Source organism: Streptacidiphilus sp. MAP12-33 (assembly GCF_041261265.1).
Classification (GTDB): Bacteria; Actinomycetota; Actinomycetes; order Streptomycetales; family Streptomycetaceae; genus Streptacidiphilus.
Map to the genome: position 1 here is coordinate 57,252 of NZ_JBGCCA010000008.1, position 113,682 is coordinate 170,933.

The 113,682-nt window shown below is 72.4% G+C and carries 105 protein-coding genes (2 of these 105 running past the window's edge); 67 read left to right on the forward strand and 38 right to left on the reverse strand.

Translation table 11 applies throughout. The annotated features are described in order from the left end of the window. Positions 1–749 carry the 3' portion of a sulfurtransferase gene (locus ABH931_RS10495; RefSeq protein WP_370112072.1) on the forward strand. Its footprint begins 106 nt before the window's first position, so only the last 749 of its 855 coding nucleotides appear in the window; its start codon lies off the left edge, out of view; the stop codon is at positions 747–749. 503 nt (positions 750–1,252) lie between these two features. Here ABH931_RS10495 and sepH read toward each other — a convergent pair. After that, complete coding sequence (sepH, locus tag ABH931_RS10500; protein ID WP_370112073.1) at positions 1,253–2,350, reverse strand: septation protein SepH; 1,098 nt, start codon at positions 2,348–2,350, stop codon at positions 1,253–1,255. A 437-nt stretch (positions 2,351–2,787) separates the two neighbouring features. Here sepH and ABH931_RS10505 point away from each other — a divergent pair, with 437 nt between their 5' ends. Then, entirely contained in the window at positions 2,788–3,669 is an 882-nt protein-coding gene (locus tag ABH931_RS10505; RefSeq protein WP_370112074.1) for a hypothetical protein, read from the forward strand. Between the two features lie 10 nt (positions 3,670–3,679). Here ABH931_RS10505 and ABH931_RS10510 read toward each other — a convergent pair whose 3' ends face one another. Both ABH931_RS10510 and ABH931_RS10515 read right to left on the reverse strand, forming a co-directional pair. Continuing rightward, positions 3,680–4,996 (reverse strand): D-arabinono-1,4-lactone oxidase, encoded by a 1,317-nt coding sequence (locus ABH931_RS10510; RefSeq protein ID WP_370112075.1) that lies wholly within the window; start codon positions 4,994–4,996, stop codon positions 3,680–3,682. Further along, the gene (locus tag ABH931_RS10515; RefSeq protein ID WP_370112076.1) at positions 4,947–6,218 is read right to left on the reverse strand and encodes an MFS transporter; all 1,272 of its coding nucleotides are present in this window, start codon (positions 6,216–6,218) and stop codon (positions 4,947–4,949) included. The genes ABH931_RS10510 and ABH931_RS10515 overlap by 50 nt, the downstream gene beginning before the upstream one ends. A gap of 129 nt (positions 6,219–6,347) precedes the next feature. Here ABH931_RS10515 and ABH931_RS10520 point away from each other — a divergent pair, with 129 nt between their 5' ends. Further along, on the forward strand, positions 6,348–7,496 hold the full coding sequence (locus ABH931_RS10520) for a ferrochelatase (protein ID WP_370112077.1): 1,149 nt from the start codon (positions 6,348–6,350) through the stop codon (positions 7,494–7,496). Between the two features lie 67 nt (positions 7,497–7,563). Then, entirely contained in the window at positions 7,564–8,370 is an 807-nt protein-coding gene (locus ABH931_RS10525; RefSeq protein WP_370112078.1) for an inositol monophosphatase family protein, read from the forward strand. A gap of 260 nt (positions 8,371–8,630) precedes the next feature. Here the strand turns inward: ABH931_RS10525 and ABH931_RS10530 are convergent, their stop codons facing one another. Then, positions 8,631–8,816 (reverse strand): hypothetical protein, encoded by a 186-nt coding sequence (locus ABH931_RS10530; RefSeq protein WP_370112079.1) that lies wholly within the window; start codon positions 8,814–8,816, stop codon positions 8,631–8,633. 387 nt (positions 8,817–9,203) lie between these two features. On the opposite strand from ABH931_RS10530, the gene ABH931_RS10535 reads away from it, so the two are divergent. The 5 genes from ABH931_RS10535 (at position 9,204) to ABH931_RS10555 (ending at position 14,005) form a co-directional block, all read left to right on the forward strand. Beyond that, on the forward strand, positions 9,204–9,857 hold the full coding sequence (locus ABH931_RS10535) for a response regulator transcription factor (RefSeq protein WP_370112080.1): 654 nt from the start codon (positions 9,204–9,206) through the stop codon (positions 9,855–9,857). A 3-nt stretch (positions 9,858–9,860) separates the two neighbouring features. After that, positions 9,861–11,150, forward strand: a complete 1,290-nt coding sequence (locus ABH931_RS10540) for a sensor histidine kinase (RefSeq protein WP_370112081.1) — start codon at positions 9,861–9,863, stop codon at positions 11,148–11,150. A gap of 255 nt (positions 11,151–11,405) precedes the next feature. Further along, complete coding sequence (locus ABH931_RS10545; RefSeq protein WP_370112082.1) at positions 11,406–12,386, forward strand: acyl-ACP desaturase; 981 nt, start codon at positions 11,406–11,408, stop codon at positions 12,384–12,386. A 433-nt stretch (positions 12,387–12,819) separates the two neighbouring features. Beyond that, positions 12,820–13,119 carry a DUF4193 domain-containing protein gene (locus tag ABH931_RS10550; protein ID WP_042363734.1) on the forward strand — a complete coding sequence of 100 codons (300 nt, stop codon included), beginning with the start codon at positions 12,820–12,822 and terminating at the stop codon, positions 13,117–13,119. Between the two features lie 79 nt (positions 13,120–13,198). Then, the gene (locus ABH931_RS10555; RefSeq protein WP_370112083.1) at positions 13,199–14,005 is read left to right on the forward strand and encodes a hypothetical protein; all 807 of its coding nucleotides are present in this window, start codon (positions 13,199–13,201) and stop codon (positions 14,003–14,005) included. Positions 14,006–14,205: 200 nt separating this feature from the next. Here the strand turns inward: ABH931_RS10555 and ABH931_RS10560 are convergent, their stop codons facing one another. Continuing rightward, complete coding sequence (locus ABH931_RS10560) at positions 14,206–14,664, reverse strand: DUF3093 domain-containing protein (protein ID WP_370112084.1); 459 nt, start codon at positions 14,662–14,664, stop codon at positions 14,206–14,208. Positions 14,665–14,742: 78 nt separating this feature from the next. Here ABH931_RS10560 and ABH931_RS10565 point away from each other — a divergent pair, with 78 nt between their 5' ends. The 3 genes from ABH931_RS10565 to ABH931_RS10575 are packed head-to-tail and all read left to right on the forward strand — an operon-like array spanning position 14,743 to position 16,612. Next, positions 14,743–15,330 carry a PaaI family thioesterase gene (locus ABH931_RS10565; protein ID WP_370112085.1) on the forward strand — a complete coding sequence of 196 codons (588 nt, stop codon included), beginning with the start codon at positions 14,743–14,745 and terminating at the stop codon, positions 15,328–15,330. Continuing rightward, on the forward strand, positions 15,327–15,845 hold the full coding sequence (gene dut / locus ABH931_RS10570; protein ID WP_370112086.1) for a dUTP diphosphatase: 519 nt from the start codon (positions 15,327–15,329) through the stop codon (positions 15,843–15,845). The genes ABH931_RS10565 and dut overlap by 4 nt, the downstream gene beginning before the upstream one ends. A gap of 2 nt (positions 15,846–15,847) precedes the next feature. Then, positions 15,848–16,612 (forward strand): DUF3710 domain-containing protein, encoded by a 765-nt coding sequence (locus tag ABH931_RS10575; protein WP_370112087.1) that lies wholly within the window; start codon positions 15,848–15,850, stop codon positions 16,610–16,612. Between the two features lie 168 nt (positions 16,613–16,780). Here ABH931_RS10575 and ABH931_RS10580 read toward each other — a convergent pair whose 3' ends face one another. Then, positions 16,781–18,211, reverse strand: coding sequence for an amidase (locus tag ABH931_RS10580; protein ID WP_370112088.1), 1,431 nt, complete (start codon positions 18,209–18,211; stop codon positions 16,781–16,783). A gap of 102 nt (positions 18,212–18,313) precedes the next feature. Continuing rightward, a complete protein-coding gene (gene nagB / locus ABH931_RS10585; protein ID WP_370112089.1) occupies positions 18,314–19,099 on the reverse strand; it encodes a glucosamine-6-phosphate deaminase in 786 nt (261 codons plus the stop codon). Positions 19,100–19,312: 213 nt separating this feature from the next. Between nagB and ABH931_RS10590 the strand changes: the two genes are divergently transcribed. The 4 genes from ABH931_RS10590 to ABH931_RS10605 are packed head-to-tail and all read left to right on the forward strand — an operon-like array spanning position 19,313 to position 23,786. Continuing rightward, positions 19,313–21,892, forward strand: coding sequence for an ATP-binding protein (locus tag ABH931_RS10590; RefSeq protein WP_370112090.1), 2,580 nt, complete (start codon positions 19,313–19,315; stop codon positions 21,890–21,892). Then, positions 21,889–22,572, forward strand: coding sequence for a response regulator (locus tag ABH931_RS10595; RefSeq protein WP_370112091.1), 684 nt, complete (start codon positions 21,889–21,891; stop codon positions 22,570–22,572). The genes ABH931_RS10590 and ABH931_RS10595 overlap by 4 nt, the downstream gene beginning before the upstream one ends. Before the next feature lie 49 nt (positions 22,573–22,621). After that, a complete protein-coding gene (locus ABH931_RS10600; RefSeq protein ID WP_370112092.1) occupies positions 22,622–23,020 on the forward strand; it encodes an OB-fold nucleic acid binding domain-containing protein in 399 nt (132 codons plus the stop codon). A 4-nt stretch (positions 23,021–23,024) separates the two neighbouring features. Next, a complete protein-coding gene (locus ABH931_RS10605) occupies positions 23,025–23,786 on the forward strand; it encodes a DUF3159 domain-containing protein (RefSeq protein ID WP_370112093.1) in 762 nt (253 codons plus the stop codon). 145 nt (positions 23,787–23,931) lie between these two features. Here the strand turns inward: ABH931_RS10605 and ABH931_RS10610 are convergent, their stop codons facing one another. Together ABH931_RS10610 and ABH931_RS10615 are read right to left on the reverse strand one after the other, a co-directional pair. Further along, positions 23,932–24,597 carry a TrkA family potassium uptake protein gene (locus tag ABH931_RS10610; protein ID WP_370112094.1) on the reverse strand — a complete coding sequence of 222 codons (666 nt, stop codon included), beginning with the start codon at positions 24,595–24,597 and terminating at the stop codon, positions 23,932–23,934. After that, a complete protein-coding gene (locus ABH931_RS10615) occupies positions 24,597–25,259 on the reverse strand; it encodes a TrkA family potassium uptake protein (RefSeq protein WP_370112095.1) in 663 nt (220 codons plus the stop codon). The genes ABH931_RS10610 and ABH931_RS10615 overlap by 1 nt, the downstream gene beginning before the upstream one ends. Positions 25,260–25,487: 228 nt before the next feature. Here ABH931_RS10615 and ABH931_RS10620 point away from each other — a divergent pair, with 228 nt between their 5' ends. The 6 genes from ABH931_RS10620 (at position 25,488) to ABH931_RS10645 (ending at position 31,969) form a co-directional block, all read left to right on the forward strand. Beyond that, positions 25,488–27,563 carry an APC family permease gene (locus ABH931_RS10620; protein ID WP_370112096.1) on the forward strand — a complete coding sequence of 692 codons (2,076 nt, stop codon included), beginning with the start codon at positions 25,488–25,490 and terminating at the stop codon, positions 27,561–27,563. Then, on the forward strand, positions 27,560–28,927 hold the full coding sequence (locus tag ABH931_RS10625; protein WP_370112097.1) for a class I SAM-dependent RNA methyltransferase: 1,368 nt from the start codon (positions 27,560–27,562) through the stop codon (positions 28,925–28,927). Before ABH931_RS10620 ends, ABH931_RS10625 begins: the two co-directional genes overlap by 4 nt. A 76-nt stretch (positions 28,928–29,003) precedes the next feature. After that, positions 29,004–29,240, forward strand: a complete 237-nt coding sequence (locus ABH931_RS10630) for a toxin-antitoxin system HicB family antitoxin (protein ID WP_370112098.1) — start codon at positions 29,004–29,006, stop codon at positions 29,238–29,240. A gap of 37 nt (positions 29,241–29,277) precedes the next feature. Continuing rightward, on the forward strand, positions 29,278–29,733 hold the full coding sequence (locus ABH931_RS10635; protein WP_370112211.1) for a fic family toxin-antitoxin system, toxin component: 456 nt from the start codon (positions 29,278–29,280) through the stop codon (positions 29,731–29,733). Between the two features lie 12 nt (positions 29,734–29,745). Next, positions 29,746–30,576, forward strand: a complete 831-nt coding sequence (locus ABH931_RS10640; protein ID WP_370112099.1) for a putative RNA methyltransferase — start codon at positions 29,746–29,748, stop codon at positions 30,574–30,576. 217 nt (positions 30,577–30,793) lie between these two features. Continuing rightward, entirely contained in the window at positions 30,794–31,969 is a 1,176-nt protein-coding gene (locus ABH931_RS10645) for an AAA family ATPase (RefSeq protein WP_370112100.1), read from the forward strand. On the opposite strand, the gene ABH931_RS10650 is transcribed toward ABH931_RS10645, so the two are convergent. After that, on the reverse strand, positions 31,939–32,298 hold the full coding sequence (locus ABH931_RS10650) for a nuclear transport factor 2 family protein (RefSeq protein ID WP_370112101.1): 360 nt from the start codon (positions 32,296–32,298) through the stop codon (positions 31,939–31,941). The genes ABH931_RS10645 and ABH931_RS10650 overlap by 31 nt on opposite strands. Before the next feature lie 48 nt (positions 32,299–32,346). Here ABH931_RS10650 and ABH931_RS10655 point away from each other — a divergent pair, with 48 nt between their 5' ends. Further along, on the forward strand, positions 32,347–32,688 hold the full coding sequence (locus tag ABH931_RS10655; RefSeq protein WP_370112102.1) for a nucleotide pyrophosphohydrolase: 342 nt from the start codon (positions 32,347–32,349) through the stop codon (positions 32,686–32,688). Between the two features lie 149 nt (positions 32,689–32,837). Beyond that, positions 32,838–33,413, forward strand: coding sequence for a DUF6099 family protein (locus tag ABH931_RS10660; RefSeq protein ID WP_370112103.1), 576 nt, complete (start codon positions 32,838–32,840; stop codon positions 33,411–33,413). Here the strand turns inward: ABH931_RS10660 and ABH931_RS10665 are convergent. Together ABH931_RS10665 and dapD are read right to left on the reverse strand one after the other, a co-directional pair. Next, entirely contained in the window at positions 33,388–33,567 is a 180-nt protein-coding gene (locus tag ABH931_RS10665) for a hypothetical protein (RefSeq protein ID WP_370112104.1), read from the reverse strand. The genes ABH931_RS10660 and ABH931_RS10665 overlap by 26 nt on opposite strands. Positions 33,568–33,718: 151 nt before the next feature. Then, positions 33,719–34,723, reverse strand: a complete 1,005-nt coding sequence (dapD, locus tag ABH931_RS10670; RefSeq protein WP_370112105.1) for a 2,3,4,5-tetrahydropyridine-2,6-dicarboxylate N-succinyltransferase — start codon at positions 34,721–34,723, stop codon at positions 33,719–33,721. Positions 34,724–34,886: 163 nt separating this feature from the next. Here dapD and ABH931_RS10675 point away from each other — a divergent pair, with 163 nt between their 5' ends. The 3 genes from ABH931_RS10675 (at position 34,887) to ABH931_RS10685 (ending at position 37,580) form a co-directional block, all read left to right on the forward strand. Next, positions 34,887–35,438: a cysteine hydrolase family protein gene (locus ABH931_RS10675; protein ID WP_370112106.1), complete on the forward strand. Its 552-nt coding sequence runs from the start codon at positions 34,887–34,889 to the stop codon at positions 35,436–35,438. An 85-nt stretch (positions 35,439–35,523) separates the two neighbouring features. Further along, a complete protein-coding gene (locus tag ABH931_RS10680; protein WP_370112107.1) occupies positions 35,524–36,453 on the forward strand; it encodes a GlxA family transcriptional regulator in 930 nt (309 codons plus the stop codon). Between the two features lie 134 nt (positions 36,454–36,587). Next, the gene (locus tag ABH931_RS10685; protein WP_370112108.1) at positions 36,588–37,580 is read left to right on the forward strand and encodes a hypothetical protein; all 993 of its coding nucleotides are present in this window, start codon (positions 36,588–36,590) and stop codon (positions 37,578–37,580) included. An 83-nt stretch (positions 37,581–37,663) separates the two neighbouring features. Here ABH931_RS10685 and ABH931_RS10690 read toward each other — a convergent pair whose 3' ends face one another. Next, positions 37,664–38,131 carry a GNAT family N-acetyltransferase gene (locus tag ABH931_RS10690; RefSeq protein ID WP_370112109.1) on the reverse strand — a complete coding sequence of 156 codons (468 nt, stop codon included), beginning with the start codon at positions 38,129–38,131 and terminating at the stop codon, positions 37,664–37,666. 146 nt (positions 38,132–38,277) lie between these two features. On the opposite strand from ABH931_RS10690, the gene ABH931_RS10695 reads away from it, so the two are divergent. The 4 genes from ABH931_RS10695 to argF all read left to right on the forward strand — a co-directional run bounded on the left by ABH931_RS10695 (position 38,278) and on the right by argF (position 44,275). Continuing rightward, a complete protein-coding gene (locus ABH931_RS10695) occupies positions 38,278–39,885 on the forward strand; it encodes a 3' terminal RNA ribose 2'-O-methyltransferase Hen1 (protein WP_370112110.1) in 1,608 nt (535 codons plus the stop codon). Between the two features lie 7 nt (positions 39,886–39,892). After that, positions 39,893–42,514 carry a polynucleotide kinase-phosphatase gene (locus ABH931_RS10700; RefSeq protein ID WP_370112111.1) on the forward strand — a complete coding sequence of 874 codons (2,622 nt, stop codon included), beginning with the start codon at positions 39,893–39,895 and terminating at the stop codon, positions 42,512–42,514. A 149-nt stretch (positions 42,515–42,663) separates the two neighbouring features. After that, positions 42,664–43,197, forward strand: a complete 534-nt coding sequence (locus ABH931_RS10705) for a GNAT family N-acetyltransferase (RefSeq protein ID WP_370112112.1) — start codon at positions 42,664–42,666, stop codon at positions 43,195–43,197. A 76-nt stretch (positions 43,198–43,273) separates the two neighbouring features. After that, entirely contained in the window at positions 43,274–44,275 is a 1,002-nt protein-coding gene (gene argF / locus ABH931_RS10710; protein WP_370112113.1) for an ornithine carbamoyltransferase, read from the forward strand. Positions 44,276–44,318: 43 nt separating this feature from the next. Here argF and ABH931_RS10715 read toward each other — a convergent pair whose 3' ends face one another. Beyond that, entirely contained in the window at positions 44,319–45,254 is a 936-nt protein-coding gene (locus tag ABH931_RS10715; RefSeq protein ID WP_370112114.1) for a ScbA/BarX family gamma-butyrolactone biosynthesis protein, read from the reverse strand. 151 nt (positions 45,255–45,405) lie between these two features. On the opposite strand from ABH931_RS10715, the gene ABH931_RS10720 reads away from it, so the two are divergent. Beyond that, positions 45,406–46,053: a ScbR family autoregulator-binding transcription factor gene (locus ABH931_RS10720; protein ID WP_370112115.1), complete on the forward strand. Its 648-nt coding sequence runs from the start codon at positions 45,406–45,408 to the stop codon at positions 46,051–46,053. Between the two features lie 66 nt (positions 46,054–46,119). After that, positions 46,120–46,890 carry an SDR family NAD(P)-dependent oxidoreductase gene (locus ABH931_RS10725; protein WP_370112116.1) on the forward strand — a complete coding sequence of 257 codons (771 nt, stop codon included), beginning with the start codon at positions 46,120–46,122 and terminating at the stop codon, positions 46,888–46,890. On the opposite strand, the gene ABH931_RS10730 is transcribed toward ABH931_RS10725, so the two are convergent. Then, positions 46,877–47,497, reverse strand: a complete 621-nt coding sequence (locus tag ABH931_RS10730; protein ID WP_370112117.1) for a TetR family transcriptional regulator — start codon at positions 47,495–47,497, stop codon at positions 46,877–46,879. The two genes, ABH931_RS10725 and ABH931_RS10730, sit on opposite strands and share 14 nt — an antisense overlap. Positions 47,498–47,714: 217 nt before the next feature. Here ABH931_RS10730 and ABH931_RS10735 point away from each other — a divergent pair, with 217 nt between their 5' ends. The 12 genes from ABH931_RS10735 to ABH931_RS10790 all read left to right on the forward strand — a co-directional run bounded on the left by ABH931_RS10735 (position 47,715) and on the right by ABH931_RS10790 (position 66,778). Continuing rightward, complete coding sequence (locus ABH931_RS10735; protein ID WP_370112118.1) at positions 47,715–49,112, forward strand: helix-turn-helix domain-containing protein; 1,398 nt, start codon at positions 47,715–47,717, stop codon at positions 49,110–49,112. Between the two features lie 53 nt (positions 49,113–49,165). Further along, positions 49,166–49,717: a cobalamin B12-binding domain-containing protein gene (locus tag ABH931_RS10740; RefSeq protein WP_370112119.1), complete on the forward strand. Its 552-nt coding sequence runs from the start codon at positions 49,166–49,168 to the stop codon at positions 49,715–49,717. Further along, complete coding sequence (locus ABH931_RS10745) at positions 49,714–51,066, forward strand: methylaspartate mutase (RefSeq protein WP_370112120.1); 1,353 nt, start codon at positions 49,714–49,716, stop codon at positions 51,064–51,066. Before ABH931_RS10740 ends, ABH931_RS10745 begins: the two co-directional genes overlap by 4 nt. Positions 51,067–51,071: 5 nt before the next feature. Beyond that, complete coding sequence (locus tag ABH931_RS10750) at positions 51,072–52,094, forward strand: asparagine synthetase A (RefSeq protein WP_370112121.1); 1,023 nt, start codon at positions 51,072–51,074, stop codon at positions 52,092–52,094. Beyond that, positions 52,091–53,428 carry a glutamate synthase-related protein gene (locus ABH931_RS10755; RefSeq protein WP_370112122.1) on the forward strand — a complete coding sequence of 446 codons (1,338 nt, stop codon included), beginning with the start codon at positions 52,091–52,093 and terminating at the stop codon, positions 53,426–53,428. The genes ABH931_RS10750 and ABH931_RS10755 overlap by 4 nt, the downstream gene beginning before the upstream one ends. A 148-nt stretch (positions 53,429–53,576) precedes the next feature. Further along, positions 53,577–54,827, forward strand: coding sequence for an MFS transporter (locus ABH931_RS10760; protein WP_370112123.1), 1,251 nt, complete (start codon positions 53,577–53,579; stop codon positions 54,825–54,827). Then, positions 54,820–56,232 (forward strand): amidase family protein, encoded by a 1,413-nt coding sequence (locus ABH931_RS10765; RefSeq protein WP_370112124.1) that lies wholly within the window; start codon positions 54,820–54,822, stop codon positions 56,230–56,232. Before ABH931_RS10760 ends, ABH931_RS10765 begins: the two co-directional genes overlap by 8 nt. A gap of 77 nt (positions 56,233–56,309) precedes the next feature. Then, positions 56,310–56,513: an MbtH family protein gene (locus ABH931_RS10770; protein WP_370112125.1), complete on the forward strand. Its 204-nt coding sequence runs from the start codon at positions 56,310–56,312 to the stop codon at positions 56,511–56,513. A gap of 11 nt (positions 56,514–56,524) precedes the next feature. Beyond that, on the forward strand, positions 56,525–61,123 hold the full coding sequence (locus ABH931_RS10775; protein ID WP_370112126.1) for an amino acid adenylation domain-containing protein: 4,599 nt from the start codon (positions 56,525–56,527) through the stop codon (positions 61,121–61,123). Further along, positions 61,120–65,274 carry an amino acid adenylation domain-containing protein gene (locus ABH931_RS10780; protein ID WP_370112127.1) on the forward strand — a complete coding sequence of 1,385 codons (4,155 nt, stop codon included), beginning with the start codon at positions 61,120–61,122 and terminating at the stop codon, positions 65,272–65,274. Before ABH931_RS10775 ends, ABH931_RS10780 begins: the two co-directional genes overlap by 4 nt. Further along, positions 65,271–65,657, forward strand: coding sequence for a nuclear transport factor 2 family protein (locus ABH931_RS10785; RefSeq protein ID WP_370112128.1), 387 nt, complete (start codon positions 65,271–65,273; stop codon positions 65,655–65,657). The genes ABH931_RS10780 and ABH931_RS10785 overlap by 4 nt, the downstream gene beginning before the upstream one ends. 38 nt (positions 65,658–65,695) lie before the next feature. Further along, positions 65,696–66,778 (forward strand): branched-chain amino acid aminotransferase, encoded by a 1,083-nt coding sequence (locus ABH931_RS10790; protein ID WP_370112129.1) that lies wholly within the window; start codon positions 65,696–65,698, stop codon positions 66,776–66,778. Positions 66,779–66,804: 26 nt separating this feature from the next. On the opposite strand, the gene ABH931_RS10795 is transcribed toward ABH931_RS10790, so the two are convergent. After that, positions 66,805–67,764, reverse strand: coding sequence for a helix-turn-helix transcriptional regulator (locus ABH931_RS10795; RefSeq protein WP_370112130.1), 960 nt, complete (start codon positions 67,762–67,764; stop codon positions 66,805–66,807). Between the two features lie 104 nt (positions 67,765–67,868). Between ABH931_RS10795 and ABH931_RS10800 the strand changes: the two genes are divergently transcribed. Both ABH931_RS10800 and acnA read left to right on the forward strand, forming a co-directional pair. Beyond that, positions 67,869–69,326 (forward strand): MFS transporter, encoded by a 1,458-nt coding sequence (locus ABH931_RS10800; RefSeq protein ID WP_370112131.1) that lies wholly within the window; start codon positions 67,869–67,871, stop codon positions 69,324–69,326. Positions 69,327–69,532: 206 nt separating this feature from the next. Beyond that, on the forward strand, positions 69,533–72,241 hold the full coding sequence (gene acnA, locus ABH931_RS10805) for an aconitate hydratase AcnA (RefSeq protein ID WP_370112132.1): 2,709 nt from the start codon (positions 69,533–69,535) through the stop codon (positions 72,239–72,241). Positions 72,242–72,251: 10 nt separating this feature from the next. On the opposite strand, the gene ABH931_RS10810 is transcribed toward acnA, so the two are convergent. Continuing rightward, the gene (locus ABH931_RS10810) at positions 72,252–72,560 is read right to left on the reverse strand and encodes a hypothetical protein (protein ID WP_370112133.1); all 309 of its coding nucleotides are present in this window, start codon (positions 72,558–72,560) and stop codon (positions 72,252–72,254) included. A 122-nt stretch (positions 72,561–72,682) separates the two neighbouring features. Between ABH931_RS10810 and ABH931_RS10815 the strand changes: the two genes are divergently transcribed. Next, the gene (locus ABH931_RS10815; protein ID WP_370112134.1) at positions 72,683–73,426 is read left to right on the forward strand and encodes a Clp protease N-terminal domain-containing protein; all 744 of its coding nucleotides are present in this window, start codon (positions 72,683–72,685) and stop codon (positions 73,424–73,426) included. A gap of 7 nt (positions 73,427–73,433) precedes the next feature. Here ABH931_RS10815 and ABH931_RS10820 read toward each other — a convergent pair whose 3' ends face one another. After that, the gene (locus tag ABH931_RS10820) at positions 73,434–73,928 is read right to left on the reverse strand and encodes a hypothetical protein (RefSeq protein ID WP_370112135.1); all 495 of its coding nucleotides are present in this window, start codon (positions 73,926–73,928) and stop codon (positions 73,434–73,436) included. 333 nt (positions 73,929–74,261) lie between these two features. Here ABH931_RS10820 and ABH931_RS10825 point away from each other — a divergent pair, with 333 nt between their 5' ends. Continuing rightward, positions 74,262–75,446 carry an alanine--tRNA ligase-related protein gene (locus tag ABH931_RS10825; protein ID WP_370112136.1) on the forward strand — a complete coding sequence of 395 codons (1,185 nt, stop codon included), beginning with the start codon at positions 74,262–74,264 and terminating at the stop codon, positions 75,444–75,446. A 70-nt stretch (positions 75,447–75,516) separates the two neighbouring features. Here ABH931_RS10825 and ABH931_RS10830 read toward each other — a convergent pair whose 3' ends face one another. The 4 genes from ABH931_RS10830 to ABH931_RS10845 form a co-directional block, all read right to left on the reverse strand. Continuing rightward, the gene (locus ABH931_RS10830; RefSeq protein WP_370112137.1) at positions 75,517–76,527 is read right to left on the reverse strand and encodes a serine protease; all 1,011 of its coding nucleotides are present in this window, start codon (positions 76,525–76,527) and stop codon (positions 75,517–75,519) included. 105 nt (positions 76,528–76,632) lie between these two features. Beyond that, on the reverse strand, positions 76,633–77,205 hold the full coding sequence (locus ABH931_RS10835) for a dihydrofolate reductase family protein (protein ID WP_370112138.1): 573 nt from the start codon (positions 77,203–77,205) through the stop codon (positions 76,633–76,635). A gap of 40 nt (positions 77,206–77,245) precedes the next feature. Further along, a complete protein-coding gene (locus ABH931_RS10840; protein ID WP_370112139.1) occupies positions 77,246–77,989 on the reverse strand; it encodes an SRPBCC domain-containing protein in 744 nt (247 codons plus the stop codon). Beyond that, positions 77,986–78,621, reverse strand: a complete 636-nt coding sequence (locus tag ABH931_RS10845) for an ArsR/SmtB family transcription factor (protein WP_370112140.1) — start codon at positions 78,619–78,621, stop codon at positions 77,986–77,988. Before ABH931_RS10845 ends, ABH931_RS10840 begins: the two co-directional genes overlap by 4 nt. Before the next feature lie 110 nt (positions 78,622–78,731). Between ABH931_RS10845 and ABH931_RS10850 the strand changes: the two genes are divergently transcribed. The 4 genes from ABH931_RS10850 (at position 78,732) to ABH931_RS10865 (ending at position 80,550) form a co-directional block, all read left to right on the forward strand. Continuing rightward, positions 78,732–79,298, forward strand: coding sequence for a dihydrofolate reductase family protein (locus tag ABH931_RS10850; RefSeq protein ID WP_370112141.1), 567 nt, complete (start codon positions 78,732–78,734; stop codon positions 79,296–79,298). Between the two features lie 63 nt (positions 79,299–79,361). Continuing rightward, positions 79,362–79,991 carry a DUF3887 domain-containing protein gene (locus tag ABH931_RS10855; RefSeq protein ID WP_370112142.1) on the forward strand — a complete coding sequence of 210 codons (630 nt, stop codon included), beginning with the start codon at positions 79,362–79,364 and terminating at the stop codon, positions 79,989–79,991. A gap of 11 nt (positions 79,992–80,002) precedes the next feature. Further along, positions 80,003–80,329, forward strand: coding sequence for a hypothetical protein (locus ABH931_RS10860; RefSeq protein ID WP_370112143.1), 327 nt, complete (start codon positions 80,003–80,005; stop codon positions 80,327–80,329). Between the two features lie 29 nt (positions 80,330–80,358). After that, the gene (locus tag ABH931_RS10865) at positions 80,359–80,550 is read left to right on the forward strand and encodes a hypothetical protein (protein ID WP_370112144.1); all 192 of its coding nucleotides are present in this window, start codon (positions 80,359–80,361) and stop codon (positions 80,548–80,550) included. A gap of 80 nt (positions 80,551–80,630) precedes the next feature. Here the strand turns inward: ABH931_RS10865 and ABH931_RS10870 are convergent, their stop codons facing one another. Beyond that, positions 80,631–81,179: a GNAT family N-acetyltransferase gene (locus ABH931_RS10870; RefSeq protein ID WP_370112145.1), complete on the reverse strand. Its 549-nt coding sequence runs from the start codon at positions 81,177–81,179 to the stop codon at positions 80,631–80,633. Between the two features lie 94 nt (positions 81,180–81,273). On the opposite strand from ABH931_RS10870, the gene ABH931_RS10875 reads away from it, so the two are divergent. Continuing rightward, positions 81,274–81,645 (forward strand): hypothetical protein, encoded by a 372-nt coding sequence (locus ABH931_RS10875; RefSeq protein WP_042414042.1) that lies wholly within the window; start codon positions 81,274–81,276, stop codon positions 81,643–81,645. A gap of 17 nt (positions 81,646–81,662) precedes the next feature. Here ABH931_RS10875 and ABH931_RS10880 read toward each other — a convergent pair whose 3' ends face one another. Continuing rightward, positions 81,663–82,862, reverse strand: coding sequence for a PLP-dependent aminotransferase family protein (locus ABH931_RS10880; RefSeq protein WP_370112146.1), 1,200 nt, complete (start codon positions 82,860–82,862; stop codon positions 81,663–81,665). 143 nt (positions 82,863–83,005) lie between these two features. On the opposite strand from ABH931_RS10880, the gene ABH931_RS10885 reads away from it, so the two are divergent. Next, the gene (locus tag ABH931_RS10885) at positions 83,006–83,998 is read left to right on the forward strand and encodes an LLM class flavin-dependent oxidoreductase (protein WP_370112147.1); all 993 of its coding nucleotides are present in this window, start codon (positions 83,006–83,008) and stop codon (positions 83,996–83,998) included. Between the two features lie 78 nt (positions 83,999–84,076). Here ABH931_RS10885 and ABH931_RS10890 read toward each other — a convergent pair whose 3' ends face one another. After that, positions 84,077–84,544: a hypothetical protein gene (locus ABH931_RS10890; RefSeq protein WP_370112148.1), complete on the reverse strand. Its 468-nt coding sequence runs from the start codon at positions 84,542–84,544 to the stop codon at positions 84,077–84,079. Between the two features lie 163 nt (positions 84,545–84,707). Continuing rightward, positions 84,708–85,340, reverse strand: a complete 633-nt coding sequence (locus ABH931_RS10895; protein ID WP_370112149.1) for a TetR family transcriptional regulator — start codon at positions 85,338–85,340, stop codon at positions 84,708–84,710. Positions 85,341–85,672: 332 nt separating this feature from the next. On the opposite strand from ABH931_RS10895, the gene ABH931_RS10900 reads away from it, so the two are divergent. The 7 genes from ABH931_RS10900 (at position 85,673) to ABH931_RS10930 (ending at position 95,139) form a co-directional block, all read left to right on the forward strand. Further along, positions 85,673–86,845, forward strand: a complete 1,173-nt coding sequence (locus ABH931_RS10900; protein WP_370112212.1) for an ROK family protein — start codon at positions 85,673–85,675, stop codon at positions 86,843–86,845. A gap of 168 nt (positions 86,846–87,013) precedes the next feature. Then, complete coding sequence (locus tag ABH931_RS10905; protein ID WP_370112150.1) at positions 87,014–88,120, forward strand: sugar ABC transporter substrate-binding protein; 1,107 nt, start codon at positions 87,014–87,016, stop codon at positions 88,118–88,120. Positions 88,121–88,270: 150 nt separating this feature from the next. After that, complete coding sequence (locus tag ABH931_RS10910) at positions 88,271–89,059, forward strand: ATP-binding cassette domain-containing protein (protein ID WP_370112151.1); 789 nt, start codon at positions 88,271–88,273, stop codon at positions 89,057–89,059. Further along, a complete protein-coding gene (locus tag ABH931_RS10915; protein WP_370112152.1) occupies positions 89,056–90,321 on the forward strand; it encodes a sugar ABC transporter permease in 1,266 nt (421 codons plus the stop codon). Before ABH931_RS10910 ends, ABH931_RS10915 begins: the two co-directional genes overlap by 4 nt. Positions 90,322–90,591: 270 nt before the next feature. Beyond that, positions 90,592–92,484 (forward strand): 1-deoxy-D-xylulose-5-phosphate synthase, encoded by a 1,893-nt coding sequence (dxs, locus tag ABH931_RS10920; protein WP_370112153.1) that lies wholly within the window; start codon positions 90,592–90,594, stop codon positions 92,482–92,484. Between the two features lie 184 nt (positions 92,485–92,668). Further along, positions 92,669–94,102: an ArnT family glycosyltransferase gene (locus tag ABH931_RS10925; RefSeq protein WP_370112154.1), complete on the forward strand. Its 1,434-nt coding sequence runs from the start codon at positions 92,669–92,671 to the stop codon at positions 94,100–94,102. 104 nt (positions 94,103–94,206) lie between these two features. After that, positions 94,207–95,139 carry a DsbA family protein gene (locus ABH931_RS10930; protein WP_370112155.1) on the forward strand — a complete coding sequence of 311 codons (933 nt, stop codon included), beginning with the start codon at positions 94,207–94,209 and terminating at the stop codon, positions 95,137–95,139. 203 nt (positions 95,140–95,342) lie between these two features. Here ABH931_RS10930 and ABH931_RS10935 read toward each other — a convergent pair whose 3' ends face one another. From ABH931_RS10935 to ABH931_RS10955, 5 genes are all read right to left on the reverse strand, one after another. Then, positions 95,343–97,472, reverse strand: coding sequence for a 3-hydroxyacyl-CoA dehydrogenase NAD-binding domain-containing protein (locus ABH931_RS10935; protein WP_370112156.1), 2,130 nt, complete (start codon positions 97,470–97,472; stop codon positions 95,343–95,345). Continuing rightward, positions 97,472–98,695, reverse strand: coding sequence for an acetyl-CoA C-acyltransferase (locus tag ABH931_RS10940; protein WP_370112157.1), 1,224 nt, complete (start codon positions 98,693–98,695; stop codon positions 97,472–97,474). The genes ABH931_RS10935 and ABH931_RS10940 overlap by 1 nt, the downstream gene beginning before the upstream one ends. Before the next feature lie 128 nt (positions 98,696–98,823). Beyond that, positions 98,824–100,197 carry an HRDC domain-containing protein gene (locus ABH931_RS10945; RefSeq protein WP_370112158.1) on the reverse strand — a complete coding sequence of 458 codons (1,374 nt, stop codon included), beginning with the start codon at positions 100,195–100,197 and terminating at the stop codon, positions 98,824–98,826. A gap of 208 nt (positions 100,198–100,405) precedes the next feature. Continuing rightward, positions 100,406–101,149, reverse strand: a complete 744-nt coding sequence (locus ABH931_RS10950; protein WP_370112159.1) for a LuxR C-terminal-related transcriptional regulator — start codon at positions 101,147–101,149, stop codon at positions 100,406–100,408. A 261-nt stretch (positions 101,150–101,410) separates the two neighbouring features. After that, positions 101,411–102,127 (reverse strand): DUF3000 domain-containing protein, encoded by a 717-nt coding sequence (locus ABH931_RS10955; RefSeq protein ID WP_370112160.1) that lies wholly within the window; start codon positions 102,125–102,127, stop codon positions 101,411–101,413. A gap of 136 nt (positions 102,128–102,263) precedes the next feature. Between ABH931_RS10955 and hemE the strand changes: the two genes are divergently transcribed. Continuing rightward, positions 102,264–103,274 (forward strand): uroporphyrinogen decarboxylase, encoded by a 1,011-nt coding sequence (gene hemE, locus ABH931_RS10960; protein ID WP_370112213.1) that lies wholly within the window; start codon positions 102,264–102,266, stop codon positions 103,272–103,274. Positions 103,275–103,414: 140 nt separating this feature from the next. Here hemE and ABH931_RS10965 read toward each other — a convergent pair whose 3' ends face one another. Then, on the reverse strand, positions 103,415–104,425 hold the full coding sequence (locus ABH931_RS10965) for a DUF4349 domain-containing protein (RefSeq protein ID WP_370112161.1): 1,011 nt from the start codon (positions 104,423–104,425) through the stop codon (positions 103,415–103,417). Positions 104,426–104,572: 147 nt separating this feature from the next. Here ABH931_RS10965 and hemG point away from each other — a divergent pair, with 147 nt between their 5' ends. Together hemG and hemQ are read left to right on the forward strand one after the other, a co-directional pair. Further along, on the forward strand, positions 104,573–106,042 hold the full coding sequence (gene hemG, locus ABH931_RS10970; protein WP_370112162.1) for a protoporphyrinogen oxidase: 1,470 nt from the start codon (positions 104,573–104,575) through the stop codon (positions 106,040–106,042). A 20-nt stretch (positions 106,043–106,062) separates the two neighbouring features. After that, positions 106,063–106,782 (forward strand): hydrogen peroxide-dependent heme synthase, encoded by a 720-nt coding sequence (gene hemQ / locus ABH931_RS10975; RefSeq protein WP_370112163.1) that lies wholly within the window; start codon positions 106,063–106,065, stop codon positions 106,780–106,782. Positions 106,783–106,901: 119 nt separating this feature from the next. Here hemQ and ABH931_RS10980 read toward each other — a convergent pair whose 3' ends face one another. From ABH931_RS10980 to ABH931_RS10995, 4 genes are all read right to left on the reverse strand, one after another. Continuing rightward, positions 106,902–107,690 carry a TIGR04222 domain-containing membrane protein gene (locus tag ABH931_RS10980; protein ID WP_370112214.1) on the reverse strand — a complete coding sequence of 263 codons (789 nt, stop codon included), beginning with the start codon at positions 107,688–107,690 and terminating at the stop codon, positions 106,902–106,904. After that, complete coding sequence (locus ABH931_RS10985; RefSeq protein WP_370112164.1) at positions 107,575–108,057, reverse strand: hypothetical protein; 483 nt, start codon at positions 108,055–108,057, stop codon at positions 107,575–107,577. Before ABH931_RS10985 ends, ABH931_RS10980 begins: the two co-directional genes overlap by 116 nt. A gap of 112 nt (positions 108,058–108,169) precedes the next feature. Then, positions 108,170–108,757: a hypothetical protein gene (locus ABH931_RS10990; protein WP_370112165.1), complete on the reverse strand. Its 588-nt coding sequence runs from the start codon at positions 108,755–108,757 to the stop codon at positions 108,170–108,172. Next, complete coding sequence (locus ABH931_RS10995; protein ID WP_370112166.1) at positions 108,754–109,875, reverse strand: helix-turn-helix domain-containing protein; 1,122 nt, start codon at positions 109,873–109,875, stop codon at positions 108,754–108,756. The genes ABH931_RS10990 and ABH931_RS10995 overlap by 4 nt, the downstream gene beginning before the upstream one ends. 99 nt (positions 109,876–109,974) lie before the next feature. Here ABH931_RS10995 and ABH931_RS11000 point away from each other — a divergent pair, with 99 nt between their 5' ends. Next, positions 109,975–110,784, forward strand: coding sequence for a heavy metal-binding domain-containing protein (locus ABH931_RS11000; RefSeq protein WP_370112167.1), 810 nt, complete (start codon positions 109,975–109,977; stop codon positions 110,782–110,784). A gap of 264 nt (positions 110,785–111,048) precedes the next feature. Here the strand turns inward: ABH931_RS11000 and ABH931_RS11005 are convergent, their stop codons facing one another. Then, entirely contained in the window at positions 111,049–112,290 is a 1,242-nt protein-coding gene (locus ABH931_RS11005) for an FAD-dependent oxidoreductase (protein WP_370112168.1), read from the reverse strand. A 68-nt stretch (positions 112,291–112,358) separates the two neighbouring features. Between ABH931_RS11005 and ABH931_RS11010 the strand changes: the two genes are divergently transcribed. Next, positions 112,359–113,489: a hypothetical protein gene (locus tag ABH931_RS11010; RefSeq protein WP_370112169.1), complete on the forward strand. Its 1,131-nt coding sequence runs from the start codon at positions 112,359–112,361 to the stop codon at positions 113,487–113,489. Position 113,490: 1 nt separating this feature from the next. Here ABH931_RS11010 and ABH931_RS11015 read toward each other — a convergent pair whose 3' ends face one another. Then, a protein-coding gene (locus ABH931_RS11015; RefSeq protein WP_370112170.1) for a hypothetical protein crosses the window boundary here: on the reverse strand, positions 113,491–113,682 show its end. The gene runs 324 nt beyond the window's last position; 192 of the gene's 516 nt are visible here — the last part of the coding sequence; the start codon falls outside the window, past its right edge; its stop codon occupies positions 113,491–113,493.

Below are 113,682 nucleotides of genomic sequence, written 5' to 3' on the forward strand. Positions count from 1 at the left end.
CGCCCGGCGCGGAGGAGTACGCGAAGGGCCACGTGCCGGGCGCGCACTACGTCGACCTCGACCGCGAGCTCGCCTCCGCGCCCGGTGCGGCAGGCCGCCACCCGCTGCCCGCTCCCGGGGTACTGCAGGCCGCGTTGCGGCGCGCGGGGGTGCGCGCGGACCGTGAGGTCGTCGTCTACGACGCGGCCACCTCCATGTCGGCGGCCCGCGCCTGGTGGCTGCTGCGGTGGGCCGGGCACGACCGGGTGCGCGTCCTGGACGGCGGTCTGCAGGCCTGGACGGAGGCGGGTCACCCGCTCTCGCTGACGGAGCCGGCCCCGGAGCCGGGCGACTTCACCGTTGTCCCCGGCGCGATGCCGACGACCGACGGCGACGGCGCGGGGGCCTGGGCGGACGGGCCGTCCCGGGTCCTGCTGGACGCTCGCGCGGGCGAGCGCTACCGGGGCGAGACCGAGCCGGTCGACCCGCGGGCGGGCCACATCCCCGGCGCGACCTCCGCTCCGACGTCGGACAACGTGGACGCCTCCGGCCGCTTCCTGCCTCCGGCAGACCTCGCCACCCGCTTCCGCGCGCTGGGCGTGCGCGAGGACACGGAGATCGCCGTCTACTGCGGCTCCGGCGTCACGGCCGCGCACGAGGCGCTGGCGCTGGAACTCGCGGGCCTGCGGTCGACGCTCTACCCGGGCAGCTGGAGCGAGTGGTCGGCCGACGCCTCCCGCCCCGCGGCGACGGGTCCCGACCCCCGCTGAGGCGCGTAGCGCTCTGTAGGGGCGCGGGGCTCTGCTCGAGCAACCACCGGCGTGCGGATGGCCTTGCGCGTTCGGTGCTCTACCCGGGTGGGTGGCTTGTCGCGCAGTTCCTCGCGCCCCTGGGCGGTGCAACTACCTGCGGGAGGTTGGGTGACCGTGGTTGCGTTCGCGCGGTGGAGCTGCAGGTCAGCGGAGCCTTGCGCGCCTGGGTGGTGCAACGGCCTGCGGGGGCTTGGGTGACCGTGGTTGCGTTCGCGCGGTGGAGCCGCAGGTCAGCGGAGCCTTGCGCGCCTGGGTGGTGGAACGGCCTGCGGCAGCTTGGGTGACCCTGGTCGCGTTCGCGCGGTGGAGCCGCGGATCACCGGAGCCTCGCGCGCCTGGGTGGTGCAACGGCCTGCGGCAGCTTGGGTGACCCTGGTCGCGTTCGCGCGGTGGAGCCGCGGATCACCGGAGCCTCGCGCGCCTGGGTGGTGGAACGGCCTGCGGGGGCGGAGCCGCAGGCGTCAGTCCTGCTTCTTGCGGCGGGTGCCGAAGACGATCTCGTCCCAGCTGGGCACAGCTGCCCTGCGGCCGGGGCGGACGCCGTCCGCTTCCGCCTGGCGGTCGGTGGAGCCGATGAGGCGGTCGCGGTGGGGGGTGGCCATGCGGGGCATGAGGACGTCGGCGTAGGCCGCGCCCGCGCCGGCGGCAGCCGCAGGCGGGATCTCCGCCTCGGACGCGGTCAGCGTGGACTCGTCCGGCAGCGCCGAGGGCAGCGGGGTGGGGAGCACGTCGAGGAAGTCGACGGTGTCCAGCTGGTCCGCGACCGACGCGGCCGCAGCGGCGCTCGCCGCAGGCGACACCGCGGGCTCGGGGGCGCGCTCGACCCGCTCGGGCCGCTCCAGCGACAACCGCTCGATCGACGGGCGCTCCGGCGCGTGCGGGCGCATGCCCATGCCGCGGTCGGCTCCGGGCAGACGGGCGATGCGGGGGACGAAGGGGTGGGTCGGCTCGGCCGCCAGCGCGGGCGACTCGCCGATCAGCGCGCGGGCCTCGTCGTCGACGGGCTGGACCAGGCGACGTGGTGGGTCGTAGGTCCAGCGCGCCTGACGGTCCGTCGCGTCGACGCGGAAGGTGAGGATGATCTCCCAGGTTCCGTCGTCGCGACGGAAGGAGTCCCAGAGCGTGCTGTCCTTGTCCGCGCCGCGCAGCAGCAGGCGCTCGGCGACGGCGTCGCCGAGTTGCGGGCCGGTGGACTCGCCCGCGCGGCGCACAGCCGTCTTGCGGGCGCGCTCGGCCATGAACGCGCGCTCGGCCAGGACCGGGCCCTCGAAGCGGCGGACGCGCTCGACGGAGATGCCGGCCTGCTGGGCGACCTCCTCGGCCGTCGCGCCGGCGCGGATACGGGCCTGGATGTCACGGGGGCGGAGGTGGCTCTCGACGTCGATCTGGCCGAGCCGGGGCCGGTCGCCACGCACGGCGGCGCGCAGGCGCTCGTCAATCGGAAGGAAGTATTCCGTCGAATCGGCAGCCTTGAGCACCAGTCGTGAGCCGTCACTGCTGACGGCTACGACGCGCAGTTCGGGCACGGTTACCTCCCGGGTGGTGCCTGCCGACGTCACCTGCGTCGCTGCTCCCGTAACGAGTGTGGCGTGCCGACGGGCGGCGGACCACAACATTGCAGAGTTACCCGGCGGGTCAGCCTCGGTCCGCGACTCACCGTTATGGCACAGTTACTTCTTTTGACTGCCTGTCACTGTTCCATTGCTTCGACTCCCGGGCGTCGCGTCTTGCGCGGCGAGCACCCCGGGACGAGCGTCGCCGACCGCACGCAGCCGGGCGTCACGCAACACTACTCCAAACGTGGGCCCCGAATGGTGCGGCTCGCGCCTCAAGTCTGCCGCGAATCGCTGGATTCTCAAGGGTCGCCACTCCGATGGCGGTCGTCCGCGCGGCTTACGGTGATCATCTTCACACATTTCGGCCATCCGGAACCACGAGGTCCTTCGAACGGTCGTACTTGGTGCACCATGGACAAAGGCAGCATCGAGGGGCATTGATGGAGGATCTGGACAACAAGGGTGGAGAGCCCAGGCGCAGAACCCTCGATCTCAGCCTGACGCAGGTGGTCTCGAGCGCGCTCGCGGCGGTGGTCGGCGCGGTGCTCGCCTCCCAGTTGGGGGTCTACGGGACGTTCCTCGGGGCGGCCGTGGTCAGTATCGGCGCCACGACCGGCTCGGCCGTGTTCCAGCACGTGTTCCGGCGTACCGGAGAACAGTTCCGGGAGATGACCACGACGCCGGTTCCGGTCGACCAGGTGCGGCAGGCGGAACACGCCGCCGGTCCGGAGGAGACGCGGGTCTTCGACCCGTTCGATCCGGGTGGCGAGCACACCCGGATGATGGCGCGAATCAGCCCCCCTGGGCAGGGCGAGGCGGTGACCGTCTACCGCGGGCGCACCAACGTCAAACCCAAGAGCTGGAAGGTCTACGCGGTCACGGCCGCGATCGTCTTCGCGCTCGCGATGGCGACCGTCGGCGTCATCGAACTCGCGTCCGGCAAGCCCGCGTCGCACTTCTTCGACGGCGGGGGCGGTGGCAAGCCGGGCGGCGGCAACTCCGCACCGGCGAACCCGTCGCCGGGCGCGTCCAGCGAGAACGCCGGTGGCACCGGCGGCCAGAAGGACGGCGGCGCCTCGCCGGATGCGGGCACGTCGTCGAGTCCTGGTGCGAGCACGAGCACGAGCCCGCACCCGAGCGGGAGCACCGGCCCGACATCGGGTCCCACCCCTCCGACGTCGAGCCCGCAGTCCTCCTCGGGCACCGGCAACTCGGGTACCGGCAACTCCGGCACCGGCAACTCGGGCTCCGGGGACTCGGCTTCGGGGTCCGGCACGTCGGGCGACGCGGCGATGCCGCAGGGCGCGCCGCCGTCGCCCTGACCGGCGCGGTCTACTCGCCCAGCACGCGCCGCAGGTAGTCGTTGGCGAAGCGGCGCTCCGGGTCCACCTTGTCGCGCAGGGCGGTGAAGTCGCCGAAGTGCGGGTAGACGCCGGCGAGGTACTCCGCGTCGCGGGTGTGCAGCTTGCCCCAGTGCGGGCGTCCCTGGTGGGCCGTCATGATCCGCTCCACCTCGGTGAAGTAGCTCTGCTGCGCGGTCCCCCGGTACAGGTGCACCGCGATGTACGCGGTGTCGCGGCCGTTCGCCGTGGAGAGCCACAGGTCGTCGGCGGGGGCGACGCGGACCTCCACGGGGAAGGAGACCTTCCAGTCCGAGCGCTCCACCGCGCGCTTGAGCTCGCGCAGGACCGTCGTGGCGGCCTCGCGCGGCACCGCGTACTCCATCTCGACGAAGCGGACCCGGCGCGGGCTGGTGAACACCTTGTAGGACACGTCGGTGTAGGTCCGGTCCGACCAGGTCCTGCTGGCGATCCGCGCGATCGTCGGGATCGACTTCGGGAAGGCCCGGCCGACCCGGCAGGCGCCCTCCCAGACGGTGTTGGACAGGAAGTCGTCGTCGAGCCAGCGCTTGAACTCGGGCAGCGGCGCGGCGGGGCCGGTGCTGCGGTTGTTGCGCTTGGTGGTGCAGCCCTCGGTGTGCGGGAACCAGTAGAACTCGAAGTGCTCGTTGCCGTTGGCCAGTTCGTCGAAGCGGGTGACCACCTCGTCGAAGGACATCGGCGCTTCCTTCGCCGTCAGCAGGAAGGCCCGCTCCACCCCGAAGGTGATCGCGCTGACGACGCCCAGGGCGCCCAGTCCCAGCCGTGCGCCCTGGAACAGCTCGGCGTTCTCGGTGGGCGAGCACTGCACGACCGTGCCGTCCGCGAGGACGATCTCCAGCGCCCTGATCTGCGCGGCGAGTGAGCCGGAGGCACGGCCGGTGCCGTGGGTGCCGGTGCTGGTGGCCCCGGCGACCGTCTGCACCATGATGTCGCCCATGTTGCTCAGGGCGAGGCCGGCGTGCTCCAGCAGCTGGTTGAGCCGGGACAGGGGCAGCCCCGACTCGACGGTGACGGTGCCGGCCTTGTGGTCGATCCCGCGGATCGCGGTCAGACCGTCCGGGCGGACCAGTATCCCGTCGGTCGCGGCGATCGCGGTGAACGAGTGGCCGCTGCCGACCGCCTTGACCGGGAGTCCGGCGGCCGCCGCGCCGGTGATCGCCTCGGACAGCTCCGTGACGGAGGCGGGGGTCACCACCCGCCTCGGACGTGCCGTCTGGTTACCGGCCCAGTTGCTCCACCGGCCTGGCTGGGTCGTCTGACTCGACACGTGTGCCCTCCCGCTGCTCCGGCGCCGAGCGCAGTCGGCGCGACCCGAGGAACGCCGTGACGGCCGACAGACCTGCCGCGGTCACCGTCACCCAGTAACCGGCCGAGGCGCCCGCGCCGTCCACCACCCAGCCCGCGGCCGAGGAGCCGAAGGCCACCCCCACCGCGAGGCCGGTGGTGGTCCAGGTCATGCCCTCGGTCAGCTTGGCCGTCGGCACGATCCGTTCCACCAGGGCCATGGTGGTGACCATGGTGGGGGAGATGGACAGTCCGGCGACGAACAGGGCCGCCGCCAGCGTCACGAGGTTCTTCACGAATAGCAGCGGCAGCATACTCACCGCGAGCGTGAGGATTCCTGTGAGAAAGCGGCGAGAGAGCTGACCCTTGAGCTTCAGTGCGCCGAAGACGATCCCGGCGACGCAGGAGCCCAGCGCGTAGATCGCCAGGACCACGGAGGAGAGCGCCTTGTGGTGCAGGTGGTCCGCGAAGGCCACCGTGGTCACCTCGACGCTGCCGAAGACCGCGCCGACGCCCACGAAGGTCAGCACCAGCACCAGCAGGCCGCGGGTGCGCAGCGCGGAGCCGCCTTCGGCGCTGCGGGCGTGCGGGTGGACCGGCGGCTCGGTGCCGGTCTGGGTGCAGAACAGCAGGGTGCCGACGGCGAGCAGGACGGTCGCCAGCAGCGGCCCCGCCTCCGGGAACCAGGAGGTGGACAGGCCCACGGCCAGGATCGGGCCGACGATGAAGACGACCTCGTCCACGACCGACTCGAACGAGTAGGCGGTGTGCAGCAGCGGGGAGCCCTGGTAGAGGTAGGCCCAGCGGGCGCGGACCAGCGAGCCGATCGCGGGCATGCAGCCGACCACGAGCGCGCAGACGAACAGGGTCCAGTCGGGTGCGCCGAAGGCGGCGCAGAGCAGCAGCGCCCCCAGTGCGGCCACGGTGACGCCGGTCGCCCGCAGGGCGATCCTGGTCTGGCCGTAGCGGTCGACCAGCCGGGCCACCTGCGGCCCGAGCAGGGCCGCGGCCAGCGCGATGGTCGCGGAGACCGCCCCGCCGAGCGCGTAGTCGCCGCGCAGCGCCGAGAGCATGGTCACCAGGCCTATGCCGACCATCGACATCGGCATCCGCGCGATGAATCCGGCGGCGGAGAACGCGAGGCTGCCGGGGGCCTCGGCGAAGATCCGGCGGTATGTGGAGAGCGCGGACAGCGCGGCGGACACAGACAGCTCCGTAAGGGATATGGGTGGTTTAGACAGCTTACGGGGCTGCGTCGACGTGAGCCCAGAGGAAATCTCAGAGGGTGGGCGCCTGTCGCGATCGCCCGACGGGCGCGTGCAAAGATCGGAGACATGTCCGACGCGCATGCCCCCTACGACGCCCTGCTCCTGCTCTCCTTCGGCGGCCCCGAGGGCCCGGAGGACGTCGTGCCCTTCCTGGAGAACGTCACCCGGGGACGCGGCATCCCCAAGGAGCGCCTGGCCGAGGTCGGGCAGCACTACTTCCTCTTCGGGGGCGTCAGCCCGATCAACGCCCAGAACCGGGTGCTGCTGGCGGCGCTGCGCGCCGACTTCGCCGACCACGGTCTGGATCTGCCCGTCTACTGGGGCAACCGCAACTGGGCCCCCTATCTCGTGGACACGCTGCGCGAGATGGCGGCGGACGGCCACCGCCGGGTGCTGGTGCTGGCCACCAGCGCCTACGCCAACTACTCCGGCTGCCGCCAGTACCGGGAGAACCTCGCCGCCGCGCTCACCGCGCTCCGCGAGGAGGGGGCGCCGGGTGCGGCCGGGCTGCGGCTGGACAAGCTGCGGCTGTTCCACAACCACCCCGGCTTCGTCGAGCCCATGATCGAGTCCACACTCGCCGCGCTGGACTCCCTGCCGCAGGCGGTGCGGGCGGGCGCGCGTCTGGCCTTCACCACGCACTCCATCCCGGACACGCTGGCCGACAGTTCCGGCGCGCCCGGCGATCCGGCCCGGGTCGCCGGCGCCCACGGCGGCGCGTACGTCGCGCAGCACCGGGAGGTCGCCCGGCTGATCGCCGAGGCGGTGGCGCAGGCGACAGGCGTCGCGGAGCGACCGTGGGAGCTGGTGTACCAGAGCCGCAGCGGCGCCCCGCACATTCCGTGGCTGGAGCCGGACATCTGCGACCACCTGGAGGCGCAGCACGCCGACGGTGCGGCAGCGGTGGTCATGGTGCCGATCGGTTTCGTCTCCGACCACATGGAGGTCGTCTACGACCTCGACACCCAGGCCCGCGAGAAGGCGGAGGAACTCGGCCTCCCCGTCGCCCGCGCGGCCACGGTCGGCGCGGACCCGCGCTTCACCGCGGCGGTCCGCGATCTGGTCCTGGAGCGCGCGGCCCGCGAGCGCGGCGAGGCGGTCACCCCCTGCGCGCTGGGCGCGCTGGGCGCCTCCCACGACGTCTGCCCGGTCGGCTGCTGCCCCGCCGCGCGCGGCGCGGCCCCGGCGGCGGCGGGCGAGGAATGGACCGACTGAGCCGGTCGCACCACCCCGAGCCCTGCCGCCCCTGGCATCTGCCGCTACCCCTATGAGGAGACAGCTGATGACGAACCATCAAACTCTCTACGCCGAACTCCTCGACGTCGCGGTCGAAGCCGCGGCGCGGGCCGGGGTGCTGCTCAAGGACGGCCGCCCGGCCGATCTCGGGGTCGCGGCGACCAAGAGCAGCGCGGTCGACGTGGTGACGGAGATGGACCTCGCGGCCGAGAAGCTGATCACCGAGATCCTTGCCGAACGCCGCCCGGACGACGGGCTGTTGGGCGAGGAGGGCGCCTCGCGGGTAGGGACGAGTGGGGTGCGCTGGGTGATCGACCCGCTCGACGGGACGGTCAACTACCTCTACGGCCTGCCCGCTTGGGCGGTCAGCATCGCAGCCGAGCTGGATGGCGAGGTCGTGGTCGGCGTCGTCGAGATCGCGCCGCGCGGCGAGCGCGTGCAGGCGGTGCGGGGGCAGGGTGCGACGCTGAACGGTCAGGCCCTGGCCGTCCGGACCGCGCCCCCGATGGACCGGGCACTGATCGGCACCGGCTTCGGTTACCTGCGCGACCGCCGCGCGCACCAGGCGGAGGTCGTCGCGGCGCTGCTGCCGCGGGTCCGCGACATCCGTCGCGGCGGGTCGGCGGCGGTGGACCTCTGCGACGTCGCCGCGGGGCGGCTGGACGGGTACTACGAGCGCGGGCTCAACCCGTGGGACTACAGCGCCGGCGCGTTGATCGCCGCGGAGGCGGGCGCGCTGGTCTCGGGCCGGCCGGGCCTGCCCGCGAGCCCCGAACTCACCGTCGCGGCCCCCACGGGACTCTTCGAGCCCCTCCGGTCCGCCCTCGAATCCCTCGGCGCCTGGCACGACTGAGAGAGCCGGTCGCACTCTCCAGGGGCGTGGGGCTCTGCCGATCTGCGGCTCGGCCGCGGGGCGCGACAAGCCGCCCTGGGCCTCGGGATCCCGAGCGGACCGGGCCGTCTGCCTGGCGTGGGTTTCTCGCGCCCACGCGGCGGAGCCGCAGATCGGCAGAGCCTCGCGCCCCTGAGGGCCCTACGGGCCAGACGAAACCGCCCCGGACGGGGTCCGGGGCGGGGAAGGTGCGGGGCGAGGGTTGGGTGGGACCGGAAGGTCTAGGCGGCGGTGCGCGGAGCGCTGGGCATCAGTTCGATGCCGTGCTCCGCGGCGAGGCGGCGCAGGTCGTCGAGCTCGGACTGTTCGACCTCGGCCAGGAAGTCGTCACCCGACTCCAGGGCCCGATGCAGGTCCTGCTCGGCGTTGCGAATGCGCTGGAGGATGCCGGCGGTGAAGGCGTCCATGAGGCGTGACCCCCTTGCTGGTGTCGTGGCGGCCCCGGGCTCAACGGGGAACCCGGCGCGGATGGCCGCACGGCGGGCGGGTGCGACACACGTGGGACTGGAGCGCCGACAGCGCCTGTGCATCGCGGGTGTAATCAGCGTCCTCCCCAAGCCGCTCGACGGGGAAACCTCGGCGGGAAAGCGAATTGGGTCACACTCGCTCCGCACGACCCCGGCTCGGGCCGGGCGCCGGCCGAGTGTCGACCGAGTGCCGGCGTCCTTCCTCGTCACGCCCTGCTTACCAGTGCTTTACGGAGGGGCGAGGCAGGATGGAACCCTGGCCGGACTTGCCGGACAGGCCCGTGCGTGCGCCCCTGCCAGGGCGTGCCCGCTCCGAAAGGATCCTTGGTGCGAGTTCTCGTGGTCGAGGACGAGCAGTTGCTCGCCGACGCTGTCGCCACCGGTCTGCGCCGTGAGGCCATGGCCGTGGACGTGGTCTACGACGGCCAGGCCGCGTTGGACCGGATCGCCCTCAACGAGTACGACGTCGTGGTGCTCGACCGGGACCTCCCACTGGTCCACGGTGACGACGTCTGCCGCAAGCTGGTCGAGGAGGCGCTGCCGACCCGCGTGCTGATGCTGACGGCCGCCGGTGACATCAGCGACCGGGTCGAGGGCCTGGAGCTCGGGGCCGACGACTACCTGCCGAAGCCGTTCGCTTTCAGCGAACTCGTCGCGCGGGTGCGGGCGCTGGGGCGGCGGGCGACGACGCCGCTGCCGCCGGTGCTGGAGCGGGCCGGGATCACGCTGGACCCGGGCCGCCGGGAGGTGCTGCGCGAGGGCAGGCCGATCGCGCTGGCGCCCAAGGAGTTCGCGGTGCTGGAGGTGCTGATGCGTGCCGGTGGGGCGGTGGTCTCCGCCGAGCAGCTGCTGGAGAAGGCCTGGGACGAGCACACCGACCCGTTCACCAACGTCGTCCGGGTCACCGTGATGACGCTGCGGCGCAAGCTCGGCGAGCCGGCCGTGATCATCACCGTGCCGGGCTCGGGATACCGGATCTGAGCCGTGGCCAGTGCAGACGCCCCGGGCGGGTCGACCGACCGCGCCGACCACATCGACATCAGGGAGTCGCTGCTCCCCTTCCGTCCCACCCTGCGCATCCGGCTGACCATGTTCTACGGCGGGATGTTCCTGCTCGCCGGGCTGATCATGGTCCTGGTCATGTACCTCTTCGTCGACCAGGCCTTCGGCAGTGCCACGCAGATGCCGCCGATCAGCCTGGGCGCGAACGTGCAGGTGCACCTCTCCGACGGCACGCCGCTGACCGGTGACCAGCTGCGCCAGTACCTGGACGCCTACCAGCGCGCCCACACCGACGCGGCGCTGCACCTGCTGGTGTGGAAGTCGCTGGCCGCGCTGCTCGCGCTGCTGATCCTGGCGGTCTTCTTCGGCTACGCCATGGCCGGGCGCGTGCTCAGCCCGCTCGGGCGGATCACCCGCACCGCGCGGCAGGTGGCCTCCTCCGACCTGCACCGCAGGATCGAGCTGGACGGGCCGGACGACGAGCTCAAGGAGCTCGCCGACACCTTCGACGACATGCTGGACCGGCTCGACCGGGCCTTCGAGTCGCAGCAGAAGTTCGTCGCCAACGCCTCGCACGAGCTGCGCACACCGCTGGCGATCAACCGCACCCTGCTGGAGGTGCAGCTCTCCGACCCGGCCGCGCCGCCTGAGCTGACGCAGCTCGGCAAGACGCTGCTGGCCACCAACGAGCGCAGTGAGCAGCTGGTCGAGGGCCTGCTGCTGCTGGCCCGCAGCGACAACGAGCTGACCGAGCGCAAGCCGGTGGACCTGGTGGAGGTGGCACGGCAGGCGCTGGAGCAGACCCGGGGCGAGGCCGCCGCGCGCGGCGTGCGGATCCGCTCGGTGCTGCCGCAGGGCGCGGGCGAGGTGATGGTCTCCGGCAACGGCGTCCTGCTGGAGCGGGTGGCGCTGAACCTGGTCCAGAACGCGGTCAAGTACAACCTGCCGGAGGACGGCTGGGTGGACGTGCAGGTCCACGCGGCGGTGAACGGCGGCGGGGAGCTCGTGGTCGTCAACAGCGGCCCCGTGGTGCCCGGCTACGACATCGAGAACATATTCGAGCCGTTCCGGCGCGGGAAGGGCCGCGAGCGCACGCGGAGCGACAAGGGCGTCGGCCTCGGCCTGTCGATCGTGCGCTCGGTCGTGCGGGCGCACAACGGCTCCATCGAGGCCGTGCCGCGCGCCGAGGGCGGCCTGCTGATCCGCGTCCGGATCCCGGCCGCGAAGGCGCCCACGCTGCCGCCCACGCCCGCCAGGGGCGCCATCGGCTGAGGCGCGCCTCCATCCACCGACCGGCCGACCTGCGGCGCGGCGGAATTCACCCTTCCGCGCCGTGGGTCGGCCGTCGTTTGCCGACCGGCAAGTAACTAAATGCCCAGCGTGTGACGTGTGCCCGTGGCCTTGCCAGCGCTCGACTCGTCAACCTACGGTGGCGTAACCTACGGAACCGTAGGTGAGAGTGCTCCACGCCGTGTGCACCGCCGTCCGCAGTGCCGCACTGCGAGCCGTACCGAGAGTTGGATTGCCGTGACGATCGCCCCCGACCGCCCCGCCGGCCGCACCCACTGGTCCGACGCGCAGCTCCTCAACGCGCTGGAGGAGGTCGTCGAGCGCGAGCTCAACCGGCACCAGGGCGTGGCCAAGGAATGGATGCCGCACGAGTACGTGCCGTGGAGCCTCGGGCGCGACTTCGACGGGCTGATGGGCGGCGAGGCCTGGGCCGTCGAGCAGTCCAAGGTCACCGACGTCGCGCGGGTCTCCCTGGTGGTCAACCTGCTCACCGAGGACAACCTCCCGAGCTACCACCACGAGATCGCCACCATGTTCGGCCGCGACGGCGCCTGGGGCACCTGGGTGCACCAGTGGACGGCCGAGGAGGGCCGCCACGCGATCGTCATGCGCGACTACCTGCTGACCACGCGCGCGGTGGACCCGGTCGCGCTGGAGCGGGCGCGGATGACGCACATGGCCGAGGGCTTCGAGTCGGACAACAACCACTCGATGCTGCACTCGGTGGCCTACGTGGCCTTCCAGGAGCTCGCCACCCGCATCTCGCACCGGAACACCGGCCACAACTCGGGCGACCCCCTCTGCGACCGGATGCTGGCCCGGATCGCCACGGACGAGAACCTGCACATGGTCTTCTACCGGAACCTGCTCGCGGCCGCCCTGGAGATCGCCCCCGACCAGGCCATGCGCGCCATCGCCGACGTGGTGACCGGCTTCCGGATGCCGGGCCACAGCATGCCGGGCTTCGAGCGCGCGGCGGTCCAGATCGCCGTCGGCGGGATCTACAACCTCCGGATCCACCACGACGACGTGCTCCAGCCGGTGCTGCGCAAGCTGAAGGTCATGGAGGTCACCGGGCTGGGCCCGGACGGCCTGCAGGCCCAGCAGGAGCTCGGTGTGTTCCTGGAGGGCCTGGACACCCAGGCCACCCGCTTCGACGAGCGCCAGGCGGCCATTCTGGCCCGCCGCCAGGCCGCGCAGGAGCGCCGGGCGGGGTGACCGCTCGCAAAGCACACCTCGCGCAGCGTAGTGAGATGGCTCACCAGGCGTCCGACAAGTCCGGACTTTCCGCAACCGTGATGAACCTCACAAAGAGGTGTGTCACTGTGGGTGTGCGCACATTTTCAGCCAAAGTGGCTGGAGAAGGCTGATGACGGACAGTGATCGACGGGGTCGGCCGACGACCCTGTGGTTCCGGTGTTTCCGCTCGTCATGATCACGGTAAGTGGTCAGTGAAGGGTATCCGCCGGAACCCTCGTGACCTCCCCGAATCGACCACACGATCACCTCTTCGGGGGTCTGGTCGGGTGTCGATTGAGTAACGGGCCTTGAAGTAAGGCAAAATCTCGCCCTCGGGTCGGGCACAAGTCCGACTCCCTGCGCGTTACGTGCGCTGGAGACAACCGCAACACGCCCAAAGGGGGAGAGTGATATGGCGACTGACTACGACACCCCACGCAAGACCGACGACGACCTCGAATCGGACAGCATCGAGGAACTCAAGGCACGCCGGAACGAGAAGACGACCAGCTCGGTCGATGTCGACGAGTTCGAGGCTGCCGAGGGTCTGGAACTGCCCGGAGCGGACCTCAGCAATGAGGAGCTTTCCGTCCGGGTGCTTCCGCGCCAGGCCGACGAGTTCACCTGCTCGAGCTGCTTCCTGGTGCACCACCGGAGCCAGCTGGCCAACGAGAAGAACGGCCAGCCGATCTGCCGGGACTGCGCCGCCTGATCGAGCGGTGGAGGAAGGGGACTTCATGGGACCGTTCCGCAAGCCGCAGCGATCCGCCGGTGCCGGGCAGGGACCTGCCGTGGACAAGTCCGTCGAGGACGAGACCACGGCCGATCTCGCCCGGATCGCCGACGAGATGGAGGTCTGGGACGGGTCCGCGGGTGCGGATTCCGTCCCCACCGCCGAGCAGGGCCGTATGGCCGCGCTCGCGCGGAAGCTGGGGCGCAGCCTCGGCAGGGGTGCCAAGGGCAGTGCAGTCGGCCTGGCCGACAAGCTGATGACGGCGGCGCCCCGGATCAAGGTGCGCGACGTCGCGACGTTGCGTGCCCACCACCCCGACGCGCGCAGTGCGGAGGAGCTGGCCGACCGCATCGCTGCGGCCGGAGCCCGCGCCTCCGGCGCCGTCGGTGCGGGCGCGGGAGCAGCGGCGATGATGCCGGTGCCACCCGCGATGCCCGTCGAGATCGCGGCGGAGCTGCTCGCCGTCGCGGCGGTGGAGTTCAAGATGATCGCGGAGCTGTACGAGGCGTACGGCCAGCCCGCCCAGGGCACCGCGAAGCAGCGCTCGCTCGCCTACCTCTCGGTCTGGTCCGAGCGGCGTGGCCTGGATGTGGCCTCACCGGCCACGATCCTGGCCCTCAGCAAGAGCGCGGGCCTGCGCACGGCCCTGCGCAAACGCCTGACGCGCGCGGGCTTCCGCAAGCTGCCCTCGCTGACCCCACTGATGATCGGGGCCGCGGCGGGCGCCTACGTCAACCGCAGGGACACCGCGAAGCTCGCCGCGGAGATCCGCCGCGACCTGCGCGAGCGCGGCCCCTCGGACCCGTCCTACTGGCTCACCGCCCGCCCCGAACGCGAGGCCCTCCCGGGCGCCGGCGCGGACTGAGCGACCTTCCACGCCCGGCAGCCGCCCGCCTGCGGCCGCGAGGGACGCCGGCGTGCTCGTGGGCCTCGGCCCGCGCCCGCTGTGACACCCGCCGCCGTCGGGCCCCGTCGGGCCCTGCTCCAACGCGGAGGGCCTGCCCGGCCCTCCCCCTCACGAGGAGCCCGAGCAGGCCCTGAGACGCGCCTGTGCGGCCGCGGCGGCTACGGCGCGGCGGTGGCCGCCTCCTGGCGGGCCTGCTCCAGGGCCGCGGCGAGGCGGTCCGGGGTGCGGGTGGAGAGGTACAGGTAGGGCGTCGGGTCGTCCGGGTCGGTGACGACCACCCGCAGCGCGGTCGGGATGTAGCCGCGCAGCAGCATGAATGCTCGGGCGTCGGCCTTGGTCGTGCGCCAGGCGAAGGCCGCCTCCCGGTCCAGGGCCTCGGTCTCACCGAGGGCCGTGACGGGGATCTTGGCCTCGCCGGCCAGCAGGTGGCCCTGCGTGACGCGGATGCGCGGCGAGCCGTAGCTGCTCAGCAGCACCGCGCCGCCGACGCCGCCCGCGACCAGGCCCAGCAGGGCCGCGATCGGGCTGAACACCAGCAGCACGAGCATGAAGGAGATGCCGCAGCCCACCGGCAGCAGCCACAGGACCGCCGGGGCGGAGAGGCGTTCGTCGTACATGGGCACCATTGTGCGCCGCCCCCGCGGCGCGCCCGACCGCGGGGCGGGTGAAAGCCCTCCTGCCTGTAGGGTCGCGGGGTGACCGAAGCCGCACGCCCCAGCCTGACGCCGCCGCCGGACGCGGTTCCCCCCGTCCGGCACCCGGACGCGCCCGCGCCAGGGCAGCCGATCGAGCCGCACTACGAGTACTGCTTCGGCTGCGGCCCGGCCCAGCCGTCCGGCCTGCACCTGGCCGCGCGGGCCGGCGAGGGCGTGGAGATCTTCGCGGAGTTCACCGTCGCCTCCACCCACCAGGGCGGCCCCGGCCTGGCCCACGGCGGCGTGCTCGTCACGGCCATGGACGACGCGCTCGGCACGCTCAACTGGCTGCTGCACACCGCCTCCGTCACCGCGCGGCTGGAAACCGACTTCCGCCGCCCGGTCCCGGTCGACTCGACCCTGTACCTGCACACCTGGGTCGAGGCCGTGGCCGGTCGCAAGATCTACTGCCGCGGCGAGGCCCGCCTGGACGCTCCCGACGGCCCGGTCGCGCTGACCGCGCAGGCGCTGTTCATCCAGGTCCCGCTGGAGCACTTCGTCAACCACGGCCGTCCCGAGGACATCAAGGCGGCCATGGACAACCCCGACCTGTACAAGCGCGCCCGCGCCTTCGAGGTGAACCCGTGAGTTCCGACCTGCGCCCCGTCGACGTCCTGATCCGCAGGATCGACGAGGACCTGCCCGTTCCCGCGTACGAGCACCCCGGCGACGCCGGCGCCGACCTGCGGACCACCGTCGACGCCGTCCTGGAGCCGGGCGAGCGGGCGATCCTGCCGACCGGCATCGCCGTCGCGCTGCCGGACGGGTACGCGGCCTTCGTACACGCGCGCTCCGGTCTGGCCGCGCGCTGCGGTATCGCCCTCGTCAATGCCCCCGGAACGGTCGATGCCGGGTACCGTGGTGAGATCAAGGTGATCGTCGTCAACCTCGACCCGCGCGAGCGGGTGGTCTTCCACCGCGGGGATCGTATCGCCCAGCTGGTGGTCCAGCGGGTGGAGAAGGTCCGTTTCCACGAGGTGGCGGAACTTCCGGGGTCGGCACGCGCCGCAGGAGGCTTCGGGTCGACGGGGGGCCATGCCGCGGTTAGCATTCCCGCGGCCGGGCAGAAAGACTCTTCGGTACCCGACCGGGAAGGACAGTGACCGTGTTCCGTCGTCGCGCCAAGGGCGAGGACGCTGGCAATCAGCTCGACGAGCTGGCCGACGCCGACAGCAACGAGTTCGAGGACGCCTCCGACGTGGAGGGCGCCGAGGGTGGGCGGGTCGGCCTGCCGCCGGCGCCGCGTCCCGAGGGCCCCTTCGACATCTCCGAGGTCGACGACGCCAAGGACGGCCGGGTGGACCTCGGCGGTCTGCTGGTCCCCGGCGTCGACGGCATGGAGCTGCGGGTCGAGGTCGCGGGCGACGCGATCGTCGCGGCCACGCTGGTGCTCGGCAACAGCGCCATCCAGCTGCAGGCCTTCGCGGCCCCGCGCTCCGAGGGCATCTGGGGCGAGGTCCGTCAGGAGATCGCCGACGGCATCGAGCAGCAGGGCGGCGTGATCGACGAGGAGGAGGGCACGCTGGGCTGGGGCCTGCGCGCCCAGGTTCCCGTGGCTCTCCCGGACGGGACGCGCGGCGTCCAGCTGGTCCGCTTCGTCGGCTGCGACGGTCCGCGCTGGTTCCTGCGCGGTGTCATCAGTGGCCAGGCGGCCATGCAGGACGATGCGGCGGCGGTCCTGGAGCAGGTCTTCCGGCAGACGGTCGTCGTCCGCGGCGACTCGCCGATGGCGCCCCGCGACCCGATCGTGCTGCGCCTGCCCGAGGACGCCCAGATGGTCGCGGACGGCATGCCCCAGCAGGGGCGCCCCACCTCCGCGGGCGACCTCAACCCGTTCGAACGCGGCCCGGAGATCACCGAGGTCCGGTAAGCACCTCCCGCAGCCCGTTGCAGACGTCAGGGGCGCGAGGCCCTGCTCGATGAACTGCGTGCGCGACAAGCCACCGACGTGGTGAGTCGCCCAGCGAGCAGGGCCATCCGCACGCCGGTGGTTGCTCGCGCAGTTCCCCGCGCCCCTAGGTGTTGCAACGAGCCCTTGTCACCAAAGGCTGGGCTTGCGGGCGGCCCACGGCCGGGCGGACTCCAGCTGCGCCGAGAGCGAGATGAGCGTGCTCTCCTCGCCGTAGCGGCCGCCCAGCATGACGCCGATCGGGAGGCCGTCCGCCGTCCAGTGCAAGGGCAGGTTCACCGACGGCTGGCCCGTCGCGTTGTACAGCGGGGTGAACGGCGTGAACGCCGCGATCGCGTCGAACTCCGACGCCGGGTCGGCGTCGTTGCGGAGGCCGCCGACCAGGGCCGGGGGCTGGGCGAGGGTGGGGGAGAGGATCACGTCGTAGGCCTCCATCAGCTGGGAGACCAGCAGCCCCACCGCGCGGAACGCGTACAGCGCCATCGCGAAGTCGGGGCCCGAGACCTCGCGGCCGAGCGCCCGCAGGTGCCGCGTCAGCGGCATCAGCCGGGACTCGTCCTCCTCCGCCACCGGCGTCTGCGTCGCCATGACCGCCCAGACCTGGCCGAAGACGTTGCGCAGCGTGTCGTCCGCCGGCAGGTCCAGCGTCTCCACCGAGTGACCGAGAGACGCCAGCAGCTCCGCCGCCGACTCCGTCGCCGCCAGGCAGTCCGCATGGACCTCGACACCCGGCACCGGGGCCTGCGTCAGGACGGCCACCCGCAGCGTCCCCGGGTCCCGGTCCGCGAACCCGCGGAACGTCTCACCCGCGGCCAGCGACGGCGCCGCGTACGGCTCGCCCGGCATGCTGCCCGAAAGCACGTCCAGCAGAGCGGCGGCGTCCCGCACCGTGCGCGCCAGCGGCCCGGACGTCGAGAGCCCCGAGATGTCGTAGAACGTCGGCCCGGAGGCGACGCGTCCCCGGCTCGGCTTGATGCCGAACAGCCCGCACACCGAGGCGGGGATGCGGATGGAGCCGCCGCCGTCGCTGCCGTGGGCGAGCGGGGCCAGGCCCGAGGCCACCGCCGTGCCCGCGCCGCCGCTGGAGCCGCCGGCGGAGCGCTCCAGGTCCCAGGGGGTCCGGGCCGGGGGAGCGACGAGGTTCTCGGAGTAGCAGGGGAGCCCGAACTCGGGCGTCTGCGTCTTGCCGAGCAGCACCGTACCGGCCGCGCGCAGGCGGGTGACGACGTGGTCGTCGACGGCGGGGACGTTCTCCGCGTAGGCGACGGAGCCGAGCGTGGCCCGCACGCCCGCGACGAAGTTGAGGTCCTTGACCGGGACCGGGACGCCGAAGAGCGGCGAGAGCGGCCGCTCCTCGCGGCGGGCCTGTGCCGCATCGGTCTCGGCCTGGCGGGCCTGCTCCCGGGCGATGTCGCCGGTCACCGTCACGTACGCGCCGACCGTCTCGTTGAGCCGGTCGATCCGCTCCAGGTAGTGCTCGGTCAGTTCGACGGGGGAGAGCTTCCCCGTCGCGATCAGCTCGCCCTGCTCCAACGCGGTCAGGTCGTGCAGTTGGGTCATTCCCAGCCTCCTGGCGTTCCGTTGCTACCAACGGGTAGCTCCCGGCGCGATCCTCGCACCGGGAGCCGGAGACCCGCCAGGGCCGGGAGGCGAAAAGGAGGGTTACAGGCCCTGCCAGTGCGGCTTGGCCGCATAGGTCGCGCGGAAGTAGTCCGCCAGCTTCAGGTGGGCCGCCGCGGCCTCGTCGACGACGACGGTCGCGTGCCGGTGCAGCTGGAGCGCCGAGGCGGGGACGAGCGCGGAGACGGGGCCCTCGACGGTCGCGGCGACGGCCTCGGCCTTGCCCGCGCCGGTGGCCAGCAGGACCAGGTGGCGGGCGTCGAGGATGGTGCCGATGCCCTGGGTGATGACGTGGTGCGGCACCCGGTCGATGTCGTCGTCGAAGAAGCGCGCGTTGTCGATCCGGGTCTGCTCGGTGAGCGTCTTGATCCGGGTGCGCGAGGCCAGCGACGAGCAGGGCTCGTTGAAGCCGATGTGGCCGTCGGTGCCGATGCCGAGCAGTTGCAGGTCGACGCCGCCGGTGTCGGCCAGGGCCTGGTCGTAGGCCTCGCAGGCGGCGGTGATGTCGGCGGCGTTGCCGTCGGGGCCGAGGAACGAGGACTCGCCGAGGCCCAGCGGCTCGACGACCTCGCGCAGCACGACGGAGCGGTAGGACTCCGGGTGCCCGGCGGGCAGGCCGACGTACTCGTCGAGCTGGCAGATCCGGGCCCGGGCGGCGTCGACCGCGCCGGAGCGGACCTTGGCGGCGAGCGCGGTGTAGATCGGCAGCGGCGTCGAGCCCGTGGCCACGCCCAGAAGCGCGTCCGGCTTCCGGGTCAGCAGGTCGGCGATCGCCGTGGCGATGAGCTCGCCGCCCGCCGCGGCGTCAGGAACGATCACAACTTCCACGCTGGCCTACCGATCTGGAGAGGAGTGGCGCCACGACGCACCGTGCGGCACCATGTGGTATAGACCAATCTAGCAGCAGCGGAGGCCCCGGCGCTCCCCCTCTTTGGTAACAGCGTCCGAGGTCAGCTGCCGCACCACTACTCCGCACGGGCGACCCGTTCACGTACGCTCGCTGTGCAGGTCGACACCGGGTCGGCAAGGAGAATGGTCGACATGGGACGCGGCAGGCTGCGCATCTATCTGGGCTCGGCCCCAGGCGTGGGCAAGACCTACGCCATGCTGGGCGAGGGCCGACGACGTGCCGAACGCGGCACGGACGTGGTCGTCGCCTTCGTCGAGACACACGGACGGGCGCACACCGCCGAGCAGGTCCAGGGCCTGGAGGTCGCGCCGCGCCGGACCATGGAGCACCGCGGCGCCGAGTTCACCGAGATGGACCTCGACGCGGTCCTGGCCCGCCGTCCCGCCGTCGCCCTGGTGGACGAGCTCGCCCACACCAACGTGCCGGGCTCGCGCCACGACAAGCGCTGGCAGGACGTCGAGGAACTGCTCGACGCCGGGATCGACGTCATCTCCACGGTCAACATCCAGCACCTGGAGTCCCTCGGCGACGCCGTCCTGGGCATCACCGGCGTGCGCCAGCAGGAGACCGTGCCGGACGAGGTGGTGCGCCGGGCCGACCAGATCGAGCTGGTCGACATGGACCCGGAGGCGCTGCGCCGCCGCCTCGCCCACGGCAACGTCTACGCGCCCGAGAAGATCGACGCCGCCCTCGCCCACTACTTCCGCCCCGGCAACCTCACCGCCCTGCGCGAGCTCGCGCTGCTCTGGGTCGCCGACCGGGTCGACGAGTACCTCCAGCGCTACCGCGCCGAGAACCACATCGCCTCCACGTGGCAGGCGCGCGAGCGGATCGTGGTCGGCCTCACCGGCGGTCCCGAGGGCCGCACCCTGATCCGCCGCGCCGCCCGGATCGCCGCCAAGGGCTCCGGCAGCGAGATCCTCGCCGTCTACGTCTCCCGCAGCGACGGGCTGACCAGCGCCTCACCCAAGGAGCTGACCGTCCAGCGCGGACTGGTCGAGGACCTCGGCGGGACCTTCCACCACGTGCTCGGCGACAACGCGGCCGAGGCGCTGCTGGAGTTCGCCCGCGGCGTCAACGCCACCCAGATCGTGCTCGGCTCCAGCCGCCGCAAGGCCTGGCAGTGGATGCTCGGCCCCGGCGTCGGCGCCACCGTCGCCCGCGAGGCCGGGGACATCGACGTGCACATCGTCACCCACGAGCAGGTGGCCCGCGGCCGGATGAAGCCGATCCGGCGGATCGCCAGCCTCGGCCTGCCGCGCACGGTGGCCGGCTGGCTCGTCGGCGTCGGCGGGCCGCTGCTGCTGACCTGGCTGCTGAGCTTCTTCCCCGACACCAGCTCCAACCACACCGAGATGCTGCTCTACCTGGGTCTGACCGTCGGCGCGGCGCTGCTCGGCGGGCTCTTCCCGGCGCTGGCCTCGGCGGCGGTCGGCTCGCTGCTGATCAACTGGTTCTACACCCCGCCGCTGCACACGCTGACGATCAGCTCGATGGAGAACATCATCGCCGTGGCGGTCTTCCTCGCCGTGGCGCTCTCGGTGGCCTACGTCGTCGACCTCGCCGCCCGTCGCACCGCCGAGGCCGCGCGCAGCCGGGCCGAGGCCGAGACGCTGAGCTTCCTCGCCGGCAGCGTGCTCAGCGGGTCGCGCGGCCTGCCCGCGCTGCTGGAGCGGGTCAAGGAGACCTTCCAGATGGAGTCGGTCGCGCTGCTGGAGCGCCCCGACGAGTTCACCCCCTGGCGCACCGCCGGCTGCCTCGGGCCCGACCCGGTCAGCCGCCCCGAGGACGCCGACGTCGACGTGCCCGTCGGCGATCACCTCGCGCTCGCGCTCAGCGGCAGGGTGCTGCCCGCCGGAGACCGGCGGGTACTCGGCGCCTTCGCCGCCCAGGCGGCGGTGCTGCTGGAGAAGCGCCGCCTGGAGGAGGAGGCCGCCGAGGCGCGCCGCCTCGCCGAGGGCAACCGCATCCGCACCGCGCTGCTCGCCGCCGTCTCCCACGACCTGCGCACCCCGCTGGCCGGGATCAAGGCCTCCGTCTCCTCGCTGCGCTCCCCGGACGTCACCTGGGCGCCGGAGGACGAGGCCGAGCTGCTGGCCGGGATCGAGGACGGCGCCGACCGCCTGGACCACCTGATCGGCAACCTGCTCGACATGAGCCGCCTGCAGACCGGCACGGTCGTGCCGATCATCCGCGAGATCGACCTGGACGAGGTGGTCCCGCTCGCCCTGCTCGGCGTCGCGCCCGAAGCGGTGCGCACCGAGATCCCCGAGACGCTGCCGATGATCTCCGCCGACCCCGGCCTGCTGGAGCGGGCGCTCGGCAACGTGATCGAGAACGCGGCCAAGTACAACGCGGGCAACCGCGCGGGTCCCGGCAGGGAGGCCTGCCGCGTCGCGGTCTCCGCCAGCGAGCTGAACGGCCGCGTCGAGGTGCGGGTGGCCGATCACGGCCCGGGCATCCCCGACGACGCCAAGGAGAAGGTCTTCGAGCCCTTTCAGCGCTACGGCGACGCTCCGCGCGGTGCGGGCGTGGGCCTCGGCCTCGCGGTGGCCCGCGGCTTCGTCGAGGCCGGTGGCGGCACGCTGACGGCGGAGGACACGCCAGGCGGCGGGCTCACCATGGTGTTCACTCTTCCGTGTGCGGGACAGCCCGCCGCAGCGCCGGTCGCCAAGGCGGCGCACATCCAGGAAAGGCAGCAGCTCACATGACCCGGGTCCTGGTCGTCGACGACGAACCCCAGATCGTCCGCGCCCTGGTGATCAACCTGAAGGCCCGGCACTACGAGGTGGACGCCGCCCACGACGGCACCTCGGCGCTGGAACTCGCCGCCGCCCGCCACCCCGACGCGGTCCTGCTCGACCTCGGTCTGCCCGACATGGACGGCACCGAGGTGATCCGCGGGCTGCGCGGCTGGACCAAGGTCCCGATCATCGTCCTGTCGGCGCGGCAGACCTCCGACGAGAAGGTCCAGGCCCTGGACGCCGGCGCGGACGACTACGTCACCAAGCCCTTCGGCATGGACGAGCTGCTCGCCCGCCTGCGCGCGGCGGTCCGGCGCGGGGCGCCGGTCGGCCCCGAGTCCGAGAGCGCGATCGTCACCACCGAGACCTTCAGCGTCGACCTGGCCGCCAAGCGGGTCACCCGCGAGGGCAAGGACATCCGGCTCACCCCGACCGAGTGGCATCTGCTGGAGGTCCTGGTCCGCAACAGCGGCCGGCTCGTCAGCCAGAAGCAGCTGCTGCAGGAGGTGTGGGGCCCCGCCTACGGCACCGAGAGCAACTACCTGCGCGTCTACATGGCCCAGCTGCGCCGGAAACTGGAGCTCGACCCGAGCGCGCCGCGGCACTTCGTCACCGAACCGGGCATGGGGTACCGCTTCGAGTTGTAATGCCTGAAGGCAAGGCCTCCCGGCCACGTGCGGGCTGTACCCTTCGGGCATGAGCAGTGAGATCTCCAGCGCGCGCCCGCAGGGGCGGTTGCGGCGCATGTTCAGCAAGCTGGGCAGCAGCAACGAGGAGCTGAACGCGGAGCAGCTGCGGGCGGACGTCGAGACCATCGGCGCCATCCCCATCGCCAGCTGCGGCGATCGCCAGGAGGTCACCGTCAGCGGCACGCTGCGCGCGGTCACGCTGCGCCCGCGCGCCGGGGTCCCGGCGCTGGAGGCCGAGCTCTTCGACGGCAGTGACGCGCTGGACGTGGTCTGGCTCGGCCGTCGTTCGATCGTGGGCATAGAGCCGGGTCGCAAGCTCATCGCTCACGGCCGCATCAGCCACGCACGGGGGCGCCGGGTGCTGTTCAACCCGCGCTACGAGCTGCGCCCCCAGGGACAGGAGTAACCGCGTGAGCCACCGCGCTCCCTCTGCTGACGCTGCTGCCGACAACGGCGGCGCCTCACTGATCGAGGCCTTCGGCGGTGTCCGCGGCATGGTCGACATGACCCTGCCCGGCCTGGTCTTCATCGTCGTCTTCACGATCACGAAGAACGTCGCGGTCTCGTCCTGGTCCGCCGTCGGTCTCACCCTCGTGCCGGTCGCCTGGCGGCTGTGGCGCAGGGAGACGCTGAAGCACGCGCTGGGCGGGCTGCTGGGTGTCGGGATCGGCGCGTTCATCGCCATCGAGTCCGGCAAGCCGCAGAACTTCTATCTCTCGTCGATGATCTACGGCCTGGTGCTGCTGGTCGTCTACGCGGTCTCGGCGCTCGTGCGGTGGCCGCTGATCGGCGTCATGCTGGGGCCGGTCCTCGGCGAGAACATGACGTGGCGCACGCAGAACCCGGGTCGCCTCTCGGCGTACACGAAGGCCACCTGGGTCTGGGTCGCGCTCTTCGCGCTGCGCGCGCTGATCCTCTTCCCGCTGTACTGGGCGGGCCAGGTCACCTGGCTCGGCGTCGCCAAGATCGGCCTCGGCGTTCCGCCGTGGCTGGTGGCGATCTACCTGAACTGGCTGATCCTCTCCAAGGCCCCGGCACCCATCAAGGTCAACCTCGACGAGGAGGACCCGGAGAGCCAGGCGGCACGGGCCGTTGACGAGGCCGTCGACGGCGCACTCCACGAGTTGGCCTCCAGCCCAGTGCCGCAGGAGAAGCACTCCGCCGAGCGTTAGTTGCACCACCCAGGGGCGCGGGGAACTGCGCGACAAGCCACCCTGCGCGGTGACTCGCCGAACGAGCAGGGCCATCCGCATATCGGTGGTCGCTCGCGCAGTTACCCGCGCCCCTGACAGTGCAACTGCCTGTGGGAGCGAAGCCTCAGCCCGTGTGTGGAGCGAAGAGCGCTTCGAGCTCGGACTCCTTCTCCGCCGTCGCGACGAAGAGCAGCTCGTCGCCCGCCTCCAGGACGTCACTGCCGGAGGGCACCAGCACGCGGCCCTCGCGGATGATCGTGACCAGCGCGGTGTCGTCCGGCCAGGCGATCGACTTGACCTGGGTGCCGACGACCGGCGCGTCCGCGCCGAGCGTGAGCTCGACGAGGTTCGCGTCGCCCTGGCTGAACCGCATGAGGGTGACCAGGTCACCCACGCTCACGGCCTCCTCCACCAGCGCGGACATCAGGCGCGGCGTCGAGACCGCCACGTCCACGCCCCAGGCCTCGTTGAAGAGCCACTCGTTCTTCGGGTTGTTCACCCGGGCCACGACCCGCGGCACCCCGTACTCGGTCTTGGCCAGCAGCGAGACGACCAGGTTGACCTTGTCGTCGCCCGTCGCCGCGATCACGACGTTGCACCGCTGCAGTGCGGCCTCGTCGAGAGCCGTGATCTCGCAGGCGTCGGCCAGCAGCCACTCCGCCTGGGGGACCCGCTCCACCGAGATGGACTTGGGGTTCTTGTCGACGAGGAGCACCTCGTGACCGTTCTCCAGGAGCTCGCCCGCGATGGACCGACCCACCGCGCCCGCTCCGGCGATTGCTACGCGCATCAGTGCTCCTCCGGACCCTTCGCGAAGACGGCCTCGACGGCCTCCAGATCGGCGGTGCGCAGCATCACGTGCGCCAGGTCGCCCTCCTGGAGGACCAGCTCGGCGCTGGGCAGGATGCCCGTGCCCATCCGGGTCAGGAACGCGACGCGCACGTCGGCCGCCTGCTCCAGCCTGGAGACCCGGTGGCCGATCCACGCGGAGGCGAAGGGGACCTCGGCCAGCTGCACGGCGCCGCTCGGGTCCTGCCAGTGCGGCTCGGCACCGGAGGGGAGCAGGCGCCGCAGCATCTGGTCGGCGGTCCAGCGGACCGTGGCGACGGTGGGGATGCCCAGGCGCTGGTACACCTCGGCCCGGCGCGGGTCGTAGATCCGGGCGGCGACGTTCTCGACGCCGAAGTTCTCCCGGGCCACCCGCGCCGCGATGATGTTGGAGTTGTCGCCGCTGCTCACCGCGGCGAACGCGCCGGCCTGTTCGATCCCGGCCTCGCGCAGCGTGTCCTGGTCGAAGCCGACCCCGGTCACGCGCCGGCCGGCGAAGTCCGACCCGAGACGACGGAACGCCGTGGGGTCCTGGTCGACCACGGCGACCGAGTGACCCTGCTTCTCGAGGGTGCGCGCGAGGGTGGATCCCACGCGTCCGCATCCCATGATGACGATGTGCACGACCGTCCTTCCGGTGTCGGTTGTCCGAGCTCGATGGTGACACCCTCTTAACGTCCTCTTGTCACCAGGGTGGCACTCCCGGAAGGATTTGGTACCCAGACCGCAGCAGTTGGACCATCTTCCTTCGCGGAACCCTCACACCAGGTCACGGGGCCTTCGCGCCTGCGAAGGCACCAGTTTGTGGACCCCGCTACCTGCGAACCTTCGGCAGCATCTACCATCCTCTGCGTGCCAAAACTCACTGACCTGCCGAAGCGAATCCTTATCGGCCGCGCGTTGCAGAGCGACAAGCTCGGCGAGACCCTGCTGCCCAAGCGGATCGCTCTGCCGGTCTTCGCCTCCGACGCGCTCTCCTCGGTGGCCTACGCCCCCGAGCAGATCTTCCTGTCCCTGTCGGTGGCGGGCATCGCCACGATCCACTTCTCCTGGTGGATCGGCGCCATCGTCGGCCTGGTGATGCTGGTCGTGGTGGCGTCCTACCGCCAGAACGTCCACGCCTACCCGAGCGGCGGTGGCGACTACGAGGTCGCGACCGTCAACCTCGGCGGCAACGCGGGCCTGACCGTGGCCGCCGCCCTGCTCGTCGACTACGTGCTCACCGTGGCCGTCTCGACGACCTCGGGCGTCGCCAACATCGTCTCCGCCGTGCCGTCCCTGCACGGGCACGAGGTGCTGCTCTCGGTCACCCTCGTGGTGGTGCTGATGGCGATGAACCTGCGCGGTGTGCGCGAGTCCGGCACCGCCTTCGCGATCCCGACGTACGCCTTCATGGGCGGCATCTTCGTGATGATGATCTGGGCGGCGATCCGGGACTTCGGGTTCGGCACCCACATGCACGCGGCCAGCGCCGGCTTCTCGCTGGTGCCGCAGGCCGGTCACGTGGACCCGACCGGCATCGCCATGGTCCTGCTGCTGCTCAAGACCTTCTCCTCCGGCTGCGCCGCGCTGACCGGTGTCGAGGCGATCTCCAACGGCGTCCCGGCCTTCCGCAAGCCCAAGAGCAAGAACGCCGCGACCACGCTGCTGATGATGGCCGTGGTCGCCGTCACGATGCTCATCGGCATCATCTGGATGGGCAACCTGACCGGCCTGAAGATGGCCGAGGACACCAGCCAGCTGCACGGCGCCCCGGCGGGCTACCAGCAGAAGACGGCGATCGCGCAGATCTCCGAGGCGGTCTTCTCCAACTTCCACCTGGGCTTCTACTTCATCGCCGCGGTCACCGGCCTGATCCTGGTGCTGGCCGCCAACACGGCCTTCAACGGCTTCCCGGTGCTGGGCTCGATCCTCGCCCAGGACCGCTACCTGCCGCGCCAGCTGCACACCCGTGGTGACCGCCTCGCGTTCTCCAACGGCATCATCCTGCTGGCGGGCGTGGCGATCGTCTTCATCGTCGGCTACGACGCCGACCCGAACCGCCTGATCCAGCTCTACATCATCGGCGTGTTCGTCTCGTTCAACATGAGCCAGACCGGCATGATCCGGCACTGGACCCGCCTGCTGAAGACCGAGACCGACCCGGCCGTGCGCCGCCGCATGATCCGCAGCCGCGTGATCAACGCGATCGGTCTGAGCTGCACCGCCTGCGTGCTCGTCGTCGTCCTGGCGACCAAGTTCATGTCCGGCGCCTGGATGTCCTGCCTGCTGATGGTGGTGTTCTTCATCACCATGAAGGGCATCAACAAGCACTACAGCCGGGTCTCCGCCGAGCTCGCCCTCGACGACGCCGAGGCCGAGGCCGAGGCGCTGCCGGCCCGCGTCCACAGCGTCGTGCTGGTCTCCAAGCTGCACAAGCCGACCCTGCGGGCGCTCGCCTACGCGCAGCTCTCCTCGCGGGGCAGCACCAATCTGGAGGCCGTCACCGTCGACGTCGACCCGGTCGACACCAAGGCGCTCCAGGAGGAGTGGGACCGTCGCGGCATCGAGGTGCCGCTGAAGGTGCTGCACTCGCCCTACCGCGAGATCACCGGCCCGGTCGTCGAGTACGTGCGTGCGCTGCGCAGCCGCAACCCGCGCGACGTCGTCACGGTCTTCATCCCGGAGTACGTCGTAGGCCACTGGTACGAGCACCTGCTGCACAACCAGAGCGCGCTGCGACTCAAGGGCCGCCTGCTGTTCAAGCCCGGCGTGATGGTGACCTCGGTACCCTGGCAGTTGGAGTCCTCCGAGCGCCGCCGCAAGCAGCGCCCGTGGAACGCGCCGGGACAGATCCGGCGCGGTGACATCGGACGCCGCGAGGAGCGGCCCACGGCGTCGGCCTCCGCCGCATCCGCCCCTTCTGCCGCTAAGGACGACCAGGCGTGACCTCCCGCCGCAGCACCGCCACCACCCGCCGTACCTCCCCGTCGGACGCGCCGTCGCTCGTCGGCGAGCGCTACGAGGTCGAGGTGGGCCCGGTGGCCCACGGCGGCCACTGTGTCGCCCGCCACGAGGGCCGCGTCCTGTTCGTCCGGCACGCGCTGCCGGGCGAGCTGGTGATCGCCGAGGTGACGGACGGCACGGCGTCCTCGCGCTTCCTGCGCGCCGACGCGGTGGAGGTGCTGCGGCCCGCCAAGGAGCGCGTCCCCGCGCCCTGTCAGTACGCCGGGCCGGGCCTGTGCGGCGGCTGCGACTGGCAGCACGTCACCCCGGGCGGGCAGCGCAAGCTCAAGGTCGCGGTGCTGACCGAGCAGCTGAAGAAGCTCGCCGGGCTCACCCCCGAGGAGGCGGGCTGGGACGGCAGCGTCGAGCCCGCCCCCGGCGACAAGCTCCCGGCCGGCGAGGTGCCGGCCTGGCGCACCCGTGTCCAGTACGCGGTGGACCCGAAGACGGGTCGCGCCGGGCTGCGCCGGCACCGTTCGCACGACGTGGTGCCGGTCGAGCGCTGCCTGATCGCCGCGCCCGGCATCCAGGAGCTCGGCATCGAGCAGCGTGAGTGGCCGCAGATCGCGAGCGTCGAGGCGATCGCGGCCACCGGCTCGTCCGACCGCGCCGTCATCCTGGTTCCGACGCCCGGCGGCCGCCTGCCGATCGTGGAGCTGGACAAGCCGGTCTCGGTGCAGCGCATCGACGACCAGGGCGGCTACCACCGGGTCCACGGCCGCACCTTCGTGCGCGAGCGTGCCGCCGACCGCACCTGGCGCGTCAGCAACGGCGGGTTCTGGCAGATCCACCCGGCCGCCGCCGACACCCTGGTGAACGCCGTGCTGGACGGCCTCGCGCCGCGCGACGGCGAGAACGCGCTCGACCTGTACTGCGGCGTCGGCCTGTTCGCGGGCGCGCTGGCGGACCGGCTCGGCGAGCACGGCGCGGTGCTCGGCATCGAGTCGAGCAAGCAGGCCGTCGAGGACGCCCGCCACAACCTCTCCGACCTGATCGGCGAGCAGCGGGTCCGGATCGAGGTCGGCCAGGTCGAGAAGCTGCTGCCGCGCACCGGCATCAGCGAGACGGACCTGATCGTCCTGGACCCGCCGCGCTCCGGCGCGGGCCGCGAGACGGCTCTGCACCTGGCCGGTCTCGGTGCCCGTCGCATCGCCTACGTCGCCTGCGACCCGGCGGCGCTCGGCCGCGATCTCGGCTACTTCGCCGACGCCGGCTACCGGCCGGTCAAGCTGCGCGCGTTCGACCTGTTCCCGATGACGCACCACTTCGAGTGCGTGGCGATTCTGGAGCCCCACGACGGGGAATGAGGTTCCTACTGGCCTGAATGTCCTTGTCTCAAACTGACCCCTTCCTGTGCTAGCGGAATCGCGCTAGCTTCAACGTATGGGTAAAAAGCAGCTGAATGTCCGGGTTGACGCCACCACGGCGGAGATCGCGCGGACCAGGGCGGAACAGGAAGGGATCAGCATGAACCAGTACATCGAGAAGCTGGTCCAGCAGGACATGGGCGAGACAGGGCGTGCCTTCGTGGAGGCGGCCGCGCAGTTCATGAAGGAGTACGAGGCGGTCTTCCTCGCCGAGTTCGGCGGGGACCGGGAGGTCGCGGGCCAGCACCGCTGAGCGTCGCAGCGTCGTCGAGGGGGAGCCGTCCTTGAATGTGAACGTCGAGATCGACCTGTCCTGGCTGCTCATGGTCGCCGAGCAGTACACACCTGGCGACCCCCGGGTCACCGACTACGGCTCTCTGGTCGCGGCGGTGACCCGGCATCAGGCGGAGATCTTCGACGTCCTCGTCTACCCCGAACCCGAGGACCGCGCCGCCGCGCTGATGCACCAGCTCATCCGGGTGCCCGCGCTGGAGCGCAACAACGAACTGTTCGCGACGGCCGTGGCCTTCGCCTACCTGGTCGCCGGCGGCGCCTCGGTGGCCACCACGACCCGCGAGATGCGCGCTCTCTCCCGGGCCGTCCGGGAGGGGCGCCTCGGTGTCAGCGGCACCGCGGAACGCCTGGCCGGCTGGGTCGTCGACCAGGCCCCCGAGGGCGTGAGCGAGCACGCCGACGACGAAGAGGAATCCGACGCCGATCCGGACGACGGCCCCGACGAGGACTGAACCGACCGCACCATGCTCCACGACTTCGTTCCCTGGCTGCGCTGCCCCGTCTGCGGCGCCGAGCTGACGCTCGACCAGAACGCGCTGCGCTGCCCCGCGCGCCACTCCTTCGACGTCGCCCGCCAGGGATACGCCAACCTCCTGCCGGGCGGCGCCCACACCGGCACCGGCGACACCGCCGCCATGGTCGCCGCCCGCGTCGACTTCCTCGGCGCCGGCCACTACGCGCCCATCGCGGACACGCTCGCGGCGGCCGTCCCGCCCGACGCCCGCCACCTCGTCGACCTCGGCGCCGGCACCGGCGCCTACCTCGCCCGGGTCCTGGACGCGGTCCCGGAAGCCCGTGGACTGGCCCTGGACATCTCCAAGTTCGCCCTCCGCCGCGCGGCGAAGGCCCACCCCCGCGCGGGCGCGGTCGTCTGCGACGCCTGGCAGCCGCTGCCGCTGCGCGACGCCGTGGCGGACGTGGTGCTCAACGTCTTCGCCCCGCGCCGCGGCGAGGAGATCCGGCGCGTCCTGCGCCCGGGCGGCCTGCTGCTGGTCGTCACCCCCACCCCGCGCCACCTGGGCGAGCTGGTCCGCGAGCTGGGCCTGCTCGGCGTCGACGACCGCAAGGACGAACGCCTCGCCAAGGCCCTGGAGCCCCACCTCACACCCGCCGGCGCGCAGGAGGTCACCGTCACCATGCACCTCTCGCACGCGGAGGTCGCCACGGTCGTCGGCATGGGCCCGAGCGCCTGGCACACGGACGCGGCCGCACTGGCCGCGCGCATCGCGGCACTGCCGGAACCGGTGGACGTGACGGCGTCGGTGCTGGTGAGCCGGTTCGTGGCGACCCGCTAGGGGTGCGAGGCCCTGCCCGATCAACTGCGTGCGCGAGCAACCACCGGTGTGCGGATGGCCCTGCTCGTTCGGGGCTCACCACACGGGGTGGCTTGTCGCGCACGCAGTTGATCGAGCAGGGCCCCGCGCCCCTGAGGATGCCGCAACGTCCCTCGGTGGAGTGGCATCCCCGACGCTGTGACGTTTCGCCGGATCACCGCGGCAATACTGTGCGCCCATGCCCCTCCGCCCCACCATCACCGAAGTCCGGCTGACCGCCTTCAAGTCCTTCCGCGACGCCGTCCTCCCGCTGGAAGCAGTCACCCTCCTGCACGGCGCCCCGGGCGCGGGCAAGACGAACGCGCTGGAGGGACTCGTCGTGCTCTCCGCCCTCGCCGAGGGTGAGGACGTCGGGGCCGCGCTGGCGAGGGCGCGGGGGCAGGGCGCGGACTGTGCGCCGTTCGGGGAGGACACCGTGCGCCTCGGTTGCACCGTGACCGGCCCGCTGGGGGAGGCCCGGCTCGACGTCAGTCTGTGCGTGCGGCGCACCGCGCTCGTCGTCGCGGAGCGGCTGACGCTGGACGGGCGGTTGCTGGTGACCACCGGCGCCGTGGACCACGACGGAGGGCGGCTCGACGTCGCCTGGCACAGCGACGGCCGCCAGGGCGACATCCGTGCCCCGCTGCCCGCCGAGGGCCTGGTCACCGCACAACTGCCGCTGCGCGTCAGCGGCGCGACGGGCGGGGAGCGGCTCGTGCTGGGCGCCGCCGAGCAGGTGGTGACCGCGCTGCGGGAGAGCTTCTCGCTCGATCCGGCCCCGGCCCTGATGCGCGCCTGGGCCCGGGCCGACGACGACGCCCGACTGCGCGGCACCGCCGAGAACCTCTCGGCGGTCATCGCCAGGATCGAGGGCGAGTGCCGGATCCGCTTCGGCAAACTCGTCCAGGCGGCACGGGAGATGGGTTCCGTCCCGGTGACCGGCGTCGGCGCCGTGCGCCGCGTCGCGCCGGACGGCACGGTCCAGGTCTGCGCAGGCCTGGACGAGCCCAGCGGCCGACGTGTCGGCGCCGACGCCCTGTCCTCCGGCGTCCTGCGCCAACTCGCCTTCGCCACGACCTTGCTGACGGGCCCGGGCGTGCTGCAGATGAGCCCGGCCGCGGAGGTCCCCGACGCCGAGCGCCTGCTTCAGGTCCTTGCCGACGGCCTCGACCTGGGCCTGCCGCCCGACCGTGCGACCGCGCTGCTCCGGCTCGCCGTGGAGGTTGCCGCGCGGGGGCACGTCCGCCTGCTGGCCACCGCAGGCGGCGAGCCCGTGGTCCCGGTGCCGGGTGTGCGGACGGTCCTGTGCCGGCGCGACGAGGCCGGCGGGCCGAGCGTGCTGGATCACTCCACGTCCGCGCTGCCCTCACGGTAGATCCTCGCCGAGGCGATCAGGCCGTCGCGGAGCCGGTAGAAGCCGGCGACGGCGTGCGTGCGGCGGTGCCCGTTCACCAGAAACCGCTCGACCAACTGGCAGGCGGCCCGGTCGCCGTCCACGAGCAGGGTCTCCACCGTCCAGGTCGGCAGCGGGCGTTCCAGCGCGCCGGTGAAGAACTCGGTCAGCTCCGTGCGGCCGCGGGCCACCGAGCTGCCGGTGATCCAGACCGCGTCGTCGGTGAAACCCGCCAGCAGCGCCGGGAGATCGCGGTCGTTGAGGGCGCGGACGTGCTCGCGGACGACGGATTCCGTCTCGGTGGCGTTCACCTGCGCAGTTTCGCACGGGCCGCCCCGGGGATCGGGGAGAATCTCCCCATGGACGAACTCACCGTCGAGGTGCTGACGGACCGGCTGCGGGCCTTCGCGGCGGCGCGGCACTGGCAGCCCTACCACCTGCCCAAGAACCTCGCGGCGGCGCTCAGCGTCGAGGCGTCCGAACTGCTGGAGATCTTCCAGTGGTTGACGCCGGAGCAGGCCGCCGGGGTGATGAGCCATCCCCAGCGGGCGCACCAGGTCGAGGACGAGGTCGCGGACGTCCTCGCCTACCTGTTGCAGTTCTGCGGCGTCCTCGGCATCGACCCGCTGGCCGCGTTGGCGGCGAAGATCGAGCGCAACGAACTGCGCTTCCCGGCGACGGAGCCGCAGCCGCTGGACTGAGAGAGCCCCACTCCGACGAGTGGCCGGGTTTTCCACACCCCCGGTTTGTCCACAGATCGCGGGCGGTCCGCGACGGGTGTCGCCGATCCGGCGGAGGGTGGACGCAGACGGAGATCCCGTCGCCTCGGCTCCGAAGGGTGGGTGGCGTCATGGACGCGCTGCGACTGATCAAGGCGACCCGGCACGCGCTGGTGGAGGCCCGCTCGGCCTCGGACGTGACCGTGGAGGCCTGGCAGGCCTGCCGGGTCACCGAGGCCGTCGCGCAGACGGCGGCGCTGGCGCTGACCCAGCGGGCCTTGGAGAGCGGCACTGGGTGTGGTCCGGTGGAGGTCGCCCGCGCGCTGGCCGAGGCCGGCGCGCACGCGGCGGAGTGCGTCGGCCGCCCGCCGGACGAGCCGTTGACGGGAGACCGGGCCGCCAGGCTCACCGAGCTGGCGGATCCCCTGGCGGCGGTGCGGGAGCTGCGCGTGCTGCTGCGGGAGGTCTGCCAGTCGCTGCTGGTGGTCGCCCTCGGGGCGGAGGAGCAGAGCCTCTACTGGTGCTGTGTCGACGGGGTCGACGCGGCGTTCGAGGCCCGCGAGCTGGCCACCGAGCTGATGCGCGCGCTCGGCGCGGCGCCCGGGGAACCTTCGGAACCGGAAGCGCAGCCCGGACCCTGGCCGGAGGCCGCCGCGGGGGAGGCGCTGGCCCGGGTGGGGATCAGGGTTGACCCGCCTCCGAGTTGAAGGCCCCGCCCTCCCAATGCTCCTCGGTGCGGGGCGCCGGGGGCTGGAGCTCGGCGTCGAGCTGGACCAGGTCGGCGCTGAGGGCGGCCAGCATCCGCTCCATCTGCGCCAGCAGGTTCTGCGGGCTCTCGGGTGCGACCGGTGCGTCGGACATGGGTGAGCTGACCCTCCTGGGAACGGGAACAGGCCCGGCGGAGGGCCGGTCCCGTGCGGCCAACGAGCAAAAACGCCGCCCGGTCACTCCCTGTCACTCCCAGGTGGGACCCCGGAGGCGCCTCGCGCCCCCGGGGGGTGGTGTCAGGCGCTCAGTTGTGCGCGTGCAGGTCCGCGTTCAGGCCGCCCCAGCTCCCGCTGCGGGCGATGACCTCGACAGCACCGGACTGCGAGTTGCGGCGGAACAGCAGGTTCGACTGACCCGAGAGCTCGACCGCCTTGGCCACCGCGCCGTTAGGCGTGGTGACGCGGGTGCCGGCGGTCACGTAGAGGCCGGCCTCGACGACGCAGTCGTCGCCGAGCGAGATGCCGATGCCGGCGTTCGCGCCGAGCAGGCAGCGCTGCCCCACCGAGACGACCTGCTTGCCGCCGCCGGAGAGGGTGCCCATGATCGAGGCGCCGCCGCCGATGTCGCTGTGGTCGCCCACCACGACGCCCGCGGAGATGCGGCCCTCGACCATGGAGGTGCCGAGCGTGCCGGCGTTGAAGTTGACGAAGCCCTCGTGCATGACCGTGGTGCCCTCGGCCAGGTGCGCGCCGAGGCGGACCCGGTCGGCGTGGGCGATGCGGACGCCGGAGGGGGCGACGTAGTCGGTCATGCGCGGGAACTTGTCGATCCCGTAGAGGGCCAGCTGGCCGCCCTCCGCGCGCACGGCGAGGCGCGCGGCCTCGACCTGGGCGACGGGGGTGGGGCCGATGCTGGTCCAGGCGACGTTGGCCAGCAGGCCGAAGATCCCGTCCAGGTTCTGGCCGTGCGGCTGGACCAGGCGGGCGCTCAGCAGGTGCAGGCGCAGGTAGACGTCGTGGGTGTCGAGCGGCTTGTCGTCCAGCGAGCCGATGACCGTGCGGACCGCGATCACCTCGACGCCGCGACGCGGGTCGACGCGCAGCGCGGCGGCCGCGCCGGCGCCCAGCTCGGCCTCGGCCTGCTCGGTGGTCAGGCGGACGGTCCCGGCCGGGCCGGACTCGTCCGACCCCGCCGCGACCAGCTTCGGCGCGGGGAACCAGGTGTCGAGGACGGTGCCGTCGGTGGCGACGGTGGCCAGGCCGACGCCGACGGCGCCGCCCTTGGGAGCAGTGGAGGTCTCAGTAGTCACGCCTGAACGCTAACCAATCGGGTGCGCGGATGCCGAACCCGTCCCGCTGGACGGACTGCGTGTCCACCCCGGGTGGCTCTGGCCGGCTGGTGACCGGATCGTTCCGGCGGCCGACCCGATGAGGCCTTATCCGTGGGCATCAGGGCAGGCCAGACTGTGTCTCATGAGTCGCGCACTGATTGTCATCGATGTCCAGGAGTCGTTCCGCGTCCGGGCCGAGGGCCCCGAGGGCTGGGCCGGGATCGGCAACCCCAAGATCGCCGAGCCGGTGAACCGGCTGGTCCGGTACGCCCGGGAGCAGGGCGACACCGTGGTCTGGGTGCTGCACTCCGAGCCCGGCACCGACACCGAGTTCGACCCGGCCAACGGCCACGTCCGCCTGCTGGAGGAGCTGGAGCCGCCGCTGCCCGGCGAGGTCACCGTCCACAAGACCAGTCACAACGCGTTCACCACCACCAACCTGCAGCAGCAGCTGACCGAGCGGGGGGTGACCGAGCTGGTCCTCTGCGGCATCCGCACCGAGCAGTGCGTGGAGACCACCACCCGGGTGGGCAGCGACCTCGGCTACCGCTGCACCTTCGTCACGGACGCCACCACCACCAACCCGATCGGCTCGCTCAGCGTCGCCGACATCGTCGAGCGCACCGAGGCGGTGCTGCGGGACCGCTTCGCCGAGATCGCCACCGTCGACGAGCTGGTCGCCGGCGGTCGGTGAGGCCGGTCGGTTCGGTGGGTCGATGAGGTGGGTCGGTGAGGTCGGTCGGTGAGGTGGGGAGATGCGGCTGCGCGATGATGCGTGGGTGACGTGCCGCATCGCCTTCCTCCTGGTGCCCGGGGTCCATCTGCTGGACCTGGCCGGTCCCGCCCAGGTCTTCGCGACCGCCGTGGACTTCGGGCACCCCTACGAGCTGCACTACGTGGCGGAGCGGGAGCTGGTGCCCAGCGCACAGGGGCTCCCGCTCCAGGCCCGCACCGACTGGCCGGAGCTCGGGGAGGACGATCTGCTGATCGTGCCGGGCTGGCGGGTGATCGAACCCGAGGACGCGGACGTGACGCCGCTGCTCAGCCCCTCCTCGCTGGAGGCGCTGCGGGCGCACCACGCGGCGGGCGGCACCGTCGCCAGCATCTGCGCGGGGGCCGGGGCGCTCGGCGCCGCGGGTCTGCTGGACGGGCGGCGCTGCACCACCCACCACGAGTTGCAGGACGAGCTGGCCCGCCGGCATCCCCGGGCCCAGGTGGTGCGGGACGTGCTGTTCACCACCGACGACCGGGTGGTGACCTCGGCGGGGATCGCGTCGGGGATCGACCTCGCGCTGCACCTGCTCGCCGGCCACCACGGTCCGGCCGCGGCGGCCCAGGTGGCGCGCGACATGGTGGTCTACGCCCGGCGCAACGGCCACGAGCCGCAGGCCAGCGCGATGCTGCGGCACCGCTCGCATCTGGACGACACCGTCCACCGGGTGCAGGACCTGATCGACGCCCGCTTCGCCGAGCCGCTGCCGCTCGCGGCACTGGCCACCGCGGGCGGGGTCAGCGAACGGACGCTGACCCGCGCCTTCACCCGGGCCACCGGCGGGCTGACGCCGCTGCGCTACCAGCAGACACTGCGGATCGAGCGGGCGGAGCACCTGATCAGCCACGGCGCCACGGTCGAGTCGGCCGCCCGGGGCGTCGGCTTCGACGACGCGAGGATGCTGCGGCGGCTGCGCTCCCGAACGGCTGATGCGTGATCAACTCCCAGGTAGGACACAGGTAATTCACAGCTCTCTCCCAGTCCTCACCCTCTTGCCCCTTGTTGTCACCCCGAATCGGGGTGTGTGATGTGGACTCGTCAGAACTCCACTCCCTTCCCCACGATGGAGGCATGAGGATGTTCAGGATCCGACGCGGCGCGACCGCGTCTCTCGCGGCGGCGTGCGGTATCGCGTTAGTCGCGCTCTTCGCCGGCGCCCCCTCGGGCGTCGCGGCCGCCCGCGCCACCACCCCCCAGACGGGCGTCCAGGCGAACGTCCAGGCGGGCAACGTCCACCTGGTCCGCTCCCACGGCCACCTGTACCGGGTCGAGGTCCACGGCCGTCACGGCGTGATCCCGATGCGCGGCGCGCACAGCGGCGCCGTCCGGTCCCAGGCGGGCCGCACCGGCCGCGCCGCGGCCGACAGCACGCTGATCTACAACGGCGGTCCGGTCCAGCACCAGGTGAGCGTTTACCTGGTCTTCTGGGGTAACCAGTGGGACAGCGACAGCAACGGGGTCGAGCAGTACCAGACCAACCTCTTCAACGGTCTGGGCACCTCCTCGGACAGCTGGTCCACCGTCACCTCCCAGTACACCGACAACAGCGGCCAGGGCCCGACCTTCGGCGGGTCCGTGCTGGGCGGCACCTGGGTGGACGACTCCGCCGCCGCGCCCGCCAACGCCCAGCAGGCCGACATCGCCGCCGAGGCCGACGCGGCCGCCTCGCACTTCGGCGTCTCCGGGCCGGACGTGCAGATCGTGGTGATGAGCCCGAGCGGCACGTCGCCCGACGGCTTCCCCAACAGCGGCTTCTGCGCCTGGCACGACTACGACGGCACGGTCTCCTACACGAACATGCCGTACGTCCTCGACGCCGGGTCGAGCTGCGGAGCGGGCTCGGTCCAGAACCAGCTGGACGGCTTCAGCATCGTCGGCGGTCACGAGTACGCCGAGTCGCTGACCGACCCGCAACCCTCCAGCGGCTGGGTCGCCTCCGACGGCTCGGAGGACGGCGACCTCTGCGCCTGGCAGAACCTCGGCACGATCAACCTGCCGAGCGGCACCTTCGCCATGCAGCCGACGTGGAGCAACGCGGCCGGCGGCTGCGCGATGTCGGGCTGACCGGCACCGCACGCACCTGATCACCGGGTGGCGGGCGCAGGCGGGCGCGAGCCTGCCGGCGCCCGCCACCTCCGCGTCGGCCCTCAGGCCAGCCGGAGCTCCGCGGCCACCTGGCCGTAGATCACCTCGCCGGTCGGGCGGAAGCCCAGGCGGAGGTAGAAGTACTCCGGGCCGTACATCCCGGGCAGCCAGAGCACGCCGACCCGGCGCTCCCCGCGGCTGCGCGCCTCGGCGCAGATCGCGGCGACCGCGAAGCGGCCGTAGCCGCGGCCCTGGTGCTCGGCGGCGATGTTCAGCCGCCAGATCCCGCAGCGGAAGGCCTCGACGTGGCTGCCCGGATCGAAGCTGCCCATCACGAAGCCGACCAGCCGGTCCCCGTCGAAGATCAACCGTGGCCAGGCATGGGACCCGTGGGCGTACGCCTCGGCGAGCGACCGCGCCACGGGCGCGACATAGCCGGTCTGCTCCGGCCGGACCAGCAGCGCGCAGGCTGCGTCGACGTTCGCCGCGGTGACCTGTTCCAACCGCAGCCAGGGGGAGACGGGCGTCATGGCGGCACGATACGTATCCGGACGCCCGGGCAGAAGACGCCGGAGCCGAGGATCTGGACCGCGGACTCCGCGAACCACCAGGTGGCGGACCGGGCGGAGCCAAAAGTCCGTGGGCGAAAACCGAACACGTGGTCATACTCGTGCCTGTGTTCCTGACGATCAGCACCATCGGCACCGACCGGCGACCCGCCACCGATCTGGGCTTCCTGCTGCACAAGCACCCGGACAAGGCCCAGTCCTTCACCACGTCCCACGGCCGCGCGCACGTCTTCTACCCGGAGGCGAGCGCCGAGCGCTGCACGGCCGCGCTCTTGCTGGAGATCGACCCGATCTCCCTGGTCCGGCGAGGTCGTGGGGCGAAGGGACGCGGCGGCAGCCCGGACTTCGCGCTCGCCCAGTACGTCAACGACCGCCCCTACGCCGCCTCCTCGCTGCTCGCGGTCGCTCTGAGCGCCGTCTTCAAGAGCGCCATGAAGGGCGACTGCAAGGCGCGCCCCGAGCTGGCCGCCGAGCCGCAGCCGCTGGTGGTCGAGCTGCCCGCCGTTCCCGCCAAGGGCGGGGCCGAGCTGGTCCACCGGCTCTTCGAGCCGCTGGGCTGGCGGGTCGACGCGGAGCCGCTGCCCCTGGACGTGACCTTCCCCGAGTGGGGCGACTCCCGCTACGTCGAGCTGCGGCTGACCGGCACGCTGCGGCTGGCCGAGGCGCTCAGCCAGCTCTACGTGCTGCTGCCGGTGCTCGACGACGCCAAGCACTACTGGGTCTCCCCGGACGAGGTCGACAAGCTGCTCGCCCGCGGCGAGGGCTGGCTGTCCGAGCACCCGGAGCGGCAGCTGATCGTCCGCCGCTACTTCTCCCGCCGCTGGTCGCTGGCGCGTGCCGCCAACGACCGGCTGGAGCTGGCCCGGCTGGCCGAGGCCGACGACCGTGAGCCGGAGGAGCTGGACAACGCCGTCCCGGCGGAGACCGCCACCGCCGAGGGGGAGCCGGAGGAGCCCAAGCCCACGCCGCTGGCCGTGCACCGCCGCGCCGCCATCGTGGCGCGGCTGCGAGCGGCGGGCGCCAAGCGCGTCCTCGACCTCGGCTGCGGGGAGGCGGCGCTGGTCGCCGAGCTGCTGAAGGACCGCACCTTCACCGAGATCGTCGGCGTCGAGGTCTCCGCCCGGGCGCTGGCCATCGCGGCCCGTCGTCTGCGGCTGGACCGGATGAACGAGCGGCAGCGCGCCCGCGTCACGCTGCTGCAGGGTGCGCTGACGTACACCGACGCCCGTCTTGCCGGCTACGACGCCGCCGTCCTGTCCGAGGTGATCGAGCACGTCGACGAGGAGCGGCTGCCCGCGCTGGAGTACGCCGTCTTCGGCGCCGCCCGCCCGGGCACGGTCGTGGTGACCACGCCGAACGTCGAGTACAACGTGCGCTGGGAGACGCTGCCGGCCGGTCACGTCCGGCATGCCGACCACCGCTTCGAGTGGGACCGCGCGCAGTTCCGCGCCTGGGCCGAGCAGACCGCGGAGACCTACGGCTACACCGTCGCCCTCGGCCCGGTCGGCGACGAGGACCCGGAGGTCGGCCCGCCCACCCAGCTCGCCTCCTTCACCCGCTCCGACGAGACCCGCTCCGACGAGGCCGGCACCGACGGGACCCGCACCGACGGGACCCGCTCCGACGAGGCCGGCACCGACGAGGCCGGCACCGACGGGACCCGCTCCGACGGGACCCGCACCGACGGGACCGCCACGATCCAGAAGGGAGAGTGACCCGGCCATGACCGACACCACCGAAGCAGCAGCCCGACGCGAACTCGCCGTCCCCGACCTCTCCCTGGTCGTGCTCGTCGGCACGACCGGCGCCGGCAAGTCCAGCTTCGCCGCCAAGCACTTCCTGCCCACGCAGGTCGTCTCCTCGGACGCCTGCCGCGGCATGGTCTCCGACGACCCCAACGACCAGTCGGCCACCGGGGACGCCTTCGACCTGCTCCACTACATCGCCGGCAAGCGCCTGGCCGCCGGCCGGGTCACCGTGGTCGACGCGACCAACGTGCAGGCGTCGTCGCGCCGCCAGCTGATCGAACTGGCACGCGAGCACGACGTGCTGCCCGTCGCCATCGTGCTCGACCTGCCGCCGCAGGTGTGTGCGGAGCGCAACGCGAAGAAGCCGGACCGGGCGCACTTCCCGCCGCGTGTCCTCCAGCGCCAGCAGGGCGAGCTGCGCCGCTCCCTGCGCCACCTGGAGCGTGAGGGCTTCCGCAAGGTGCACGTGCTGCGCACCGAGGCCGAGGTCGACGCGGCCGAGGTCGTCTACGAGAAGCGCTTCAACGACCTGCGGCACCTCACCGGTCCGTTCGACGTCATCGGCGACATCCACGGCTGCCGTGCCGAGCTGGTCACCCTGCTCGGCAAGCTCGGCTACACCGTCACCCGTGACGCCGAGGGCCGCGCGGTCGACGCCGCGCACCCGGAGGGCCGCACCGCCGTCTTCGTCGGCGACCTGGTGGACCGGGGCCCGGACACGCCGGGCGTGCTGCGCCTGGTGATGGGCATGGTCGCGGCGGGACACGCGCTCTGCGTGCCGGGCAACCACGAGAACAAGCTCGGCCGCGCGCTGGCGGGCCGCAAGGTGACGGTCAGCCACGGCCTCAAGGAGTCGCTGGACCAGCTGGCCGCCGAGCCGCCCGAGTTCGTCGCCGAGGTGCGGGAGTTCATCAAGGGACTGGTCAGCCACTACCTGCTGGACGACGGCAGGCTGGTGGTCTGCCACGCCGGTCTGCCGGAGAAGTACCACGGCCGCACCAGCGGCCGGGTGCGCTCGCACGCCCTCTACGGCGACACCACCGGCGAGACCGACGAGTACGGGCTGCCGGTGCGCTACCCGTGGGCGGAGGAGTACCGGGGGCAGGCGCTGGTCGTCTACGGCCACACCCCGACCCCGACCGCGAACTTCCTCAACAACACCATCTGCCTGGACACCGGCTGCGTCTTCGGCGGCAAGATGACCGCCCTGCGCTACCCGGAGCGGGAGCTGGTCGAGGTCCCGGCCGAGCAGGTCTGGTACGAGCCGGTCCGTCCGCTGATCAGCGACGCGCCCGGCGCCCGCGAGGGCCGTCCGCTCGCGCTCGGCGACGTCGCGGGCAAGCGCATCGTGGAGACCACCCACCACGGCCGGATCGCCGTGCGGGAGGAGAACGCGGCGGCCGCGCTGGAGGTGATGAGCCGCTTCGCGATCGACCCGCGCCTGCTCGCCTACCTGCCGCCGACCATGGCCCCGGTGGACACCTCCCGGCGCGAGGGCTACCTGGAGCACCCGGACGAGGCCTTCGCCGCCTACCGGGCCGACGGCGTGCGGCAGGTGGTGTGCGAGGAGAAGCACATGGGTTCGCGCGCGGTCGTCCTGGTCTGCCGCGACGCGGAGGGCACGGCGGGGGAGAAGCGGTTCGGCCTGCGGACCGGCGGCCAGATCTGGACCCGCACCGGCCGCGCCTTCCTGGACGACCTGACCGTGCCCGGACTCCCGGCCGAGCACGGCACGTTGACCCGCGCCGTGCTGGCACGGCTGCGCGCGGCGGCGGAGTCCGCCGGGCTCTTCGACGAGCTCGACAGCGACTGGCTGCTGCTCGACGCCGAGCTGCTGCCGTGGTCGCTCAAGGCCGAGGGCCTGCTGCGCCGCCAGTACGCGGCGGTCGGCGCCGCGTCCGGTGCGGCGCTGGGTGCGGCCCGGGCCGCGCTGGCGCAGGCGGCCGGGCGTGGAGCGGACGGGCCCGACGTCGCGGAGCTGGCGGAGCGCCAGGCGCTGCGCGCGGCCGACGCGGCGGCGTTCACCGACGCCTACCGGCGCTACTGCTGGACGGTCGAGGGCCTGGACTCGGTGCGCCTGGCCCCGTTCCAGCTGCTCGCCGCCGAGGGCGTGAACCTGGCCGTGCGCCCGCACGACCAGCACCTCGCCTGGATCGACCGTCTGGTCGGCGCGGACAGCACGCCGCTGCTGCGGCCGACGCGCCGGCTCGTCGTCGACACCGGGGACGAGGAGTCCTGCGCGGCGGGCGCGGCCTGGTGGGAGGAGCTGACCGCGCGCGGCGGCGAGGGCATGGTCGTCAAGCCGATGGCCGCGCTGGTGCGCGCGGAGGGCGCGCGGCTGGTCCAGCCGGGCGTGAAGGTCCGCGGTCGCGAGTACCTGCGGATCATCTACGGCCCCGACTACACCCGCCCGGAGCACCTGACCCGCCTGCGCGGCCGCACTCTCGGCCACAAGCGCTCGCTCGCGCTGCGCGAGTACGCGCTGGGCGTCGAGGCGCTGGACCGCCTGGCGGCGGGTGAGCCGCTGTGGCGCGTCCACGAGGCGGTCTTCGCCGTCCTCGCCCTGGAGTCGGAACCGGTCGACCCCCGCCTGTAGTTCTTCAGGGGCGCGAGGACTGCGCGACAGGCCACCCAGGTCATTGAGTTCCCGAGCGGACAGGGCCATCCGCCCGCGGTGGGTTGCTCGCGCAGTTCCTCGCGCCCCTGGACAGTGCAAGTGATCCATTCTGCAAGAAGGAACCGTTCATGACCTACCGCATCGTCCGTGTCCGGCCCGAGGACTGGGAGCGCGTGCGCGACATCCGGCTGCGGATGACCAAGGACACGCCCCTCGCCTACCTGGAGTCCCACGAGGACGCCCTCGCCCACGAGGAAGCCGAATGGCGGTTCCGTGCGGCGCGGAACTCGCAGCCCGGCAACACCGGGTACGCCGCCGTCCATGAGCCGACCGGCGAGTGGGTGGGCTGCATGAACGCCTACGTTCCAGCCCCCGATCCGGGCCGCGCGCCGGACCGGGCCTGGCTGGTCGGGGTGTGGGTGGACCCGGCGCACCGGGGTCGCGCGCTCGGGCTGACAGACGTGCTGCTGGACGCGTGCGTCGCCTGGGCCCGGGACGAGGCGGGTGTGCCGGAGCTCTACCTGGAGGTCCACGAGCTCAACGGACGTGCTCGCGCCTTCTACGAGCGCCGGGGCTTCGTCGACACCGGGCACCGCCAGCCGTACGACCTGGATCCGACCACATTGGAGCTGGAGATGAAGCTCACCCTCAAAGATGCATAACCATTCGCTTGAGCGTACGTATATGCTGAGCGGGTAGTCGACCGACCCGCCCGCTCACGTCTGCCAGGAGACCGGCATGGCCTTCAATCTGCGCAACCGGCACTTCCTCAAGGAACTGGACTTCACCGCCCAGGAGTTCGGCTTCCTGGTCGACCTGTCGGCCCAGCTCAAGGCGGCCAAGTACGCGGGGACGGAGCAGCCGCGGCTGCGGGGCAGGAACATCGCCCTGATCTTCGAGAAGGGCTCGACCCGTACCCGCTGCGCGTTCGAGGTCGCTGCGGCGGACCAGGGCGCGCACACCGTCTACCTGGACCCCTCCGGCTCGCACCTGGGCTCCAAGGAGTCCGTGAAGGACAGCGCCCGGGTGCTGGGCCGGATGTTCGACGGCATCGAGTACCGCGGGCACGGTCAGGAGATCGTCGAGGAGCTCGCCGCGTTCGCCGGCGTGCCGGTCTGGAACGGGCTCACCGACGAGTGGCACCCCACCCAGATGCTGGCCGACGTCCTGACCGTCCGGGAGCACAGCACCAAGCCGCTGGGCGAGGTGGCCCTCGCCTACCTCGGCGACGCCCGCAACAACATGGGCAACTCCCTGCTGGTCACCGGCGCCCTGCTCGGCATGGATCTGCGCATCGTCGCGCCGAAGGCGCTGTGGCCCACGGACGAGGTGCAGTCCGAGGCCCGCCGCCTCGCGGCGCAGAGCGGCGCGCGGCTCACCCTCACCGAGGACGTGGCGGCCGGCGTCGCGGGCGCGGACTTCCTCTACACCGACGTCTGGGTCTCCATGGGCGAGCCCAAGGAGGTCTGGGCCGAGCGGATCGCGCAGCTGACGCCCTATCAGGTCTCGATGGACACCGTCCGCGCCACCGGCAACCCGGACGTCAAGTTCCTCCACTGCCTGCCGGCCTTCCACGACCTCGGCACCGAGGTCGGCCGCCAGATGCACGCGGCCACGGGGATGTCGGAGCTGGAGTGCACGGACGAGCTCTTCGAGTCCAGGCACTCCATCGTCTTCGACCAGGCGGAGAACCGCCTTCACACCATCAAGGCCGTCATGGTGGCGACGCTGGGAGGCTGAGCGGCGCGGGATCGAGTCGCGTGGTGCGGCTGACACGGCGCGGTCAGGCGCGGAGCACGATGCGGCCCGAGGCCACCGCCGTGTCCCGCTGCGTGACGGTGACCGTCACCGCACCGGCTCCCTCGCGGGTCAGCTGGACGTAGCACGGCGCGTCCAGCTCCGCGTAGTGGTGGAAGTCCGTCTGGAGCGACAGGAGTGCGAGCGGGTCCGCACCCGAGACGTAGCGCGCTGCCTGCCGCATGGACTCGAGCAGCAGCATGCCGGGCACGTGGTCGACGGCGTGGTCGAAGAGGACGGGGTGGTCGCGGTCGACCCGCAGCTCCCAGGTGTCCGGCTGGTCGGTGGGGGCCAGGACCACGTCCCGCGCGCGGTCGCGGCCCACGAGGGCGGGCGACACGGGGACGGCGGGCGGGAGCGGGGACTGCCAGGCGGTCTCGTTGGCCTGGCGCAGTCTTTTGTAGACGGCGGGGGAGAGGCAGTCGAAGCTGGCCTTGCCGATGCCTATCGGCGCGCCCGCACGGTAGATGTGCACGTGGTAGGCCATCCCCGCGAGCATGCGGCCGCGGTACCGCAGGTCGTGGCAGTTGAGCCGGAGTGTGAGGTCGGCCGGTGAGGCCTTCAGCAGGAGGCCGGCCGGGTCGCACTCCAGGCTCAGGCTGTGCATGAGGAACTGGTGGCCGCGCGGCACGCCCAGCTCGGCGTGGGAGACCAGCAGGCCCGCCTGGCGCACCGCCTCCGCCAGCAGCAACGGGTCGTGCTGCCCGTCGACGGAGTCGTAGAAGCTGTGCGTGCGCGGCAGCTGGGCGTGGAGCTCGAAGGAGTCGGCCGAGCCGCGCTGCCAGTCGGTGAGCAGCACCTCCGAGATCGCCAGCCGGTGCACCAGATGACGCGGGACGGTCTGCTCGGGCCTGACCTCCTCGGGGGAGCCGGCGAGCGGGGTGGCGAGCTGAGCGGGACGACCGAGCGTACCTGTGGACACAGTGCCTCCTGGGCTGAGGAGCGGGCGGCGCGGCAGCGGAGCAGGAAGTGCAAGAAGTGCAGGAAGTGTGCGGGTACCCTCGGGGTCACCCGCCGCGGCTATACAATACCGTCGGGTCGGTTTATTTCAATGGATGAGGCGGAGAACAATCGTGGCGCGACAGCAGCGGGCGGAGGAGAGCCGCAACAAGCTCCTTGCCGCGGCGGCGGAGGTGTTCGACGAGCGCGGGTTCGCCCTCGCCACCCTGGCGGAGATCCACACGCGGGCGGGGCTGACCAAGGGCGCCCTGTACTTCCACTTCTCCTCCAAGGAGGAGCTGGCCGAGGCGGTGATCGGGCAGGAGGCCGACTGGTACGCCGAGGCGCCGCAGGGGGCCCCGCCGTTGCAGACGGTCATCGATCTCACCCACGGCTTCGCGCGGGCGCTCCTGACCGACGTGCGGATCCGGGCCAGTGCCAGGCTGGTGCTGGAGGGTACCTACACCGAGCCGGACGGGTCCTCGCACAAGGCGTGGGCCGAGCGGCTGGCGATGCTGCTGACCGAGGCGCAGAGCCAGGGGGACATCCGCCCCGAGGTCGATCCGAACGGTGTCGCGGAGCTGATCGTCGGCTCCTTCCTGGGCACCCAGATACTGTCCCAACTCTTCACCGGGCGTGAGGACCTGGAGGCCCGGATCACGCTGATGTGGCAGACGGTGCTGCCGGGGCTGGTCCCGCAGCAGCGGCTCGCGCGCTTCGCGGCGGGCGGTTCGCCGGGGTTCTGGGCGGCGGTCGGAGCCGTGGCCGTGCCGACCGGCTGACGGATCGTCTGCGATCAGCCGAGGGAACCCCTTTCGGGAAGATCGAACAGCTGCTTACCTGTGCTCATGACCATACGTGAGGGACTGCTGACCGGTCGGGTCGCCCTGATCACCGGCGCCAGCAGTGGCATTGGCGCGGCGGCCGCACGGGTTTTCTGCGACGAGGGTGCGGCCGTGCTGCTCCTGGCCCGTCGGGAGCGGCAGCTGAAGGAGCTGGAAGCGGAGTTGACGGCGGCCGGACACCGCGCGGTCGCCGTGGTGGCGGACGTGACCCGCGCCGAGGAGGTCGGCCGTGCCGTCGAGGTGGCCGTCGAGCGGTTCGGCCGTCTCGACGCGGCGTTCAACAACGCCGGTTTCGGGACGGAGCGCACGCCGCTCCACCTGATGGACGACGCCCTGTACGACACCATCATGGACGTCAACGTACGCGGCGTGTGGAACTGCCTGCGCAAGGAGATCCCGGCGATGCTGGCCGCCGGCGGCGGCGCGATCGTCAACACCAGCAGCGTGGGCGGCCTGGTGGCCACCCCCGTCGCCGCTCCCTACGTGACGGCCAAGCACGCGCTGATCGGGTTGACCAAGGCCGCAGCCGCCGAGTACGGCGCCCAGGGCATCCGGGTCAACGCCATCGCTCCGGGGACCACCAGGACCGAGCTGGTCGAAGCGTGGTTCGCGGGCAACCCGGGTGTGGAGGAGGCGCTGCACGCCGCCTCGATCCAGCCGCGCACCGCTCTGCCGGAGGAGGTGGCCCGGGCCGCCGCCTGGCTCTGCAGTGAGCAGGCCTCCTTCGTGACGGGCGCGACCGTTCCGGTGGACGGCGGATTCACGACGCTGTGAGAGTCTCCGCGTCGGCTCCGGGGGCGGGCTGCGCCCGCAGTCCCGCCTCCAGCAGGGGCCACAGGTCCTCGATGCCGACCGGGAGTTCCTGATCGATCCGGAGCCCGGGCAGGGCCTGGGCTCCGACCACCGTGGCCAGCAGCAGCGTGGCCACCGCCGCCGGCGTGTGCCCGGGTGAGACCGTCCGGTCCGCCTGCGCCAGGGCGGCCAACTCCGCCATGCGGGCCGGAAGCGGGCCCAGGGGATCCCCCAGATCGTGCTGGTCCGGCGGCAGTTCCGACGCGAGCCGCACGGCGGCCCGCAGCCGCATGTCCGCGCCGAGCCGGGCGGCGAGCCCTATGGTGAGCACGCGCAGCGCCTCCAGTGGATCGCGCGCGCCGTGCCCGGCCTGCGCCAGCAGCATTCCCCAGGCGTTCCCGGCGTGCGCGACCAGGGCTCTGGCCAGCTCCTCCTTCGACCGGAAGTGCCCGTACAGGGCCCCCTTGGACACGCCCGTCCCGGCCACCACCGTTTCCAGGGTCGTCTGTGCGAACCCCCGCGTGGCGAACGCCTCCGCCGCGGCGTCGAGCACCCGCTCCCGGGTGCGCACCGCGCGCTCCTGCGCCATGGACTCCTCCTCCTGTCGGGCCGTCCGCCCGTCTGCGTACGGAGAGAACATACCGCAGGGTCTTTTTTATGGGTAGCTGGGTAGGCCGAGCATCCCCTGATAGGCGCCCGTACTGGGCAGATGTGTGATGGTTCGTAGAGGGGATTGAAAAAAACCTTCGGCGCGGTATGGTTTGCGACGTCAAACCACTACTTGCTCCGACCGAGGAGTCTTGGTCATGCCCGTGACACCCTTGATCCCGGGAAACTTCGGGGGTCTGCTGCGTGAGCTGCGGTCACAAGCCGGCCTCACTCAGCAGGAGTTGGCCGATCTCGCGGCACTGAGCGTGCGCGCCCTGCGGGATCTGGAGGTCGGTCGGGTGCGTCAGCCCCGACGGGACACCGTCCGGCTGCTCGCCGCCGCGCTGCGGCTGGAGGGGGAGCGGGCGCGCGGCTTCGAGGCCGCCTGGCGGAAGCTGCGGACGACGGCGCCGGAGGCGCCCGCCGCCCCGGCCGGCCTGCCCGCGCAGGCGCCCCCGCCGACCCCGCTTCCGCTGCCTGAACCCCTGCTCGGATCCCTGCTCGGGTCGCTGGCCGGGCCGACACCCTGGCCGGGGCCCGTGCCGGCCGCCGCGCCGCGTCCGAGTGGGGCAACCGTTGGGCGGGAGGGTGAACTCGCCTGCCTCGTCGAGCTGCTGGCCGAGCCCCGGCCGGGCCTGCTGACGGTCGTCGGGCTCCCGGGAGTGGGCAAGCGGCACCTGGTGGTGTCCGTCGCCGAGCGGCTGCGGGCCACGGGTGCCCGACGGGTGCTGGACGAGCGCGACGCGCTCGGCCGCCCCGACCACGACGAGGACGCGCTGGTCGTCGTCGGTGCCGCCGCCCCGGCCGGGCGTCTCGTGGAGCTGATGGAGAGACAGCCGCACTACGGGTTCGTCGTCACCGCCTGCGCGCCGCTGGCGCTGCCCGGCGAACGGCTGCTGCCCCTGGCCCCCCTGCCGGTGCGGATGCCGAACCCCGGGCAGGACGACGCGGCGGAGCTGCTCGCGGAGCCGGCCGTCCGGCTCTTCCTCGCGCAGGCCCGCCAGGTGCTGCCGGGCTTCCGTGCCGCACCTGAGGACGCGCCGGACCTGATCCGCGTCTGCCACGCCCTCGACGGCCTCCCGCTGGCGCTGGAGCGCGCCGCCCAGTGGTGCCTGCTGCACTCGCCCGCCGAGCTTGCGGACTGGGCCGAACAGGCCCCCTTCGACCTGGTGGGGGATCCACTGGACGCGGAGCCGTCCGACGTGCGCTCGCGGGCCGGGGACCGGCTCGACGAGCGGATCGTCGCCGTGCTCGACGCCTTGCCGGAGGCACGCCGGGGGCTCCTGGAGGTGATCGCCGGGCAGGAGCACGGGTGGACGGTTCCCACCCTGGTCCGCGAACTCGGCGGCTCCCGCCACGGCCTGCTGCGGGATCTGCACGCCCTGGTGCTCCGCGGCCTGCTCCTCGGCTGGCCCCCGGAGCAGCCCCGCGCCTTCCGGGTGCCGCGGCTGGTGGCGCACGTGTTGCGGGACTGCCGAAACCGCCGGTCGTCCGCCGCCGGAACCGCCGATGACCTGCCGCCCGGATTGCCTTATCGCACGCCTGTCAGTGCCTAACTTCGAGTCACAGCTGGACCGTTCGTCTCATCCTTAGCACCCGAGGGGGGACCATGGAGCTGGCGTCCGCCGCTCCGCATGCTGCCACGACAGGACTGGACGTGGTGGTCAGCAGCGTCGCATCCGATTCGCACACCTGGAACCTGATCTTCCTGCAGCTGTTGCTGGAGGAGCTCGGGCACCGGGTCACCAACCTGGGCGCCTGCGTGCCCGACCAGTTGCTGGTCGAGCACTGCCGCGATCGGCGCCCCGATCTCGTCGTCATCAGCAGCGTGAACGGCCACGGGGCCGTCGACGGCCGCCGGGTCGTCGCACGGCTGCGGGCCGAGCCGGAGCTGGCCGGCCTGCCGGTCGTCATCGGCGGAAAGCTCGGCATCTCCGGAGCCGGCAACCGTCGGCATGTCTCCGGACTGCTGCAGGCGGGCTTCGACGCCGTCTTCGACGACAGCACCGGCCTGGGAGCCTTCCACTCCTTCGTCGGCGCCCTGCCCACCGGCCGCCCCCGCCTCCCCGGAGCGGAACGCCGCTCCGGGGCCAGGGAGCTCGCCGGAGCCCGGGACCTGTCCGGAGCCCTGGCACTCACCGCCGCGGGGGCCGGGTCATGACCGGCTTCGGCGCCTTCGTGCAGGCCGCGCACGAAGCGGGGGACCTCGTGGTCCAGCCGCGGATGGGCATGAGCGACCCGCGCCTGATGCGCGAGGGCCTGCTCGCCACCCGGCGGGCCGTGGCCACCACCGTCGGCACACTCACCCTGGACAGCTACACCCGCGTCGGCGACCACGCCGCCGTGGGCCGCGCCCTGGCCGAGGGCGCGGCCCTGAACGGGTACCCGCTGGTCCACCACGGGCCGGACACCACCCGGGCGGTGCTCGACGGGATCGCCGGACCGCACTTCCCGGTCCAGGTCCGGCACGGCTCCGCGCACCCGGAGGACATCTTCCGGACCATGGTGGCCACCGGGCTGTCCGCGACCGAGGGCGGACCGGTCTCCTACTGCCTGCCCTACAGCCGCAGCCCGCTGCACGCCTCGGTGGCCAGCTGGGAGCGGTGCTGCGAGGCCTTCGCGCAGCTGCGCGGCTCCGGCGTGGAACCCCACCTGGAGACGTTCGGCGGCTGCATGATGGGCCAGCTGTGCCCGCCTTCGCTGCTGGTCGCGCTCAGCGTGCTGGAGGCGCTGTTCTTCCGTGCCCACGGGCTGCGCAGCGTCTCGCTCAGCTACGCGCAGCAGACCAACGAGGCGCAGGACGAGGAGGCCCTGGCCGCGCTGACGGCCCTGGCCCGCTCCTACCTGCCCGACCTGGACTGGCACCTCGTGGTCTACACGTACATGGGCGTCTATCCGCGTTCCGAGGCGGGAGCGTCGCTCCTGCTGGAGGCCGCGGCCGGGCTGGCGGCCCGCTCCGGCGCGGCCCGGCTGATCGTCAAGACCACCGCCGAGGCCCACCGCATCCCCAGCGTCGCGGAGAACGTCACGGCCCTGGAGACCGCGGCCCGGGCGGCCGAGCCGGAGCTGCGGGCCCGTCGGGACGGCCTGCGGACCGCCGCCGACACCGGCGTCCTCGCCGAGGCGCAGGCCCTGGTGGAGACGGTCCTGGAGCTCGCCGACGCCCGCGGCGGCGACCTCGGCCAGGCGCTGGTGGCCGCCTTCGAGCGGGGACTGCTGGACGTTCCGTACTGCCTGCACCCCGACAACGCGGGCCGGTCCCGCAGCGTGCTGGACAGCGACGGGCGGCTGCTCTGGTCCGACCTCGGGCGCCTGCCGCTGCGCGGGATCGCCGAGCCGGCCCGCTCGGAGCGGATGACCTCCTCGGCCCTGCTCTCCTCGCTCGGCTACGTCGAGCGGCGATTCGACCAGGCGGCGCTGAGCGCCGTCTCCCACACCCGTCCGTCCCTGACCACCGATCAGGTCGGCACAGACCACCCCACCCGTCCCGCCCTGCAGAACAGGAGCTGAACGCCATGACCCTCACCGCACCGGAAGCCGTCGACGTGTCCGAGCCGGGCTCGCCGCTGCCCGGCGACCCCCGCGCGCACCTCACCTCCCCGGTCACCCGCGCCGCGCTCCGGATCCAGCAGGGCCTGCTGGCCGGCGCCCGCGAGTACCTGACCGGCCACGGGTTCCACGAGATGCTGCCGCCGATCATCGGTCCCGTCACCGACCCCGGCGCGCGGGGCGCCAAGCAGGTGGACCTCGACTACTACGGCCACCGCTACAAGCTGATGACCAGTGCCATCCTCTACAAGCAGGCCTCGCTGCTGGCCTTCGACAAGATCTTCTGCATCGCGGCCAACGTCCGGCTGGAGCCGCTGGAGACCACCAACACCAGTCGCCACCTGGCCGAGTTCCACCAGATCGACGTGGAGGCCGCCGGCGCCACCCGCGAGGAGATCACCGCCGTCGTCGAGGGCCTGGTCAAGCACATGGTGGCCCGCGTCGTCGAGCGCTTCCCGAACGAGTTCGAACAGCTCGGGCGCGACACCGCCGCGTTCACCGCGCTGCTGGCCGAGTCCTTCGAGCGGCGCACCCACAGCGGCACCGTCGCCGACCTGCGCGAGCTCGGCCACCCGCAGAGCCCCGACGCCGAGATCGACTGGGAAGGCGAGGCGCTGATCTCCCGTCACGCCGCACAGCCCTTCTTCATCGTCGACTACCCCAAGGGCTCCCGCGGCTTCTACGACAAGGAGAACCCGGCCGAGCCCGGCACGCTGCGCAACTTCGACCTGATCGCGCCCGAGGGCTACGGCGAGCTCTGCAGCGGCAGCGAGCGCGAGGCCGACTACGGCCGTATCGTCGCCCGGATCCGGGAGACCGGCGAGAACCCGGCCAAGTACGGCTGGTACCTGGCGCTGATGCGCGAGGGCGTCCCCGCCAGCGCGGGCTTCGGCATCGGCGTCGAGCGGCTCACCCGCTACGTCACCGGCCTGGAGGCGGCCTGGCAGACCAACGCCTTCCCGAAGCTGCCGGGGGTGGTGTCCCCGTGACCGGGCTGAGCGCACAGGGCTTCCCCGAGGGGGAGGTGCGGCGCCGGGCCCGGCTCGGCGCGGCGGCGGCCTTCCCCGCCGAGGAGCGGTACGGGCACGTGCTGTTCGGGGCGGAGGGCCCGCAGCAGCCGGCCCCCGCCGACCAGCTGGACGGCATCCGCCTGGCCGAGCCGGTCTTCATGCCGCTGCGGCTGGAGAAGCTGATCGAGCTGGGACGCGAGCCGCTGCACACGGACGTGGACCTGACCGCGACGATCGGCGGCTTCGCCTCCGCGCTGCCGCTGTATCTCTCCGCGTTCGGCTCGACCCGGGCGGCAGGCACCGAGCAACTGCTCGGTGCGGCGCGCCAGGCGGGCCGCCTCGGCATCCCGATGGTGATCGGCGAGAACATCGTCCCGATCACCGGCTACGGGCGGGCCGGAGAGCGGACGCAGCGCTCGGTGCTGGACCGGATCCACGCCTACACCGCCGAACTCCCGGACAGGCTGGGTGGACTGGCCGTCCAGCAGAGCACCGAGGACGCCGACGCCGAGGTCTGGAACCTCGTCTACAGCGACCCGGGCGCGCAGCCGCTGCTGGAGAGCGGTCGGCTGGCCTTCGAGCTGAAGGTCGGTCAGGGCGCGAAGCCGGGTCTGGGCGGGCTGACCGTGCTGGACCGGGCGGCCGCCGCCAAGGTGGACGAGCAGTTCGCCCTGGAGGAGCTCTACGGCGAGCAGGACCGGGTCCTGCGGGTGGGCAGCCCCGGCACCTTCACCGAGGAGATCCTGCGGCAGCAGGTCCGGCTGATGCGCAACAACTACCCGCGCGCCCGGGTCTGGGTGAAGCTGCACCCCGGCCGCGACGTCGCCGCGGCCGCGCGGGTGGCCTGGGCGGCCGGTGCGGACGCGGTGACCGTCGACGGCGCCGAGGGCGGCACCGGCTGGGCGCCGACCGCGCTGATCCAGCAGGTCGGGCTGCCACTGGGCGAGTGCCTGCTGCGGATCGCGGCCACCGACGAGGGCGCCGGCCCGCTGCTGGCCTCCGGCCGCATGTGGGAGGGCGCCCGTGCCGCCAAGGCCCTGGCCCTCGGCGCCGGCGCCGTAGGGCTCGGCCGCGCGGCCCTGGTCGCCGCGGACGAGGACCCCGCCCGGGGCCTCACCCGCCTCGTCGAGGCCCTGGCGCTGGAACTGCGGATGCTGACCAGCGCCCTCGGCAAGTACCACACCGCGCAGTTGGCCCCGACCGACCTCTGGTCCCCGGACCCGCACACCGACTCCCGCCTGGCGGCGGCCACGGCCCGCGCAGCGGGGCCCCAGGCCCTGGCGGGCGCCGTTCGGGCGGGGGGTGCGGCATGACGGCCACGCTCGCGCGGACGAGGGCGGCCGTGCGCCGCCCCGGCGCCGCTGGGCCGCAGGCCCTCGCGGCTTCCCTCGGACAGGACCAAGCCCCCCGCGCCGCCGCGCCGCAGGCCCTGGCGGGCGCCGTCACAGCAGGAGGTGCCGCATGACCGACACACTGCCGCGGACGGAGGCGCCCGCGGGCAAGCAGCCTCGGACCGGGTCGCCGTTCGGGCTCAACTACCTCGGGTTCACCTCGGCCATGGGCTTCTCCTCGCTCGGGGACGCGGCCTGGTACATCGCGCTGACCTGGACGCTGGCGCGCAGCGTCAGCCCCTCGACCGCCGGTGCGCTGCTCGCGCTGGCCTCGCTGCCGCGGATGGTGGCGCTGCTCGGTGGCGGCGTGCTGGCGGACCGGAAGGGGCCGCGCGCGGTCATGGTCGCCACCGACCTGCTGCGGTTCGCGGTGATGCTCGGAGCCGCGGGCGTGATCGCGGTGGCCGGCCCGTCCGTCCCGCTGCTGTTCGCGGTCGCCGCGGTGGTCGCGCTGCTCAGCGCGTTCTTCATCCCCGCCTCCGGCGCGGTCAAGCCGCTGCTGCTGGAGGAGCGCGACCTGGTCCGCGGCAACGCGCTGTACATGCTCGGGCTGCGCGGCGGCCAGGCCGCCGGTGGGCCGATCGGGGCCTGGCTGCTGGGCGTCGGCGGCGTCGCCTCGATCGCCGTGGCCAACGCCGTCGGGTACCTGCTCTCGGCCACCGGTTCGTGGCGGGTGCGCTACCTGCGCGAGCCCGCCCCGCCGGCCGAACGCAAGCCGTTCTGGCCGCAGTTGGTGGACGGCCTGCGCTACCTGCGGCACGAGCGCGGCATCCTGCTGCCGGTCGCGCTGATCGCGCTGACGGAGCTGGCCTGCGCGCCGCCGGTCAACCTCGGCCTGGTCATCCTCTCCGGCCGGCTCGGCGACGGCGCCGGTGGCGCGGGCCTGCTGCTGACGGCCTACACCGTCGGCTCGGTGCTCAGCGCGGTGATCTCCATGGCGCTGCCGCCGCTCAAGCGCGGAGGGCTGGTGCTGCTGGTGGACACGGCGCTGGCCGGGGGATGCCTGCTGGGGATCGGCCTGGTGCACAGCCTGTGGCCCGCCTTCACCGCCTACGCGCTGCTCGGGCTGGTGGCCGGTCAGTCGGGCGTGGTGCTGGTGTCGCTCACCCAGCGCCGCACCGCGGCCGAGGTGCGTGGGCGGGTGATGGCCGTGCTGTCGCTGGTCATCTACGTCTCCGCGCCGCTCGCCAACCTCGTCTACGGCGTGCTGCTCGGTCCGGTCGGCTTCGCCGGCACCATGGCCGGGTTCGCCGCCCTCGCCTTCGCCGCGACGGTGATCACCGCGGTGACGCCGGGGCTGAGGAGTGTCCGCCTTGACTGAGAACGGCGGCCCGGCGGTGGGCCTGCGTGCCCTCGGCGCCGCGCTGCGCGCGGGAACGCTGAGCAGCGCGGAGCTGACCCGGAACTGCCTGGCGCGGATCGCCTCGGCCGACGGCGAGGTGGGCGCGGTCCTCGCGCTCGCCCCGGACGCGATGGCCGAGGCCCGGGCTGCCGACGCCCGCCTGACGGCGGGACGCGCACGCGGCCCGCTGGACGGCATACCGGTGCTGGTCAAGGACAGCATCGACACGGCCGGGCTGGCCACCACCGCCGGTTCGCGGCTGCTGGCCGGCTCCCCGCCGGTCCGTGACGCGGCCGTGGTCACCCGACTGCGCGAGGCGGGGGCGGTGCTGCTCGGCAAGACCAACCTGACCGAGTGGTCCAGCTTCCGCTCCACCCGGGCCTGCGAGGGCTGGTCCGCCGTCGGCGGGCAGACCCGCAATCCGCGGGCGGCGGACCGCACCCCCGGTGGCTCGTCCTCCGGATCGGCGGCGGCCGTCGCGGCGGGCATGGCCCCGCTCGCCCTCGGCACCGAGACCGACGGCTCCATCGTCGGCCCGGCCGGGCTCTGCGGGGTGGTCGGTCTCAAGCCGCCGCCGGGCTTACTGCCCTCCGACGGTGTGGTGCCGGTCAGCGCGACCGAGGACTGTGTGGGCGTGCTCGCGCCCACGGTGGACGACGCGGCGCTGGCGCTGAGTGTGCTCGGCCGGCTCCCCGTTCCCGAGCCCAGACCACCCGAAGGGATGCGGCTCGGGCTGTGGCGGCTGCGGATCCTGCCGCGCCGGGCCGCGCTCGCGGTCGAGCGGGCGGCGGACCAGCTGCGCTCCGCCGGTGCGCAGGTGGTCCCCGTGGAGCTGGAACTCGACCGCGACCTGCTGACCGACGGTCTGCGGGCGATGTATGCGGAGTTCCGGCCCAGTCTGGAGAGCTACCTGCGTTCCCGCCCCGGCGTACCCGGGACGCTGGCCGAGCTGGTGGAGGCGAACCTGGCCGATCCGGTCGAGCTCTCCCTCTTCGGCCAGGACCTGTTCGAGACCGCGTTGCGGATCGGCGACGAGGACCGCGCCCGCGCCCGGGAGAGCCGGGCCCGCGCCGTGGCTCGCGCGGGCTCACTGCTCGACGGGGTGCTGCGCGAGCACGGCCTCGACGCGATCGTCGCCGCGACCAACGAGCCGGCCTGGCTGATCGACCACCAACTCGGCGATCCCTACTCGCCGGGGAGCTCCACCCTGCCCGCGCTGGCGCGGCGCGCCAACGTGTCGCTGCCGCTGCGCCCGGCGGGCCCGCCGGTGGGCCTGTCGGTGTTCGGACCCGCCACGTCCGGCGAACTGCTGGGCCTGGCCCGGGGAATCGAGTCGGCGCTCGCGGGAAACTGCCGGTCGTTCTGCCCGGAACTCTGCCTGTGAAACAGTCGAGGACTTTCTAGTCTTCATTTACGGATCGCTACGGATCGCTCTCGAAGAAAAAGAACCCGGAGGTCGTCATGCCGAATCAGTTCGACGCCGAAGAAGGCGTTTTCCTCGTCCTCGTCAACAGTGAGAACCAGCACTCCCTGTGGCCCGCCCACTTCGACGTCCCGGCCGGCTGGAGCGTCGCCTTCGGCCCCGCCGCCCGCGCCGAGGCCACCGCGTACGTCGAGACGCACTGGACCGACATCCGCCCGGCGAGCCTCGCCGGCGCCGTCTGAGGCGGGTGGCCGTGATTCCGCTGTCCTTCGCGCAGTCCCGCCTCTGGTTCCTGCAACAGGTGGACGGGCCAAGTGCGACCTACAACGTGCCGCTCGCGGTGCACCTGCGCGGGGACCTGGACGTCGCGGCCCTGCGGGAGGCGGTGACCGACCTGGTCACCCGGCACGACACGCTGCGCACCGTCTACCCCTCCCGGGACGGGATGCCCTGGCAGCGGGTGCTGACCGCCGAGGCGGCCCGCAGGCAGCTGCCGTGGAGCGAGGCGCGGTGCCGCGCCGAGCACCTCGACGCGGAGCTCCACCGGGCCGCCCGGCCCGGGTTCGACCTGGCGCGGGACCTGCCGATCCGGGCCCAACTGCTGACCGTGTCCGACGCCCCGGTCGAACAGCCGCACCACGTACTGCTGCTGACGATGCACCACATCGCGACCGACGGCTGGTCCCTGGCCCCGCTGACCCGGGACCTGGCCGCCGCCTACCGCGCCCGCCACCGGGGAGAACAGCCGGGCTTCGCCACGCTGCCTGTCCGCTACGCGGACTACGCCGAGTGGCAGCAGGAACTGCTCGGCTCGGCGGGGGAGGAGGGCAGCCTCGCGGCCGAACAGCTCGCCTACTGGCGCTGGGCCCTGAAGGACCTGCCGGAGGAGCTGCCGCTGCCGGCGGAGCGCCCGCGGCCCAAGGCGCCCTCCGGGCGCGGCACGGTCCTGCGGGTGGCGCTGGACGCGGACCTGCACGCCGGCCTGCTGGCGCTCGCGCGGCAGCAGCGGACGACGCTGTTCATGGTGCTGCACGCGGCCTTCGCCGTGACGCTGACGCGGCTCGGCGCCGGGACCGACATCGTGCTCGGCACTCCGGTCGCCGGGCGGCTCGACGAGGAACTGACCGAGCTGGTGGGCTTCTTCGTCAACACCCTGGTGCTGCGCACCGACACCTCGGGCGACCCGGGCTTCGTCGAGCTGCTGGACCGGGTGCGGGAGGCGGACCTGGACGCCTTCGCCCGCCAGGAGCTGCCGTTCGAGCGGCTGGTGGAGGCGCTCAATCCGCGCCGGGTGCCCGGCCGGACGCCGCTCTTCCAGTTCATGCTGCTGCTCCAGAGCCACGAGGCGCCCGTCCTGGACCTCCCGGGCCTGGCGGCGACCACCGAGGTGGTCGAGCTCGACGTCGCCAAGTTCGACCTGACCGTCGAGCTGGCCGAGCACCGCCGCGAGGGCGCCGCCGCCGACGGCATCGACATGCTGCTGAAATTCGCCCCGGACATCCTCGACCGGGAATTCGTCGAGGCCCTGGCCGAGGAATTCGAGCAGGTTCTGCGCACCGTGGTCGCGGACCCCGCGACAAGACTTCTGAGCACCACGAGAACCGATCCAAATTCCGTGAAGACCGTGCAGGTGAGAAAGGGACGCCAAGCCATGACGGACGACATACCGCTCTCCTACGCCCAGCGGCGGCTGTGGTTCCTCAACAAGCTGGAGGGGCCCAACAGCACCTACAACGTCGCCCACACCATCCGCCTGCGCGGGGCCCTCGACGTGGCCGCGATGTGCACCGCCGTCTCCGACGTCGTCGGCCGGCACGAGGCGCTGCGCACCGTGTTCCACGAGATCGACGGCGAGCCCTACCAGCGGGTGGTGGACTCCGGCGAGGCGCGGGTCGAGGTGCCCTTGCTCGACGTGCCGGCCGGGGCGCTCGCCCTGGAGCTGGACAACGCCGCCCGCCGCGCCTTCGACCTGCGCACCGAACTCCCGCTGCGCGCCGACCTCTTCGCGGTCGGCCCGGAGGAGCACGTGCTGCTCCTGGTGATGCACCACATCTGCAGCGACGGCTGGTCGCTCGGCCCGGTGATGCGGGACCTGGCCGCCGCCTACGAGGCGCGCAGCGCCACCGGCGAGGCCCCGAGCTGGGAGCCGCTGCCGGTCCAGTACGTCGACTACACCCTGTGGCAGCAGGACGTGCTCGGCACCGCCGACGACCCGGACAGCCTGCTCTCGCGCCAACTCGGCTTCTGGCGCGAGGCGCTGACCGGCCTGCCGGAGGAGCTGACGCTGCCGGTGGACCGCCCGCGTCCGGCCGAGGCCAGCCACCAGGGCGCCATCGTGATGCGGACCATGGACCGCGACCTGCACCGCCGCGCGCTGGCCTTCGCCAAGGAGAACAACGCCACCCTCTTCATGGTGCTCCAGGCGGCCGTGGCCGGTCTGCTCACCCGCCTCGGCGCCGGCACCGACATCCCCTTCGGGACGCCGACCGCGGGCCGCACCGACGAGGCGCTGGACGACCTGGTCGGCTTCTTCGTCAACACCCTGGTGCTGCGCACCGACGTCTCCGCCGACCCCAGCTTCCGCGAACTGGTCGCCCGGGTGCGCGCCAGCGACCTGGAGGCCTACGCCAACTCCGACGTGCCCTTCGAGCGGCTGGTCGAGGAGCTCAACCCGGTCCGCTCGCTGGCCCGCCACCCGCTCTTCCAGATCATGCTGGTGGTCCAGAACAACGCCGAGGCCAAGCTGCAGATCGCGGGCGTCGACGTGGAGATCGAGCCGGTGCTCACCGGCACCGCCAAGTTCGACCTCACCTTCGGCATCACCGAGCAGTACGACGAGCACGGCCCCGCCGGTCTGTTCACCGTCGCCGAGTACGCCACCGACCTGTTCGAGCGCTCCTCCGTCGAGCAGCTGATCGCCCGCCTGGAGCGGCTGCTCGGCAGCCAGCTGGCCGAGCCGGACGCGCCGGTGGGCCGGCTGGAGGTGCTCTCCCGGGCCGAGCGGCAGACCCTGCTGGTCGACTGGAACGACACCGCCGCCGACTTCCCCGCCGACCTGGGCGTGCACGAGCTCTTCGCGCAGCGCGCCGCCGAGCACCCCGACGCCCTCGCCCTGGTCTTCGAGGACGAGCGGATCAGCTACGGCGAGCTGGAGCAGCGCGCCAACCGGACAGCCCGGCACTTCGCCGCCCGGGGCATGGGCCGCGGCGACATCGTCGGCGTCTACCTGGAGCGCGGGATCGAGCTGGTCGTCGCCGTGCTGGCGGTGCTCAAGGCCGGCGCCGCGTACACGATGCTGGACCCGGAGTTCCCGGTCGAGCGGATCACCGGCCTGCTGGAGCAGACCGGCGCCCGCTTCGACGTGACCCGCTCGGGCCTGGCCGGCCGGATCGGCACCGGCGACGGCGCCCGCACCGAGATCGTCCTCGACGAGGACGCGGCCGTCGTCGCGGAGCTCTCCGCCGAGCCGCTCGGGCGCACCGCCCAGCCCGGCGACGCCGCCTGCGTGATGTTCACCTCCGGCTCCACGGGGCTGCCGAAGGGCGTCGTCTCCCCGCACCGCGCGATCGTCGGCACCCTGGTGGGTCAGGGCTTCGTCGACTTCGAGGCCCCGCACGTGTGGTTGCAGTGCGCGCCCGTCTCCTGGGACGCGTTCGCCCTGGAGCTGTTCGGACCGCTGCTCTCCGGCGGAGTCTGCGTGCTCCAGCCGGGCCAGCGCCCGGAGCCCGCCGTCATCGCCCGGCTGGTGACCGAGCACCGGATCGACACCATGCACGTCTCCGCGAGCCTGCTCAACTTCCTGCTGGACGAGTACCCGCGGGTCTTCTCCGGGCTCTCCCAGGTGATGACCGGCGGTGAGGCCGCCTCGGTCTCGCACGTGATGCGGCTGATCCACGAGCACCCGCAGCTCAAGCTCGTCAACGGGTACTCGCCCGCGGAGAGCATGATCTTCACCGTCGCCCACGAGATCACCGCGGCCGACGGCGAGGGCGGCCCGATCCCGGTCGGGCGGGCGCTGCGCAACAAGCGCCTGTACGTCCTCGACGACTCGCTCGGCCCGGTCGCCCCGGGCGTCGTCGGCGAGCTGTACATGTCCGGCGTGGGCCTCGCGCACGGCTACGCGGCCCAGCCGGGGCTGACCGCCTCCCGCTTCGTGGCCTGCCCGTTCGGCGCACCCGGCGAGCGCATGTACCGCACCGGCGACCTGGTCCGCTGGCGCACGGACGGGGTGCTGGAGTTCCTCGGCCGCGCCGACGACCAGGTCAAGATCCGCGGTTTCCGGGTCGAGCCCGGCGAGATCCAGACCCTGCTGGCGACCCACGAGGGCGTCGCCCAGGCGGTGATCGTGGCCCGCGAGGACGTGCCCGGCGACAAGCGCCTGGTCGCCTACCTCGTCCCGGCCGGCCCGGAGACCCCGGACACGTCCACGCTGCGCGCCTTCGTCGGCGACCGGCTGCCGGAGTACATGGTCCCCTCCGCCTTCGTCGCCGTGGACGCGCTGCCGCTCACCCCGACCGGCAAGCTCGACCGCCGTGCGCTGCCCGCCCCCACCTACACCGCCACCGGCGCCGGCCGGGTGCCGCGCAACGAGCAGGAGGAGAAGCTCTGCGGCCTGTTCGCGGAGATCCTCGGCCTGGAGGGCGGCGTCGGCATCGACGAGAGCTTCTTCGACCTCGGCGGCCACTCGTTGCTGGTCACCCGTCTGATCAGCCGGGTGCGCTCGGTGCTGGGCTCTGAGCTCACCATCAAGGCCGTCTTCGAGGCCCCGACCGTCGCCGGGCTGGTCGGCCGACTGGGCAGCGCGGCCAAGGCCCGCCCGGCCCTGCGCGCCCGGGTCCGGAGCACCTCGTGATCCCCCTCTCCTACGCCCAGGCGCGGATCTGGTTCTTCGAGCAGGCGGAGGGCCACCAGTCGGAGGGCGGGGACGACACCTACAACCTGCCCTACGCCCTCCGGCTGCGCGGCCCGCTGGACCCCGCCGCCCTGCGGGCCGCCCTCGGCGACCTGCTGGAGCGCCACGAGGCGCTGCGCACCGTCTACTACGAGCACGACGGCCGCCCCTACCAGCGGGTGCTGACAGCGGATCAGGCGGGCCTGCCCTGGGCGCAGTCCCAGGTCGCCGAGGACGGGCTGCGGGCGCTGATCGACGCCGACTGCCGGGCCGGGTTCCGGCTGGAGACGGAGATCCCGATCCGCGCCCGGCTCTGCACCGTCGGGCCCGAGGACCACGTGCTGCTGCTGGTGATGCACCACATCGCCAGCGACGGCTGGTCGCTGGCCCCGCTGGTGCGCGACCTGGCCGCCGCGTACGCGCGGCGCGTCCAGGGGATGGCCCCCGACTGGGAGCCGCTGCCGGTCCAGTACGCCGACTACACCCTGTGGCAGCAGGAACTGCTCGGGGACGTCGAGGACCCGGACAGTCTGATGGCCCGCCAGCTCGACCACTGGCGCACCGCGCTGGCCGGTCTGCCCGAGGAGCTGCGGCTTCCGGCGGACCGGTCCCGCCCGGCGGCCCGCACCTACCGCGGCTCGGCGATCGCCGTCCACGCGGACGCGGAGCTGCACCGCCGGCTGATCGCCTTCGCCCGCGACCGGCAGGCGACGGTCTTCATGGTGGTCCAGGCGGCCCTCGGCGCCCTGCTCACCCGGCTCGGCGCCGGCGAGGACATCCCCGTCGGCTCGGTCACCGCCGGGCGCACCGACGAGGCGCTGGAGGACCTGGTCGGGTTCTTCGTCAACACGCTGGTGCTGCGCACCGACACCTCCGGCGACCCGACCTTCCGCGAGCTGGTCGACCGGGTCAGGGAGGCGGACCTGAGCGCCTTCGCGCACCAGGACCTGCCCTTCGAGCGCCTGGTCGAGGAGCTCAACCCGCCCCGGGTGCTGGGGCGCCACCCGCTGGTCCAGATCATGCTGCTGGCGCAGCAGTCCGACGCGGACGGCTCGGCCGCGGAGAGCTCGGCCTGGCCGGGCCTGACCGCCGAGTCCGTCGCGGTCGGCACCGACGCGGCCAAGTTCGACCTGACCATCGCGGTGCAGGAGCAGTACCGCTCCGGCGAGCCGGACGGGCTCCGCTTCGTCATCGACCTCACCACCGACCTCTTCGACGAGGACACGGTGACCCGGCTGGGGGAGCGGCTGGTCCGCGTCCTCGGCGCGAGCCTGGCCGAGCCCGGGCGCCGGATCGGCGGCCTCGACCTGCTCACGGCCGAGGAGCGGACGGCGGCGCTGGCCGCCGCCGAGGGTCCACGTCTGGACCTGTCCCGCGAGCCGCTCGTCCCCGACGCGATCGCGGCCCTCGCCCGCACGACGCCGGACGCGCCGGCCCTCGAATGCGGGGAGGTGACCCTCACCTACGCCGAGCTCGTCGGCCGGGCCGACGCCTTGGCGGCCCGCCTGACGGCCTCCGGCGTCCGGCGCGGCTCGCTCGTCGGCATCTGCCTGGACCGCGGCGCCGACGCGGTGGTCGCCATGCTCGCCACCCTCCGCGCGGGCGCGGCCTACCTCCCCCTCGACGCGAGCTACCCGCCCGACCGCATCGCCTTCGTCCTTCAGGACTCGGCAGCGGCAGCCGTGGTCACGACGACCGCCCTGGCGGCGGCGCTGCCCAAGGGGGCAGGCGTCCGGCTCCTCCTGCTCGACGCGCCACCCGCGTCCACCGCGCGAGCGCGGTCGACGGGCCATCCGGCGGATGGAGCGGCGGAGCTGGAGACCGCCGATCCGCCCGTGCTCGGCGCGGGAGCGCCGGGACGACCGGGGCGGAGTGGGCCCTCGGCGCAGGGCGCAGGGCGGCCCGTGGCCGCGCCCGCCGCCCCGGCGGCGGGGCTCACGGGGGCCGACGCCGCGTACGTGATCTACACCTCCGGGTCGACCGGGCGGCCCAAGGGGGTCGTCGTCGAGCACCGGCAGCTCGTGGACCTGTGCGCCTGGATGGGGCACGAGTTCGCGCTGCGGCCCGGTGACCGGGTCGGGCAGGTGGCCAACGCCGGGTTCGACGCGTCCGTCATCGAGATCTGGCCCACGCTCGTCGCGGGAGCGACGCTGTGTCTGGCCGAGCAGCGGGTGCTGGACGACGCCGACGCGCTGCCGCAGTGGCTGGAGCAGAGTGGCATCACCGGCAGCTTCCTCCCCACGCCCCGGCTGGAGGCCGCGCTGGACCGGCTGGTGGAGCGGCCCGGGGCGCTGCGGTTCCTCTACGCCGGCGGTGACGTGCTGCGCCGCTGGCTGCCCGAGGGGACGCCGTTCCGGGTGGCGAACATGTACGGGCCGACGGAGTTCACCGTCGGGGCCACCACGTTCGACCTCACCCCCGAGTCCGCGCACCCGGGCGAGCTGCCGCCCATCGGCGGGCCGAACGCCAACACCCGTGCCTACGTGCTCGACAGCGGCCTCGCCCCGGTGCCCGACGGCTGCGAGGGAGAGCTCTACCTGGCGGGGGAGGGCGTCGCACGCGGCTACCTCGCGCGCCCGGCGCTGACCGCCGGCCGTTTCGTCGCGGACCCGTACGGTCCGCCCGGCAGCCGGATGTACCGCAGCGGCGACGTCGTCCGCCGCCGCCCGGACGGCGCCCTCGCCTTCGTCGGCCGGGCCGACCAGCAGCTCAAGCTGCGCGGCCTGCGGATCGAGGCCGGAGAGGTGGAGGCCGCGCTCGCCCGGCACCCGGCCGTGGCGGAGGCCCTGGTCACTGTCCACACCGGCGCGGTCGGGGCGCAGCAACTGGTCGGCTACCTGGTGCCCGGCCCCGGCGCCGAGCTGCCCGAGGCCGCGGAACTGGCGGCGCACGCACGGGAGTTCCTGCCCGAGCACATGGTGCCCACGGCCTGGGTGCCGCTCGCGGAGCTGCCGCTGACGCCCAACCGCAAGATCGACCGGGCGGCGCTCCCCGCGCCCGCGCCGGTCGCCCAGGGGCCGTCCCGCCCACCGCGCACCGAGCGCGAGGCGGCGCTGTGCGAGATCTTCGCGGAGCTGCTGCGCCCCCACTCCGACGGTGACGGCGGTGACGGCGGCGACAGGGGTGTCGTCGGTGCCGAGGACGGCTTCTTCGCCCTCGGCGGCCACTCGCTGCTAGCGACGCGGCTGGTCAGCCGTATCCGCACCGCGTTCGGCGTGCGGCTCGGGCTGCGCGCGGTCTTCGAGGCGCCGACCCCGGCAGCCCTCGCCGCGCTGGTCGACCGGGCCACGGCCGGGGACACGACGGCGACGGGAGGCTCCGGCCTGGAGGTGCTGCTGCCGCTGCGGAACACCGGTGCGCTGGCGCCGTTGTTCTGCGTCCACCCCGCCGCCGGCATCAGCTGGGTCTACTCCGGCCTGTTCAGTGCGCTGGAACCCGAACGACCGCTGTACGGACTCCAGTCGCGGGCCTTCGAGGACCCGGCGGGCGCGCCGTCCGACCTGGCCGCCATGGCCAAGGGCTACCTCGAGGAGGTCCGCACGGTCCAGCCGCACGGCCCCTACCACCTGCTCGGCTGGTCCTTCGGTGCCGGTGTGGCGCACGAGATGGCGGTGCAGTTGCAGCAGTCCGGCGAGGAGGTCGCCCTGTTGGCGATGCTGGACGGCTACCCGCCGCTGCCGGACCAGGAGCGCGTCTGGGCGCCGGACGATCCGGTGACCCTCGCCGCGCTGCTCGGCACCCTCGGCTACCCGCTGCCCGAGGAGCCGCTCACGCCCGAGGGCTACCGCGCCCTGGCCACCGCCGGCGGACCGCTGGCCGGCCTGGAACCGCGGCTGCTGGACGCGCTGCCGCGCGTCTTCGCCGCCAACCTCAGCCTGCTGGAGGGCCACCGGCCCGGCCTCTTCCACGGCGACGTGCTCTACGTGCACGCCGTGGCGGACAAGACCGCCGCCTCGCCGCGACCGGAGCTGTGGCTGCCGCACCTGGACGGACGGCTCGACCGGCACCCGATCGACTTCGCCCACGCCCTGCTGACCACCCCGGAGGCCGTCGCCGCCTACGCACCGCTGCTCACCGCCCGTCTCGACCACCCCTGGAGCGTCGCCGCATGAGCGTGCCCGCAGAGACCACCACCCTCGTCCCTACCGGCACCGAACAGGTGCTCCGTTTCTACGCGTTCGTCGACGGCGGCGACGCGGACGCGATGTCCGCGCTGTTCGCGCCGGACGCCGTCTACCAGCGCCCCGGCTACCCCGACCGGATCGGCCCCGAGGGCCTGCACCGCTTCTACACCCAGGAGCGCACCATCCGCGACGGCGGGCACGTGCTGCACCACCTGATCGCGGAGGGCCCGGACATCGCCGTGTTCGGCGAGTTCCACGGCACCCTGCACAGCGGCGCGCCCGTCGACCTGCGCTTCGCCGACTACTTCGGCGTGGGCCGGGACGGCCTGTTCACCCGCCGCGAGACCTACTTCTTCGCCCAGCTCGCCTGACCCGACGTCGACACAGACCACTGAGGAGGAACCCCACCATGACCGCCATCGCCGAGCCGCCCGTCGCCCCTGTCGCTCCCGTCGAGGTCGTCCGCAACCCCGGCCACGGGGAGTCGTTCACCGCCCACATGGTCAGCGCCGAGTGGAGCGAGGAGACCGGCTGGACCGCGCTCGACCTGGTCCCGCTCGCCGACCTGACCATCCACCCCGGCATGATCGGCCTCCACTACGGCCAGGTCGCCTTCGAGGGACTCAAGGCGCACCGCCGCATGGACGGCGCGATGGGCGTCTTCCGGCCCCGCGACCACGCCGCGCGCTTCCAGCGCAGCTGCCGCCGGCTCGCGATCCCGGAGCTGCCCGAGGAGACCTTCGTCGAGGCCCTCGACCTGCTGATCTCCGCGGACCAGGGCCACCTCTCCGACGACCCCTCGCACAGCATCTACATCCGCCCGATCATCTTCGCCACCGACACCTCCCTGATGCTCCGGCCGTCGCGGACGTACCGGTTCCTGCTGATGGCCTTCGTGGCCGGCGGCTTCTTCGGGGAGGACGTCGAGTCCGTCTCCGTCTGGATCAGCCGCCAGTTCGTCCGGGCCTTCCCCGGCGGCACCGGCGACGTCAAGATCGCGGGCAACTACGCCCCCTCCTTCCTGGCCCAGCGCGCCGCGGAGGCGGCCGGCTGCGCGCAGGCGGTCTGGCTGGACGCCCACGAGCGCCGCTACGTCGAGGAGATGGGCGGGATGAACATGTTCCTGGTCCGCGGCACGGGTGCGGACGCCCAGGTGATCACCCCGCAGCTGACCGGCACCCTGCTGCCGGGCGTGACCCGCCGCACCATCCTCGCCCTGGCGGAGCGCCTCGGGCACTCCGTCGCGGAGGAGAAGCTCACCGTCGACCAGTGGCGCGAGGAGTGCGCCTCCGGCTCGATCACCGAGGTCTTCGCCTGTGGGACGGCGGCCGTGGTGACCCCGGTGGGGCGGGTGGTCGACGGCGACTCCGGTTGGACCATCGGCGACGAGGGCCGCCCGGGTCCGGTCACCCTGAGCCTGCGTCAGGCCCTGATCGGCCTGCACCACGGCGAGACCCCGGACCCGGAGGGCTGGCTGCACCTGGTGCGCTGAGTGCGCGCGTGGAGCCCGCGCGTGCCCTACTCGGTGACGGCCTGCCGCGCGCGTTCGCCGAACGCGCGCAGCTGCTCCACCAGCGCGGGAGGGGACTGGACCGTGAAGGGGAGGTCCAGCATCAGCAGGCGGACCGCCGTCCAGTCGAGGCGGTCCGCCTCCGCGCTCCAGCGGGTGCGCCCGGGGGAGAGGGCGGCCAGGTCGCCGGGCGCGGAGGCGCCGAGACGGGTGCGGACGGTCTCCGCGTCCGCGTCGAAGTCGACGACCATGGGCGCCGACGGGTACATCCGGCGCAGCTTGTCCTGGACGAAGGCCGCCGCGTCGGTCGCCGGGAGTTCGCGGGCGCTCGCGCGGCCGCCCGTGGCGGCCGGGTCGACGAGGCGGTCGACGCGGAAGAGCCGCCAGTCGTCGCGGTCGAGGTCCCAGGCGACGAGGTACCAGCGGCGGCCCGTCGCGACCAGGCGCTGGGGTTCGACGTGGCGGCGGGACTCGGCGCCGTCCGAGGCGCGGTAGGCGAAGCGGACCCGCTCGTGGTTGCTGATCGCGCCCGCTATCACCGTCAGCACCGCCGGCTCGACGCGCGGGCCGCCGCCCGTCATGGTGACGACGGCGCTGCCGAGCGCCCCGACCCGGTGGCGCAGCCGGGACGGCAGGACCTGCTCCAGTTTGGTCAGCGCGCGCAGCGACGCGTCCTCGATGCCGTCCACCGCGCTGCCGGCGGCCGCGCGCAGGCCGACGGCGATGGCGACGGCCTCCTCGTCGTCCAGCAGCAGCGGCGGCAGCGCGCGGCCCGCGACCAGGCGGTAGCCGCCGATGGCGCCCATCGACGCCTCGACGGGGTAGCCGAGCTCGCGCAGGCGGTCGATGTCGCGCCGGATGGTCCGGGTGGTGACCTCCAGCCGGTCGGCGAGCTCGGTGCCCGACCACTCCCTCGGGGTCTGCAGCAGCGAGAGCAGATTCAACAGTCGTGCCGAGGTGTCCATCATGTTTTCCAGGTTCGGCGCCCACTAGGACAGGTGCTGTCCTACATGCCCCATAGCTTAGGTGGTGTCAGGGAGCGAGCAGCACGAAGGAACGGCAGGAGACTCTCATGAGCACCACCGGAGCCACGGACCGCAGGCGTTGGATCGCCCTCGCCGTCGTCATGACGGCGAGTTTCATGGACCTGGTCGACGCGACGATCGTCAACATCGCCATTCCGAGCATCCAGCGCGACACCGGCGCCGGCTTCAGTGCGATCCAGTGGATCACCGCCGGGTACGCACTGGCCTTCGCGGTCGGCCTGATCACCGGCGGCCGCCTCGGCGACATCTACGGCCGCAAGCGGGTCTTCCTGATCGGCACGGCCGGCTTCACCGCCGCCTCCCTGCTCTGCGGGCTGGCCGCCAACCCGGAGATGCTGGTCGCCACCCGGATGCTGCAGGGGGCCACGGCCGCGCTCATGGTGCCGCAGGTGCTGTCGATCATCCACGCCACCTTCTCCGGCGAGGAGCGCGGCAAGGTCTTCGGGATGTTCGGCGCGATCATCGGTCTCGCCGCCGTCACCGGCCCACTGCTGGGCGCGCTGCTGACCACCTGGAACGTCTTCGGCCTGGAATGGCGCCCGATCTTCCTGATCAACCTGCCCTTCGGCATCGCCGGCCTGGTTCTCGGCCGCCGCTTCATCGACGAGTCCAGGGCCCCGCAGGCGCTCAAGCTGGACCTGGTCGGCGTCGCGCTGGCCACCGCCGGTCTGCTGATGGTGATGTACCCGCTGGTCCAGGGCAAGGAGAACGGCTGGCCGGTGTGGGGCTGGGTGCTGATGGCGGCCGGCGCCGCGACGCTCGGCGGCTTCGTCCGCTACGAGCGGTTCAAGGGCGCCAAGGACGGCTCGCCGCTGGTCGAGCTGGGCCTGTTCCGGACCCGCAGCTTCGCCGCCGGCATCGGCGTCCAGCTGGTCTTCGGGGTGGGCATGGGCATCTTCTTCCTGGTGTGGACCCTCTACATGCAGATCGGCCTCGGCTGGACCCCGCTGCACGCCGGTCTGACGGGCCTGCCGTTCACCGTCGCCTGCTCGGCCGCCGCCGGGATGTCGGTCCAGCTGCTGGTGCCGCGCCTCGGCAGCCGCCGGGTGCTCCAGACGGGCGCGCTGACCACCGCCGCGGGCGCGCTGCTCTACGTCGGCGAGGCCTACCGCTACGGCCAGGGCATCCACTCCTGGCAGATGGCGCTGCCGCTGCTGGTCATGGGCGCCGGGATGGGCATGATCTTCTCGCCGCTGACCGACGCGGTCCTCTCCGAGGTCCCGAGGCAGCACGCGGGCTCCGCGTCCGGCCTGATCAACACGACCAACCAGCTCGGCAACGCCTTCGGGCTGGCGCTGGTCTCGGTCGCCTTCACCGGCTCGACGGTGATCCGCTCCTTCGGTCACGCGATGTTCTGGATGGTCGGCGCGCTGGCGGTGGTCACCGTCCTGATGGCCGCGCTGCCCAAGCGCGGTGCGCACGGCCCCGAGGCGCTCGCCCCGGCCGACTCCGAGGCCGCCGACCAGGCGGTTCTCGTGAGCTGACCGCTCGCGGCACAGGGCCGCAAGGCTCGTCCAAGGCCGGGTGGCCAGGCTGCTCGCGACACGTCGCGAGGGGCCCGGTCACCCGGTTTCGCACGATGACCCGGCGTGTATTAGGGTGGTATCTCGACATCAAGATATCTGCCGCTACACTCGACCTGGATCGCGTGAGCAGCGCGCCCGGAAGACCCAGAACACAGGGAGAAGTCGTGTCCGCGAACAGCTTCGACGCCCGCAGCGCACTGCAGGTGGGCGACGAGTCGTACGAGATCTTCAAGCTCGACAAGGTCGAGGGCGCCGCCCGCCTTCCCTACAGCCTGAAGATCCTCCTGGAGAACCTGCTCCGGACCGAGGACGGCGCGAACATCACCGCCGACCACATCCGGGCGCTCGGCAACTGGGACCCGAACGCGGAGCCCTCCGAGGAGATCCAGTTCACGCCCGCCCGCGTGATCATGCAGGACTTCACCGGCGTGCCCTGTGTCGTCGACCTGGCCACCATGCGTGAGGCCGTCAAGGAGCTCGGCGGCGACCCCTCCCGGATCAACCCGCTGGCCCCGGCCGAGATGGTCATCGACCACTCGGTCATCGCCGACAAGTTCGGCACCAAGGACGCGTTCACCCAGAACGTCGAGATCGAGTACGGCCGCAACAAGGAGCGCTACCAGTTCCTGCGCTGGGGCCAGACCGCGTTCGACGAGTTCAAGGTCGTCCCCCCGGGCACCGGCATCGTGCACCAGGTGAACATCGAGTACCTGGCCCGCACCGTCATGGTCCGCAACGGCCAGGCCTACCCCGACACCTGTGTCGGCACCGACTCGCACACCACCATGGTCAACGGCCTGGGCGTGCTGGGCTGGGGCGTGGGCGGCATCGAGGCCGAGGCCGCGATGCTGGGCCAGCCGGTCTCCATGCTGATCCCGCGCGTGGTCGGCTTCAAGCTCACCGGCGCGCTGCCGGACGGCGCCACCGCCACCGACCTGGTGCTCACCATCACCGAGATGCTGCGCAAGCACGGTGTCGTCGGCAAGTTCGTCGAGTTCTACGGTGACGGCGTCGGCGCCGTGCCGCTGGCCAACCGCGCCACCCTCGGCAACATGTCGCCGGAGTTCGGCTCGACCTGCGCGATCTTCCCGATCGACGGCGAGACCATCAACTACCTGCGCCTGACCGGCCGCAGCGAGCAGCAGCTGGCGCTCGTCGAGGCCTACGCCAAGGAGCAGGGCCTGTGGCACAACCCGGCGGTCGAGCCGGTCTTCTCCGAGTACCTGGAGCTGGACCTCGCCACCGTCGTGCCGTCGATCGCCGGCCCGAAGCGCCCGCAGGACCGCGTGATCCTGGCCGAGGCCGCCACCAGGTTCCGCTCCGCCGTGCGTGACTACATCTCCACCTCGGACGAGTCGGGCGAGGAGTCCTTCCCGGCCTCCGACGCCCCGGCGTCCAGCAACGGCATCCACAACCCGTCGCCGGTCACCGCCCCCGACGGCTCGACCTACGAGATCGACAACGGCGCCGTCGTGATCGCCTCGATCACCTCCTGCACCAACACCTCCAACCCCTCGGTCATGCTGGGCGCCGCCCTGCTGGCCAAGAAGGCCGTGGAGAAGGGCCTGACCGTCAAGCCGTGGGTCAAGACCACGCTGGCGCCGGGCTCCAAGGTCGTCATGGACTACTACGAGAAGGCCGGCCTCCTCCCCTACATGGAGAAGCTGGGCTTCAACCTGGTCGGCTACGGCTGCGTGACCTGCATCGGCAACTCGGGCCCGCTGCCCGAGGAGGTCTCCAAGACCGTCAACGACCACGACCTGGCCGTCGTCTCGGTGCTCTCCGGCAACCGCAACTTCGAGGGCCGGATCAACCCCGACGTCAAGATGAACTACCTGGCCTCGCCGCCGCTGGTGGTCGCCTACGCCATCGCGGGCAATATGAACGTCGACATCACCCGCGACGCGCTGGGCGCCGACGCCGAGGGCAACCCGGTCTACCTGCACGACATCTGGCCGACCGAGCAGGAGGTCGCCGACGTCATCGCGACCTCGATCGACCAGGACATGTTCACCAAGGACTACGCGGACGTCTTCGCGGGCGACCACCGCTGGCAGTCCCTGCAGGTGCCGACCGGCAACACCTTCGAGTGGGACGCCGAGTCCACCTACGTCCGCAAGCCCCCGTACTTCGAGGGCATGGCGCACGAGCCGGCTCCGGTCACCGACATCGCCGGTGCCCGCGTCCTGGCCAAGCTGGGCGACTCGGTCACCACCGACCACATCTCCCCGGCCGGCAACATCAAGGACGGCACCCCGGCCGCCGAGTACCTCAAGGCGCACGGCGTCGAGAAGCGTGACTTCAACTCCTACGGCTCGCGCCGTGGCAACCACGAGGTCATGATCCGCGGCACCTTCGCCAACATCCGTCTGCGCAACCAGATCGCGGCCGGCACCGAGGGCGGCTACACCCGCGACTTCACCCAGGCCGACGGCCCGGTGTCGTTCATCTACGACGCCTCGCAGAACTACCAGGCCGCGGGCACCCCGCTCGTCGTCCTGGCCGGCAAGGAGTACGGCTCCGGCTCGTCCCGCGACTGGGCGGCCAAGGGCACCGCGCTGCTCGGCGTCAAGGCCGTCATCGCCGAGTCCTACGAGCGCATCCACCGCTCGAACCTGATCGGCATGGGCGTCCTGCCGCTGCAGTTCCCGGAGGGCCAGACGGCCGACTCCCTCGGCCTCACCGGCGAGGAGACCTTCTCCTTCACCGGCGTGACCGAGCTGAACGAGGGCCGCACCCCGAAGACCGTCAAGGTCACCACGGACTCCGGCGTCTCCTTCGACGCCAAGGTCCGGATCGACACCCCCGGCGAGGCGGACTACTACCGCAACGGCGGCATCCTGCAGTACGTGCTGCGCTCGCTGATCAAGTAATCCCGGCGCGCTACGGCTCCGAGCGGCCCTGCTCCCCTTCGGGGGAGTAGGGCCGCTCCGCTGTTCCCGGGCGACGGTCGAGCAGCACGTACGTGGCGGCTGTGACGACCGCGACGGCTGTGGCCAGGACGACCCGACCCCACCAGCCGGCCAGGGCGAAGCCCGCCGCGCCGACGACCAGGATCGCGGCTGCCACCCACTGCCGGGCTGTCCAGGGTTCCTCGCGCCGCCCGTAGGCACGGACGAGCTGCCCGATCCAGAACACGGCGATGACCGTAGGCGGCCAGTGCACCGCGTCCTGCGAGAGGTTCCCCAGCATGGTCGTCCCCCGTCGACTGTGCCCGTGTTCGGATTGTGCGCCGCAGGGAGCGTTGACGGTTATAACCCCGCATGTAACCCTAGAGGGGTTACAGATACTCGGCCCATCCCTCGGAGGCCTTCATGCCCAAGATCAACGTGTATCTGCCCGACGACCTCGCCGCCGCCGTCAAGGCGGCCGGAATCCCCGTCTCGGCCGTGTGCCAGAAGGCGCTGACGGATGCCGTCCAGGTGGTGACGGTCGCCCGCAAGGGCGTCGCCGCGCTGCGGGACCCGGAGTTCGACCCCGGCTCCCGGCCGGAGTTCACCGGGCGCCTGGGCGAGCGGATGACGGCCCGGCTGCGCGCCGCGCTCGAGCTCGGCCGGCAGGCCGCCGGGGACGGCCCCCTCGGCACGGCGCCGCTGCTCGTCGGCCTGCTCGACGAGGGGGAGAACCTCGCCGTCCGCCTGCTGCCGGTGCTCGGCGCCGACGCCGACGCGCTGCGCGAGGCGGCGGTGACGAGCACCGCCGAGGAGTCGCTGCCCGTCGCGGCGGGTGAGGGGGGCGGGTTCTGGTCGGGCATGACGATGGCGGCCCGCAGCGCGATCGGCGCGTCGCTGGAGGCGTCGATCGAGCTGGGGCACAACTACATCGGCTGCGAGCACCTGCTGCTCGGCCTGCTCGCCGAGCCGGAGTGCGGCGCGGGCCGCGTTCTGCTCGACGCGGGCCTGGACGCGGCGGCGGTCCGCCGCGCGATCGGCTCCGCGCTGGCCGGCTTCACGCAGGCCCGTCAGTCGGCCGCGCCCGCCGCCGGGGAGGAGGTGCTGCGTCAGGTCGCGGACCGCCTTCGGGCGATCGAACGGCGCCTGGACGCGGCGGGGTTGTGAGGGTCGTTCAGCCGTTCCAGACCTTCATCGAGTACACGTTGTCGTTCCACTGGTCCCCGACGTAGCCCTGGTCGCCGTGGTTCACGCCGCTGCCCTGGCCGGAGAAGCCGGTGCCGGTGAAGATGCTGGACGCACCGCAGTTGTTGTAGACGCGGTACGAGGAGATGCCGTTCACCTGGGAGTTGGCGTCGGTCAGGTCGCCGAAGCTGTAGCCCTGGGAGTCGCACGCGCCGCTGCGCCCGTACAGGCTGGTCTGCTGGCCCTCGAATCCCGCGTCCTGGTAGAGGGTCACCAGAAGGGTGTTGTCGGCGCGGACCGCGCGCAGCGCCGGTGCGTCGGTGCTGTCGGCGCAGGTGTGGGAGAGGACGCGGTGGTGGTCCGCGACGACGGCGCAGGCGCGGGCCGTTCCCGTGGGGTGGGTGGCCGGGGCGAAGCCGGTCGTGGTGGCGGCGGTGGTGAGGGCGAGGGCGGCGGACAGGCCGAGAAGGCGCCAGGAGGCCATGGGAGATCCCTACTGTTCGTGGTCGATCCACTGCGTAGGGTAGTGGCTCGGCCAGAGTCCGTGCATGACAACCCACTCCGGCGTGGCGGAGTAATTCGAGTGACGCCACCGCCGCGTGCCGGTTAGCCTCGGCCCATGAACGTCACCGGCCGAACCACCACCGCGACCGCGCGAGCGACAAGCTCGCCGGTTGCCGCCGCCTGACGTACCGTCACCCACCCCTCGGCGACCGGAAACGGTCCGCCGTGTGGTGCTCGGTGTCTTTCCGTGTTCCCTCGCTCCCGCAGGCCTGTTTCCGGCGCCCTCGCCACCCGCCCGCGAGGAGCCACCGTCATGAACACCCGCCTGACCACCGAAGAGATCGTCCGGACCTTCGTCGAGTACTACGAGGACCGCGGCCACCGCCGCGTCACCGGCTCGACGCTGCTCCCACCGCCCGGGGATCCGGTGCTCTTCACCACCTCGGGCATGCACCCGCTCACGCCCTACCTCGAAGGCCGCCCGCACCCGCTCGGCCGGCGACTGGTCAACGTCCAGCGCTGTCTGCGCACCACCGACCTCGACGAGGTCGGCGACACCACCCACCTCACCGTCTTCGAGATGCTCGGCAGCTGGTCACTCGGCGACTACGAGGGGCCGCAGAGCCTCGACTGGGGCTACGGCCTGCTGACGGACGGTTTCGGCATCGACCCCCGCCTGCTCCATGTCACCGTCTTCGGCGGCGACGAGCAGACCGGTCCGGACACCGACTCGCTCGACCTGTGGCAGGACCGCGGCGTCCCGGTGGAGCTCACCACCGAGGACAACTGGTGGTCGAACGGCCCGACCGGTCCCTGCGGTCCGGACTCGGAGATCTTCCTGTGGACCGGCGACGGCCCGCCGCGGTCCACGCCGACCGGTGACGACCGCTGGGTCGAGATCTGGAACCACGTGATGATGCGTCACCGCCGCCTGGACGACGGCTCACTCGTTCCGCTGCCCCAGCGGAACGTCGACACCGGGCTCGGCCTGGAACGGTTGTCCTCCCTGCTCCAGGGGCGCCGGTCGGTCTTCGAGTGCGACGTCTTCGATCCCTGGCGCCGCCTGCTGCCGCCGCTGTGGCGGTTGGACGAGCCCTCGCTGCGGCTCGTCGGGGACCATCTGCGCTCGTCCGTCGTGGTGATCGGCGACGGCGTCCGTCCCTCCAACACCGGCCAGGGCTACGTGCTGCGCCGCCTGGTGCGGCGCCTGCTCACCGTCCTGTGGCGGGACGACTCCTCCCGCACCCTCGGGGACCTGCCGGACGAGCTGGTCCGGCACACCCTGGACCGCTTCCGGCAGCGGCTCGACCCCGGCGTGGTGCGCGAGGTGCTGCTCGACGAGGAGCGGCGGTTCGTGCGCCTCCTGGAGCGCGGCCGCCAGGTCCTGTCCCGCCCCCGCTTCCGGGGTCCGGACCGGCTGAGCGAGGAGGACCTCCACTACCTCCACGACACCCACGGCCTCCCGCGCGACCTCGTCCTTGGCCTGCGGCCGCGGTGAAGACGCCAACGGGCGGCGCCCCCACCACGGGAGCGCCGCCCGGCATGCCGTCGGATCACGTCAGGTCACGTCAGGTGACCGAGCCCTGGGCCTTGAAGAGGTTGGCCACGGACGTGTCGAAGTAGGGGCTCTGGTCCCACTTCGTGCTCAGGTTGCCCGTGCTGGTGACGCCGTCCACGTAGCCGAGGCCGATGCGGGTGTTGTACGAGACCAGCCAGGGGCCACCGCTCGCGCCGTGGCCCAGGTCGCAGCGGATCTGGAGCCGGCTGGTGCCGCGCTCCGGGCTCGTGCCGCCGGCGCAGTACATCTGGACCTGTGCCTGGCCGTAGTTGTCGGGGTAGCCGAGCACGTACACGGACTGGCTGCGGGTGCGGTTCCAGGTGATGCCGTTGCCGCCTGTGACGTCCACCAGCTTCCGGCCGTTGTTCGGCCACGTCGTCACCATCGCGACGTCGCGGGCGAGGTTGCTGGAGGTGATCCACACCGCGAACGTGCGGTACGACTTCGCGGCGAAGACGCCGTACGGCGCGGTGCCGTTGTGGTAGTCCGGGACGTACACCCACTTGGTCATCCAGGTGCCGCCGCGGCCCCCGTGGACGCAGTGCCCCGCGGTGAGGACCAGTTGCCGGGAGGCGCTGTTGAGCGCGCTCGCCGAGCAGGAGTAGTCGCCCCCGGTCCTCGGGTTGTGGAAGAACACCCGGCCGGCCGCCGCGGACGCGTAGACCACGTGCGGGGCGGGCTGGGCCGCGGTGCCCGGCCCGCGCTGCGCCGGGCGCGGCGGGACGGACCCGGGTGCCCCCGCGACGGTGGACGCCGAGGCGGTCGTGGTGAGGCCCGGGGCCGCGGCGGCGCCGAGCGGAACCGCCTTCCGCATCCGCTCGGGCGTCCAGTACGCCGCGGACGCCGCGCCGGAGTCGGCGCTGTTGTCCGTCGCCGCCACACCGGCCGTCGCCATCGGCACCGCCATCGCGGTGGTGCGCAACTGCGGGCCCGGGACGGCGCCTTGGCCCTGACCCGCGGCGATCAGGGTGAGCAGGGCAGCCGCTGCGGTCGGCAGCAGGATCGTGCGTAGTGCGCGCATGCAGAATTCCCCCCGTAAGGCGGACCCTCGGATCGGCTCGGCCATCCCCCGCCGACCGGGTCCACCGCACGATCATGCCAAATCCGCCGCCGCGCCGACAGATCGTCACCTGACGATGTCGAAGACCTGCTTCTGCAGCCCGTTGGCGTACACCTCGTGCTCGACCAGCTTCAGCTTCTGGGTGTCCTTGTCCGTCGTGCTGAACAGTCGCTTGCCCGCGCCCAGGAGCAGCGGGTAGACGAGCAGGTGGTAACGGTCGATCAGGCTCGCGTCGGAGAGAGCGTGGTTCAGTGCGGCGCTGCCGTGGACGATGATCGGCCCGCCCTCGGTCTCCTTGAGGGCGGCGACCTCGCCGACGGAGCGCAGGATCGTGGTCTCGCCCCAGTTGGGGACGAGCCGGTCCTCGGTGAGAGTGGTCGAGACGACGTACTTGGGCAGCGTCCGGTAGTGGGCGAACTCCGGCATGTCCGGCCAGACGGGGGAGAAGGCCTCGTAGCTCGTCCGGCCCAGCAGCACGGCGGTCGACTCCTCCTGCTCGCGTCCCTTGATCTCGAACGCCTCGGGGAGGAACTCGACCTCCTTGAAGGTCCAGCCGGAGTTCCGGTAACCGGGCTCGCCGCCCGGGGCTTCCATGACGCCGTCGACGGAGACGAACGCGGTGCTGATGAGAGTGCGCATGAGGGACCTCGTGTGTGGGGACTCGTGTGGGGAGGGGGGTTCAGGCGAGGAGCCCGGCCAGCCACTGCTGCCAGGCGCTCTCGGCGGCGGCGCCGTCGGTGCCGGGCGCGAAGAGGTGATGGAAGCTCAGGACGACGCCCGGGCCCTGGTGGACGGTGTAGAGGCCGTCGGCGGTACGGAGCGCGAAGCGCTCGTCGTCGGCCCAGACCACGGTGCCGTCCAGCGGCGGCAGCCCCGCGGGTTCCGCGTGCGCGCTCGCGCCTACGGTCACCGGGTCGGGGAGCGACAGCGCGCGGCCGAGCGCGGCGCGGACGTCCCTCGGCGACCGCTCGCCGGTCGGCGCCGCCGCGAAGACCGGGACGGCGGTACGGCCGGGGAAGTGCGTGAGGTACTCGCGCAGCGTGTGGAGGTGGAAGGGCCAGCCCCGGCGCAGCGCGTCGTACTCGTCCTGCCAGTCGTCGCCGAGCATGCCACTGTGGACGACGCGCAGGACGGTACTGCCGCCCTCCCGGCTCTCGACGAGGTACTCGAAGGCCATGAACCGCCCGTCCTCGGCGGTGGGTGTCCGGCTGGCGAAGCGCTTGCCGGGCTCGTAGGCCGAGATGACCGCCTCCGCGCGGTGCGGGCCGGTCTCCATGGCGGCGACGCCGCCCTCGCGGGCCTCGATCTGGTTGCGTCCCATGAACCAGGAGTCGACGCCCGGTCCGGTGGCGATCGCCGCCCAGACCTGTTCCGGGCTCGCCGGCAGGGTCGTCTCCAGCTCGATCTCGAACGGGTGGGTCATTCCGGGTTCTCCTGCTCCTTCTCCTGATCCGGCTTTCGGTGGGTCGGGCGGTCCGGTCCGGGTATCTGGTGCAGGCCCACGATCACCCGGTGGGTGCGGCCTGCGGGGGCCGCCTCGTCGTGGTAGCGGCTGACCAGCGCGGCGACCGTCTCGGCCAGCTCCTGTCCGAACGCCGCCCGGTCGGCGGCGGAGGCGAACCGCACCTCCGCGTCGATCCCGAAGGTGGCGACCCGCTGCCCGGCCCGTGCGGCTCCGGTCAGCAACCGGCCGACCTCCTGCACCAGCCGCGCGCCGAGGGCGAGCAGCCATCTGGCCGAGAGCTGGTCGGGCGAACGGGAGGGATCGGGGCTCACCGCGCCCAGCACGCTCGGTGAGATCACGTAGGACGCGGCGGCGGCACGGTAGATCCGTTCCGTCACGTTGCCCTTCCGTCGCTCTTCGGCGAGCTCGACCAGCCCGTGCCGCTCCAGCTCCTTCAGGTGGTAGTTGACCTTCTGCCGGGGCAGCCCCAGCCGTCCGGCCAACATCGCGGCCGAGCCGGGCTCGGCCAGGGCGGCGAGGATCCCGGCCCGGATCGGGTCCAGGGAGGCCTCGGCCGCGGCGGGTTCTTCGATCACGGCGATGTCCAGCACCACTCCAGAGTGCGACCGACAAGAAAATTTGTCAAGGAAGCAGAACTTGTCGGTGTGGCTCTCGGTGCTCTCGGCGTACTGTCGAATCACTACTCTGGAGGAGGGCTCCGATGCGCAGCGTGACCTACTCGATGAATGTCTCCCTGGACGGCTACATCGTCGGGCCGGACGGCCGCTTCGACTGGACGGCGCCCGACGAGGAGTTGCTCCGCTTCGTCAACGACGAGTACCGGGACGTCGACGTCCAACTGCTGGGCCGGCGGCTGTACGAGACGATGCTGTACTGGGAGACGGCAGGGCGGGACCCGTCGCTCGGTGACACGATGCGCGCGTGGGCGGCGCTGTGGAACCCGCTGCCGAAGGTGGTGTTCTCCACGACGCTGTCGACGGTCCAGGGTGCGGCGGCCCGCCTGGCCTCGGGCGGCCTGGCGGAGGAGATCGCGCGCCTGCGCGCCGAGCCGGGGGAGGGTCGTATCTCCCTCGGCGGCGCGACCCTCGCCGCGGAGGCGGCGGCGCTGGACCTGATCGACGAGTACCGGGCCCGTGTCTGTCCGGTCCTGGTCGGCGGCGGCACTCCGTTCTTCCCCCGCGACGACCGCCGGGTGAACCTCGAACGCGTCGAGACCCGCGCCTTCGCCTCCGGCGTCACCTACCTCCACTACCGCGTGGTGCGCTAGCCGGTCGTCAGGCGATGTAAAGGTTTCCTTGACACGGGAACCGTGTAAAGACATCCTTGACACGTGACTGATGCGCCGATGCCCCTGGCGGCCCTGGCCGCCCACCTCACCGAGCAGGCCGCCGTGCTGGCCGGGTCGGTCGGCAGCCCAGTGGCTCAGCCGGCCTATCTCGACCTCGTCCGGCTCGCCCGGGACGTCGACGGCTTGGCCGAGCAGGTGCTGAAGCTGTGCGTGCAGCAGTGCCGGGATGCCGGACACACCTGGCAGGAGATCGGGGATCTGCTCGGGGTCACCCGTCAGGCCGCGTTCCAGCGGTTCGGCAAGCCCATTGACCCGAGAACGGGAGAGCCCATGGACAAGACCGTGCGCATGACCGACGCCGCCGTCCGTGCCACCGCGATCGCGACCGCCGTCCTCGACGGCCGCATGGACGAGGCCCGCCGGTCGTTCAACGACGAGGTGCTGGCGGCGTTCACCGACGAGGTCCGCCTGGACGGGCTGGCCACGGTCACCGGTCTGGTCGGCGCGTTCGAGGGTCTCGGCGAGGGGGAGCCGTTCGTCCGCCGCGTCGGGGACCACGCCGTCGTCGACGTCCCGCTCCGCTACGAGGCCGGGGACATGAAGGCCCGCGTCGCCTTCGACGCGGACGAGAGGGTCGCCGGCCTCTTCATCCTCACCCCCGAGACCCCCTGAGGCAGACGGACATGACCACGCACGCCTACGACGACGGCACGATCATCTGCGACGACGAGGGGATCACCGTCCGTCGCTACTACCCCTGGGGAGCCAAGCGGATCCCTTACGCCTCGATCAGGGGCGTCGAGACGCTCCCGTTGACCGGAGCGAACAAGGTGCGCCGGTGGCGCATCTGGGGCTCGGGGGACTTCGTCCACTGGTGGAACCTCGACGCCCGTCGGCCGAGGAAGGACGTGGCCCTCGTGCTCGACGTCGGCCGCCGGGTCCGCCCGACGATCACCCCGGACGACGCGACCGCCGTCGCCCGCATCATCGCCGGCAAGGGGCGAGGGTGATGGGGTCGTTCCTCGCCACGTTGGTTCCCGTGGCACTCCTTCTCGCGACGGTGTTCTGGGTCCACCAGGACGCCTCGGTCCAGGCCGCGCGGGGAACCCCGGTCTGCTTCTCGGCGGGATCGCTGGAGGTGAGCAAGCCCGCCACCTGGGCTCTTGGCTGCCTGTGCTTGTGGATCATCTTCACGCCGCTCTACCTCGTGTGCCGACGGCAGTCGGGCTGACAGGCGGCGCGTCCGCCGGACCGCTGTGTCGCGTTCGTCTCGGCCTGGCCCAGGGTGGTTCGGCAGAGCGACCGTGCGACTCAGGCCTCGGGAAGGGAAGGGTCGGGTGTCCAAGGGGTCGGTGCGGTGATGGCCCAGCGTTCGTGATCCCGCCAGCCCCCGTCGATGTAGAGGTAGGCGGGCGAGACTCCCTCGTAGTGGAAGCCCAGCCGCTGGACCAAGGCCAGGGAGGCTTTGTTCGCCGGCTGGATGTTGGCCTCGAGCCGGTGGAGGCGCAGGTCGGTGAAGGCGTGGTGCAGGGTGATGGTGAGCCCCTCGGTCAGGTAGCCCTGGCCGGCGGACGGGGCGAAGGCCGCGTAGCCGATGGACGCGCCCTGGAAGCGGCCCCGGATGATCGAGTTGATGTTGACCATGCCGGCGGCCGCGCCGGTCTCCCGGACCCGGACCAGGAACCCCAGACTGGTGCCGTCGTCGAAGCGGCGCATCCAGGCCCGGAAATCCTCCGCGGTCGCGGGCAACTGCATCCACGGCCGGTGCAGCTCCGCGCTGGCCTGCACGAGCGCGCAGAACTCGTCCTGGTGGGCGAGGGTGAGCGGGCGCAGTTCGACCCGAGACGGCATCTTCAGCATGGGCCAACGCTAGAGCCTGTGAGTGGTCGGGGTGTGGTGATCGCGAGGGACGGCGACGGAACAAGAATCGAAAATATGTTCCTATACTGGTGGCGTGAACACCTCGCCCGTCCCTCCCGGCTGGCCGGAGCGCGTCCAGCCCCCTGGTAGCCCCGGCTGGGAGGAGTCCGCCCGCCGGTGGTTGTACGACCAGGTGCCGGGCGAGTGGCGGCGGTATCACGTGCTCTACAAGCACCCGCTGATGCTCGCCCGCGACGTGCGGTATCTGACCGACGGCTCCCTCCAGGTCGCCCGCTCGGCGTACTCGCGTGCCCGGGTGGAGCTCGCCGACCACTTCGAGCCGCATGCCATCGAGGAGCGCCTGCGCGCCTACGCGGAGGAGGGCGCCCGCCTCAGCGTCCTGGCGCGCCAGGTGCAGTTGGTGGAGGACGCCCTCTCGGGGGTGCGCTGGGTGCCGAAGCTGTAGCACCGCGGGGAGTCGGCTCACTCGAACGCCCGCGCCAGGCGGCGCAGGCCCTCGGTGATCTCGTCCGGGGTGTGGGTGGTGAAGGACATCCGCAGGGTCGCCCGGTCCGGGCGGGTGGCGAAGAACGGGGCGCCGGGGACGTAGGCGACGTCGTGGGTGACGGCGCTGCGCAGCAGGGCGGTGGCGTCGTGGCCTTCCGGGAGGCGGACCCAGAGGAACATGCCGCCGTCGGGGCGGTTCCAGGTGCTGCCCGCGGGGAGTGCACCCGGGAGGCCGGCCAGCAGGGCGTCGCGGCGGGCGCGGTAGGCCGCGCGGACGGTGGCGAGGTGGGCGTCCAGGTCCGCGTCGGCGAAGTAGCGGGCGGCGGCGGCCTGGTCGACGGTCGAGGTGTGCAGGTCGGCGGCCTGCTTGGCGATCACGCAGGCGCGGCGCAGCGCGCTCGGCGCGCGGAGCCAGCCGAGCCGCAGGCCCGGGGCCATGATCTTGGAGAAGCTGCCCAGCAGCACCGTGCGGTCCTCCGCGCCCGGAAACGCGGAGATCCACGGCTGTGCCTCGCCGCTGTAGCGGAGCTCGCCGTACGGGTCGTCCTCGACGACCCACAGGCCGCGCCGCGCCGCGATCTCCGCGACGGCGGTCCGGCGCTCCGCCGGGAGCGTACGGCCGGTGGGGTTCTGGAAGGTCGGGATCAGGTAGAGCAGCTTGGGCCGCTCCGCGGCGACCAGCGCGTCGAGCGCGTCCGGCAGCACCCCGTCCGCGTCGCTCGGGACCGGGACCACCCGGGCGCCGGCCAGGCCGAAGACCTGGAGCGCGGCCAGGTAGGTCGGGTCCTCCACGAGCACCGTGTCGCCGGGCTCCAGCAGCGCGGTGGCCAGCAGCGACAGGCCCTGCTGCGAACCGCCGGTGACGAGCAGGTCGTCCGCGCCGGTCGGCAGGCCGCGGGCGGCGAGCCGGGCGGCGACGGTGGCGCGCAGGGCCGGGTCGCCCTCCGTCGTGGAGTACTGCAGCACCTGCTGCGGTGCCTCGCGCAGCACCGCGTCGTACGCGGCGCGCAGGCCCGCCGCGTCGAACAGCTCGGGGGCGGGCAGGCCGCCGGCGAAGGAGATGACCTCGGGGCGTGCGGTCAGCGCCAGGATCTCCCGGACGGGAGACGCGCCCACGTCGGCGGCGCGGGCGGCGAGAGCGGGGACGGCGGCACGGGTGGCGGTGGTCTGGGTCATGCCCAGGCAGCTTAGGCAGAACTGCTCGGACGTCCGACGGTATTTCACATCGCGGGCACCGTGCGGCTTGTCCTCTCGTGCGGGCGGTGATACCCATGCCAAGAACTGACGCTTCGTCAGTTGCAGCCCGGAGGGACGAGCCCGTGACGGTCACCACGCTCCGCTTCAACCAGGTCACCCCCGGCCTGGACCGCAAGGACGTCGCCGCCCGCTACCACGCCACCGTCGAGATGGCCGTCTTCGCCGAGGAGCGCGGTTTCGACCTCATCACCCTGGAGGAGCACCACGGCGCGGCCGACGGCTGGAGCCCGGCACCGACGCTGACCGCGGCGGCGATCGCCGGGGCCACCCGCCGCATCCCGATGATGCTGTGCGCGCTGATCACTCCGCTCTACGACCCACTCCGGCTGGCCGAGGAGCTGACGGTGCTGGACCACCTCAGCGAGGGACGCGTCACCACCGTCGCCGGGATCGGCTACCGGCCGGCCGAGTACGAGCTGCTGGGCGTGGAGTGGAAGGAGCGCGGGCGGATCCAGGACGAAGTGCTGGCCGCGCTGCTCGCGGCCTGGACGGGGGAGGAGTTCGAGTACCGCGGCCGCAGCGTGCGACTCACCCCGCCGCCGCTGACCACCCCGCACCCGCCCCTGATCGTCGGCGGCTCCTCCAAGGCCGCGGTCCGTCGCGCGGTCCGGCTGCGGCTGCCGCTCTTCACCGCCGCCTACCTGCCTGAACTCGTCGACTACTACGCCTCCCTGGCTGAGGCGGCGGACTGGCACGAGGGCTTCGTCCTGCTGCCGCCGGAGCGCACCCGCATGGTGCACTGCACCGAGGACCCGGAGCGCGCGTGGGCGACGCTGGGCGAGCACTTCCTGCACGAGGCGCGGACGTACGCCTCCTGGCAGACGGCGGACATCCGCTCGGCGGTGGCGACCAAGGCGCTGACCGTCGAGCAGCTCCGCGAGGAGGGCGTCTACTGCTGCCTCACTCCGGACGAGTGCGTGGCGGTGGCGGCGGAGGAGGGGCCGATGGGCACCCTGCTGCTCCACCCGATGTGCGGCGGCATCCCCGTGGAGACGGGCTGGGAGAGCCTCCGGCTCTTCGCGGACCGGGTGATTCCCCGCCTCGGGAACCTCTAGAACGGAAAGGGCCCCGGACCGCAGAGGACCCCCGGACCGCAGAGGACCCCTGGCCGCGGGCGGCCAGGGGCCGGGCCGCTACCGGGTGGTGGCGCAGTGGGGCAGATCCGGAAGTGCGGCGGCATCGACCGTGCGGCCGTCGGCGGCCGCCAGCTGGAAGCCCGCGCCGGAGTCGATGCCCGACGGATACGAGGCGATCACCTTGTACGCGGTCGAGGCGGCCCGCATCTCCACCAAGCGCGTGGTGTTCCCGACGCCGAGCAGCGCGAACCGGCGCCACCGGCCGGGCGAGACGGCGACGGTCCGGGTGACCGTCCCGGGAACCTTGCCGAGCGCGCCCTTCTCGATCGCCTTCCGCCACGACGCGGGCGTGGGCACGAGGCAGTAACCGGTGGCGGTCCCGCCCGTCGCAGCCGTTCCCGCGTGCGCCGCCGTGCTGGTCTCCGCCACCGCCTGCTGCTGCGTGGCGGGCAGCGCGGTGAGCCCGCAGACCCCCGCCAGCGCCGCCGCGGCCAGCGACCACCGTCGACCGACTGATCCGTTCACGTCTCCCCCTTGTGTCCCAACTCTCCTTTGGACGGCCTGGGTTCACGCGCGGATCCCGCCTCGGCCCCGGCTGGGCGCACTGACGCCGAACCGTTGTCCGGCAAGGAGACGCCGAGGAAGCGCCGGGCAAGCGCCGGGGGAGCGGGGGACGCGGGGGGAACCGCTACGCGGACAGGTAGCCCCGGAGCAGCTTCTTGCACTCCGCGATCAGGACCGGGTCGCCCTCCGGGTCCTGCCGGAAGGCGAGGCGGAGGACCGCGTCGGCGCATTCCAGGGCGACGTGCAGGGAGACGCGCGCGGCGGCGCGGTCCTCGCCGCCGATGAGGTCGCCGAGGAGGGCCCAGAGACGGTCGGCGACGGCCGCGTTGTTCTCCAGGACCGAGTCCAGCAGATGCACGCTGCGGGAGTCCTCGCGACCGACCGCGCCGAAGTCGACGACGCCGAAGCCGGGGACGGAGCGGTGCATCGCGACGTACTCCTCCACGGCCAGATCGACCATGGTGGTGATGTCGGAGGGGCGCTCGGCCTCCATCCGCCGGGTCAGGCGGTCCATGAAGTGTTCGAGGTTGCGCTCCGCGAGCGCGCCCAGCAGGCCGTCGACGCCGGTGAAGAACTGGTAGAGCGTACCGATCGGCACGCCCGCCCGGCGGGCCACCTCCTTGGTGGTCAACGCCATGTAGCCGACCTCGTCGAGCAACTGCGCGCTGACGTCGAGGATCCGGTCGAAGCGCTCCTGGCTCCGTCGCTGCACGGGCCGACGGCGGACGGTGCCCGGGGCGGGGGCGGGAACGTGCATGGGGCCACTCTGCCTGATGCCCCCCACGCTTGGCGAGCCTCTGACATGAGTAGTTCTCATGTTCATGGCATGGTTCATCTGTCCCTGGCCCGCGTGGTGACGCCTGAACGCAGGGCGCGCCTTCGCCTGCGGCGGCCCAGGTCAGGCCGGTGCTGGCCGCGATTCGGCAACGTTTGGCGCATCAGTTTCTGTTCAGCCTTGACATGAGTTCACCCCATTGGCTCTGCTTGAACTTCAGAAGTTGTATTCAAGGGCGAAGCCAAGCCAGGGCTGAGGCCGTAACGAGGGCTCCACCGCAAGGTCGCGGTGGTGAGGATGGATCGATCATGTCCGTGGAAACGCCGGGTTCACAGTCGTCGCTGCACCGGGCCAACCTGGAGCGTGTGCTCCGGGCCGTCCGGATGGCCGGATCGCTGACCCAGGCCGAGATCGCCCGCAGCACGGGGCTCTCCGCCGCGACGGTGTCCAACATCGTCCGCGAGCTCAGCGAGGCCGGGACGGTCGTGGTCACGCCCACCTCCTCCGGCGGCCGCCGCGCCCGCAGCGTCTCGCTCAGCGCCGACGCGGGCATCGTCGTCGGTGTCGACTTCGGCCACTCGCACCTGCGTGTCGCCATCGGCAACCTCGCCCACCGGGTGCTCGCGGAGGAGAGCGAGCCGATCGACACCGACGCCTCCGCCGAGCAGGGCTTCGGCCGGACCGAGCAGCTGGTCGCCCGGCTGCTGGAGCAGACCGGCTTCCCGGCCGAGAAGGTCATCGGCGTCGGGCTCGGCGTCCCCGGCCCGATCGACGTGGAGACCGGCGCGCTCGGGTCGACCGCGATCCTGCCGGGCTGGACGGGCATCGCGCCGGCGCAGGAGCTGTCGCGCCGCCTCGGCATGCCGGTGCTCGTCGACAACGACGCCAACCTGGGCGCGCTGGGCGAGCTTGTCTGGGGTGCGGGCCGGGGGCTCTCGGACCTCGCCTACATCAAGGTCTCCAGCGGTGTCGGCGCCGGTCTGGTGATCTCCGGTCAGATCTACCGCGGCCCGGGCGGCACCGCCGGCGAGATCGGGCACATCACCCTCGACGAGGCGGGCCCGGTCTGCCGCTGTGGCAACCGCGGCTGCCTGGAGACCTTCGTCGGCGCCCGCCACATCCTCGGCCTTCTCCAGCAGAGCCACGGCGTGGACCTCACCATGCCCAAGGTGGTGCAGCTCGCCCAGCGCGGCGATCTCGGCTGCCGCCGCGTGATCGCGGACGCCGGGCGTCAGATCGGCACGGGTGTCGCCAACCTCTGCAACCTGCTCAACCCGCGCCGGATCATCCTCGGCGGCGACCTGGCCGAGGCCGGGGACCTGGTGCTGGACCCGATAAGGGAGTCGGTCGCCCGCTACGCGATCCCGAGCGCCGCCCGGCAGCTCTCCGTGGTGCCCGGCACGCTCGGCGGACGGGCCGAGGTTCTTGGAGCCTTGGCGTTGATCATGTCCGAAATGGGCGATTCCAACGCATTGCCGACGGCCTGACGTCCGGATTCCGGGGACCTGATCGCCGCCATGTCTTCAGGAAGATAACGAAAGGATTCGGATCAGCTGTTCGTCGACTTTAATTATTGACGCCAACCGGGTGTGCGGGGTTGACTCCTCCCACCTCGGTCGCAAAGTGGCGACCGCGTCAGGGAGGCACCCCAAACGATGAACAGCACTCTGCGCACCGCGGTCGTGGCGACCACCGCCGTCTCGATCGCCCTGGGCCTGGCCGCTTGTGGCAAGGCCGGCAGCAGCACTGCCAGCTCTTCTTCTTCCTCCAGCTCGGCCGCCGGCGGCTCCCAGGTCATCGGCCTGCTGCTCCCGGAGAACACCACCACCCGGTACGAGCAGTTCGACAAGCCGCTCTTCGAGGCCAAGGTCAAGGAGCTCGCTCCGAACGCCACGGTCCAGTACGCCAACGCGGGCGGCAGCGCCCAGACCCAGGCGCAGCAGGTCCAGACGATGATCAACGCGGGCGTCAAGGTCCTCGTCATCGACGCGCAGGACTCCGCCCAGATCAAGTCCTCGGTCCAGGCCGCCAAGGCCAAGGGCATCAAGGTCGTGGCCTACGACCGTCTGGCCCAGGGCCCGGTCGACGCGTACGTCTCCTTCGACAACGAGAAGGTCGGCGAGCTCCAGGGCCAGGGCCTGCTCACCGCCATGGGCTCCGCCGCCACCCCGACCGCCAAGGTCGTGGAGATCGACGGTGACTCGGCCGACCCGAACGCCGCCGACTTCAAGAAGGGCTTCACCACCGCCGTCGCCGGCAAGGTGGACATCGCCTACGACGCCTCCGGTCTGTGGAAGCCCGACGTGGCCGCGCAGAAGGCCACCGCCGCCTTCAACCAGATCGGCGCGAAGAACGTCGCGGGCGTCTACTCGGCGAACGACGGCATGGCCGCCGGTATCGTCACCTCGATGAAGAACGCGGGTGTCAAGGCCCCGATCGGTGGCCAGGACGCCCAGCTCGACGCGGTGCAGCGCATCGTGGCCGGCACCCAGTCCTACACCGTCTACAAGGCCTACAAGCCGGAGGCCGAGGCCGCCGCGCAGCTGGCCGTGGACCTGCTGAACGGTCAGTCCATCACCTCCGTCGCCAGCGCCACCAAGGTCAGCGGCTCCGGCGACTCGGTTCCGTCGGACCTGCTCACCCCGGTCCTGCTGACCAAGGCGAACATCAAGGACACCGTCGTCGCGGACGGCCTCTACACCGTCGCGCAGATCTGCACCGCGGACTTCGCGACCGCGTGCACGGCCGCGGGCCTGCAGTAGGCCTGACGAAACATCAGTCGTCCGTCCGCGCAGGGGATTCCCCTGCGCGGACGGGTGCGGCACATTCACATTCGAAGGCATGACGCACGACCTCGCAGGCGCTGGGGACGGCGCGGCATCCCACCCGAGGCACCGGGTGGGAAGAAGGAGTTGGTTCACGTGACAAGCGCGCCCGTACTGGCGTTGCGCGGAGTCTCCAAGCGGTTCGGTGCCGTCCAGGCGCTGACCGACGTCGAGTTGGAGGTCCACGCCGGAGAGGTGGTGGCGCTTGTCGGTGACAACGGCGCCGGTAAGTCCACCCTGGTCAAGACCATCGCGGGGGTTCACCCCATCGACGAGGGCGTCATCGAGTGGGAGGGGCGCCCGGTCGACATCAGCCGGCCGCAGGACGCCCAGCACCTCGGCGTGGCGACCGTCTACCAGGACCTCGCCCTGGCCGACAACCTCGACGTGGTCGCCAACCTGTTCCTCGGGCGTGAGCTGAAGCGCCGCGGCACCCTCGACGAGGTGGCCATGGAGAAGAAGGCGCGCGAGCTGCTGGACACCCTGTCCATCCGCATCCCGTCCGTCCGCATCCCGATCGCCTCGCTCTCCGGCGGTCAGCGGCAGGTCGTCGCGATCGCCCGTTCGCTGATCGGCGACCCGAAGGTCGTCATCCTCGACGAGCCCACCGCCGCCCTCGGCGTCGAGCAGACCGCCCAGGTCCTCGACCTGGTCGAGCGGCTGCGGGCGCGCAACCTCGGCGTCATCCTGATCAGCCACAACATGGCCGACGTCCGCGCCGTCGCGGACACCGTCGCGGTCCTGCGCCTCGGGAAGAACAACGGCACCTTCCCCGTGCAGCAGACCACGCAGGAGACCATCATCGCCGCCATCACCGGCGCCACCGAGAACGCGGTGACCCGGCGCGCGGCGCGCACGGCGGAGGCAGCGAAGTGAGCAACGACATCAAGACCCCCGCGTCCGCCCCCACCCCGGCGGTCGACCCCCGGCTGCTCCAGCGCGAGGCCGGCCTGGCGGGCTACCTCGACGAGTTCAAGCGCAAGGTCCGCGGCGGCGACCTCGGTTCGCTGCCGGTCGTCATCGGACTGATCGTCATCTGGGCGGTCTTCAGCCTCAACGACGGCAAGTACTTCGCCGCGACCACGGGCACCTTCGTCGCCTACTACATGGTCGGCGTCGGCCTGCTCTCGCTCGGCCTGGTCTTCGTGCTGCTGCTGGGCGAGATCGACCTCTCGGTCGGCGCGGTCAGCGGCCTGGCCGCCGCGCTCTTCGCGGTGCTCTCGGTCAACCACGGGATGAACCCGTGGCTGGCCGTGCTGGCGACGCTGGTCGGCGGCGCGCTGATCGGTGCCCTCCAGGGCTGGATCTTCGCCAAGATCGGCGTGCCCGCGTTCGTGGTCACCCTGGCGGGCTTCCTCGGCTGGCAGGGCGTCATGCTCTGGCTGCTCGGCTCCTCCGGCACGATCAACCTCCCCGACACCGGCCTGAACCACTTCTTCTCCGGCAACTCCTTCTTCATGGGCGGGGACATCGCCGGCGGCTACATCCTGGCCACCCTCGCGACCGCCGCGCTGGCGGTCAGCAGCTTCCTGGAGCAGGGCCGACGCCGTTCGGCCGGTGTCCCGTTCCGCCCGACCAGCGAGATCGCGCTGCGCACGGTCCTGCTGGCGGTCGGCGCCTTCGGCGCGGCCTACGTGCTGAACCAGGACCGCGGCGTGCCGAACGCGCTGGTGGTCTTCCTGGCGCTGCTGATCATCGCCGACTTCGTGCTGCGCCGCACGAGCTACGGCCGCAAGATCTTCGCGGTCGGTGGCAACATCGAGGCCAGCCGTCGTGCCGGTATCTCGGTCTCCGCCATCCGGATCTCGGTCTACGCGATCTCCGGCACCTTCGCGGCCCTCGGTGGTCTGGCCATCGCGGCCACGACCAGCGCCGCCGGCCAGGCGGGCGCCGACCCGAACAACCTGATGATGGCCATCGCCGCGGCCGTCATCGGCGGCACCAGCCTCTTCGGTGGGCGCGGCCGGGTCTGGTCGGCCCTCCTCGGCATGCTGGTCATCTCGTCGATCCAGGCCGGTCTCTACATGCTGGGCCTGAACCTCGACATCCAGTACATGATCATGGGCGTCGTCCTCCTCGCCGCCGTGGTCGTGGACTCCCTCTCGCGCCGCACCCAGAAGTCCTCGGGTCGCGCCTGACACGCCGGAAGGCGTGACGTCGTCCGAACGGACGAACGAAAGCGCCGTCGGCCCTCCGCAACGTGAACGGCTCTCTTGAGGGGGAGAGCCGGTCACGGGGCTGACGGAACGCAAAATGACCGCCCGGCACCGATACCGCTCCGGTGCCGGGCGGTCGCGCGTCCGCAGGGGACAACTAGACTGAGCGGACTTGGGCGTCCACGGCCGCCCGGGTGGGACGAGGCGGCGGGCGAAGAAGCCCGGCGCCGGACAGTGACAGAGGAGGAACGGGTGGCCCTGCTGACCCGCATTCGGGGACCGCGCGATCTTGACCGTCTCAGCCCGGGACAGCTGGCCGTACTGGCCGAGGAGATCCGCGGCTTCCTGGTCGAGGAGGTCTCCAAGACGGGTGGCCACCTCGGCCCCAACCTGGGCGTCGTCGAGCTGACCATCGCGCTGCACCGCGTCTTCGAGTCGCCGAAGGACCGGATCCTCTTCGACACCGGACACCAGTCCTACGTCCACAAGATCCTCACCGGCCGTCAGGACTTCAGCCGCCTGCGCATCAAGGGCGGCCTGTCCGGCTACCCCTCGCGCGCCGAGTCCGAGCACGACGTGATCGAGAACTCGCACGCCTCCACCGTGCTGGGTTACGCCGACGGTCTGGCCAAGGCCAACGAGCGGCTCGGCCACACCGACCGCACCGTCGTCGCCGTCATCGGCGACGGCGCGCTGACCGGCGGAATGGCCTGGGAGGCGCTCAACAACATCGCCGAGAGCGACCGCCCGGTGATCATCGTCGTCAACGACAACGAGCGCTCCTACTCGCCGACCATCGGCGGCCTGGCCAACCACCTCGCCACCCTGCGCACCACCCAGGGCTACGAGCGCTTCCTGTCCTGGGGCAAGGACGCGCTCCAGCGCACCCCGGTCGTCGGCCAGTCGCTGTTCGAGACCCTGCACGGCGCCAAGAAGGGCCTGAAGGACTTCATCGCCCCGCAGGGCATGTTCGAGGACCTCGGCCTCAAGTACGTCGGCCCGATCGACGGCCACGACGTCTCCGCCCTCGAGTCGGCGCTCAAGCGCGCCAAGGGCTTCGGCGGGCCGGTCATCGTCCACTGCCTGACCCAGAAGGGCCGCGGCTACCGCGCCGCCGAGCAGAACGAGGAGGACCGCTTCCACGCGGTCCCCGTCATCCACCCCGACACCGGTCTCCCGGTGAAGACCGCCGGCCAGGACTGGACCTCGGTCTTCGGCGAGGAGATGGTCGCCATCGGGCGGGAGCGCACCGACGTCGTCGGCATCACCGCCGCGATGCTGCACCCCGTCGGTCTGGCGCCCTTCGCCAAGGAGTTCCCGGACCGCATCTACGACGTCGGCATCGCCGAGCAGCACGCAGCGGTCTCCGCGGCGGGCCTGGCCACCGGCGGCCTGCACCCCGTCGTCGCCGTCTACGCGACGTTCCTGAACCGCGCCTTCGACCAGGTCCTGATGGACGTGGCGCTGCACCGGTGCGGCGTGACGTTCGTGCTGGACCGCGCCGGTGTCACCGGCACCGACGGCGCCTCGCACAACGGCATGTGGGACATGTCGATCCTCCAGGTCGTGCCCGGCCTGCGGCTGGCCTCCCCGCGCGACGCCGACCAGCTGCGCGCGCAGCTGCGCGAGGCCGTCGCGGTCGAGGACGCGCCGACGGTCGTGCGCTACTCCAAGGGCAGCGTCGGCCCCGCGATCCCGGCCGTCGGCCGGGTCGGCGGCATGGACGTGCTGCGCGACGGCGGCGCGGACGCGGACGTGCTCATCGTCTCCGTCGGCGCGATGGCGCAGACCTGCCTCGACGCGGCGGAGAAGCTCGCCGCGCAGGGCATCGCCGCCACCGTCGTCGACCCCCGCTGGGTCAAGCCGGTCGACCCCGAGCTCGCCCCCCTCGCGGCGCGGCACCGCGCCGTGATCACGGTCGAGGACAACGGCCGCGTCGGCGGCGTCGGCGCGACGATCGCGCAGGCCCTGCGCGACGCGGGCGTGGACGTCCCGCTGCGGGATCTGGGCATCCCGCAGGAGTTCCTCGACCACGCGAGCCGCGACGAGATCCTGGGCGAGATCGGCCTGACGCCCGACGGCGTGGCACAGAAGGCGGCCGCGCTGGTCGCCAAGGTCTCCCTGGACCCGGCGACGGTGCTCTGAGTTCTGGCACACGAGTCAGGTGCACTCTCCAGGGGCGCGGGGCAGGGCTGATATGCGGCTCCGCCGCGGGACGCGAGAAACCACTGATGAGCGGATGGCCCCCGACGTGCAGGGCCATCCGCGCAGGGTGGTTGTCCGCGCCCCGCGGCGGAGCCACGTATGGGCAGGGTCCCGCGCCCCTTTCGTGTGCCTCCTCCTCGCCGTGGTCCTGCTGACCCGGTTGCCGTCGTTCGTGCGACCGTTCTGGAACCCCGACGAGGGCTACCTCGCCACCGAGGCGCGGATGCTGGGGCACGGCGGGACGCTCTACGTCGACGTCGTGGACCGCAAGCCGCCGCTGCTGCCGTGGCTGTACCAGGGCGCGTTCGCGCTCTTCGGCTCGGACTCGCTGTGGCCGTTGCGCGTCCTCGCGGTCGTGGCCACCCTGGTCACCGCACTGCTCGTCGCGTCCGTCGCCCGGCGGCGCTGGGGTGCGGGGACCGTGGCGGGCGTGCTCACCGCCCTGCTCAGCGTCTCGCTGGCGCCCGAGGACGCCCAGGCGGCGACCTTCGAGGTCTTCATGCTCCCCGCCACCGCCGCAGCGTTCTGGTGCGCCGACCGCGGGCGCTGGCTCGGTGCCGGCCTCGCCGTCGCCCTCGCCGCGATGGTGAAGCAGACGGGGGGAGTGGTGCTGCTCCCGGTCCTGTTCCTGCTGTGGCGCACCGACCGGCGCCCCGCCGCCCTCACCCGGCTGCTGCTCGCCTTCGTCGTCCCCGTCGCCGGGCTCGCGCTGCTGACCGGCCCGGGGAACTTCCTCTTCTGGGTCGTCTCCGGCTCCGGCGACTACGCCTCACTCGACGGCGCCTGGGCCACCGCCCTCGGCCGCGCGGGCGGCAACGCCGCGATCCTGCTCGCGGCCGCCGTCCCGGCGTTGATCCTGCTCACCCGGCAGCTGCGCGCCTCCCTGCGCGCCTCGCTCCGCGAGGACGCCGACCTCTGGCTCTGGCTCGGTGGCTCGGCGGTCGGCGTCGCGGTCGGCTTCCACTTCTTCGGGCACTACTACCTCCAGCTCGTCCCGCCGCTGGCGCTGCTCTGCGCCTCCGCGCTGCACCGCGCGGGCTCGCCGCGGTGGACGCGGGCGGCGCTCGCGTGGACGGCCGTCGCCGCCGCGGTGTTCGTCACACTCGGGCTGACCGTCTCCACCCAGCCGGTGCGGCGCGTGCAGGCCGTCGCACGGGCGGTCGACGCGAACAGCACACCGGACCAGAGCGTGCTCGTCTGGGGCATGCATCCGGAGATCTACTGGCTCGCCGACCGCGCGCCCGCCAGCCGCTACCTGACGGCCGGGCTGCTCACCAACTTCGCCGGGGGCCGGGACGGCAAGGGGGTGAGCGTCCAGAGGGCCGTGGCGGGCTCCTGGGCGACCTTCGAGCGCGAGATGAGGGACCACCCGCCCGCGCTCGTCGTGGACGACTCCCAGGGGGCTCCCTACGCCCCGGCGGCCGTCCCGCCGATCAGGGATCTGCTCGCCGCGCGGTACGAGCGGATCGGCGCCGTCGGGGGCGCCGTTCTCTACCGGCTACGCGCCCGTCAGCCGGTGATCCGGTTGAAGTCTTCTCAGGTTCGCATGAGAGGCTGACCCCCGTCCCTCCGCCTGGTGATCCGCCGCAGCGAACAACCGAGCCGGCGAGCAGGCGGGTACGGGACCCCCAGCAGGGACCGAGTAGTCGAGGACAGGTGGCAGTGAACAGCTCCACGGACAAGAGCCCGCAGGAGCCGGCGGGAGTGTCGGTTCGCAAGACGCCGTGGCGGCGCTGGCTGACGGCCGGCGGCATGGTTGTCGCGATCTTCGTGGTCGCGGGAGTGATCGGCTCCGTCGTGCGGGCCCACAAGGAGACCCAGCTGGCGCCGCCCGCGGGCGCGACCGGCGCCAGCGCGCTGGCGGTGCCGCAGTGGGGCCACGCCGCGGTCACCCTGACCGTCTACGAGGACATGCGGGACCCGGCCACGCTGGCCTTCGAGAACACCTACGGCGCGACCCTGCGCCAGCTGGTCGCCTCCGGCGTGGCGAACGTCTACTACCGCGAGACCACGGGCGTCGACGCGGCCCAGGGCGGCAGCGGCTCGCTCCAGGCCGGCAACGCGCTGGGCTGTGCGCTGGACGCGAAGAAGTTCGCGGACTTCCGCGCGGTGCTGCTGAACAACCAGCCGGCCGAGTCGGACGACGCGTTCGGCTCCAAGAGCCACCTGATCACGCTGGCCAAGAAGGTCAAGGAGCTGGACACCGACGTGTTCCGCGCCTGTGTGGACAACGGTGACCACAAGGTCTGGGTGCAGGACTCGAACAAGGCCTTCACCGCGGGGAACTTCGGTCCGGGCCCGGTCCTGACGATGCTGGTGGACCAGACGAACACCAACGAGGCGCAGGCGCAGGCGGTCATCTCCTCGACGCTGTCCCTCACCCCGAAGGAGCTGCAGGACCGCGTCCTCGCAGCCGCCGTCCAGGCCACCCCGACCTCGGCGGACCTCCCGTCCATCGCGGTCACCAACGGCGCCACCCCGACGCCGGCGGCCGCCCCGACCACGCCGGCGCCGTCGCTGTCGGCGAGCGCTTCGGCGAAGCCGAAGAAGAGCACGAAGAAGCCGACGGCCACCGCTTCGGCGTCGGCCCACTAGGCACCTCCCCAGGGGCGCGGGGAACTGCGCGGGGAACTGCGCGAGCAACCACCGGCATGCGGACGGCCCTGCGCGCCCCGGACCTTCTGCTCATCAGTGGCTTGTCGCGCAGTTCCTCGCGCCCCTTCACGTGGTGCCACGAATGCCGAAGGGCGGCTCTCCCGATCACTCGGGAGAGCCGCCCTTCGGCGTTGGCTACCGCCTTACGCCGGGACGCTCGCGACGCCCTGGGCGAGGAAACGCCTGCCGTTGACCCGCTCGGAGACGCCCTCGCGGTCCAGGTACGGGGTGATGCCGCCCAGGTGGAACGGCCAGCCCGCGCCCGTGATCAGGCAGAGGTCGACGTCCTGCGCCTCGGCGACGACGTCCTCGTCCAGCATGAGCTGGATCTCCTGCGCCACCGCGCCCAGCGCGCGCTCGCGGACCTGCTCCTCGGTGAGGACCTTGTCGCCCTGCTGGAGCAGCGCCACGACCTCGGGGTCCAGCTCCTGCTGGCCCGACGCCCAGGTGTAGAAGCCGCGCTTGCCGGCCTGGACCACGCGGGCCAGGTTCTCGGAGACGAAGAAGCGCTCCGGGAAGGCGTGGTGCAGGGTCTCCGACACGTGCAGGGCGATGGCCGGGCCGACCAGCTCCAGCAGCACGATCGGGGACATCGGCAGACCGAGCGGCTCCACGCCCTTCTCGGCGACGGCGATCGGGGTGCCCTCGTCGATGATCTGCTGGATCTCGCCCATGAAACGGGTGAGAATCCGGTTCACGACGAACGCCGGGGCGTCCTTGACCAGAACGGCGGTCTTCTTCAGCTTCTTCGCGACGCCGAACGCGGTCGCGAGCGACGCGTCGTCGGTCTGCTCCCCGCGGACGATCTCCAGCAGCGGCAGGACCGCGACCGGGTTGAAGAAGTGGAAGCCGACGACCCGCTCGGGGTGCTCCAGCTTCGAGGCCATCTCGCTGACGGACAGCGAGGAGGTGTTGGTCGCCAGGATGCAGGTGGGCGAGACCACGGCCTCGACCTCGGCGAAGACCTGCTGCTTGACGCCCATCTCCTCGAACACGGCCTCGATCACGAAGTCCGCGTCGCCGAAGGCCGCGGCCTTGTCGAGCGAGCCGGTGACCAGGCCCTTGAGGCGGTTCGCGTTGTCGCCGTTGACGCGGCCCTTGGCGAGCAGCTTGTCGATCTCGCCGTGGACGTAGCCGACGCCCTTGTCGATGCGCTCCTGGTCGATGTCCGTGAGGACGACCGGCACCTGGAGGCGGCGGGCGAACAGCAGCGCCAGCTGCGAGGCCATCAGACCGGCGCCGACGACGCCGACCTTGGTGACCGGGCGGGCCAGCGCCTTGTCCGGCGCGCCGGCCGGGCGCTTGCCGCGCTTCTGGACCAGGTTGAACGAGTAGATGCCGGCACGCAGCTCGTCACCCATGATCAGGTCGGCGAGGGCGGCGTCCTCGGCGTCGAAGCCCGCCTGCAGGTCGCCGTCCTTGACCTGGGCGATGATGTCCAGCGCCCGGTAGGGGGCCGGAGCCGCGCCGTGGACCTTGCCGTCGACGACGGCGCGGCCCCAGGCCACGGCGTCGTCCCAGGCCTGGCCGCGGTCGATCTCCGGACGCTCCACCGTGACGGCGCCGGTGAGGACCTGAGCGGTCCACAGCAGCGACTGCTCGACGAAGTCGGCCGGCTCGAAGATCGCGTCGGCGATGCCGAGCTCGAAGACGTCCTTGCCCTTGAGCTGCTTGTTCTGGGCCATCGAGTTCTCGATGATGACCTGGACGGCCTTGCCCGCGCCGATCAGGTTCGGCAGCAGCGTGCAGCCGCCCCAGCCCGGGACCAGGCCCAGGAAGCACTCCGGCAGCGAGAAGGCCGGCAGGCCGCTGCTGACGGTGCGGTAGGTGCAGTGCAGGCCGACCTCGACGCCGCCGCCCATCGCCGCGCCGTTGTAGAAGGCGAAGGACGGGACGGGCAGGGCCGCGATCCGCTTGAAGACGTCGTGGCCGCCCTTGCCGATGGCCAGCGCGTCGCTGTGCTCCTTGAGCACCTCGACGCCCTTGAGGTCGGCGCCGACCGCGAAGATGAACGGCTTGCCGGTGATCCCGACGGCGACGATCTCGCCGGCCGCGGCCTCACGCTCGACCTGGTCCAGCGCCTCGTTCAGCTTGGCGAGGGAGCCCGGGCCGAAGGTGGTCGGCTTGGTGTGGTCGAAGCCGTTGTCCAGGGTGATCAGCGCGAAGCGCCCGGCACCCAGCGGCAGGTCGAGGTGGCGCACGTGAGCGGTCGTCACGACCTCGTCCGGGAACAGCTCGTGAGCCTTGAGCAGCTGCTCGGTGGTGGTCGTCATCACTTGCTCCCGTGACCGTCGAAGTGCGGGTTCTCCCAGATGACCGTCGCGCCCATGCCCATGCCGATGCACATGGAGGTGAGGCCGTAACGGACGTCCGGACGCTGCTCGAAGCGGCGGGCCAGCTGCGTCATCAGGCGCACGCCGGAGGAGGCCAGCGGGTGGCCGAAGGCGATCGCGCCGCCGAACGGGTTGACCCGCTCGTCGTCGTCCGCGATGCCGAAGTGGTCCAGCATGGACAGGACCTGGATGGCGAAGGCCTCGTTGATCTCGAACGCGCCGATGTCGGCGATCGTCAGACCGGCCTTGGCCAGCGCCTTCTCGGTGGCCGGGACCGGGCCGATGCCCATGACCTCGGGCTCCACGCCGACGAAGGCGTAGGAGACCATGCGCATCTTGACCGGCAGGCCCAGCTCGCGCGCGACGTCCTCGGCGGCGATCAGGGAGGCGGTGGCGCCGTCGTTCAGACCGGCCGCGTTGCCGGCGGTGATCCGGCCGTGCGGGCGGAACGGGGTCTTGAGGCCCGTCAGCGACTCCAGCGTGGTGCCCGGGCGCATCGGCTCGTCGGCGGTGGCCAGGCCCCAGCCGGTCTCGCCGCCCGCCGGGTCGGTGCGGCGGATGGCCACCGGCACCAGGTCGGGCTGGATGTTGTTGTCGGCGTAGGCCTTGGCGGCCTTCTCCTGGCTGCGGACGGCGTACTCGTCGCAGCGCTCCTTGGTCAGGTGCGGGAACCGGTCGTGCAGGTTCTCCGCGGTCATGCCCATGAACAGGGCGGACTCGTCGACCAGCTTCTCGGACAGGAAGCGCGGGTTGGGGTCCACGCCCTCACCCATGGGGTGACGGCCCATGTGCTCGACGCCGCCGGCGAGGGCGATGTCGTAGGCACCGAAGGCGATGCCACCGGCCACGGACGTCACGGCGGTCATCGCGCCGGCGCACATGCGGTCGATCGAGTAGCCCGGGACGGTCTTGGGCAGGCCGGCCAGCAGTGCGGCCGAGCGGCCGAGGGTCAGGCCCTGGTCGCCGATCTGGGTGGTGGCGGCGATCGCGACCTCGTCCACGAGGGCCGGGTCCAGGTTCGGGTTCCGGCGCATGAGCTCCCGGATCGCCTTGATCACCAGGTCGTCGGCGCGGGTCTCGGCGTAGATGCCCTTGGGGCCGGCCTTGCCGAAGGGGGTGCGGACGCCGTCGACGAAGACGACGTCCCTCGCGGTACGAGGCACGGTGGCTCTCCTCCCAAGCGCCCGTTCGCGGCGGGCACGGTGTGGTCACAGCGGAACGGCGAACGTCCCGAGAGTGATGCTACCCGCCAGTAACCAACGCGCCAAGGAGGGGAGGGATGAGCCGTGGGTCACTCCCTGGCGAAGCCGACGGCCGAGCCGGTCGCCGAGCCGTTGGCCGCGCGGTTGGCCGAGCCGCTCGTGGAGCCGTTCGCCCCGAGCCCGTTCGGGTTCACGCCGGGGATCACCTTCGCCGTCACGAAGGCTTTGGCGATCACCGGGGAGACCAGCTCGACCTGCCAGGTCCGGGCGCCCAGCGCGGTGAGCGCGTCCGCGACCGACTCGGCGGTGACGCGGGTGGGCGGTGCCCAGGCGAGGCGGCGCACCAGCTCGGGGGTGACCAGGTTCTCCTGCGGCAGGTGCAGCTTCTCCGCGAGCGAGGTCACCGCGGCGCGGGCGGCGGAGAGCCGGGCCGCGGCCAGGGGGTCCTTGTCGGCCCAGGCACGCGGCGGCGGCGGGCCCTCGTGCGCGGCGGTCGTGGGCGGCAGCTGGGCCTCCGGCACCTCGCGGGCGGCTTCGATCGCGGCTATCCACTGCTCCAGCGCGCGCCGGTGCACCCGCGGTCCGAAGCCGGACACGGCCTGCAGCCCGGCGATGGAGCTCGGCATCGCCAGCGCGGCGGCGACGATCGCGGCGTCGGAGAGCACCCGTCCCGGGGAGACGTCGCGCTCCCGCGCGATCCGGTCGCGCACCTGCCACATCTCCCGCACGGCGGCGAGCTGCCGGCGGCGGCGCACCTTGTGCACGCCGGAGGTCCGCCGCCACGGGTCGACGCGCGGCGGCGGCGGGGGAGCGGCGACGATGGCGGCGAACTCCTGCTGCGCCCACTCCAGCTTGCCCTGCTCGGTCAGCTCCTGCTCCAGCGCGTCCCGCAGCTCGACCAGGACCTCCACGTCGAGCGCGGCGTAACGCAGCCACGGCTCGGGCAGCGGGCGCGTGGACCAGTCGACGGCGGAGTGGCCCTTCTCCAGGCTCAGCCCCAGCACGTTCTCCACCATCGGCCCGAGGCCGACGCGCGGGAAGCCCGCGAGACGCCCGGCGAGCTCGGTGTCGAACAGCCGGGTCGGCCGCATGCCCAGCTCCGCGAGGCACGGAAGGTCCTGGTTGGCGGCGTGCAGCACCCACTCGGTGTCGGCGAGGACCGCGCCGAGCTCGGACAGGTCCGGGCAGCCGACCGGGTCGATCAACGTGCTGCCGGCACCTTCGCGCCGCAGCTGCACCAGGTAGGCGCGCTGGCCGTAGCGGTAGCCGGAGGCACGCTCGGCGTCGATGGCGACGGGGCCGTGACCGTTCGCGAAGCGGGCGACGATGTCGGCGAGCGTTTCGGCGTCGGCGACGACGGGCGGGATGCCCTCGCTGGGCTCGAGCAGGGGGACCGCGTTGATTACCTGCCCGTGGGCATCGTTGTCAGCTCTGTCGATGGCGTCTTCACGGGCGTCGGTCACGGAAGAAAGACTACGCCCGCAGCCGGTGGATGACCTTCCGCACGTGCACACATGCGCACCGGGGACGAGGCAACGCCGAGGGGCGCGGGGAACTGCGCGAGCAACCACCCGCGTGCGGATGGCCCTGCTCGATCCGGGACTCACCACCTCGGGTGGCTTGTCGCGCAGTTCCTCGCGCCCCTGGGGCTCCCAGAGGGGAAACGTTCCGCTAGTGGATGATGCCGGTGCGGAGAGCGACGGCGACCATGCCGGCGCGGTCGCCCGTGCCCAGCTTGCGGGCGATGCGGGCCAAGTGGGACTTGACGGTCAGTGCGGAGAGCCCCATGGCGACACCGATCGCCTTGTTGGACTGCCCCTCGGCGACCAGCCGCAGCACCTCGACCTCGCGGCCGGAGAGCTCGCGGTACGCCTGCGGCGCGGGCGCGCCCTGCGCGGCCGCCGCGGCCTGCTGCATGCCGGGCGCGGCGCCCGGCGGCAGCTGCGCCCCGGGCAGGCCCGGACGCCGCATGTGCGACGCGGCGCCGGGCAGGCCCGGACGCAGCGCCGGGACGCCGTTCATGCCCGGGCGCTGCGGAACGCCGTTGCCGATCCGGGTGCCGGTCACGACGTAGCCCTTGACGCCGCTGGCGAGCGCGCTGCGGACCGCGCCGATGTCGTCGGCGGCGGAGAGCGCGAGGCCGTTGGGCCAGCCCGCGGCGCGCGTCTCGGCCAGGATGGCGAGGCCGGAGCCGTCGGGGAGGTGGACGTCGGCGACACAGATGTCACGAGGGGTGCCGACGCGTGGCCGGGCCTCTGCGAGGGACGAGGCCTCGATCACGTCGCGCACTCCCAGGGCCCAGAGATGCCGGGTGACCGTGGAGCGAACGCGCGGGTCCGCGATGACCACCATGGCGGTGGGCTTCGTCGGACGGTAGGCGACCATGTTTGCGGGGTGCTCAAGGAGAACGGACACCAGGCCTCCTGTGGTGAGGTGCCGGGAAGAGGGTCACTGTCTGCTTCGGCACCATCGGTGCCCGGCTTTAGCGAATGATCACGATTGAGTGAGGGGCAAATCGGGCAGTTCGGATATTTTGTTCAGCTCGATTGAGCCTAAGTCACCCGAAAGTGATCAAAAGCGGTCGACACGCCGAACACCTGACCCAAATGTCCGAAATGGGATTCCCCAGCGTACGCCGAAGGTGACGAACCTTCACCTGAACGGGAAGAAGAAACCTCACGCCCCGCCACGCGGCTGGCGCCGCGTCGGCATCGGCACGACGCTGCTCACCGGCGCGGTCACGCCCGTCGACGGCGCGCCCAGCGCCCCGGGAGCGGGCAGGGGCAGCGGGGACGGCGGCAGGCCCGCGCACTGGCACAGCAGCTCGCCCCAGGCGCGCAGGTGCGCGCCCAGGTTGAGCCCGCCGTCACCGCGCGCGACCGGCGTCCACGACGCCCGGATCTCGATCTCGGTGCTGGACGGGCGGTCCGCCATGCCGCCGAAGTACTGCGAGTACGCGCGCGAGACCGTGCCGCTGGGCTCGGTGTAGGAACAGCCGAACTGCTCCAGCGCATCCGTCAGCCAGGACCAGCCGACCTCCGCCAGCAGCGGGTCGTCCGCGATCTCCCGCTCCAGCTCCGCCTGCGTCAGCGAGACCAGCCGGAACTCGCCCTGCCAGGCCTCGTGTCCGGAGGGGTCGTACAGCAGCACCAGGCGGCCGTCGGCCAGTTCCTCGCCGTCGGCCTCGACGGTCGCGGTCAACGCGTGGGCGTAGGGGGCGAGACGACGCGGCGCCGGAGTCTCCCCGAGCGTGAGCTCCGGCCGCAGCCGGGTACCGAGCAGCTCCGCGACCGCGGCACGGAACGCCTCGGGAACGCCCTGCTCCCCGGTCCCCCCGTCACCGAACGCGGATCCGCCCTCGTGCCTCGGCTTTCCGCCGTTCACCCCAGCCATGCCGGAAGACTATGCGCCCGGCTCGTCCCCGCAGCGCAGACACCACGGAAGAGCGCCGCTTCGAGCGTGCGAAGATTTCAGCGTGACCGAGAGCGAGAGCAGCAAGAGCAACAGCCCGACGTACGACTCCGCGTTCATGCGCGCGTGCCGAGGGGAGGAGGTCCAGCACACCCCGGTCTGGTTCATGCGCCAGGCCGGCCGTTCGCTTCCCGAGTTCCGCAAGGTCCGCGAGGGCATCGCGATGCTGGACTCCTGCATGATGCCGGAGCTGGTCAAGGAGATCACCCTGCAGCCGGTCCGCCGGCACGACGTGGACGCGGCCGTCTACTACAGCGACATCGTGGTGCCGCTCAAGGCCATCGGCGTCGACCTGGACATCAAGCCGGGTGTCGGCCCCGTGATCGCCCGCCCCGTGCGCAGCCGCGAGGACCTCGCGCAGCTGCGTCCGCTGGAGCCCTCGGACGTCCCCTACGTCACCGAGGCCATCGGCCTGCTCGTCGCCGAGCTCGGCGAGAAGCCGCTGATCGGCTTCGCCGGCGCGCCGTACACGCTGGCCAGCTACCTCGTCGAGGGCGGCCCGTCGCGCACGTACGAGAACACCAAGGCCATGATGTACGGCGACCCGGAGCTGTGGGCCGAGCTGGTCGACCGCCTCGCCGTCATCACGGCCGGATTCCTCAAGGTGCAGATCGAGGCCGGGGCCTCGGTCGTCCAGCTCTTCGACTCCTGGGCGGGCGGGCTGGCGCCGGACGACTACCGTCGCTCCGTGCTCCCCGCCTCGCAGAAGGTGTTCGCGGAGGTCGCCTCCTACGGCGTCCCGCGGATCCACTTCGGCGTGGGCACCGGCGAGCTGCTGGGCCTGATGAGCGAGGCCGGCGCGGACGTCGTCGGCGTCGACTGGCGCGTCCCGCTGGAGGAGGCGGCCCGCCGGATCGGCGGCACCAAGCCGCTCCAGGGCAACCTGGACCCGACGGTGCTGTTCGCCCCCGAGTCCGCCGTCCGTCAGAAGACGGACGAGGTCCTCGCCTCCGCGAAGGCCTCCGGCCGCGGCCACATCTTCAACCTCGGCCACGGCGTCCACCCGACCACCGACCCGGACGCCCTGACCCGCCTGACCGCCTACGTGCACGAGCAGACGGCGCGATAGCCGACAGGGGCGCGAGGAACTGCGCGACAATCCCCCAGCCTTCGGCCGGGAGGTGCCCCCTCTGATGAGCAGATGGTCCTCAATGTTCAGGGCCATCCGCACGTCGGTGGTTGCTCACGCAGTTCCTCGCGCCCCTGCTGTCAGTCCTCGCCTGCCCCGTCCTTCCGTCCCCGACGGGTGAAGCGGTACGCGCCGTAGAGGATCAGGGCCAGCGCCGCCAGGAACGGCAGGCTCGCGCTGAGAGCGATCAGCAGCCCCCGTCCGACCATGTACAGCGCGTGCCAGCCGGAGGCCAGCGCGTGCCCTGCCGCGCTCCACGCGCCGTTGGTCTTCGGCTTCACCGGCGGCGGAGGCGTCGCCGTCTGGAACAACTCCACCGTCACCGTCGACAGGGCGACCTGGCCGCGCAACGCCGAGACCTGGGACTCCAGGGAGTTCAGATCGGACTCCCGCGAGGTGACCGCCTGCTCCAGGGTGATCATGTCGCTCAGTGAGCCGGCCTGCTTCATCAGCGTGGTGAGCCGGTCGATGCTGGCCTTCTCGCTCGCCACGCGCGCGTCGAGGTCGACGACCTGCGAGGTGACGTCCTGGCTGGAGCGCTGCTGGGCCAGGACCGTGCCGAGCGAGCCGAGCTGCCCGAAGACGGTGTCGTACGACGCCGACGGGATGCGCAGCACCATGAGCGCGCCCTCGCCGGACACGTCCGAGGGGATGGGCAGCGTGGAGGCGGCCGGGGTGTCGCCCACGTTCCACGTCAGCGTGGCCGCGTCGCCGACCTGCTCGGAGTCGAGGTAGCCGCCGACGGACTGTGCCAGCGTCTGTGCCTGCTTCACGGCCGCGTCGACGTGCGCGCAGCGCAGCTGGATCTGGCCGCTGTAGATGACGGACCGGTTCGATGCCGCCGCTGCCGCGCCCGATGCCCCGGACGAGGGGGCCGCACTCGCCACCCCCGCCGAGCCCGCACCCCCCGCCGAGCCCGCACCCCCCGCCGCCGGGGGTGCGGCTGCGGCGCCGGGCGCGTGGTCGGCTCCCCCCGCGGCGCTGCTGTTGCTGCCGCCCGCCTCGGAACAGCCGGTCAGCGCCAGTCCTGCCACCAGGAATGCCGCCGCCAAGGACGCCCCGAGCCGGCGTCTGTGGTCCCTCGATCGCATGTGTTCGCTCCCCTCGTCACAGATCTCGCGCATTGGATGCCCGATCTGTGGGCGCGGTTCCCGACGCCGTGTCAACAAGGCGGTAACGAAAGGATCGAGCTCCGGCCACGGTCAGCGGTCCGGAGCCGGTGTGCGAGAGTGAAGGACATGGACCGCACGACGCACACCCCCACCACCGACCAGGCCCGACCGCTCCCGCAGGTGGTGGTCGTCGGCGGCGGGATCGCCGGGCTCGCGGCGGCCGCGCGACTGCGGGGCGTCGTCGACGGGGTCGAACGGGCGCGCGTCACGCTGCTGGAGGCCTCGCCGAGGTTCGGCGGCAAGCTGAAGTCCGGAGAGGTCGGCGGGGTCGGCGTGGACCTCGGCGCCGAGTCGATGCTGGCGCGGCGGCCGGAGGCGATCACGCTGGCCCGGGCCGTCGGCCTCGGCGACGCGCTGCAGCCGCCGACGACCGCGAAGGCGTCGATCTGGACCCGCGGCGCGCTGCGCCCGATGCCGACCGGCCATCTGATGGGTGTCCCCGGCGACCTCGCCGCCCTCGCCGCCTCGGGCGTCGTCTCGCCCGAGGGCCTGGCCCGCGCCGCCGAGGACGCGACGCTGCCGCGCACCGAGGTCGGCGAGGACATCGCTGTCGGGGAGTACGTCGCCGCGCGCCTCGGCCGCGAGATCGTGGACCGGCTCGTCGAGCCGCTGCTCGGTGGCGTCTACGCCGGGCACGCGGACGCGATCTCGCTCAGCGCCGCCGTCCCGCAGTTGCTCGCCATCGCGCAGCGCGAGCGCTCCGCCGTCGAGGGCGTGCACGCGGCGCTGGCCGTCGCCGCGCAGAGCCCGAACCCGGCGCCCGTCTTCACCGGCATCGACGGCGGCATCGGCCGCCTGCCCGGCGCCGTCGCCGACGCCTGCCGCGCCGCCGGGGCCGAGCTGCGCACCGACACCGCCGTCGCCTCGCTGCGCCGCGCGCCCGACGGCTGGGCGCTCCGCACCGAGGGCGGCGAGCAACTGGTCGCGGACGCCGTGGTGCTGGCGGTTCCCGCGCCGGTCGCGGCGCGGCTGCTCGCCGACCTGGCCCCGGACGCCGCCGCCGAGCTGGGCGAGATCGCCTACGCGGGCATGGCCCTGGTGACCCTCGCCTTCCACCGCGCCGAGCTGGGCCCGCTGCCGGGCAGCGGCTTCCTGGTCCCGCCGGTCGACGGACGGGCGATCAAGGCGTCGACCTTCTCCAGCAACAAGTGGGGCTGGCTCGACAAGGCCGCCCCCGAGAGCTTCGTCCTGCGCACCTCGCTGGGCCGCGAGGGCGAGGAGGCGGTGCTCGACCTCGACGACGCCGAGCTCGTCGCCCGCAGCCGCGCGGACCTGCGCGAGGCGGCCGGCATCACCGCCACCCCGTACGCGACGGCGGTCACCCGCTGGCGCGGCGGTCTGCCGCAGTACCCCGTCGGACACCCGCAGCGCGTCGCCCGCATCGAGTCGGCGATCGCCGCTCTGCCGGGCCTGGCCCTGTGCGGGGCGGCCTACCACGGCGTCGGCATCCCCGCCTGCATCGCCGACGGCTGGCGCGCGGCAGCGGCGGTCGCGGCGGCCACGGTCACGACGGACCTGGTGTCGGGAGAAGAGTGAGCAAGGGAGAGAATGTCCCCATGAGTGACCAGCACACTGAGCACACCGAGAAGGCGAAGCCGAAGGCTCGCGAGCTGAACGACGTCATCCGTTACACCCTGTGGTCGGTGTTCCGCCTCAAGGACGTGCTGCCGGACGACCGCGGCGCGATGGGCGCCGAGGTCGAGGAGCTGTTCGCGCAGCTCGCCGAGAAGGACGTCACCGTCCGCGGCACCTACGACGTCTCGGGCCTGCGCGCCGACGCCGACCTGATGATCTGGTGGCACTCCGAGAACAGCGACAACCTGCAGGAGGCGTACAACCGCTTCCGCCGCACGGAGCTGGGCCGCCGCATGGAGCCGGTCTGGTCGAACATGGCGCTGCACCGCCCCGCGGAGTTCAACAAGTCGCACATCCCGGCGTTCCTCGCGGACGAGACGCCGCGTGAGTACATCTGCGTGTACCCGTTCGTGCGCTCGTACGACTGGTACCTGCTCGAAGACGCGGAGCGTCGCGAGCTGCTGGCCGAGCACGGCAAGATGGCCCGCGGCTACCCGGACGTGCGCGCCAACACGGTCGCGTCCTTCGCGCTCGGCGACTACGAGTGGCTCCTCGCCTTCGAGGCGGACGAGCTCTACCGCATCGTCGACCTCATGCGCCACCTCCGCGCGAGCCGCGCCCGCCTGCACGTGCGCGAGGAGGTCCCGTTCTACACGGGCCGCCGCAAGGCTGTCGCCGACCTGCTCGCGGGTCTGGCGTAAGGACGTTGCACCACCTCAGGGGCGCGGGGAACTGCGCGACAAGCCACTGATGAGCAGATGGTTCCCCAGCAACAGGGCCATTCGCACGCCGTTGGTTTCCCGCGCAGTTCCCCGCGCCCCTAGCGCTTGCGCGAACGAACTGTCAGAGCAGTCCGCAACCGCTGGTCGCGGAGCGCCTTCGGGCCGCGGAGGACCAGCGTGAGCAGCGGGTCCCGGGTCCGGCGCTGCGGGCGGAGGGCCCGGAGGAGTTGCTGTCCTGCCGGAGCCGCCCACGGGGTGACCGGGTGGAACTCCGCGCGGGCCATCAGCAGCGTGCCGGCCGTCAGGATCAGCGGCAGGACGAACCACGCAGCAGGCGCCAGCAGGCTGTCGTGCGCGCCGGTGAGCAGGTCCCGCGCGCCGACGGCACCCAGCGCCGTCGTCCCGAGCGCCACCGTGGCGAGGAGCGCGACGCGGACCGCCGTCACCGCCTGCGCCATCGCCGCGCGCGAGCCTGGCGTCACCGCGAGGCCGAGCTCCGCGAGGGAGCGGGCCAGGAGGCCGACCGAGGGGCCGTGGGCGACCTCGCGGCGGACCTCGTCCGTGCGGCGCTGTCCGTCGGGGCCGAGCGCCGCGATGACCTCGGACTCCAGCTCCGTGCCGGGGAGCGGGCGGGCCACGGAGGTCCAGCCGGTGTGGGCGATGTGGAGCAGGCCGCGGCCGGTCATGTCGACGAGCGTCACGTCCACCACCCGCTCCGGCCCGCCGGCCAGGTACGCCGCCTCGACCGGCTCCGGGGGCCGCGACGGCCCGTCAGAGGACCGGCCCGGCGCCGACGCGCCGGTCAGCAGCGGATCGCTCGCGGCAGCCAGCCGGCACAGCCGGAGGGACGACAGCACCGCCAGCAGGAGCGCGGGGACCAGGAACAGGTACGGCATGCTGGTCAACCAACCCGAGCCGTGGCGGCTCCTCAAGAGCGGCCCGCCGACGGATACGCAACCGTGACGTGGCGGTGACCAGCGCCAGCGCCGCCAACGCGGCCAGCAGCAGGAAACCGACGAGCGGTGGCCGGGTCGGCGACGCGTTCGGCGCGGTCGCGCCCATCGTGGCGTGGGACCAGCGGAAGGTGGCGACCGCCGCGAGCAGCAGGGCCAGCACCAGCGCGCCGAGCAGCAGCCGCCGGGCGGTCCGGAACGCGCGCGCGCTGTGCCGACCGCGCGAGCCGGTCCACAGGACCAGCGCCGCCGCCGGGCCGACGCCGACCGCCGCGGTGACGAACAGTGGATCGAGGCTCATCGGGACACCTCCCCCGAAGAAGGAGGGAGCCAGGTCCCCCGCACCTGGCTCCACAGGGGAGAGCATGTCCGTTGGCCGGGTCCCCGGGAAGAGCCGGGCGGGATTCTCAGAGCTAGATTTGAGCTTTCCCCGGGCCCGTGGCGCCCCTTGCGGCGCCGAACTCGTCCGGTCCCGAACTGATCCGGTGGAGGCGGCGTCCCGCATCCGTCATCCGTCGCAGCAGGTCGTGGGCGTCGCTCGGGGTGATCAGGCGCTCGCGCACCGCAGCCGCGGCGAGGTCGTAGGTCTCCAGGGTGGTGATCCCGCGTCGGCGGGCGTAGCGGGCGGCGTCGCGGTCGTCGGAGATCCAGACGGAGCGGCGGAACTCCGGCTGCCTCGTCATCAAGGCGAGCGTCTCGGCCTCGCCCAGATGCTGGGTCGGGCGGCGCCGGTCGCCGCCGAACACGGCGCGGCGCAGGCGTTCCACCTCGGTGCGGACGCCTGCGTCGGTGATCTCGATCGGTTCGCCCAGCGCGCCGCCGTCGACCAGGCCGGTCAGCGGGGGCAGGTGGCGGGCGGAGAGCCTCGCCTCCCGGGCGACCGCCTCGGACCATCGGCCCCGGCCGTCGAGCACCTTCTCCAACAACGCCAGCCGGTCGACGGCCGCGAAGTTGCAGAGCACCGTGTTGTCGGGGAACCACCACTGGGTCCGGCCGGTCATGGCTGGTAGACCAACTCCCCCTGGAGGGCCGTCGGCTCCGACGTCTCCAGGCGGCCCTCCAGCTCGCCCGTCTCCATGCCGAGCAGAGCGGCCAGCGGGCGCAGCGTCGTCTCGCCCGCCTCGAACGCTGACCACAGGCCGTCCGCGAGCCGGGGCGGCGGGCGCTCGGCGACGGCGACGGCCGCCTCGCGCAGGTAGGCGTCCATCGCGGCGGCGGCCAGATGGCACTCGGCGGTGGTGCGGCGCCGCAGCCGGGCGTGCTCGGCGGCGCCGATCAGGCCCAGGCGCCGCAGCCGGGCGGCCAGCGCGCTGGGCGACACGCGGAAGCGGACCACGAGTTCGGCGAAGTCGAGCGCGTCCGCGGCGTCGCGTACCTCGGGTTCCGGCATCAGCAGGGCGGCGGCGAAGGCGTTGGCGCGTACCTCGTCCGGCTCGGACTGACGGCCCGGCGCGACGGGGGACTCGGCCAGCGGCTCGGTGGCGTCACCGGCGAGCAGATGGCCGAGCTCGTGCGCGAGGGTGAACCGCTGCCTGGTCCACCGCTCGTCGCGGCGGGCCAGGGCCAGCCGGAAGCCGTCCTCCTGCCAGGCGAACCCGTCGACGGCGCCGGGCAGGTCGGTGACGGCGAAGTCCACGCCGAAGGCGTGCTCGCAGGCGGCCAGCAACTCGCCGGTGGCGAGCAGTGCGGGCTCCGCGCCGACGAGGGCGTGGACCCGCGTGCGGACGTCGGCGGCCAGCAGCTCGCCCTGTCCGTCCGGATCGCCCGGCGGCAGGGCCGGCAGGGCCGGCAGTTCGGGGGCGCGACCCAGCAGGTCGAGCACGTCGTAGGCGGCGGTGAACCGCTCGGCGCGCTCGCTGAGCCCGGCCCCGTGCGCGGCGGCGTCCCCGCGCGCGGCGATGCCGGCCGGGGCGTGCTGACGCCCGGTCAGCAGCCAGTCGACGCTGACCTGGGCGGCCTCCGCGATGAGCGCGAGGTCCAGCGAGCTGAAGCGGCGTACGCCGCCGAGGGACTTGGAGAGCTTGTCGGGCGTGATTCCCGCACGCGCGGCGAAGGCGGCCTGGCTCTGGCCCGCGGCCCGGATCACCTCGCGTACCCGCCCGGAGACGGATTCGTCCATGCCCTACACGGTACGACCGTGTTGCGAGAATCGCAACGCTGCTACCGTTCCGTCGTCCGGATTGTTCCGGGGTTTCGTTCCGAGTGGGGGAGGCGGCGCATGAGCACGCCCGGGTACCAGCAGGTCCAGATCTCCGAGGTCGCCCGCGGCCGCCTCGACGGCTCGCGGCAGGGGCGTCCCTGCTTCACCTCCGACCTGTCCGTCAACGAGTTCGTGCTCGTCACCGAGTCGGGTTTCGAGCCGCTCGGCATGGTGATGGGCACCAGCGTCTACCACGTGGGTGTCCAGTACGGGAACTGGAAGGTCAGCCAGGAGCTGGGCGTCCTCACCCAGGCCATGTACAACGTCCGCGAGTTGGCCATGGCCCGGATGGAGGCGGAGGCCGCGCAGCTCGGCGCGGACGGCGTCATCGGCGTCGAGCTCCGCCCGATGAACTACGGCTTCCTCGCCGATGTCGTCGAGTTCATCGCGGTCGGCACCGCGGTCAAGGCCACCGACGGCACCAACTACCGCACTCCCAACGGCAAGCCGTTCACCACCAGCCTCTCCGGCCAGGACTTCTGGACGCTGTGGCAGCACGGCTGGCTGCCGCGCCGCCTGGTGCTGGGCAACTGCGTCTACCACGTGGCCCACCAGACGCTCCGCCAGACCCTCTCCCAGGTGGGCCAGAACGCGGAGATGCCTCAGTTCACCCAGGCCCTGTACGACGCCCGGGAGCTGGCGATGGCCCGGATGCAGTACGAGGGCCAGCAGCTCGGCGCGGACGGCATCGTCGGCACCTTCGTGGACGACTTCCGCTACTGGGGCGAGCACGGCGTCGAGTTCTTCGCCACGGGCACGGCGGTCAGCAAGGTCCGCCCGGACGTGAACCCGATCAAGCCGACGATGACCATGCCCTTGAACGGCTGAGTTTCGCTCCCGCAGGCAGTTGCACCTCCAGGGGCGCGAGGCTCTACCGACGTGCGGCTCCTCCCCCGGCCTTCGGCCGGGAGGTGCTCCGAGGTGCCCCCCGCGTGGGCGCGAGCAACCACCGGCGTACGGATGGCCCTGCGCGTTCGGCCTGCCGGCTGCGTGGGTGGCTGCTCGCGCGCGCAGTTGATCGAGCAGGCAGTTGATCGTGCAGAGCCTCGCGGCCCCTGGAGGTGCGACTCACCCCTGTGCAGAAGTCAGAAGTCATCCGAGGCGGCGCAGGAGCCATGAGGCCAGGCGGCCCGTGCCCGTCTCCGCCTCCGCCTTGCGGCTCGCGGCCACCGCCGCGAAGCCGTAGTCGCGCATGCGTTCCTCGTACGCGCCGACCGCGGCGACCAGCGCGGCGGGGGAGTCGTCCCGGCGCTCCGTGAGGACGCGGCACAGCAGCGCCGCGTCCTGCAACGCCGTGTTCGCGCCGGAGCCGCGGGCGGGGCTCATGGCGTGGATCGCGTCACCGAGCAGCGTCACCCGGCTCGGCCGCCACGCGGGGAGCTCCTCCGCGCTGCGGATCACGGCGACGAAGGTGTCGGCGACGTCCGCCGCCGCGACGAGCTCGCGCAGTTGGGGGTGCCAGTTGCGTACGGCGCGGCAGGCGAGCGTGTGGAGGGTGGTCGGATCGGCTCGGTCCAGCGCCGCCTCCGACACCCCGAACTCGCGTGCCTGCGCGCTGACCGCCCACATCAGGTAGTCGGGGACCGGGGACAGGCGCGCCTCGGGCGCGAGGCGCGCCGCCGCGTGCGGCGGTTGCTCGCGGAGGCGGACGAGACCGGCGGCCACGCCGGTCCGGCCGCCGACGACCGCGGTGAAGCCGTGCAGCAGTGCCGGCGGCAGCAGCGCGCGGGTCCGTTCGGTGAGCGGAGTGCGGCCGTAGAGGGCCCGCCCGCCCGTGTCGTCGACGACGGCGTGCGGCAGCAGCTGCCGTCGCACCGCGGAGTGCACGCCGTCCGCGCCGACCAGCAGGTCCGCCCGCGCGGTGTCGCCGTCGGCGAAGCGGACCTGTACGCCCTGACCGTCCACGGCATAGCCGGTCACGGCGCGCCCGTGGTGGATCCGGTCCGCGAGCCCGGTGCCCAGCACCTCGCGCAGCGTCCGGCGATGCACGGACGTGCTCAGCGTGCCAGGCGCGTAAGGATCCTGGCCGCTCGCGTCGACGACCTCGTGCAGGACGCGGAGTCTCGGGCTCAGTACGGTGAAGCGCCGGCTGGGCAGTCCGCAGGTGGCCTGGAAGAGAGCGAGGAGGCCGGGCGGCAGGCACTGCTCCAGCGCGAGCCCCGCTCGCGCGTCCAGGTGCAGCCGGTACCCCTGCGGTCGCGCGTCCGGCCCGTCGTCGCGCTCGTAGACGTCGACCTCGAACCCCGACCGGCGCAGGCCCTGGGCCAGACAGAGCCCGCCGAGCCCGGCCCCCGCGACGGCGACGGACAGATCCCTCGCATGCACATCCCCCATGGGCGCGTTCTCCCCGCTCGACGGCGGGTTACTCAGGATTGTTGGATGAGTACTGGTATGTACGTTTCGTGAAGAATCGTCTCCTGGTCGCCTCCATCGGCGGCGCCTGCACGCTGGGCGCCGCGGCTGTCACTCTCGTGCCGTCGTTCAGCCTCAGCTCGGCCCTTGCCGCCCCGAACCCGGGTGCGTTGGCCAGCGCGACACTGGTCCAGCTGACGAACACCCAGGTCGACCCGATCAACCTGACCGCGTACTCCGGTGTGTACGGCACGGCGCAGAGCACCGTGGTCGGAGAGGACGACCCCGGTGACTTCAGCGACCCGGACGACATGCTCTCCCGGATCACCATCGCGACGAAGAACGACCGGACCTCCGCGCAGAGCGCCAAGTACTACGCCCAGTCCAACCTGACGGGTCTCCAGGTCGACCTGAACAGCAAGCCGCTGATCAGGCTCGGGGCGGCGGCGGGCTCGGTGTCCTCGATGGACTCCTACGCCGAGTGCGTCCCGCCGCCCTACGGCCCCTACGCGCTGGCCTACAACCGCACCGCGGGCAGCGTGATCACCGTGCTGGGCCGGCAGGTGCAGATCGGCACCAGCACCCTGACCGTCACCGGCGCCGACATGGGCGTGCCGACGATCGGGACGAGCACGCTGCGTGTCGTCGTCGCCCCGCACGAGGACCCGGCGACGCAGTCCCGTCAGTTCCGGGCGTCCGCGTGGCTCGACATCGACGTCTCCGGCACGCTGAACGACACCTCCGGCAACGAGGTCTACCGGGGGAAGATCACCCGTCTGCGCCTGGGCGAGGTCCACGCCGACTGCGGCGAGAACGGGCCCACCCCGACGCCCACCCCCACCGGGACCGCGACCGGCACGCCCACGCCGACCCCGACCAACTCCGTCAACAGCGGCTCCCCGACCCCGACCGAGTCGCCCACCGAATCCCCGACCCCGACCCCGACGCCCACGCCCACCGGCTCGAAGAGCCCGACGCCGAGCCCGACCCCGACCGGCTCCGGCACCACCACGTCCTCGCCCACGCCGCCGACCCCGACCCCCAGCACGTCCGAGGGCGGTGGTCTGGCCGACACCGGCGCCGACGGGTACACCCCGCTGCTGGCCCTCCTCGGTGCCGCGCTCGCCGCCACCGGTGCGGGCGTGTTCCGCTTCGGCCGCAGGGCGGGCCGCCACCTCTGAGTCAGGTGAAGCTCATGACGACGGCCCCGACGACCATGAACAGGACGAACAGCGGGAGCGCGAGCAGCACGAAGAGGATCGCGAGGCTGCCCACCGTGTCCGAGCCCGGCGGCTCGGCCCGGTTCAGCAGCACGAGGGCGGCCACCGGAACACCCAGCGCGTACAGGGAGACCAGCGCCCACAGGGCGAAGTC

Bases quoted from the DNA above. Each gene is read 5' to 3' on its own strand.
- ABH931_RS10505 (WP_370112074.1), top strand. From the start codon at position 2,788: ATGGAGGATCTGGACAACAAGGGTGGAGAGCCCAGGCGCAGAACCCTC.
- ABH931_RS10520 (WP_370112077.1), top strand. From the start codon at position 6,348: ATGTCCGACGCGCATGCCCCCTACGACGCCCTGCTCCTGCTCTCCTTC.
- ABH931_RS10525 (WP_370112078.1), top strand. From the start codon at position 7,564: ATGACGAACCATCAAACTCTCTACGCCGAACTCCTCGACGTCGCGGTC.
- ABH931_RS10530 (WP_370112079.1), bottom strand. From the start codon at position 8,816: ATGGACGCCTTCACCGCCGGCATCCTCCAGCGCATTCGCAACGCCGAG.
- ABH931_RS10550 (WP_042363734.1), top strand. From the start codon at position 12,820: ATGGCGACTGACTACGACACCCCACGCAAGACCGACGACGACCTCGAA.
- ABH931_RS10560 (WP_370112084.1), bottom strand. From the start codon at position 14,664: ATGTACGACGAACGCCTCTCCGCCCCGGCGGTCCTGTGGCTGCTGCCG.
- ABH931_RS10580 (WP_370112088.1), bottom strand. From the start codon at position 18,211: ATGACCCAACTGCACGACCTGACCGCGTTGGAGCAGGGCGAGCTGATC.
- ABH931_RS10590 (WP_370112090.1), top strand. From the start codon at position 19,313: ATGGGACGCGGCAGGCTGCGCATCTATCTGGGCTCGGCCCCAGGCGTG.
- ABH931_RS10595 (WP_370112091.1), top strand. From the start codon at position 21,889: ATGACCCGGGTCCTGGTCGTCGACGACGAACCCCAGATCGTCCGCGCC.
- ABH931_RS10600 (WP_370112092.1), top strand. From the start codon at position 22,622: ATGAGCAGTGAGATCTCCAGCGCGCGCCCGCAGGGGCGGTTGCGGCGC.
- ABH931_RS10610 (WP_370112094.1), bottom strand. From the start codon at position 24,597: ATGCGCGTAGCAATCGCCGGAGCGGGCGCGGTGGGTCGGTCCATCGCG.
- ABH931_RS10630 (WP_370112098.1), top strand. From the start codon at position 29,004: ATGGGTAAAAAGCAGCTGAATGTCCGGGTTGACGCCACCACGGCGGAG.
- ABH931_RS10640 (WP_370112099.1), top strand. From the start codon at position 29,746: ATGCTCCACGACTTCGTTCCCTGGCTGCGCTGCCCCGTCTGCGGCGCC.
- ABH931_RS10645 (WP_370112100.1), top strand. From the start codon at position 30,794: ATGCCCCTCCGCCCCACCATCACCGAAGTCCGGCTGACCGCCTTCAAG.
- ABH931_RS10655 (WP_370112102.1), top strand. From the start codon at position 32,347: ATGGACGAACTCACCGTCGAGGTGCTGACGGACCGGCTGCGGGCCTTC.
- ABH931_RS10660 (WP_370112103.1), top strand. From the start codon at position 32,838: ATGGACGCGCTGCGACTGATCAAGGCGACCCGGCACGCGCTGGTGGAG.
- ABH931_RS10665 (WP_370112104.1), bottom strand. From the start codon at position 33,567: ATGTCCGACGCACCGGTCGCACCCGAGAGCCCGCAGAACCTGCTGGCG.
- ABH931_RS10675 (WP_370112106.1), top strand. From the start codon at position 34,887: ATGAGTCGCGCACTGATTGTCATCGATGTCCAGGAGTCGTTCCGCGTC.
- ABH931_RS10685 (WP_370112108.1), top strand. From the start codon at position 36,588: ATGAGGATGTTCAGGATCCGACGCGGCGCGACCGCGTCTCTCGCGGCG.
- ABH931_RS10690 (WP_370112109.1), bottom strand. From the start codon at position 38,131: ATGACGCCCGTCTCCCCCTGGCTGCGGTTGGAACAGGTCACCGCGGCG.
- ABH931_RS10700 (WP_370112111.1), top strand. From the start codon at position 39,893: ATGACCGACACCACCGAAGCAGCAGCCCGACGCGAACTCGCCGTCCCC.
- ABH931_RS10705 (WP_370112112.1), top strand. From the start codon at position 42,664: ATGACCTACCGCATCGTCCGTGTCCGGCCCGAGGACTGGGAGCGCGTG.
- argF (WP_370112113.1), top strand. From the start codon at position 43,274: ATGGCCTTCAATCTGCGCAACCGGCACTTCCTCAAGGAACTGGACTTC.
- ABH931_RS10725 (WP_370112116.1), top strand. From the start codon at position 46,120: ATGACCATACGTGAGGGACTGCTGACCGGTCGGGTCGCCCTGATCACC.
- ABH931_RS10730 (WP_370112117.1), bottom strand. From the start codon at position 47,497: ATGGCGCAGGAGCGCGCGGTGCGCACCCGGGAGCGGGTGCTCGACGCC.
- ABH931_RS10735 (WP_370112118.1), top strand. From the start codon at position 47,715: ATGCCCGTGACACCCTTGATCCCGGGAAACTTCGGGGGTCTGCTGCGT.
- ABH931_RS10740 (WP_370112119.1), top strand. From the start codon at position 49,166: ATGGAGCTGGCGTCCGCCGCTCCGCATGCTGCCACGACAGGACTGGAC.
- ABH931_RS10745 (WP_370112120.1), top strand. From the start codon at position 49,714: ATGACCGGCTTCGGCGCCTTCGTGCAGGCCGCGCACGAAGCGGGGGAC.
- ABH931_RS10750 (WP_370112121.1), top strand. From the start codon at position 51,072: ATGACCCTCACCGCACCGGAAGCCGTCGACGTGTCCGAGCCGGGCTCG.
- ABH931_RS10760 (WP_370112123.1), top strand. From the start codon at position 53,577: ATGACCGACACACTGCCGCGGACGGAGGCGCCCGCGGGCAAGCAGCCT.
- ABH931_RS10770 (WP_370112125.1), top strand. From the start codon at position 56,310: ATGCCGAATCAGTTCGACGCCGAAGAAGGCGTTTTCCTCGTCCTCGTC.
- ABH931_RS10785 (WP_370112128.1), top strand. From the start codon at position 65,271: ATGAGCGTGCCCGCAGAGACCACCACCCTCGTCCCTACCGGCACCGAA.
- ABH931_RS10790 (WP_370112129.1), top strand. From the start codon at position 65,696: ATGACCGCCATCGCCGAGCCGCCCGTCGCCCCTGTCGCTCCCGTCGAG.
- ABH931_RS10795 (WP_370112130.1), bottom strand. From the start codon at position 67,764: ATGATGGACACCTCGGCACGACTGTTGAATCTGCTCTCGCTGCTGCAG.
- ABH931_RS10800 (WP_370112131.1), top strand. From the start codon at position 67,869: ATGAGCACCACCGGAGCCACGGACCGCAGGCGTTGGATCGCCCTCGCC.
- ABH931_RS10810 (WP_370112133.1), bottom strand. From the start codon at position 72,560: ATGCTGGGGAACCTCTCGCAGGACGCGGTGCACTGGCCGCCTACGGTC.
- ABH931_RS10815 (WP_370112134.1), top strand. From the start codon at position 72,683: ATGCCCAAGATCAACGTGTATCTGCCCGACGACCTCGCCGCCGCCGTC.
- ABH931_RS10820 (WP_370112135.1), bottom strand. From the start codon at position 73,928: ATGGCCTCCTGGCGCCTTCTCGGCCTGTCCGCCGCCCTCGCCCTCACC.
- ABH931_RS10825 (WP_370112136.1), top strand. From the start codon at position 74,262: ATGAACACCCGCCTGACCACCGAAGAGATCGTCCGGACCTTCGTCGAG.
- ABH931_RS10830 (WP_370112137.1), bottom strand. From the start codon at position 76,527: ATGCGCGCACTACGCACGATCCTGCTGCCGACCGCAGCGGCTGCCCTG.
- ABH931_RS10835 (WP_370112138.1), bottom strand. From the start codon at position 77,205: ATGCGCACTCTCATCAGCACCGCGTTCGTCTCCGTCGACGGCGTCATG.
- ABH931_RS10840 (WP_370112139.1), bottom strand. From the start codon at position 77,989: ATGACCCACCCGTTCGAGATCGAGCTGGAGACGACCCTGCCGGCGAGC.
- ABH931_RS10850 (WP_370112141.1), top strand. From the start codon at position 78,732: ATGCGCAGCGTGACCTACTCGATGAATGTCTCCCTGGACGGCTACATC.
- ABH931_RS10860 (WP_370112143.1), top strand. From the start codon at position 80,003: ATGACCACGCACGCCTACGACGACGGCACGATCATCTGCGACGACGAG.
- ABH931_RS10870 (WP_370112145.1), bottom strand. From the start codon at position 81,179: ATGCTGAAGATGCCGTCTCGGGTCGAACTGCGCCCGCTCACCCTCGCC.
- ABH931_RS10880 (WP_370112146.1), bottom strand. From the start codon at position 82,862: ATGACCCAGACCACCGCCACCCGTGCCGCCGTCCCCGCTCTCGCCGCC.
- ABH931_RS10895 (WP_370112149.1), bottom strand. From the start codon at position 85,340: ATGCACGTTCCCGCCCCCGCCCCGGGCACCGTCCGCCGTCGGCCCGTG.
- ABH931_RS10905 (WP_370112150.1), top strand. From the start codon at position 87,014: ATGAACAGCACTCTGCGCACCGCGGTCGTGGCGACCACCGCCGTCTCG.
- ABH931_RS10935 (WP_370112156.1), bottom strand. From the start codon at position 97,472: ATGACGACCACCACCGAGCAGCTGCTCAAGGCTCACGAGCTGTTCCCG.
- ABH931_RS10955 (WP_370112160.1), bottom strand. From the start codon at position 102,127: ATGGCTGGGGTGAACGGCGGAAAGCCGAGGCACGAGGGCGGATCCGCG.
- hemE (WP_370112213.1), top strand. From the start codon at position 102,264: ATGCGCGCGTGCCGAGGGGAGGAGGTCCAGCACACCCCGGTCTGGTTC.
- ABH931_RS10965 (WP_370112161.1), bottom strand. From the start codon at position 104,425: ATGCGATCGAGGGACCACAGACGCCGGCTCGGGGCGTCCTTGGCGGCG.
- hemG (WP_370112162.1), top strand. From the start codon at position 104,573: ATGGACCGCACGACGCACACCCCCACCACCGACCAGGCCCGACCGCTC.
- hemQ (WP_370112163.1), top strand. From the start codon at position 106,063: ATGAGTGACCAGCACACTGAGCACACCGAGAAGGCGAAGCCGAAGGCT.
- ABH931_RS10985 (WP_370112164.1), bottom strand. From the start codon at position 108,057: ATGAGCCTCGATCCACTGTTCGTCACCGCGGCGGTCGGCGTCGGCCCG.
- ABH931_RS10990 (WP_370112165.1), bottom strand. From the start codon at position 108,757: ATGACCGGCCGGACCCAGTGGTGGTTCCCCGACAACACGGTGCTCTGC.
- ABH931_RS10995 (WP_370112166.1), bottom strand. From the start codon at position 109,875: ATGGACGAATCCGTCTCCGGGCGGGTACGCGAGGTGATCCGGGCCGCG.
- ABH931_RS11000 (WP_370112167.1), top strand. From the start codon at position 109,975: ATGAGCACGCCCGGGTACCAGCAGGTCCAGATCTCCGAGGTCGCCCGC.
- ABH931_RS11005 (WP_370112168.1), bottom strand. From the start codon at position 112,290: ATGGGGGATGTGCATGCGAGGGATCTGTCCGTCGCCGTCGCGGGGGCC.